85 protein-coding genes and 3 pseudogenes (1 of these 88 running past the window's edge) are annotated in these 115,343 nt (G+C 58.2%); 44 read left to right on the top strand and 44 right to left on the bottom strand.

Going from position 1 to position 115,343, the window contains the following annotated elements; all coding sequences use genetic code 11:
* On the bottom strand, positions 1 to 38 hold the start of the coding sequence (locus AO242_RS13045; protein WP_027898183.1) for an ABC transporter permease. Its footprint begins 676 nt before the window's first position; only the first 38 of its 714 coding nucleotides appear in the window; its start codon is at positions 36 to 38; its stop codon lies beyond the left edge, outside the window.
* 344 nt (positions 39 to 382) lie between these two features.
* On the opposite strand from AO242_RS13045, the gene AO242_RS13035 reads away from it, so the two are divergent.
* Positions 383 to 1,966, top strand: coding sequence for a peptide chain release factor 3 (locus tag AO242_RS13035; RefSeq protein WP_099269046.1), 1,584 nt, complete (start codon positions 383 to 385; stop codon positions 1,964 to 1,966).
* A gap of 340 nt (positions 1,967 to 2,306) precedes the next feature.
* Here AO242_RS13035 and ggt read toward each other — a convergent pair whose 3' ends face one another.
* The 4 genes from ggt to AO242_RS13015 all read right to left on the bottom strand — a co-directional run bounded on the left by ggt (position 2,307) and on the right by AO242_RS13015 (position 6,852).
* Positions 2,307 to 3,974 carry a gamma-glutamyltransferase gene (gene ggt / locus AO242_RS13030; RefSeq protein WP_099269045.1) on the bottom strand — a complete coding sequence of 556 codons (1,668 nt, stop codon included), beginning with the start codon at positions 3,972 to 3,974 and terminating at the stop codon, positions 2,307 to 2,309.
* Positions 3,975 to 4,276: 302 nt separating this feature from the next.
* Positions 4,277 to 5,173, bottom strand: a complete 897-nt coding sequence (locus AO242_RS13025; protein WP_099269044.1) for a LysR family transcriptional regulator — start codon at positions 5,171 to 5,173, stop codon at positions 4,277 to 4,279.
* A gap of 192 nt (positions 5,174 to 5,365) precedes the next feature.
* Positions 5,366 to 5,950 carry an NAD(P)H-dependent oxidoreductase gene (locus tag AO242_RS13020; protein WP_099269043.1) on the bottom strand — a complete coding sequence of 195 codons (585 nt, stop codon included), beginning with the start codon at positions 5,948 to 5,950 and terminating at the stop codon, positions 5,366 to 5,368.
* Between the two features lie 140 nt (positions 5,951 to 6,090).
* Positions 6,091 to 6,852, bottom strand: a complete 762-nt coding sequence (locus AO242_RS13015; RefSeq protein WP_099269042.1) for a sulfite exporter TauE/SafE family protein — start codon at positions 6,850 to 6,852, stop codon at positions 6,091 to 6,093.
* A 258-nt stretch (positions 6,853 to 7,110) separates the two neighbouring features.
* Between AO242_RS13015 and AO242_RS13010 the strand changes: the two genes are divergently transcribed.
* The gene (locus AO242_RS13010) at positions 7,111 to 8,013 is read left to right on the top strand and encodes a LysR family transcriptional regulator (protein WP_099269041.1); all 903 of its coding nucleotides are present in this window, start codon (positions 7,111 to 7,113) and stop codon (positions 8,011 to 8,013) included.
* Between the two features lie 177 nt (positions 8,014 to 8,190).
* On the top strand, positions 8,191 to 9,132 hold the full coding sequence (locus AO242_RS13005) for an NAD-dependent epimerase/dehydratase family protein (RefSeq protein ID WP_099269040.1): 942 nt from the start codon (positions 8,191 to 8,193) through the stop codon (positions 9,130 to 9,132).
* A gap of 74 nt (positions 9,133 to 9,206) precedes the next feature.
* On the opposite strand, the gene AO242_RS13000 is transcribed toward AO242_RS13005, so the two are convergent.
* The 3 genes from AO242_RS13000 to AO242_RS12990 all read right to left on the bottom strand — a co-directional run bounded on the left by AO242_RS13000 (position 9,207) and on the right by AO242_RS12990 (position 12,362).
* Complete coding sequence (locus AO242_RS13000; protein WP_099269039.1) at positions 9,207 to 10,457, bottom strand: OprD family porin; 1,251 nt, start codon at positions 10,455 to 10,457, stop codon at positions 9,207 to 9,209.
* 205 nt (positions 10,458 to 10,662) lie between these two features.
* Positions 10,663 to 11,589, bottom strand: a complete 927-nt coding sequence (locus AO242_RS12995; RefSeq protein ID WP_099269038.1) for a 2-hydroxyacid dehydrogenase — start codon at positions 11,587 to 11,589, stop codon at positions 10,663 to 10,665.
* Positions 11,586 to 12,362, bottom strand: a complete 777-nt coding sequence (locus AO242_RS12990) for a class II aldolase/adducin family protein (RefSeq protein WP_099269037.1) — start codon at positions 12,360 to 12,362, stop codon at positions 11,586 to 11,588. The genes AO242_RS12995 and AO242_RS12990 overlap by 4 nt, the downstream gene beginning before the upstream one ends.
* 120 nt (positions 12,363 to 12,482) lie before the next feature.
* Here AO242_RS12990 and AO242_RS12985 point away from each other — a divergent pair, with 120 nt between their 5' ends.
* Complete coding sequence (locus tag AO242_RS12985) at positions 12,483 to 13,454, top strand: LysR family transcriptional regulator (protein WP_099269036.1); 972 nt, start codon at positions 12,483 to 12,485, stop codon at positions 13,452 to 13,454.
* 73 nt (positions 13,455 to 13,527) lie between these two features.
* On the opposite strand, the gene AO242_RS12980 is transcribed toward AO242_RS12985, so the two are convergent.
* On the bottom strand, positions 13,528 to 14,499 hold the full coding sequence (locus tag AO242_RS12980; RefSeq protein WP_099269035.1) for a LysR family transcriptional regulator: 972 nt from the start codon (positions 14,497 to 14,499) through the stop codon (positions 13,528 to 13,530).
* 176 nt (positions 14,500 to 14,675) lie between these two features.
* Between AO242_RS12980 and argH the strand changes: the two genes are divergently transcribed.
* From argH to AO242_RS12945, 7 genes are all read left to right on the top strand, one after another.
* Entirely contained in the window at positions 14,676 to 16,103 is a 1,428-nt protein-coding gene (gene argH / locus AO242_RS12975) for an argininosuccinate lyase (RefSeq protein WP_099269034.1), read from the top strand.
* 18 nt (positions 16,104 to 16,121) lie between these two features.
* Entirely contained in the window at positions 16,122 to 16,997 is an 876-nt protein-coding gene (locus tag AO242_RS12970) for an amino acid ABC transporter permease (protein WP_099269033.1), read from the top strand.
* An 18-nt stretch (positions 16,998 to 17,015) separates the two neighbouring features.
* Positions 17,016 to 17,780 (top strand): amino acid ABC transporter ATP-binding protein, encoded by a 765-nt coding sequence (locus tag AO242_RS12965; protein ID WP_099269032.1) that lies wholly within the window; start codon positions 17,016 to 17,018, stop codon positions 17,778 to 17,780.
* A 28-nt stretch (positions 17,781 to 17,808) separates the two neighbouring features.
* Positions 17,809 to 18,645, top strand: coding sequence for an ABC transporter substrate-binding protein (locus AO242_RS12960; protein WP_027901630.1), 837 nt, complete (start codon positions 17,809 to 17,811; stop codon positions 18,643 to 18,645).
* 59 nt (positions 18,646 to 18,704) lie between these two features.
* Positions 18,705 to 19,553, top strand: coding sequence for a polysaccharide deacetylase family protein (locus AO242_RS12955; RefSeq protein WP_099269031.1), 849 nt, complete (start codon positions 18,705 to 18,707; stop codon positions 19,551 to 19,553).
* Positions 19,546 to 20,448: a polysaccharide deacetylase family protein gene (locus AO242_RS12950; protein ID WP_099269030.1), complete on the top strand. Its 903-nt coding sequence runs from the start codon at positions 19,546 to 19,548 to the stop codon at positions 20,446 to 20,448. Before AO242_RS12955 ends, AO242_RS12950 begins: the two co-directional genes overlap by 8 nt.
* A 202-nt stretch (positions 20,449 to 20,650) precedes the next feature.
* The gene (locus tag AO242_RS12945) at positions 20,651 to 22,015 is read left to right on the top strand and encodes an MmgE/PrpD family protein (RefSeq protein WP_099269029.1); all 1,365 of its coding nucleotides are present in this window, start codon (positions 20,651 to 20,653) and stop codon (positions 22,013 to 22,015) included.
* 479 nt (positions 22,016 to 22,494) lie between these two features.
* Here AO242_RS12945 and mmsB read toward each other — a convergent pair whose 3' ends face one another.
* The 3 genes from mmsB to AO242_RS12930 form a co-directional block, all read right to left on the bottom strand.
* Entirely contained in the window at positions 22,495 to 23,382 is an 888-nt protein-coding gene (gene mmsB / locus AO242_RS12940) for a 3-hydroxyisobutyrate dehydrogenase (protein ID WP_099269028.1), read from the bottom strand.
* Positions 23,383 to 23,515: 133 nt separating this feature from the next.
* Complete coding sequence (locus tag AO242_RS12935; RefSeq protein ID WP_099269027.1) at positions 23,516 to 25,042, bottom strand: CoA-acylating methylmalonate-semialdehyde dehydrogenase; 1,527 nt, start codon at positions 25,040 to 25,042, stop codon at positions 23,516 to 23,518.
* Positions 25,043 to 25,078: 36 nt separating this feature from the next.
* On the bottom strand, positions 25,079 to 26,407 hold the full coding sequence (locus AO242_RS12930; RefSeq protein WP_099269026.1) for an MFS transporter: 1,329 nt from the start codon (positions 26,405 to 26,407) through the stop codon (positions 25,079 to 25,081).
* Positions 26,408 to 26,684: 277 nt separating this feature from the next.
* On the opposite strand from AO242_RS12930, the gene AO242_RS12925 reads away from it, so the two are divergent.
* Entirely contained in the window at positions 26,685 to 27,632 is a 948-nt protein-coding gene (locus AO242_RS12925) for a LysR family transcriptional regulator (RefSeq protein ID WP_099269025.1), read from the top strand.
* 110 nt (positions 27,633 to 27,742) lie between these two features.
* Here the strand turns inward: AO242_RS12925 and AO242_RS12920 are convergent, their stop codons facing one another.
* Both AO242_RS12920 and AO242_RS12915 read right to left on the bottom strand, forming a co-directional pair.
* Positions 27,743 to 29,683, bottom strand: coding sequence for a putative bifunctional diguanylate cyclase/phosphodiesterase (locus AO242_RS12920; RefSeq protein ID WP_373562219.1), 1,941 nt, complete (start codon positions 29,681 to 29,683; stop codon positions 27,743 to 27,745).
* A 166-nt stretch (positions 29,684 to 29,849) separates the two neighbouring features.
* Positions 29,850 to 32,480 carry a bifunctional diguanylate cyclase/phosphodiesterase gene (locus AO242_RS12915; protein ID WP_257153430.1) on the bottom strand — a complete coding sequence of 877 codons (2,631 nt, stop codon included), beginning with the start codon at positions 32,478 to 32,480 and terminating at the stop codon, positions 29,850 to 29,852.
* A 267-nt stretch (positions 32,481 to 32,747) separates the two neighbouring features.
* Between AO242_RS12915 and AO242_RS29970 the strand changes: the two genes are divergently transcribed.
* The 3 genes from AO242_RS29970 (at position 32,748) to AO242_RS12900 (ending at position 36,560) form a co-directional block, all read left to right on the top strand.
* On the top strand, positions 32,748 to 33,134 hold the full coding sequence (locus tag AO242_RS29970; RefSeq protein WP_099269024.1) for a hypothetical protein: 387 nt from the start codon (positions 32,748 to 32,750) through the stop codon (positions 33,132 to 33,134).
* 391 nt (positions 33,135 to 33,525) lie between these two features.
* Complete coding sequence (locus AO242_RS12905; protein WP_373562220.1) at positions 33,526 to 35,415, top strand: HAMP domain-containing methyl-accepting chemotaxis protein; 1,890 nt, start codon at positions 33,526 to 33,528, stop codon at positions 35,413 to 35,415.
* A gap of 353 nt (positions 35,416 to 35,768) precedes the next feature.
* A complete protein-coding gene (locus AO242_RS12900; RefSeq protein WP_099269022.1) occupies positions 35,769 to 36,560 on the top strand; it encodes a substrate-binding domain-containing protein in 792 nt (263 codons plus the stop codon).
* A 135-nt stretch (positions 36,561 to 36,695) separates the two neighbouring features.
* On the opposite strand, the gene AO242_RS12895 is transcribed toward AO242_RS12900, so the two are convergent.
* Complete coding sequence (locus AO242_RS12895) at positions 36,696 to 37,154, bottom strand: metallophosphoesterase family protein (RefSeq protein ID WP_099269021.1); 459 nt, start codon at positions 37,152 to 37,154, stop codon at positions 36,696 to 36,698.
* Between the two features lie 592 nt (positions 37,155 to 37,746).
* Between AO242_RS12895 and AO242_RS12890 the strand changes: the two genes are divergently transcribed.
* The 8 genes from AO242_RS12890 (at position 37,747) to AO242_RS12855 (ending at position 45,901) form a co-directional block, all read left to right on the top strand.
* Positions 37,747 to 39,000 (top strand): OprD family porin, encoded by a 1,254-nt coding sequence (locus AO242_RS12890; protein ID WP_027900142.1) that lies wholly within the window; start codon positions 37,747 to 37,749, stop codon positions 38,998 to 39,000.
* Between the two features lie 225 nt (positions 39,001 to 39,225).
* Positions 39,226 to 40,053 (top strand): NAD-dependent epimerase/dehydratase family protein, encoded by an 828-nt coding sequence (locus AO242_RS12885; RefSeq protein WP_099269020.1) that lies wholly within the window; start codon positions 39,226 to 39,228, stop codon positions 40,051 to 40,053.
* Positions 40,054 to 40,088: 35 nt separating this feature from the next.
* Positions 40,089 to 40,976 (top strand): glucurono-1,5-lactonase, encoded by an 888-nt coding sequence (locus tag AO242_RS12880; RefSeq protein WP_099269019.1) that lies wholly within the window; start codon positions 40,089 to 40,091, stop codon positions 40,974 to 40,976.
* 54 nt (positions 40,977 to 41,030) lie between these two features.
* A complete protein-coding gene (locus AO242_RS12875; RefSeq protein ID WP_099269018.1) occupies positions 41,031 to 42,044 on the top strand; it encodes a TRAP transporter substrate-binding protein in 1,014 nt (337 codons plus the stop codon).
* A gap of 75 nt (positions 42,045 to 42,119) precedes the next feature.
* Positions 42,120 to 42,647, top strand: a complete 528-nt coding sequence (locus AO242_RS12870) for a TRAP transporter small permease (RefSeq protein ID WP_099269017.1) — start codon at positions 42,120 to 42,122, stop codon at positions 42,645 to 42,647.
* Positions 42,648 to 43,928, top strand: a complete 1,281-nt coding sequence (locus AO242_RS12865; protein ID WP_099269016.1) for a TRAP transporter large permease — start codon at positions 42,648 to 42,650, stop codon at positions 43,926 to 43,928. It begins immediately after the preceding gene.
* Between the two features lie 157 nt (positions 43,929 to 44,085).
* The gene (locus AO242_RS12860; RefSeq protein WP_099269015.1) at positions 44,086 to 45,000 is read left to right on the top strand and encodes an EamA family transporter; all 915 of its coding nucleotides are present in this window, start codon (positions 44,086 to 44,088) and stop codon (positions 44,998 to 45,000) included.
* Between the two features lie 31 nt (positions 45,001 to 45,031).
* On the top strand, positions 45,032 to 45,901 hold the full coding sequence (locus AO242_RS12855; protein WP_099269014.1) for an aldose 1-epimerase: 870 nt from the start codon (positions 45,032 to 45,034) through the stop codon (positions 45,899 to 45,901).
* Between the two features lie 428 nt (positions 45,902 to 46,329).
* On the opposite strand, the gene AO242_RS12850 is transcribed toward AO242_RS12855, so the two are convergent.
* Together AO242_RS12850 and AO242_RS12845 are read right to left on the bottom strand one after the other, a co-directional pair.
* The gene (locus tag AO242_RS12850) at positions 46,330 to 47,043 is read right to left on the bottom strand and encodes a cupin domain-containing protein (protein ID WP_099269013.1); all 714 of its coding nucleotides are present in this window, start codon (positions 47,041 to 47,043) and stop codon (positions 46,330 to 46,332) included.
* Positions 47,044 to 47,058: 15 nt separating this feature from the next.
* Positions 47,059 to 47,922, bottom strand: a complete 864-nt coding sequence (locus tag AO242_RS12845) for a GNAT family N-acetyltransferase (RefSeq protein WP_099269012.1) — start codon at positions 47,920 to 47,922, stop codon at positions 47,059 to 47,061.
* A 207-nt stretch (positions 47,923 to 48,129) separates the two neighbouring features.
* On the opposite strand from AO242_RS12845, the gene AO242_RS12840 reads away from it, so the two are divergent.
* The 12 genes from AO242_RS12840 to argE all read left to right on the top strand — a co-directional run bounded on the left by AO242_RS12840 (position 48,130) and on the right by argE (position 62,219).
* Entirely contained in the window at positions 48,130 to 49,602 is a 1,473-nt protein-coding gene (locus AO242_RS12840; RefSeq protein WP_099269011.1) for an aldehyde dehydrogenase family protein, read from the top strand.
* A gap of 274 nt (positions 49,603 to 49,876) precedes the next feature.
* Entirely contained in the window at positions 49,877 to 50,335 is a 459-nt protein-coding gene (locus AO242_RS12835) for an REP-associated tyrosine transposase (protein ID WP_099269010.1), read from the top strand.
* A 482-nt stretch (positions 50,336 to 50,817) separates the two neighbouring features.
* The gene (locus tag AO242_RS12830; RefSeq protein WP_027901141.1) at positions 50,818 to 51,486 is read left to right on the top strand and encodes a haloacid dehalogenase type II; all 669 of its coding nucleotides are present in this window, start codon (positions 50,818 to 50,820) and stop codon (positions 51,484 to 51,486) included.
* Positions 51,487 to 51,535: 49 nt separating this feature from the next.
* Positions 51,536 to 52,810 carry an NAD(P)/FAD-dependent oxidoreductase gene (locus AO242_RS12825; protein WP_099269009.1) on the top strand — a complete coding sequence of 425 codons (1,275 nt, stop codon included), beginning with the start codon at positions 51,536 to 51,538 and terminating at the stop codon, positions 52,808 to 52,810.
* 94 nt (positions 52,811 to 52,904) lie between these two features.
* Positions 52,905 to 54,542 (top strand): ABC transporter substrate-binding protein, encoded by a 1,638-nt coding sequence (locus AO242_RS12820; protein WP_099269008.1) that lies wholly within the window; start codon positions 52,905 to 52,907, stop codon positions 54,540 to 54,542.
* A gap of 34 nt (positions 54,543 to 54,576) precedes the next feature.
* Positions 54,577 to 55,533 (top strand): ABC transporter permease, encoded by a 957-nt coding sequence (locus AO242_RS12815; protein WP_099269007.1) that lies wholly within the window; start codon positions 54,577 to 54,579, stop codon positions 55,531 to 55,533.
* The gene (locus tag AO242_RS12810) at positions 55,530 to 56,405 is read left to right on the top strand and encodes an ABC transporter permease (RefSeq protein ID WP_027901145.1); all 876 of its coding nucleotides are present in this window, start codon (positions 55,530 to 55,532) and stop codon (positions 56,403 to 56,405) included. The genes AO242_RS12815 and AO242_RS12810 overlap by 4 nt, the downstream gene beginning before the upstream one ends.
* Before the next feature lies 1 nt (position 56,406).
* The gene (locus AO242_RS12805) at positions 56,407 to 58,251 is read left to right on the top strand and encodes an ABC transporter ATP-binding protein (protein ID WP_099269006.1); all 1,845 of its coding nucleotides are present in this window, start codon (positions 56,407 to 56,409) and stop codon (positions 58,249 to 58,251) included.
* Positions 58,248 to 58,556, top strand: coding sequence for a (2Fe-2S)-binding protein (locus AO242_RS12800; RefSeq protein WP_099269005.1), 309 nt, complete (start codon positions 58,248 to 58,250; stop codon positions 58,554 to 58,556). Before AO242_RS12805 ends, AO242_RS12800 begins: the two co-directional genes overlap by 4 nt.
* A complete protein-coding gene (locus tag AO242_RS12795) occupies positions 58,538 to 59,914 on the top strand; it encodes an FAD/NAD(P)-dependent oxidoreductase (protein WP_099269004.1) in 1,377 nt (458 codons plus the stop codon). Before AO242_RS12800 ends, AO242_RS12795 begins: the two co-directional genes overlap by 19 nt.
* Positions 59,911 to 61,065, top strand: a complete 1,155-nt coding sequence (locus tag AO242_RS12790) for an NAD(P)/FAD-dependent oxidoreductase (RefSeq protein ID WP_099269003.1) — start codon at positions 59,911 to 59,913, stop codon at positions 61,063 to 61,065. The genes AO242_RS12795 and AO242_RS12790 overlap by 4 nt, the downstream gene beginning before the upstream one ends.
* A complete protein-coding gene (argE, locus tag AO242_RS12785; RefSeq protein ID WP_099269002.1) occupies positions 61,062 to 62,219 on the top strand; it encodes an acetylornithine deacetylase in 1,158 nt (385 codons plus the stop codon). Before AO242_RS12790 ends, argE begins: the two co-directional genes overlap by 4 nt.
* Before the next feature lie 114 nt (positions 62,220 to 62,333).
* Here argE and AO242_RS12780 read toward each other — a convergent pair whose 3' ends face one another.
* The 4 genes from AO242_RS12780 to AO242_RS12765 all read right to left on the bottom strand — a co-directional run bounded on the left by AO242_RS12780 (position 62,334) and on the right by AO242_RS12765 (position 66,856).
* Positions 62,334 to 63,260, bottom strand: coding sequence for a 2-hydroxyacid dehydrogenase (locus tag AO242_RS12780; RefSeq protein WP_099269001.1), 927 nt, complete (start codon positions 63,258 to 63,260; stop codon positions 62,334 to 62,336).
* A 325-nt stretch (positions 63,261 to 63,585) separates the two neighbouring features.
* Entirely contained in the window at positions 63,586 to 64,848 is a 1,263-nt protein-coding gene (gene aroA, locus AO242_RS12775) for a 3-phosphoshikimate 1-carboxyvinyltransferase (protein ID WP_099269000.1), read from the bottom strand.
* 52 nt (positions 64,849 to 64,900) lie between these two features.
* Positions 64,901 to 65,854 (bottom strand): GGDEF domain-containing protein, encoded by a 954-nt coding sequence (locus AO242_RS12770; RefSeq protein WP_099268999.1) that lies wholly within the window; start codon positions 65,852 to 65,854, stop codon positions 64,901 to 64,903.
* Positions 65,855 to 65,857: 3 nt separating this feature from the next.
* Entirely contained in the window at positions 65,858 to 66,856 is a 999-nt protein-coding gene (locus tag AO242_RS12765; RefSeq protein WP_027901154.1) for a response regulator, read from the bottom strand.
* 490 nt (positions 66,857 to 67,346) lie between these two features.
* On the opposite strand from AO242_RS12765, the gene AO242_RS12760 reads away from it, so the two are divergent.
* Positions 67,347 to 68,873, top strand: coding sequence for a sensor histidine kinase (locus AO242_RS12760; protein WP_099268998.1), 1,527 nt, complete (start codon positions 67,347 to 67,349; stop codon positions 68,871 to 68,873).
* Positions 68,863 to 69,516 (top strand): response regulator transcription factor, encoded by a 654-nt coding sequence (locus AO242_RS12755; RefSeq protein WP_099268997.1) that lies wholly within the window; start codon positions 68,863 to 68,865, stop codon positions 69,514 to 69,516. The genes AO242_RS12760 and AO242_RS12755 overlap by 11 nt, the downstream gene beginning before the upstream one ends.
* Positions 69,517 to 69,677: 161 nt before the next feature.
* Here the strand turns inward: AO242_RS12755 and AO242_RS12750 are convergent, their stop codons facing one another.
* The 15 genes and pseudogenes from AO242_RS12750 to AO242_RS30160 all read right to left on the bottom strand — a co-directional run.
* The gene (locus AO242_RS12750; protein WP_099268996.1) at positions 69,678 to 70,940 is read right to left on the bottom strand and encodes a type II toxin-antitoxin system HipA family toxin; all 1,263 of its coding nucleotides are present in this window, start codon (positions 70,938 to 70,940) and stop codon (positions 69,678 to 69,680) included.
* On the bottom strand, positions 70,933 to 71,250 hold the full coding sequence (locus AO242_RS12745; protein ID WP_122394607.1) for a helix-turn-helix domain-containing protein: 318 nt from the start codon (positions 71,248 to 71,250) through the stop codon (positions 70,933 to 70,935). Before AO242_RS12745 ends, AO242_RS12750 begins: the two co-directional genes overlap by 8 nt.
* Before the next feature lie 337 nt (positions 71,251 to 71,587).
* A complete protein-coding gene (locus tag AO242_RS12740; RefSeq protein WP_099268994.1) occupies positions 71,588 to 71,959 on the bottom strand; it encodes a response regulator transcription factor in 372 nt (123 codons plus the stop codon).
* Between the two features lie 174 nt (positions 71,960 to 72,133).
* On the bottom strand, positions 72,134 to 75,745 hold the full coding sequence (bcsC, locus tag AO242_RS12735) for a cellulose synthase complex outer membrane protein BcsC (RefSeq protein ID WP_257153428.1): 3,612 nt from the start codon (positions 75,743 to 75,745) through the stop codon (positions 72,134 to 72,136).
* Entirely contained in the window at positions 75,733 to 76,857 is a 1,125-nt protein-coding gene (gene bcsZ, locus AO242_RS12730) for a cellulose synthase complex periplasmic endoglucanase BcsZ (protein WP_099268993.1), read from the bottom strand. The genes bcsC and bcsZ overlap by 13 nt, the downstream gene beginning before the upstream one ends.
* On the bottom strand, positions 76,847 to 79,117 hold the full coding sequence (gene bcsB / locus AO242_RS12725) for a cellulose biosynthesis cyclic di-GMP-binding regulatory protein BcsB (protein WP_099268992.1): 2,271 nt from the start codon (positions 79,115 to 79,117) through the stop codon (positions 76,847 to 76,849). The genes bcsZ and bcsB overlap by 11 nt, the downstream gene beginning before the upstream one ends.
* Complete coding sequence (gene bcsA, locus AO242_RS12720) at positions 79,114 to 81,708, bottom strand: UDP-forming cellulose synthase catalytic subunit (protein WP_099268991.1); 2,595 nt, start codon at positions 81,706 to 81,708, stop codon at positions 79,114 to 79,116. The genes bcsB and bcsA overlap by 4 nt, the downstream gene beginning before the upstream one ends.
* On the bottom strand, positions 81,705 to 82,427 hold the full coding sequence (bcsQ, locus tag AO242_RS12715) for a cellulose biosynthesis protein BcsQ (RefSeq protein ID WP_099268990.1): 723 nt from the start codon (positions 82,425 to 82,427) through the stop codon (positions 81,705 to 81,707). The genes bcsA and bcsQ overlap by 4 nt, the downstream gene beginning before the upstream one ends.
* A complete protein-coding gene (bcsR, locus tag AO242_RS12710; RefSeq protein WP_049827026.1) occupies positions 82,424 to 82,681 on the bottom strand; it encodes a cellulose biosynthesis protein BcsR in 258 nt (85 codons plus the stop codon). Before bcsR ends, bcsQ begins: the two co-directional genes overlap by 4 nt.
* Positions 82,651 to 84,291: a cellulose biosynthesis protein BcsG gene (gene bcsG / locus AO242_RS12705; protein ID WP_099268989.1), complete on the bottom strand. Its 1,641-nt coding sequence runs from the start codon at positions 84,289 to 84,291 to the stop codon at positions 82,651 to 82,653. Before bcsG ends, bcsR begins: the two co-directional genes overlap by 31 nt.
* Entirely contained in the window at positions 84,278 to 84,478 is a 201-nt protein-coding gene (gene bcsF / locus AO242_RS12700; protein WP_099268988.1) for a cellulose biosynthesis protein BcsF, read from the bottom strand. The genes bcsG and bcsF overlap by 14 nt, the downstream gene beginning before the upstream one ends.
* Entirely contained in the window at positions 84,475 to 86,013 is a 1,539-nt protein-coding gene (bcsE, locus tag AO242_RS12695) for a cellulose biosynthesis protein BcsE (protein WP_099268987.1), read from the bottom strand. The genes bcsF and bcsE overlap by 4 nt, the downstream gene beginning before the upstream one ends.
* A gap of 600 nt (positions 86,014 to 86,613) precedes the next feature.
* The gene (gene mltA, locus AO242_RS12690) at positions 86,614 to 87,786 is read right to left on the bottom strand and encodes a murein transglycosylase A (RefSeq protein WP_099268986.1); all 1,173 of its coding nucleotides are present in this window, start codon (positions 87,784 to 87,786) and stop codon (positions 86,614 to 86,616) included.
* A 271-nt stretch (positions 87,787 to 88,057) separates the two neighbouring features.
* Positions 88,058 to 88,492, bottom strand: a pseudogene (locus AO242_RS30165) (methyl-accepting chemotaxis protein); the annotation flags it as partial.
* A gap of 108 nt (positions 88,493 to 88,600) precedes the next feature.
* Positions 88,601 to 89,281, bottom strand: a pseudogene (locus tag AO242_RS30160) (PAS domain-containing protein); the annotation flags it as partial.
* Between the two features lie 446 nt (positions 89,282 to 89,727).
* Here AO242_RS30160 and gmd point away from each other — a divergent pair.
* Both gmd and AO242_RS12675 read left to right on the top strand, forming a co-directional pair.
* The gene (gene gmd / locus AO242_RS12680) at positions 89,728 to 90,759 is read left to right on the top strand and encodes a GDP-mannose 4,6-dehydratase (protein ID WP_099269055.1); all 1,032 of its coding nucleotides are present in this window, start codon (positions 89,728 to 89,730) and stop codon (positions 90,757 to 90,759) included.
* Positions 90,759 to 91,652 (top strand): GDP-mannose 4,6-dehydratase, encoded by an 894-nt coding sequence (locus AO242_RS12675; RefSeq protein ID WP_099268984.1) that lies wholly within the window; start codon positions 90,759 to 90,761, stop codon positions 91,650 to 91,652. Before gmd ends, AO242_RS12675 begins: the two co-directional genes overlap by 1 nt.
* A gap of 289 nt (positions 91,653 to 91,941) precedes the next feature.
* Here the strand turns inward: AO242_RS12675 and AO242_RS12670 are convergent, their stop codons facing one another.
* From AO242_RS12670 to AO242_RS12660, 3 genes are read right to left on the bottom strand one after another with little or no spacing between them, the layout of a single operon-like run.
* Positions 91,942 to 93,156: a cytochrome c gene (locus AO242_RS12670; protein ID WP_099268983.1), complete on the bottom strand. Its 1,215-nt coding sequence runs from the start codon at positions 93,154 to 93,156 to the stop codon at positions 91,942 to 91,944.
* A gap of 11 nt (positions 93,157 to 93,167) precedes the next feature.
* Positions 93,168 to 95,360 carry a xanthine dehydrogenase family protein molybdopterin-binding subunit gene (locus AO242_RS12665; RefSeq protein WP_099268982.1) on the bottom strand — a complete coding sequence of 731 codons (2,193 nt, stop codon included), beginning with the start codon at positions 95,358 to 95,360 and terminating at the stop codon, positions 93,168 to 93,170.
* 11 nt (positions 95,361 to 95,371) lie between these two features.
* Positions 95,372 to 95,824 (bottom strand): (2Fe-2S)-binding protein, encoded by a 453-nt coding sequence (locus AO242_RS12660; protein WP_099268981.1) that lies wholly within the window; start codon positions 95,822 to 95,824, stop codon positions 95,372 to 95,374.
* A gap of 790 nt (positions 95,825 to 96,614) precedes the next feature.
* Between AO242_RS12660 and AO242_RS12650 the strand changes: the two genes are divergently transcribed.
* The 4 genes from AO242_RS12650 (at position 96,615) to AO242_RS12635 (ending at position 101,063) form a co-directional block, all read left to right on the top strand.
* On the top strand, positions 96,615 to 97,466 hold the full coding sequence (locus tag AO242_RS12650) for a sugar phosphate isomerase/epimerase family protein (protein WP_099268979.1): 852 nt from the start codon (positions 96,615 to 96,617) through the stop codon (positions 97,464 to 97,466).
* A 14-nt stretch (positions 97,467 to 97,480) separates the two neighbouring features.
* Positions 97,481 to 98,536, top strand: coding sequence for an isopenicillin N synthase family dioxygenase (locus AO242_RS12645; RefSeq protein ID WP_099268978.1), 1,056 nt, complete (start codon positions 97,481 to 97,483; stop codon positions 98,534 to 98,536).
* Positions 98,537 to 98,603: 67 nt separating this feature from the next.
* Positions 98,604 to 99,407, top strand: a complete 804-nt coding sequence (locus tag AO242_RS12640; RefSeq protein ID WP_027901175.1) for an ABC transporter substrate-binding protein — start codon at positions 98,604 to 98,606, stop codon at positions 99,405 to 99,407.
* A 144-nt stretch (positions 99,408 to 99,551) separates the two neighbouring features.
* Positions 99,552 to 101,063, top strand: a complete 1,512-nt coding sequence (locus AO242_RS12635) for an amino acid ABC transporter permease/ATP-binding protein (protein ID WP_099268977.1) — start codon at positions 99,552 to 99,554, stop codon at positions 101,061 to 101,063.
* Positions 101,064 to 101,198: 135 nt separating this feature from the next.
* Here AO242_RS12635 and AO242_RS30155 read toward each other — a convergent pair.
* Positions 101,199 to 102,585: pseudogene (locus AO242_RS30155) on the bottom strand (M20 family metallopeptidase).
* Positions 102,586 to 102,771: 186 nt separating this feature from the next.
* Here AO242_RS30155 and AO242_RS12625 point away from each other — a divergent pair.
* Complete coding sequence (locus tag AO242_RS12625) at positions 102,772 to 103,686, top strand: LysR family transcriptional regulator (protein WP_099268976.1); 915 nt, start codon at positions 102,772 to 102,774, stop codon at positions 103,684 to 103,686.
* Between the two features lie 156 nt (positions 103,687 to 103,842).
* Here the strand turns inward: AO242_RS12625 and AO242_RS12620 are convergent, their stop codons facing one another.
* The 4 genes from AO242_RS12620 to recC form a co-directional block, all read right to left on the bottom strand.
* Positions 103,843 to 105,135, bottom strand: coding sequence for an MFS transporter (locus AO242_RS12620; protein ID WP_027897897.1), 1,293 nt, complete (start codon positions 105,133 to 105,135; stop codon positions 103,843 to 103,845).
* A 466-nt stretch (positions 105,136 to 105,601) separates the two neighbouring features.
* Positions 105,602 to 107,698 carry an exodeoxyribonuclease V subunit alpha gene (gene recD / locus AO242_RS12615; RefSeq protein ID WP_099268975.1) on the bottom strand — a complete coding sequence of 699 codons (2,097 nt, stop codon included), beginning with the start codon at positions 107,696 to 107,698 and terminating at the stop codon, positions 105,602 to 105,604.
* Complete coding sequence (gene recB, locus AO242_RS12610) at positions 107,695 to 111,405, bottom strand: exodeoxyribonuclease V subunit beta (RefSeq protein WP_099268974.1); 3,711 nt, start codon at positions 111,403 to 111,405, stop codon at positions 107,695 to 107,697. Before recB ends, recD begins: the two co-directional genes overlap by 4 nt.
* Positions 111,402 to 114,878: an exodeoxyribonuclease V subunit gamma gene (recC, locus tag AO242_RS12605; RefSeq protein WP_099268973.1), complete on the bottom strand. Its 3,477-nt coding sequence runs from the start codon at positions 114,876 to 114,878 to the stop codon at positions 111,402 to 111,404. Before recC ends, recB begins: the two co-directional genes overlap by 4 nt.
* Between the last annotated feature and the right edge of the window lie 465 nt (positions 114,879 to 115,343).

Genomic DNA, 115,343 nt, shown 5'->3' with positions numbered 1-115,343 from the left:
GCACCTCCAATCAGCCCCTTGCCATAGCGATTAGCCACAGGCGGACTCCTTATTTCAGTCGGCGAACGCGTTGCCGTGATCGACCCTTGCAGGTGATCAGGAATAACGTTCGCGAAGAGCAGCGGGTGGGTCGCCATTGAGGTTGCCCTCGGCGAAAACACAAGCCATTAGCGCAGCTTCGTCAAGCCAACATGCTGATGAATCAGCCCCTGAAGTTGGCCGTTTTACTGGCCTTGACGGGGGAATGGACGTCTCCACGACCCGAAAGGTTCCCACACAAGATGGTAATTGGCCACCGACCATGTGCTGAACGGTTCGGTTATTGCTATCAGATAGGCTATAATCTGCGCCCTTTTTTGACTCACCTGCCAGGCGATTTCCCATGACCCAACAGGCCGCCGAAGTCGCGAAACGCCGCACTTTCGCCATTATTTCCCACCCGGATGCGGGTAAAACCACCATCACAGAAAAACTGCTGTTGATGGGCAAGGCCATTTCCGTCGCTGGCACGGTGAAATCTCGTAAATCAGATCGTCACGCGACATCCGACTGGATGGAAATGGAGAAGCAACGCGGCATCTCCATCACCACCTCGGTCATGCAGTTCCCGTATCGCGATCACATGATCAACCTGCTCGACACCCCGGGCCACGAAGACTTCTCCGAAGACACCTATCGCACCCTGACCGCCGTCGACTCGGCGCTGATGGTGCTCGATGGCGGTAAAGGGGTTGAGCCGCGGACCATCGCCCTGATGGACGTTTGCCGTCTGCGTGATACGCCGATCGTCAGCTTCATTAACAAGCTCGACCGCGATATTCGCGACCCGATCGAGTTGCTGGACGAGATCGAAGCTGTCCTGAAGATCAAGGCTGCGCCGATCACCTGGCCGATTGGCTGCTACCGCGACTTCAAGGGTGTCTATCACCTGGCTGACGACTACATCATTGTTTACACCGCCGGTCATGGCCACGAGCGCACTGACGTTCGTATCATCGAGAAGCTGGATTCGGACGAAGCCCGCGCTCACCTGGGCGACGAGTACGACCGTTTTGTTGAACAGCTGGAGCTGGTGCAGGGCGCTTGCCACGAGTTCAATCAGGAAGAGTTCATCAACGGTCAACTGACCCCGGTGTTCTTCGGTACTGCACTGGGCAACTTCGGTGTCGATCACGTACTTGATGCCGTTGTGAACTGGGCGCCGAAGCCTTTGGCCCGTGTTGCCAACGAGCGTACCGTCGAGCCCGTGGAAGAGAAATTCAGCGGTTTCGTGTTCAAGATCCAGGCGAACATGGACCCGAAACACCGCGACCGTATCGCGTTCATGCGTATCTGTTCGGGCCGCTACGACAAGGGCATGAAAATGCGCCATGTCCGTTTGGGCAAAGACGTGCGGATCGGCGACGCGCTGACGTTCTTCTCCTCCGAGCGTGAAATGCTTGAAGAGGCCTACGCGGGCGACATCATCGGTTTGCACAACCACGGCACGATCCAGATCGGCGACACCTTCACCGAAGGCGAAAGCCTGGGCTTTACCGGTATCCCGCACTTCGCCCCGGAACTGTTCCGTCGCGTGCGTCTGAAAGACCCGCTCAAGTCCAAGCAATTGCGTCAGGGCCTGCAGCAACTCGCTGAAGAAGGCGCCACACAGGTGTTCTTCCCGCTGCGCAGCAACGACATCATTCTCGGCGCGGTCGGTGTGCTGCAGTTCGATGTGGTGGCAAGCCGCTTGAAGGAAGAATACAAAGTCGAATGCGCTTACGAGCCGATCACCGTGTATTCCGCCCGCTGGATCGAGTGTGCGGACAAGAAGAAGCTTGAAGAGTTTGAAGTCAAAGCCGTGGAAAACCTGGCACTGGACGGCGGCGGTCACCTGACCTACCTCGCGCCAACGCGGGTTAACCTGGCGTTGATGGAAGAGCGCTGGGCAGACGTGAAATTCCGTGCGACGCGTGAGCATCATTAAGTAAAAGATGCGCGGTGTATCTGACACCGCGTTTGATTTCGTAGGAGCGCGCTTGCCCGCGATTGCGGTGTGCCAGTTCACAAAGTTGTCGATTGGCAAACCGCAATCGCGGGCAAGCGCGCTCCTACAGCCTCGCAACTATTTGACCACCATCCCCACTCCCCTGCCCGCAGATCACAGCGGGCGCTGGGCGGATGTGAAGTTCCGTGCGACGCGTGAAACCACGTATGGCCCCGGTAGGAGCGAACTTGTTCGCGAGGCATTGGTTCTGTGAACTCAGGAACATCGTCTCGCGAACAAGTTCGCTCCTACCAGGTCGTACTCCCATCCGGGAATGGAACTAACGCACCACCATCCCGACTCCCCTGCCCCGCGGGTCCGAGGCTGTTTCCAGCTTCGTGCCATCCACTTTGATTGCCTGCACGTTACCCATCTCCCAGCCCTGATCTTCGAGCGTGTAACCCATGGCTTTCAGCTCGTCGGCAACCTTGCCGGTCAGCGGTGCGTGGGAATCGTAGTAGATCGTATCCTTGGGCAATAACTGGTGATGCACGCGTTGCGCACCCACGGCTTCCTTGAGCGGGAGTTTGTAGTCGTAGATGTTATTCAGCACCTGAAAAATCGAGGTGAAGATCCGCGAGCCGCCGGGCGTACCCAATACCAGCGTTACCTGACCGTCACGCGTCACCAGGCTCGGGCTCATCGACGACAGCATGCGCTTGCCCGGCTCGATGGCATTGGCGCTACCGCCCACCACGCCAAACGCATTGGCAACGCCCGGCTTGGAGCTGAAGTCGTCCATCTCATCGTTGAGCAAGAAACCCCCGCCCTTCACCACCACGCCACTGCCGTAATCCCAGTTCAACGTATAGGTATTGCTGACCGCGTTGCCCTGCTTGTCGACGATCGAGAAGTGCGTGGTCTGATGCGGTTCCAGCCCCGGTTTGACGTTTTCGGTTGGAGAGATGGCGGTCGGATTGATCTCATTCGCGCGCTTGGCCAGATAACTCGGGTCGATCAATTCTGCAACGGGGGCCTTGGTGAAGTTCGGGTCGCCCAGGTAATCAGCCCGGTCAGCGAACACGCGCTTTTCGATTTCCGCCAGCAGGTGAATGTACTTGGCGGAATTCAACGCCACGCCTTTGAAATCATCAGCACGCTGCTCTTTGATGCCTATCAGTTGCGCCAGCGCGACACCACCTGAGCTGGGCAAAGGCGCGGTGTACAAGGTGTTGCCCTGCCAGTTGACGTGCAGCGGCTTGCGCCAAAGCGCTTTGTAATCAGCAAGATCCTGTTTGGTCACCAGACCTTTGTCATGCTCCATTTGCTTGACCAATAGATCAGCGGTCTCACCCTTATAGAACTCATCCGCACCCTTGTCGGCGATGCGTTCCAGGGTCTTGGCCAGCTCAGGTTGACGCAAGGTTTCACCAACTTTCATGCTGCCGAAATAATCATTGAAGTTGGTAGTGCCCTTGAACAGCTCCAGGGCCTCCTGACGGTACATGTATTGTTTTTCAGCCACCTTGAAGCCGTTCTGCGCATAGCCAATCGCGGGGGTCAGCAACTCAGCCCACTTCAGCTTGCCGAATTTTTGATGCGCTTCCCACAGCCCCATAACCGTACCCGGCACGCCGACTGCGCGGGCACCGACCAGGCTCATGTTTTCGATCACCTCGCCTTTTTCGTTGAGGTACATGTTACGGCTGGCCGTTTTGGGCGCCGTCTCACGGTAATCGAGGAAGTACGGTTTGCCATTCATGAACAAGGTCATGAAGCCACCGCCACCAATGTTGCCCGCCTCGGGGTAGGTAACGGCCAGCGTGAATGCGGTAGCGACCGCGGCGTCCACCGCATTGCCGCCTTTGCGCAGCACATCGGCGGCTACTTTTGCGCCGTACTCATCAGGCGACGCAACCGCGCCGCCCTCAAGCGTGACTGCGAATACTGAAGATGAACTGAAGATTGCCACTGACAAAGCCAGTGTCTTGAACATAACCACTCGCATGAGGCTTCCTTAATGTGAAGGTCAGACGAGATTGATTAATGACCAAGGAAGCCAGAAACGCAAATGGAGGTAATCATTGGGGCGGCCGCGGCTTGACTAACACCGCGCTGTAGCACTGTAAACGGGGACCTGAAACGCGGTGAATATAGCCATATCGTAGGAGCGGCTTCAGCCGCGAGAGGGCTGAGACAGTCACCACATTTCCGCCGCTAGCAATAATGCCCTCCCGGCTAAAGCCGGTCCTACGGGGACGCGGTGATATGGCCATATCATAGTGGCAGCTTCAGCCGCGAGAGGGCCAACTAAACCACATACCCCGCCATCTTCTCCTGAATGAAATCCAGGAAGCATTGAATCCTCAGCGCCAGCTGTGAGTTGCGGTAGTACACCGCATGGATCGGCTGGCGATGACCGCTGTTGGCGTTGGGCAGGATGACTTTGAGGCGACCGAGGCGGATGTCTTCGTGGGTCATGAAGTGCGACAGACAGACGATGCCCTCACCCGCCAGTGCCAGATGGCGCAGGGTCTCGCCGCTGGACGCAGAAATAGCGGGCTGGATCAGTAAACGATCACCTTCGGTATGGCGCAGCGGCCAATGGTTGAGGGTTTCGGTGTGGGTGAAACCCAGCAGTACGTGGTTGCTCAATGACGCTACGGTTTTGGGCTGACCATGGCGCTCAAGATAAGCCGGGCTGGCCAGAATATTCAGTGGGCTACTGCCCAGAAAACGGGCATGCAGCGTTGAATCAGCGAGGTTGCCGATCCGGATGGCGACGTCAGTACTTTGCTCCAGCAGATCGATGATCAGGTCGTTGGTGTTGAGTTCCAGCTGGATCTCTGGATAACGCTGACGAAACTCGGCCACGTAAGGCACGACCGAATGGAACATGAACGGCGATGCCGCGTTGATCCGCAAACGCCCGGCCGGGGTCTGGTGACGCAGTGACAGGCGCTCTTCGAGGTCTTCCATTTGCGCAAGGATCTGTCGGGCCTGCTCGAGGAAGTACTTGCCCTCTTCCGTCAGGTCCATACGCCGCGTGGTGCGGTTGATCAGGGTGGTTTCCAGCTTGGCTTCGAGCCGCGACAACGTACGGCTGATGGCCGATGGCGTCTGCCCAATCTGCTCGGCCGCCGCAGAAATTGAACCGCTTTCGATGACTGAAACAAATACCTGTAATTCGTCAGACCGGGCTTTCATCCATGTACTCCGCTCGAAAATACGCGGGATATTAGCGCTATTTTGAGCAGGAGCTTAATGCCGACTGTGCAAATACTGTTGGAGCGCGGCTTGCCCGCGAACCTATCGACTCAACAAATCAGACACACCGCATTATCGTTCTTCGCGGGCAAGCCTCGCTCCAACAGGGCTTTACCGAGTTTTCAATCAGCTTTACCCCCCAAACACCTGCGCCAGATGCGCCTCGTAACGCTTAACGTCGTTCTCGATATTCGGCATCTTCATGACATCCACCGCCAGGAAAGTTGGCAAAGCGGTCATGTCGAGAAACTCGTTGGCTTTGTGGAACGGGAAGTACACCGCGTCCACACCCTTGCCTTCAAAGAAATCAGTCGGGTCTTCGAACGCTTGCTGTGGCGCGTTCCAGGTAGCGGAAATCATGTACTGCTTGCCCTTGAGCAAGCCTCCACTGCCGTATTTCTGCGACGCATCGGAACGGGTACGACCATCGTTGGCGTACAGCGAACCGTGGCCTTCGGTGAAGACTTCGTCGATGTACTTCTTGACGGTCCACGGCGCGCCCATCCACCAGCCTGGCATCTGATAAATGATCACGTCCGCCCACAGGTACTTCTGCACTTCATCGATGATGTTGTAACCGCCGTCGATAAAGGTCTCTTTGACGTCGAACCCGGAGCGATCCAGGTAAGCCACCGCCGCTTCATGCAGGGTGGCGTTGTAACGACCATCGGAGTGAGCGAATTGTTTGCCGCCGTTCAATAACAGAATCTTTTTCATGTGTTACCCCATCAAGTAAAAGGGAGGGTCATTAAATTTGATGGGCGAAAGATACAGGCTGAGGTCTGTGAGAATAAGGCCGGCAAGGTCAAATAACTTTTGACCCAGAAGCACGAATAAGCCTCACATTATTGAAACCGCTAGCCGAGCAAGAGATGTAAACCCAACGCTCCCATGCCGATAAAGAACACGCGTTTGAACACCTTCGCGCTGATCCGTTGACGCAGCCACTGCCCGACCCACATACCGAGCAGCGCGGGGATCAACGCCAGAACAGAAGCCCCCAGCTCGCCGCCACCCAGTGCGCCGTTCCAGAACAGACCACCGGCCAACGCCAGCGTGGACACCGTGAAGGACAGACCCAACGCCTGCACCAGCGCGTCACGCTCCAGCCCCAATGCCTGCAAGTAAGGCACGGCGGGAATCACAAACACCCCGGTGGCCGAGGTGATCACGCCAGTGAGAAAACCGCACGCCGGCCCAAGCCAGGCTTCATGGCGGGGCGCAATACGCAGGGTCGGTAAAAAAAGCCCGCTCAAGGCATAAAGCAACAAGGCCGCGCCTAACGCCCAGGTCATCAATGGGCCGCTGCTGATGCCGATGACCATGGACCCCAAGACCGTGCCCAGAGCGATCATCAGCAACATGGGCCAAAGCCGCTTGAGCAAAGGGATAAGATACCCGCCAGTTATCAGTTGCCAGACATTGGTCACGGTCGAAGGAATGATCAGCAATGCGGCTGCCTGCGCCGGAAGCATAACCATCCCGAGCAACCCCATGGCCACGGTCGGCAAGCCAAGGCCGATCACGCCCTTCACGGTTCCGGCGAGCAAAAAAGCCCCCATCACCAGCCCTGATAAGGCCCAACCGAGTGTTTGATAGTGCTCGATAATGTCGTTCATGGCCGTATATTGGCAGCGCAAACCGTATTGGAAAATTCGCCATATACTGAGCCAGCCTTAGGCAGAACCGGAGGCTGTTCTGATAGTGCTTCAGCCCCGCGCTGTCTTCTGGCAACCAACGAACCTGTAGGAGTGAGCTTGCTCGCGATAGCATCTTGTCAGTCACAAGATATGTGACTGGCAGACCGCTATCGCGAGCAAGCTCACTCCTACAGGGGCGGCGCTGGGCATCTGACCGCGCACACCGGAAAAACCCACATGCACTTCGATTTGATTGATCTACGCCTGTTCCTGAATGTGCTGGAAAGCGGCAACATCACCGCCGGAGCGGCACGCAGTCATCTGTCGCTGGCATCAGCGAGTGCGCGCATTCGGGGGCTTGAGACGTCACTGAATATTCCTCTGCTGGAACGCGGCCGGCGCGGCGTTACGCCCACGCCTGCGGGCAAGGCGCTGGCGCAGCACGCACGGCTTATCCTGCAACAGGTCGAGCGCATGCAGTTTGATCTCGCGGACTATGCCAAGGGATTCAAGGGACAAGTGCGCCTGCTGTGCAACAGCTCAACCCTCAGCGAGCATCTGCCAGAACTGCTCGCGGACTTCCTGGTCAGCCATCCGCACATCGACATTGATGTTGAAGAGCAGCCCAGCCTGCGCATCCTTCATGCGTTGCGCAATGGCACGGCCGACATCGGGATTATTTCCGACGCCGTCGACGCCAGTGACCTGCAGACCCGGCCGTTTCGAGCGGATCCATTGAGCCTGATCATGCCGCTCGATCACACGTTGCAGCGCGAGCCAAAACTGCATTTCAACCAGGCGCTGGATTATGAATTCGTCGGTCTGTCGGCCAACAGTGCCCTGGCCCTGCACCTGGAAGCACAAGCGTTGCATCTTGGTAAACGACTGCGCATCAGGGTGCGAGCTGAAGGCTTTGACGCAGCGATCCGGATGGTCAGCCATGGCGCGGGATTGAGCATAGTGCCGCAAGCCGCGGTGCAACGCTGGCAAGGGCCGCACACCTTCAAAAGTGTGCCATTGAGCGACGCATGGGCCGACCGGCAATTGCTCCTGTGCGCGGTGGATTTCGCCGCATTGCCAGGGTATGTGGCGGTATTGCTGGCGGCGTTGAGTATGAAAGGCGAACAGGCCCCGAATTGAAGCGCACTTCAGGCAGGAGGTGCTGCCCCACGGAAAACACTGGATCTGTAGGTGCTCGTGCGCTCCTACAGTTCTTTGTAGCAGGCACAATCGGGGCTTTTTTCTTCAACCGTCAGCAGTCCCCAATCCCCCTACTATCCTGATTGCAGCAATAGCTAACGGCACATCAGGAAAACCATGAAAATACTCGTCACAGGCGCAACAGGTTTTATCGGTAAAGCATTGCTGCACAGGCTTGCTACAGAGCCTCAATACCAGGTGACAGGTTCGACCCGCCAGCAAAATCCTGAGCCGTCGGTGGCACCACTGATTGAAGTAGGCACCGCAAATGCCGCGACCGACTGGTCAGCCGCCCTGCAAGGCGTTGATGCGGTTATCCATGTTGCAGCCCATCTCGCCACCCGCGGCAGTACGCTGGAAGAACTCAGAAGCACCAATGTCGACGGCACGCTGGCCCTGGCGCAGCAAGCATTGTCTGCGGGCACGCAACGTTTCATTTTCATCAGCTCGGTCGGCGTCAATGGCTCGACAACCCGCCATGCCCCTTTCAACGAAATATCCCTGCCCGCTCCGACGGATGATTACGCACGGTCAAAACTCGAAGCGGAGCAAGCGCTGCAAAAGCTGTTACACGGCACAGCCATGGACCTGGTGATCATCCGTCCACCACTGGTCTACGCGGGCCATGCGCCGAGGAATTTTTCGAAGTTGATGCAGTGGGTTCGCTCCGGGGTGCCTATGCCGTTTGCTGCCATTCATAACCGGCGCAGCATAATTGCCTTAGAGAATCTGGTGGATTTCATCGCGCTGTGTGTCAGACACCCTGCCGCTGCCAACGAACTGTTCCTGATTTCGGACGGCGCTGACCTCTCGACCGCTGAGTTGGTGAAGCACCTGGCCAATGGAATGGGCTGCTCAGCCCGGCTGGTGCCTGTGCCTGCGTCGTTATTGCGTCGCGGGGCAAGGCTGTTGGGCAAAGGCCCTATGTATTCCACGCTGTGTGCATCGCTGGTGGTTGATTCGGATAAAGCGCGTCGCCTGCTCGGCTGGACCCCGCCCCTGGCAACCATTGATGCGCTGATCAAAAGCGGTCGTGATTACCGCACATTGAACACTTGAACACGCGCCCATAAAAAACCCGCTCCGGAGGATGAATCCGGGGCGGGCCATATTTCGATGGGGATCGAAATGCGTTACAAGATGCTGATCGGGTATTCGATGATCAGACGAGTGTCGTCGACTTTCGAGTTGAAGTCCGAAGCACCACTGCGATAGGTCGCGTTACGCACACGGAAGCTCAGGTCCTTGGCCGGGCCAGACTGGACAACGTACTTGGCTTCGATATCACGCTCCCATGCGTTGATATTGTCGCGGGTCGCGGTGGTCGCATCGGAACCCATGACATAACGCGTCATGAAGCTCAGGCCCGGCACGCCGTAGAGCGCCATATTCAAGTCATAGCGCGCCTGCCAGGACTTCTCGTTTTCATGGTTGAAGTCAGAGAACTGAACCGAGTTGCCGACGAAGATCGTGCTGTTACCGTCAACACCGTAATCGTAGTTGTTGGTGCCATTCACCACCTGACGGCCAACCAGGAAGGTGTGCGCACCGAGGGTGTAGGACGCCGTCAAACTCCAGATAGTGCTGTCGTAAACGCCCCGCTCTTCAGCGCCGATGCTTTTGGTGTCGTAACCGTTAAGGTCGAACTTCACGACGTCCTGTGGCGACAACGCCAAAGCGTAAGTCAGGCTGCCGTAGTATTTGCGCCATACGTCTTCAACGTTCGAGTAGTAAGCACTGGCCGACAGGTTCTTGTTGAACTTGTACAAGCCACCACCGAAGTTGATGACATCCAGGCCACCGCTGTCGTGGTTGCTCGAGTTACGGCTTTTCAGCGAGGTGAAGTGACCGCCTTGCAGGGTCAGATTGTCGATTTCGTTACTGGTGACCAACAGACCTTGAGCCGTTTCCGGCAACAGACGGCTGTCAGACGTCGCGAAGACCGGGTTGTTGACGATCTGGTCGCCAAACTTCAACACGGTTTTGGAAACGCGCATTTTGACCGCAGCGCCAGCATACCCGTAGCCGTCTTTGGCATGGGTGCCGCCATCTTCCTGCTCAAGCAAACCGGTACCGCGGCCAGTGCGACCATCGCCAGTATCCAGCTTCAGACCGTACATGCCGATCGCATCCAGACCAAAACCGATGGTGCCTTGAGTGAAGCCGGATTCAAAGTTGCCGATGAAGCCTTGCGCCCACTCTTCGCCGGTGTCGCCTGAGTTGCGAGCACGCTGGTCGCGGTTCATGTACATGTTGCGCGCCTTGACGTTCAACTTGGCGCCTTCCAGAAAACCCGTAGCGTCTGCCTGCGAATCAGCAAAAACCGGCTGCACAGATCCCGCTGCCACTGCCAGGGCAATGACACTTAGCTTGCTAACATTCATTACTGCGCTCCGTTGGTTATCGCATCCGCCTGCCTTCGTTGGGCGAGCGGATATTTATTGGCAGATTCAGAAGGGGTTGTTTCCTTTGCCAATACATTCGCGATGGCATTTCTTATAGATCAAGCCGTTGTTCCCACACACAACCAGTCCCGGCTTCTTCTCCCCAAGAAGCCCCCAACCCAGGTCTGGCTTGTTACTACTCTCCCTAGTAGCCCTGTTCCGGGTTGACCTGATTCGCCAAGGGTAAATCCGCATCAAGGCGTTTCAGGTTTCCAAGAATCTGTTCAGCTATCACTTCGTAGGAAGCGGATGAAGCAATGTGCGGCGTCACGCCTATCTGCGGATGGCGCCAGAATGTGTCGTCCGTGGGTAATGGTTCCTGCTCGAATACATCCAGCAAAGCGCCACGCAATTGACCGCTGTCCAGCGCGGCTAACAAGTCGTCGCGGCGCAGGTGTTCGCCGCGACCGCAGTTGATGATGACCGAGCCTTTCGTCATGGGCGCGAAGGTCTCGTTATTCAGAATGCCAACTGTCTCTGTGGTAAGAGGCAATAAACAGACCAAGATGTCCAGATCCTGCAAAAACTCATTGAATTCAGCCAATTGAAAGGTTTTTACGCCCTCAACCTGCTGCGCACGACGGGCCCAGCCGCGGGTATCGAAACCCAGCCCGGCCAGTTGCACCGCAACGGCGCGCCCCAGCTCGCCAAGCCCCATAACGCCCACTCGGGTTTGCTTGGCCGGTTGCTGCCCGGGTCGATGCCAGACCACGCGGGCCTGATTTTTCAGCATCTGATCAAAGCCACGGTGATAGTGCAGCACACCCCATAGAACGTATTCGATCATGCCCAGTCGATGGTCCGGATCAATGATGCGACAGACCGGAACATGCGCGGGTCGGCTTGGATCCTTGAAGATCTGATCAGCACCGGCAGCAATGGAATGAATAAGACGCAGCTTGGGAAACATTCCCAGATCGCCTGGCGACGGGTTCCAACAGAGTGCAACTTCAGCGCCCTGCGCACCGGCTTCGCCCGGCCGCAGAATCGTCAGTGACGGGTCCAGCGCCAGGAGATTTTCACGAACACGTCCCAGGCCACCGCCTGTGCCAAGCAACACCAGAGGCTTCATGAACAGTACTCGTCACGCTGGCTGGCAATCAGTTCCAATGCCGCTTGCCAGGCCAGTTCGGTTATGCCTTCGCTGTCGTCGGCTTCGAACTGTTGCGCGGTGTGCTCACAGATGTGCGGGTCTGGCTGTACCAACTCGACGCCACCGGCCAGCGCCTGAACCTGCGCCTGACAGGCTCGCTCCAGGAAGTAAATATTGGCGAACGCTTCGGCCGTGGAACCACCGGCGACCAACAGGCCGTGATTGCGCAGGATCATCGCGTTGTTGCTGCCCAGGTCGGCCACCAGACGCTCACGCTCTGCGACATCAACCGCAATACCTTCGTAGGTGTGATAACTCAGACGGTTGTAGAACTTCAATGCGTGCTGACTCAACGGCAGCAACCCTGCCCGCTGCGCCGACACGGCGATGCCTGCCGCGGTGTGGGTATGAATCACACAGTGCGCGTCGGGGCGCGCCGCATGAATCGCAGAATGGATAACGAAGCCCGCACGGTTGACGCGGTGCTCGGGGTAGAACTCGTCGACGACGTTACCTTCGCTATCGATCTTCACCAGCGTGCTGGCGCTCATGCGCTCGAACAGGGTGCCATAGCGATTGATCAGGAATTGTCCGCTGTCGCCCGGCAGCCGCAAGGAAATGTGCGTATCGATCAGGTCGGTCATGCGGTAGTGAGCCAGCAAACGGTAGAGCGCGGCGAGTTCGCAGCGGGCGTTGCGTTCGGTCTCGGGCATGTGCGGCGGTAGCCGATCGTGGCTGGCGGGAGCGGACATCGTGGGTTCCATCAAAAGGTCATGGCGCAATTTGTGCAGCCTTTTTAAGAGCAAAGGGCAAAGCAGTTCAATTCGCCATTGCTTATATTCATTATTTTTTTCACCAATAAAGGCTGTGCAGTGACTCAATCGACAAGCCCGGTAGCCATTCCTCGTCCGTCTTCGCGGTCGCTGGGCGAGCGGCTGGACTGGAATCTGTTGCGTACCTTTCAAGTCGTCGCGCAAGAGCTGAGCATCAGCCGCGCCGCCGCAAGGCTGCACCTGTCCCAGCCCGCCGTCAGTCAAGCGATCAAGCGTCTTGAAGAGCAACTGGGTGCTGCGCTGATCGAACGCCGCGGGCCGCGCTTTCTGTTGACCCAGTCGGGCATTGAAACGCTGCGCGTAGCAGCGGAAGTGCAGAGCCATTTCACCCAGTTGGACGCGGCACTGGAGCGCAGCAGCGATCAGGTCGTAGGCAAAGTGCGGATGCTGACGGTGAGCGGAATTCGCTGCCCCGCCTACGATAAGTTTCTGTCGCAACTGCACCGCGACTATCCCGGCATCACCCTGGAAATCGACGTGCAATCCAGCGACGCGATCCTTAGCTCGCTGTCCCAGAAAACCGCCAGCTTCGGCCTGGCAGTCAACCGCACAGCGCCCGCCTGGCTCGGCCAGCAATGCCTGACTCAGGAGCACTACGCGTTCTATTGCAGCGACGAGCATCCTTTATACGGGCGCGACGATTTGACCCTCGCCGACCTGCGCAACGAGCAACTGATTATTTTCACCGGGGATCTGCTGGGGGGCACGCTGTCGTCGCTGGCCGAGTTTCGTGACCTGCACAAACTCACCGGACAAATCGTCGCTTCGTCCGCCAATACACAGGAAGTCTTACGTCTGGTACTGGCGGGATTTGGCATCGCATGCCTGCCGCAACACATCTGCCAGAACGAATTGGCAACCGGCCGTTTGTGGCGCTTGCCGCCTGAAGAAGGTGTGGGTTCTGTGGATATCAACTTGCTGTGGAATCTGGAGCAACGCCTGACCAAAGCCGAATCAGTATTCCTCCAACGCCTGCGCGAAACGACCACTGATCGCCAATCCGCACCTTGATGTTCCGTTCCGGTGCGCGGTAACCGGGTACTTCCGTAACATGCACCAGTAGCGCGCACTAGTTGTTGCCTTATTAGCTCTGGTTATTAGCGCTGGAACTTTCCTGCATTATTTCGAGGAAAACATCCAACAAAGGGTTGCGTGGAACCTGCTGCTTGTACAACAGTTTAAACGGTGTGGCTATGGAGAATTTCTGCCTCTTTATAGAGCGCATATCCCCACGCTCGACATAACTTCTGGCCCAATGAACGGGTAAATAACCCAGATAACGGCCGGTCTTTATCATGATCGCCACGGCCTCAACCTGAGTGGCCACAGCTGTCACTTCGCGCTGGCTCATCAATGTCGACTTGCCCGCATGAACGGCATAAGCGTGCTCGACGAACTCTGCTTCCGACAGGCACTTCTCATCGACACTTTCGTCACTCATGGCGAAAAATGGATGCCTGTTCGAGCAGTAAAGTTCTGACACTTCGTCATACAGCGGGATCACTTGAAAGTCATCTTTACCGCTATACACGGGCACGATACCGGCCGCAAAACGGCCTTTCAGAATGCCTTGCTCGATCTCGTCCAGCGGTGCCACATTTAGCCGCACCTTTGCCTTTGGAGCCTTTATCTGCAAGGCTTTCAGGGCATCCACCAAAGGAGAGTCGGGGTCTGAAACGGTGTTATCGATGACGGCGATATTCAAATCGCCAAGCAACTCGCCACGCACATTACCGAGGCGGTCACGAAAGTTGTCCAGCGCCATGAACAGGTCAAGGCTGGCGTCGTAGATAATCTTGCCTTGTTCGGTCAGGCAGAACTTTTCCCGCCCTCGCGTACATAAGCGCATGCCCAGTCGAATTTCAAGATCCGATATCTGCTTACTGATTGCCGCCAGGCTGATATTCAGTTCTACCTGTGCAGCGGTAAATCCTCCCGCTTCAACCACTGCCCTAAAAACCTTGAAGAGTTTCAAGTCCATGGCACTGGCCATTGACATCGCCGCTTCACCACTTCTTTTTGGCAGGTTTCCAGTTTCAGTAAGTTGACTTGCCATTTAAAACATTTCCCCGCGCGTTGGTTTTTTCTAGCATCCCTCTCAATTGATCAATTCAACGTTAAGTGTAAGTCCACTTATTCCTTGCTCGCCCCGCGATCTTCACATCGCAGTTCGTATCGCACAACACGCTGTTGTTCAGGGTGGAGCAATCAACGTGCCAACGGAGAATTTACATGTCTGACGCCACTGATCGCCTTTGGGGCGCACGTTTCAAGACCGGCCCTGCCGAAGCCATGGCCAACCTGTCCCGTTCCCCACGCGCCTACTTTCGCCTGACGCCGTACGACATCGCGGGCTCCAAGGCGCATGCCAACGAGCTGAACCGCGCCGGACTGCTGGATGCCGACGAAACCGCACGCATCATCGAAGCCTTGCGCACCATCGACGTGGACTTCGCCGCGGGCAACATCGAACCGATTGCTGCCGACGAAGACGTACACACCTTCATCGAACGCCTGCTCACCGAACGCCTTGGCACGCTGGGCGGCAAACTGCGTGCAGGCCGTTCGCGCAACGACCAGTCGGCCAACGACATGCGGCTGTTCCTGCGTGATCAGGTGCGGGTCATGACCCTGGCGATTCTCGAATTGCAGAAGGCGTTGGTCTCGCAAGCCGAGCAGCACATCAACACCATCGCGCCGGGCTTTACTCACTTGCAACAAGCGCAACCGATCGTGTTCGCCCATCACCTGATGGCGCACGCTCAGGCGATTCATCGTGACATCCAGCGCCTGCAGGATTGGGACAAACGCTTCAACCTGTCGCCACTCGGCGCGGCCGCTCTGGCAGGCTCGGCCATCGCTCGCGATCCGCAGCGCTCGGCGGCAGAAATGGGCTACAGCGGCCCCTGCGAAAACTCCATCGACGCCGTCGCCAGCCGCGACCACGTCGCGGAATTCCTGTTCTGCAGCAGCATGCTCGGCATCAACATTTCGCGACTGGCCGAAGAGTTCTGCCTGTGGACTTCCCGCCAGTTCCGCTGGATCGAACTGGACGACGGTTACGCCACCGGTAGCTCGATCATGCCGCAGAAAAAAAACCCGGATATCGCCGAACTGGCCCGCGGGAAATCAGGCCGGCTGATCGGCAGCCTGACCGGCATTCTGGCCGTGCTCAAGGCTCAGCCGCTGTCTTACAACCGCGATTTGAGCGAAGACAAACACGCCATTCTCGACAGCCTGGAAACCGTGCACCTGGTGCTGCCTGCTTTCGCGGGCATGGTCCAGACCATGAAGGTGCGCGTTGACGAATTGCTGCGTCAGGCACCACTGGGCTTCACCCTCGCCACTGAAGTTGCCGACTGGCTGGCCGTGCGCGGCGTACCGTTCAAGGAAGCGCACGAGATCACCGGCAAGCTGGTGCAGCTCTGCGAAGAAAACAATATCGGCCTGGAAGAACTCAGCACCCAACAACTGGCCGCAACCGACTCACGCCTGACGCCAGAAGTGCTCGACGCACTGACGCTGGAAGCGGCACTGGCGGCGCGCAGCGGCTGGGGCGGAACGTCGCCGGTACGGGTGGCCGAGCAGATCGAGCGGTTCAAAGCGCAACTGGTCGCACAGGAAAAATGGGCACTCGACTACGCGGGTCCGCGCGGCTGATTCAACGGAGAGCATTCCATGTCAAAGCCTCAAGCTTCAGCGAGCGCCGAGCGCGCTTCACTCGCGGCCAAGTACGACATTTCGACCTACAAGGTTGTGCCACGTCGTTACTACGGTCGTTATGCCTCAGCGACACTGATCGTGGTGCTGTTGATCGGCCTGGTTCACGCCTTTATCAACGGCAATATCGAATGGGGTTTCGTGCGGCAATTTCTGACCGCCGAATCGATCATGTTCGGCCTGTTGAACACCATCATCATGTCCATCCTGGCCATGGCGCTGGGGGTGGTGCTCGGGGTGATCGTGGCGGTGATGCGCATGTCGCAGAACCCGCTGCTGCGCTATGTGGCTCAGGGTTACACCTGGCTGTTTCGCGGTACACCGCTGATCCTGCAATTGCTGCTGTGGTTCAACCTGGCGTTGATCTTCCCGACTCTGGGCATTCCCGGTCTGTTCGAATTCAAGACCGTTGAGGTGATCACGCCATTTGCGGCAGCGCTGCTGGGCCTGGGCATCAATCAGGGTGCCTACACAGCCGAAGTGGTGCGTGCCGGTCTGCTGTCAGTGGACAGCGGCCAGTACGAAGCTGCCAAGTCCATCGGCATGCCGCGTCTGCAAGCATTGCGCCGGATCATCCTGCCTCAGGCCATGCGGATCATCATCCCGCCGGTCAGCAACGAGTTCATCGGCATGGTGAAGATGACCAGTCTGGCCAGCGTCATTCAGTATTCGGAACTGCTGCACAACGCACAGAACATTTACTACGCCAACGCCCGCGTCATGGAGCTGCTGATCGTGGCCGGCATCTGGTATCTGGCGGTCGTGACCATCCTGACCCTGGGTCAGAGCCGACTGGAAAAACGCTTCGCCCGCGGCGCTGGCAAACGTAACTGAGCCCCAGGAGGCGCAATCATGTTGAACATCGTCAAAGCAGTAGACGTCAACAAGTTCTTCGGCGACTTCCAGGCGCTCAAGAACGTGAATCTGGAAATCCCCCACGGCGAAGTGCTGTGCATCATCGGCCCGTCAGGCTCGGGCAAAAGCACGTTGCTGCGGTGCATCAACCAGCTGGAAAAGGTCGATGCAGGCGGCTTGTGGGTGGATGACGAAATCCTCGGTTTCCGTACCGACGGCCACAAGCTGGTGGAACTGAGCGACGTACAAATCGCAAAGCAGCGGCTCAAGACCGGCATGGTGTTTCAGCGCTTCAACCTGTTCGCCCACATGACCGTGCTGGAAAACATCATCGAAGGGCCGTCGCAGGTGCTGCGTCAACCCGTTGAAGATTGCCGGGAACTGGCCATGGAACTGCTCAAGCGCGTAGGCCTGGAAGCCAAGGCCAATGCTTATCCCATCGAGCTTTCAGGTGGTCAGCAACAACGTGTTGCCATCGCTCGCGCATTAGCAATGCGCCCCAAGCTGATGCTGTTCGATGAGCCGACGTCGGCCCTCGACCCCGAGCTGGTCGGCGAAGTGTTGTCGGTCATGCGTGACCTGGCCAAGAGCGGCATGACCATGATTGTGGTCACTCACGAACTGGGGTTTGCCCGGGAAGTGGCCAACCGCGTGGTGTTCATGGATGCGGGGCAAATCATAGAGACGGGGGCACCCGAAGACGTGCTGATGAACCCGCGCAACCCACGCACCCAGGATTTTATTGCTGCCGTTTTGAACTGAACTCAAACCCTTGCTGAGGATGTCCGATTTGAAAACTTTCGCGCTTACCGCTACCGCCGTACTGTCCGCCCTGATTTCGGTTTCGAGCTGGGCAGCCGACACTCACGTGTTGCCAAAATCCATCAAGGACAAGGGCTACATTACCGCCGGTATCGCTCCGAACTATCCGCCGATGGACTTCAAGGATCCTGCAACCGGCAAACTGACCGGCGTCGATTACGACCTGGGCACCGAGATCGCCAAGCGTCTGGGTGTCGAGATCAAGTGGCAGGAAACCGCTTTCGAACAAATGGTCAGCGGTCTGGCAACCAACCGTATCGACATCGTGCTGTCGGGCATGACCGACACGCCTGAGCGCCAGCAGACTGTAGACTTCGTTGACTACTTCAGCACCGGCCCGCAGTTCTACACACTCGAATCCCAGAAGGATTTGAAGACCACTGCCGACATGTGCGGCAAGAAAATCGGCACCAGCCGTCGCACCACATTCCCGGTGGAAATCGCCAAGTGGAGTGAAGTGAACTGTGTTGCTATCGGTAAACCAGCCATCACTGTCGTTGGCACCGAAGGCAGCGCCGATGCCCGTGCGCAACTGCGCCAGTCGCGACTGGACGCCGCCGTGCAAGGCAGCGAAACCCTGCCGTACATTCAGGGCCAGGAGCCAGGCGTGTTCAAGGTCATCGGTGAGCCATTGTCGCGTCAGTTGACCGGCCTGGGCGTTGCCAAGCACAACGCCGAGTTGAGCACCGCGATCATCGCCACCCTCAACGACATGATCAAAGACGGCACTTACGAGCAGATCCTCGGCAAGTGGCAGCTCAAGAATGGCGCAGTCGAACAAGCTGTCTTGAACGGCGCCAAGTAAGCGCGATTGCACTCGCCCAGGGACCGGGCGGGTGATATTCACACAGGCGGAGACTCCCCATGTTTGCCTCTAACGATCTGCGCTGGCCAAACAACGCCCGTGCCAGTGTCGCCCTGGCCTTCGATCTGGATGGCCCGACCGGTGCCGCCATGCTCGACGGCTCGATCTGGCAGAAACCGGAATACTTCACCTTCGGCAGCTACGGCCCCTATCGCGCACTGCCGCGTCTGCTGGACATGCTCAAAGCCCACGCGACACCGGCGACCTTTTTCGTCCCGTCCTGGGTCGTGGAGAACTGGCCCAGACAATGCCAGGCAATCATCGAACACGGCCACGAAGTGGCTTATCACGGCTATCGTCATGAATCGTTTTTCGCCCTGGACCTGCAAGCCCAGCGCGGCGTCATGAAGATCAGCGCCGACATTTTCAAGCGCTATCTGGGCATCACTGCCACAGGTTTCCGCACGCCTTCAGGCGATTGGCACAAAGAAACACCCGCCTTGCTCATGGATTGCGGCGTGACCTACTCCAGCAGCATGCGCGGCGATGACCGCCCGTACTTCATCGAAGTGCCCGGTCAGCCAAACGGACTGGTGGAAATCCCCGGCCGCTGGGAACTGGATGACTACGCCTCGCTGGCCTACACCCGTGCGCCGAATTACCCTGCCGGGCTCGACCGCATCGCCAGTTACGACCAGACGCTGGACAATTGGTGTCGCGAGTTCGACGGCACCTATCGCGAAGGTCTGTGCATGACCACGCTGTTCCATCCCAAGATCAGCGGCAAGCCAGGGCGCATCGGCATTCTTGAGAGATTTCTGGAGCACATGCACAGTCACCCGGACGTCTGGTTTGCCACCTGTAACGATGTCGCCAACTTCTGGCTCAAGGAGCATCGGCATGACTGAATCCAGATCCGTCTGGCCCGCGCCTTATCGTTGCGCAGTGGTCATCACATTTGATTACAACGACATTCACGGCATCCTGACTCAGGTTCCAGCGATTGCCGGGCGCGATAAGAGCCTGTCGGTCTGGCGCTACGGCACGACACGCGGTGTGCAGCGGGTACTGCAGATTCTTGCGGATCAGAACCTGCCATCGACCTGGTGCATCCCCGGTATCGTCGCCGAGGAGAACCCACAAGTGATTCAGGCCATTCATGCAGCAGGCCACGAAATCGCCTGTGCGGGCTATCGCCATGAAGATTTTTCACAACTCGATCTTGCCGGGCAACACGCGTCTCTGAAGCAAGGCTGCCAGGTGATTGCCGAGATGACAGGTCAGCGTCCCAGCGGCTTTCGTGCGCCCGCAGGCAGTTATGCGCCGGGCTTCGTTGATGCAATGCGTGCAGAAGGTATCGCATGGTCCTCCTCGTGGTCTGGCGATGACCTGCCTTATTTGCATCCAGCGACGCAGGTTGACTCGGCACCATTGGTTGAACTGCCGCTGCATTGCGAACTGGAGGACGAGCCGTACTTCGCCTTCAACCTGGCGCCTGCGGTGCCGGTCAGCCAGGCGCGCATTGGCTCCAGCGCCGAGGTGCTGAAAAACTGGCAGCATGACTTCAATGGCTTCCATCGTTTCGGCCTGTGCTACGTGTTGCGCCTGCATCCCGAAACCCTCGGCACGGTCGGTCGAAGTGGTTTGTTGCTGGAGCTGCTGACCTGGCTCAAGGCCCAACCGGATGTGTGGTTTGCGACTGCCGAGGAAGTTGCGGATTGGTGGAGTGGCAATCACAGCAAGGTGCCTGAGGATCACCCGGCGGCAGTGTTTGAGCGGCACAACAAAGTCCAAAAAGCCTGAGATTTACATCGGCATATATCGAACCTGTAGGAGTGAGCTTGCTCGCGATAGCGTCAATTCAGGCGATAAATTCGCTGACCAAAAAACCGAATCGCGAGCTAGCTCACTCCTACAGTCCCAGTGTTTGCTTCGCGACAGCGCGGTGTCATGGCACCCGAGCCTACCCAAATCGCGGTAACGTCCAATTTATGAGCCTCTCTTTATGACCAACGCCGTCGCAACCCTCAGCCAGTTCATCTGCCGCACCTCATTCGATGAGCTGCCCGAAGCGCTGGTCGTCAAAGCCAAGCAGCATCTGCTCGACACTCTGGGTGCAGCGCTGGCCGGGTCGCAAGCTCCGCTGACCCAGAATGCGCTGCGCGCGATGAACGCCAGCGAGGCAGAAGGCGCATCGGTGATCTGGGGTGCCGACTATGGGTTGTCAGCGCGAAACGCAGCGCTGATCAATGGCATCGCCGCCCACGCGCTGGAGCTGGATGACGCCGGTGGCTGCGATCACTCAGGCGCGGTCGTCGTCCCGGCCATGCTCGCGGTATTGCCCTTGTGCGAGCCAATGCCCGATGGCCAGGAACTGCTCACGGCCATGGTGCTCGGTTACGACGTGGCGCGCCGGGTGCTGGAGGCCTGTGGAGGGTATTCCCCACATAACGAAGCAGGCTGGCATTCCACCGGCACCTGCGGAGTATTTGGCGCGGCTGCGGCCTGTGCTCGATTGCTCAAACTTGATGAACAGCAGACGGGCTCGGCACTGGGTCTGGCGGCCAGCATGAGTGGCGGCTTGTGGGCGTTCATCCACGACGGCGCTGACAGCAAAAAGCTCCACGCCGGACGCCCCGCCGAAGGTGGCGTACTCGCTGCGTTGCTGGCGCGTGAAGGCTTTACCGGGCCGACACAGGTGTTCGACGACGTATGGGGCGGATTTCTGCGCACACTCGCTCGGGACACGGCCCAGCCTCAGGCGCTGACCGATGATCTGGGCGTGGTCTGGAAACTGGCGCGTTGCTCGATCAAACCCTATGCGGCGTGCCGTGGTACTCACTCGGCCATCGATGCCATTGGCCAACTGTTGAACGAAATGCAGATCAACGCCGATCACGTCGCGTCCATTCAGGTCAACGCCAGCGCCTTTCTGGTGGACATGTGCGCGGGCATCGACACGCAGACCCTGGCCGCTGCGCAAATGAGCTTGCCCTACGCCTTGGCCGTGCGCTGTTTGTTGGGTCACGCGGGGCTGGATGCGTACGAAGAGATAAAGCGCACGTCACCGGCCGTGAAGGGATTCATGCAGAAGATACAGATGCAGGTCGATGAATCCCTCGCACCGCTGGATGAGCCGTATGTCACGCTTGTCAGCGAAGATGGACGCAGCGCCACCCTGCAAATAAAAACCCCATTGGGCGGCCCGCTGAACCCGATCGGCGATGGCGAACTCTGGGCGAAATACAGCTCGCTGGCCAACCGCGCCCTTCCCGCCATGCAGGCAGAACATCTGGGCGAACTGTGCATGAACCTGCAGCACATAACTGATCTGCAGGAGATGCTGGACCTGTTGCGACCACGCACCTGACACGGCACTAATCGGTAGGAGCGAACTTGTTCGCGAGAGATTCTGTGAACCGAAAGAGTTTTCGCGCCTGCAACACCGCCTCGCGAACAAGTTCGCTCCTACCAAGGCTTTATACATTCCTTGCCGCCCCGGCCCCGCAAGCTCATCGCTTGATACAACTGGTTGCGAGAGCGCTGAGCACCTGACACGGCACTAATCGGTAGGAGCGAACTTGTTCGCGAGAGATTCTGTGAACCAAAAGAGTTTTCGCGCCTGCAACACCGCCTCGCGAACAAGTTCGCTCCTACCAAGGCTTCATACCTTCCTTGCCGCCCCGGCCCCGCAAGCTCATCGCTTGATACAACTGGTTGCGAGAGCGCTGAGCACCTGACACGGCACTAATCGGTAGGAGCGAACTTGTTCGCGAGAGATTCTGTGAACCAAAAGAGTTTTCGCGCCTGCACCACCGCCTCGCGAACAAGTTCGCTCCTACCAAGGCTTCATACCTTCTTGCGATACCCCTCAACAATCGCCGAGAAGTCCTTGCCGCCCTCGCCTCGCAAGCTCATCGCCTGATACAGCTGCTGCGCCACTGCGCCAAGGATTACCGGTTGATGGGCGACGCGTGCCGCTTCGGTTGCCAGGCCCAGATCCTTGAGCATCAGCTCCGCACCAAAGCCGCCTGTATAACCTCGGGAAGCAGGCGCGGTGTCGACGATGCCTGGCCATGGGTTGTACATCTCTGAACTCCAGCAGCGACCTGTCGAGGTGTTGATGATTTTCGCCAACACTTCGGTGTCGATGCCCAGCGAATCGCCCAATGCCATGGCTTCAGCAACGCCGATCATGGTGATGCCCAGCAGCATGTTGTTGCAGATTTTGGCGATCTGCCCGGTGCCGATGTCACCGCAGTGGACGATGTTCTTGCCCATCTGTGTCAGCACCGGCTTGAGCGTTTCGAAATGCTCGTGGCTGGCTCCGACCATGAAGGTCAATGTGCCCGCCTGCGCGCCTCCGGTACCGCCCGATACCGGCGCATCACCGAGGCTGACGCCCTGCTTCGCCGCGATAGCCGCAACGTCGCGAATGGTCTGCGGATCAATGGTGCTGCAGTCCACGGCTGGCACGCCTGAACCGATGCCTGCGAGCACGCCGTCTTCGTTCAGGTACACGCTGCGCACATGGGCCGCGGCGGGCAGCATGGTAATGACCAGCTCAGCTCCCTGAGCGGCATGTTTCGGCGATTCGCTGATACGCCCGCCCAATGCAGCCAGCTCATTGAGGATGGTGGTGTTAAGGTCGAACAGATGCAGATGATGCCCGGCCTTGAGCAGATTACGGGCCATCGGAGCGCCCATGTTACCCAGGCCGATGAATGCGATTTTCATTGTTGTTCTCCATCATGAAATGTTGCATCGACCCGTAGGACCGGCTTTAGCCGGGAGGAGGCCGGTGCATACGCCGTATTTTCTTCGTGAGGAATATCGCCCTCCCGGCTAAAGCCGGTCCTACGGCTTATCTCTACTTCAGGTTTATGGTGGTATTCACCCCGTCATTCACACTGTCATCGTCAAACCAGCGACTGGTGACAGTCTTGGTCTGAGTGTAGAACTGCACCACCTGTTTGCCGTAAGGGCCGAGGTCGCCGAGTTTGGAACCGCGTGAACCGGTGAAACTGAAGAACGGCACGGGCACCGGAATCGGGATGTTGATCCCCACCTGCCCAACGTCGATCTCACTCTGAAACTTGCGCGCCGCCGCGCCGCTCTGGGTGAACAGGCCGGTGCCATTGCCAAAGGGATTGGCGTTGACCAGCGCGATGGCCTGATCCAGCGTGTCGACCTCCAGCACCACCAGCACCGGACCGAAGATTTCCTGGGTGTATATCTGCATCTCAGTAGTGACACCAGAGAACAGCGTCGGCCCGACAAAGTTACCGTCCTCAAAACCCGGCACCTTAATGTCGCGGCCGTCCAGTTCGAGCTTCGCCCCTTCGCGCACGCCACTTTCGATCAGGTCCAGAATCCGCTGTTTGGCGCGCCTGGAAATCACCGGCCCAACATCGGTGCCCGCCTCGCTACCGGCGTTAACCTTGAGTTGCTGCGCCAGGGCTTTGAGGTCCGGCAGCCATTGCTTCGCCGCGCCGACCAATACCACCACTGAAGTGGCCATACAGCGTTGACCGGCAGCACCGAACCCGGCACCGACCAAGGCATTCAGCGTTTGTTGACGATTGGCGTCAGGCAGCACCACTGCGTGATTCTTGGCCCCCATCATCGACTGCACGCGCTTGCCGTGTTGACCGGCCAGGTTATAGACATGGGTGCCGACGGCGGTAGAACCCACAAAGGAAACAGCTTTGATGTCCTTGTGGGTGCAAATGGCATCCACAACCTCCTTACCGCCATGCACCACGTTGAGAACGCCCGGCGGAACACCCGCATCTACAGCGAGCTCGACCAGCAACATGGTCGACATCGGGTCCTGCTCGGAGGGCTTGAGCACGAAGGTGTTACCGCAGGCGATGGCCATCGGGAACATCCACAACGGGATCATTGCCGGGAAGTTGAACGGTGTGATGCCCGCGCAGACGCCCAAGGGCTGGCGCAAGGTGAAGGTGTCAACACCGCCTGCGACGTTCTCGGAGAACTCGCCCATTTGCAGGCTACCGATGGAGCAGGCGTGTTCAACCACTTCCAGGCCGCGAAAGATATCGCCCTCCGCATCGGCGATGGTCTTGCCCTGTTCGGCGCTGAGCACTGCCGCAATGCGCGACGAGTGTTCACGAATCAACGCCTGCAACTTGAGCATGATGCGCATCCGCGCACCAATCGGCGTATGACGCCAGGTCTGAAAAGCCTTCTGCGCGGCAGCCACGGCGGCATCCACTTCGCCGGTCGTGGCAAACGGCACTTGAGCCAGCACGTGCTGGGTCGCCGGGTTGATGATGTCGTGCCATTCGGTGCTTTGCGATTCAACCCACTCGCCATTGATCAGCAGCTTGACTCGATCCACGGTGTTGTCCTTGTTGTTCGGGGAAGCGTTCATGAAAATCTCCTAATCAAACAGTTATTCAGGACTCGCTCAGGACACCCTGTGTCGAGGCGGATCGCGCTTCATTAGCGCGGTGCAGAACAACGCCACAACGCCCATACCCACCAGATAAACGATCACGTAATGCGGGCTGCCATCGGCGTAAGCCAGGAGTTTGGTGGCGATCATCGGTGCGAACCCGCCGCCCAATACACCCGCCAGTTGCACCGACACCGAAATGCCGCTGTAGCGGATTTCTGCAGGGAATTGTCGGGCGAACAGCAGTGATTCAGGGGCATAAAGAATCGGGAACACCACCCCCACCGCCAGCACCATCGCCCACCAGACCAACAGCGGTTCGCGGGTGCCGAGCATCGCGAAGAACGGATAGGCAAACGCGCACAGCAGCAATAAACCTGCGAAGTACAACCGGCGCTGGCCGACCTTGTCCGAGAGGTAGCCGCAAAACGGCATGGTGATCAGTGACAGCGCTGCACCCGCAGTAATCGCGTTGAGGACGTCGGCACGAGGGATCTGCAACTGATTGGCGGCGTACGCCAGGGCGAAGGTCACTGACATGTAGAACCAGGCGTTCTCGGCAGTCCGTGCGCCGATGATCGTCAGGGTTTCCCGCGGGTGTTCACGCAGCACCTTGAGCAGCGGCACCTTGACTGCAATTTTGTCTTTCTTGAGCTTTTCGAAGTCCGGCGACTCCGGCACTTTCAGACGGATCAGCCATCCCACGCCCAGCAGCACGATGCTGGCAATGAACGGCAGCCGCCAGCCCCAACTGAGCATGTCTTCTTCGGGCAATTTGGCGACCATGCCCATGGCCAGCGTTGCCAATACAAGGCCTGCACCAACACCGGTTTGCGGCAAACTGCCGTAGAAGCCTTTTTTGCCTTCAGGCGCATGTTCGACGGCCATCAACACCGCACCGCCCCACTCGCCTCCCACCGCCATGCCTTGCAGAAAGCGCATGACCACCAGAATCAGCGCCGCCCAATAGCCGATCTGTTCATAGGTGGGGATCAGGCCGATGATGATCGTCGGAATACCCATCATCATCAGGGTCATCAGCAGCATGGATTTGCGCCCGATGCGGTCGCCGAAATGCCCGAATATGATCCCGCCCAGTGGCCGCCCGAGAAAGCCCACAGCGTAGGTGGCAAATGCCGCCAAAACGCCGCTGATCGGGTCCAGTGCAGGGAAAAAGATTTTGTTGAAGATCAGCGCGGCAGCCGTGCCGTACAAGAAAAAGTCGTACCACTCGATGGTCGTGCCCGCCATGCTCGCGGCACCGGCAAGGCGATAGGATCTGGCTTTTTTCGCGGGCCCGGCATCGAGTGCGCCAGCGTCCGCCGTGAGTGCGTCCTTCATAAACTCCTCCGCTTATTTATTGTTGTGCAGGGTGTTATGTCGTGGGGGTGTTGCCTGGGGTTGCAGGGTGACGCTCTAGGGCAATTCAATCCTCGTGTTTCGAAATCCATTCCCTGTAGGAGCTGCCGAAGGCTGCGAGACGTAAAGCCTGACACACCGCCATCGCAGCCTTCGGCAGCTCCTACAGATTCATTCCAACAGGCTCTGTGTTTACCGGCTGCATCGGAGTATAGATGTGCAAACTTCTAACAAGAACGCACATAAAAGCAGAACCAACATGCAAAAAAACATCACCTCCCTGAGCAGTCTGAACTGGGATGACCTGAAGTTTTTCCTTGAGGTGGCCCGTACCCGCAAGGCAAGCAGTGCTGCCAAACGCCTCGCAGTGGATTACACAACGGTGTCGCGGCGAATCACGTCGCTGGAGAATTCGCTGGGGACGCTGCTGTTCGAAAAGTCTCGCGGTAACGGTTTCGTATTGACCGCCGAGGGCCAGCGATTGCTGGGCTACGCGGAATCCATTGAAAGTACGTTGCATTTGGCCTGCGAGCAGGTTTCGGGCTCAGGCCTGGCATTGTCCGGGCACATCCGCATCGGCTGTACCGAGGGCTTCGGCAGTTTTTTCATTACGCCGCAGCTTAGCCATTTCCTGGATGACTACCCCGACATCTCGGTGGATATCCTGCCGCTGCCGCACTTCATCAGCCTGTCCAAACGCGAAGCCGATATCGTCATTGCCCTGGAGCGACCGGAGCATGGGCCTTATGTGTGCTGCAAATTGTGCGATTACAACCTGCGCCTGTACGCGACTCAGGAATACCTGGACAGCCACACACCGCTCAACAGCACGGCGGATCTGGCCGAGCATACTTTCATCAGTTACGTAGACGATCTGGCCTTCAGCTCGGAGCTGCTTTACCTCAGCAACCTGCTCCCCGGCGCTCAGGCTCAGTTACGCAGTACCAGCGTCATCGCCCAATACCTCGCTGCGCTGCAAGGCCGTGCAGTGGCGATTTTGCCGTGCTTTCTTGCCGCTCAGGATTCTCGGTTGATACCGGTGCTGGCAGAAGAAGTGAACATCACCCGGCACTTCTGGATGTACTGCAGGGAGGATCTACGCAAGCTCAAGCGGATTACAGTGCTGTGGGATTACATTCGGGAGGTGACGGAGTTGAATCAGGGGTTGCTGCTGGGGCGGTCGCGGGAAGTGATGTTTGCAGAATAGTCATGTCCACCGAATACCCGTAGGAGCTGCCGAAGGCTGCGAAGCATTTACTCCTGACACGCCGCTATCGCAGCCTTCGGCAGCTCCTACAGAGGCTTTTGAATCAGGAACTAGGCCGCAGAAACCTGCTCATGCTCGAACCACCCTCCAATCTCCTCCAGCGGTATCGGTCGCGAAAACAGGTAGCCCTGTGCGGACATGCAGCCAAGGCTCCTCAGTGCGCCCAGTTCTGCTGCCGTTTCAACTCCTTCGACGATGCATTCAAGCTGCATGTCTTGGCACAACGCGACCAGGGATTTGACGATTTTGAAGCTCGCAGGGTTGAGGTGGATGTCGGTCACAAACGTACGGTCAACTTTGAGCTTGGTCAGTGACAGCGCATGAATCTGGCTCAGGCTTGAGTACCCGGTGCCGAAGTCATCCAGGGAAATACCACAGCCTAGACTGCGGAACAGCCCGATGGCCCGCTGGGTCTGGGCAAGGTCCTGAATCACCGCGGTTTCAGTAATTTCCAGATCCAGACACGACGGATCGAACGCGCTGTCTTTGATGGCCTGGACAATAACCTGAGCAGCCTCCTCCGACCCGCAATCATGGGCGGAAAGGTTGAACGAAAGGCGAATACCGGCAGGCCAGGACGATGCCGCCTCCAGCGCCTTGCTCAACAGTGGCACGGTCAAGCGGTTAACCATGCCGATACGTTCGGCGATGGGAATGAACTCACTGGGCGGCACATTCCCCAACTCAGGACTCCGCCAGCGAGCCAGTGCCTCGAACGCGACGGTTCGCTGGCTATGAATATCGACGATGGGCTGGAACACCACGTGAAACTCTTCATTCAGGTTCGCCCTGCGCAGCGCTTGTTCGGTCAAACCCTGCTGACTCAGTTGCTGACGATGTACACCGGAGAACATGCACACCGTGCCCGGTCGGTTGCGCTTGCTTTGGTAAAGCGCGTAGTCAGCGTATTCGTAAACTTCGGTTTCGCTGACAGCGAGATCGGGAAAGGTTGCGATGCCCATAGAGGCGCTGATCTGGATCGGAATATCCACCAACAGAAAAGGCTCACGCATCCGTGCACAGATCAGCTCACCGAAAGCGCGCAACTGCTCGTCGCTTTTGGCATCGGTCATGATCAACGCAAATTCGTCTCCGCCCAGTCGAGCCAGATGCACGCCATCGTTCAATAAACCCGTCAAACGTTGGCCCACTTGATACAGCAGCTTGTCGCCAATGCTGTGGCCGTAGAGATCATTGACCGGTTTGAAGCCGTCCAGGTCGATCAAGCCGACCGCCAGGCGCGCATCCTGTACCCGAGCTTCTTCAAGCAAGATGTCGAGCAAAGAAAAAAACTGTCGACGATTGGCCAGGCCGGTCAGGCTGTCCATATTGGCAAGGCGGCGGTTCTCGTTACTGAGCCTTTCAGTGCTGGCCTGCATGTTGACCAGTCGCTTGAAGTCGCCGTACTGGGCCTTGAGGATCACGAGCATCGCGATGGAAACCAGCACGACATCAATCGCGGTCGCAATAAATGTGATGTTGTTGGTCGAGGCGAAGAACACCACGAACGCCGTATTGACCACGACCGTGGTTGCCAGCGCCGCAGGAAGCAAATGCATCATGCAGAAGATGCAGGCGATGACCGTAATCGCCATGAAGAAGGCGACATGAGCCTGACCGTAGCTGTCGCCATAAGGAAACAGCGCCAGCGACCAGGCTGTAAAGCCCGCAGCAACGAGTGGCGCCAGGCGATTTGTGCGTTTCAGGGCGGTCAGCATCTGTGCCGGGCTGGCAGTGCGTGTACGCGTACGCCACCACTCCACGGCGCGGATAACACCGAATACCGTCATGACCAGCGGGCAATAAACCGCCAGCCAGGCCGGGGCAGCTGAGTAATGAGTACCCGCCAGCACCAGCGTATTGACCAGCAGGATGAAGTACATCATCGGCAGTTGCCGGGACAACGCGATGTATTGGGCTTTGACCAATCCAGGGTTGTCTTGAGGCACAGACATGAGCGCTCGCAAATTGGCGAACAAGGATTTATTCATCAGGCGTGGCTCTGAAAGTTCAACCAGTTATAACCGACCAGATATCCCTTCCAGTTTTGGTCAAGTACATCGATAGACCGTGCACTTATCTATTCGTGTCGGCAGCGCGAGCGGTTTGTGCACGTCTTCCGATGAATGGTGGCATTTTGACTGTAGACCATGATTTTCAAATCAGCACAGACTCAGCCAACCAGGCTTCAAACTCTTCCAGCGGCATCGGTCGGCTAATCAGATAGCCTTGCCCGGTGTCACACCCTGCCTCGCTCAGGAACGCCAGTTGCTCGACGGTTTCGATACCTTCGGCGGTGACGGTGTAGCCCAGCGCATGCCCCAGCTCTATGACGGCCTGAGTGATGGCGACGTAGGCTTTGTCATGAGGCAGACCGGAAATGAACGTGCGGTCTATTTTCAGGTTGTCGATGGGCAAATCTTTCAGGTAAGCCAGAGAGGAATAACCGGTACCAAAATCATCAATGGCTACGCTCAGGCCCATGTTGCGCAGCTGACTCAGCACCGTGTGCGCCAGCTCCTGACGATTCATGATCAGGCTTTCGGTGACCTCTACCTCCAGCGCCCGGGCGGGCAAGTCATAGCGCGCCAGGGCCAGCCGTACGTCCTCGACAAAATCGCTGCGTTCTATTTGCATGACGGCCACGTTGATTGCCACATGCTGGTTGTACTGCCCGGAGTCGAGCCAGAGCCTCGACTGCCTGCACACCTGGTCGAGCACCCATTGGCCGATCGAGACGATCAACCCTGTGCGCTCAGCCAGCGGGATGAAATCGGCAGGCGACACCAGACCCAGCGTCGGGCTGCGCCAGCGAATCAATGCCTCTGCGCCTTCGACCTTGCCAGTTCTCAGATCGCGCTTGGGCTGGTACCAGACTTCAAATTCATTGCGCTCAAGCGCCTGACGTATCGCTGCCTCCAGCGCCACCCGCGCCTGAATCAGGGTGGTCATATGCGGCTGGTAGAAACAGAAATCGTCACGACCGGCCTCTTTGGCGGCGTACATTGCCGTATCGGCCTGGGTCAGAAGCGCCTGGGCCGTGGTGCCGTTTTCCGGATACATCGTGACGCCGATACTGGCAGTCACTAACGCGGCGGTCCCGTCCAGATCGAATGGCTTGTGCAGCGACTGCAGGATCCTGCCCACCACCGGTACCACGTCCGCCTCGCACTCAAGCCCGTCAAGGATAAAGCCGAACTCGTCGCCACCCAGTCGAGCGACAACATCCCCAAACCTTGCTGCGTCGACGAAGCGGTGGGTGGCCTGCTGCAACAACAGATCGCCCATCGGGTGGCCCAGGCTGTCGTTGACCATCTTGAAGCCATCCAGATCCAGCATCAGCACGGCCATGCAGTTGTTCTGACGTTTGGCCTGCTCGATGCCCTGGATCAGTTGCGTGTGAAACAACACACGGTTAGGCAAGCCGGTCACCGAGTCGAAGTGAGCCAGCCGCTCAAGCCCGCGTTCGGCTTCTCTACGCACCGTAACGTCTCGCACGATCGCGTAAGTCACCAGCTCTTGCGCCAGTTGCATGGTGCACAGCGTCACCTCGGTTGGAAACACGCTGCCATCCACACGTTTGTGATCCCACTCGAAACGCAGCGAGCCCTCACGTTCTACTTCGACTCGAAGCGCTGCGGCTTTGACTACCGAGGACTGCCCGTCAGGCTGGAACTGTGGAGAGATGTCGGCCACGGTGACACTGGGGAACGAGTCACCCTCGAACCCCAAGGCCTTCATTGCGGCAGTGTTACCCAGATTGATCCGCCCATCCTGGCCCCTGATCCAGATGGGGTCCGGTGAACGCTCGAACAACATGCGGAAGCGATCTTCACTTTGTATCAGCGAAGAGGTCACAACTTCCCGCTCGGTAATCTCTTTACACAGCTCGGCGTTTCGCCGCTGAATAAGTCGGTTATTCAGACTGGCCTGCAGAATGAAGAGACTCAACAGTATGGACGTCGAAATTGCCAGGAGGAAAAGCGAGGAGTCAAGGATTGAACGTTCTACCCAACCGTTTTTGGGCAGGGCCGCCAACTGCCAGCGGCCACCGGGGATACTGACGTCGACCATGATCGGATCGCTGTCGAACAAAGCTGGATCACCATAAATCAACTGACCTGCAGCACCGAGGCCATCGTGGCCGCGCAACGCGATTTGCAGCCCTTCCTCCTCTTCAAGTCCGGCTGCCTTCAGCAAGGCGTCAGTACTGGTGACTACGGAAATAACGCCCCAGTACGGCTCATGCTCAGGATGTGCAGAGAGGAAAACAGGACGGCGATAGATCAATTCCCTGCCCCCCTGATACAGCGTCAAGGGCCCGGCCAGCAAAGCGGCGCCGGTCACGCGTGCTTTTTCTATCAGTGGGTACTGGTTGAGCAGGCTTCGATAGTCCAGGCCGATGATGCCTTCATTGCCTGCCAGGGGGTACGTATCCAGAATCACTTCATCGGGCGCGATGACGATGTTGCGAATGTAAGGCACAGCGTCAATAGCGCTGTGTGCCATACGCCTGAAATGCTGAGGCGAGATACTCCCGTCAATACTGATCAGTTGAGCAATGCCTTCGGTGCCGCTGAACGCAAATCGCACACGCTCCGCCAGTTGCGTGCCGAGACTGCTGAGTTGAAGGGCCAGGCCTGCCCGATCGTTATCACGGTGACGTGCATTATCCAGTGCGCCCAGGCCATAGGATAGAAATGCGCCGATGAGCAGCACCCCGAGAGGTAAAAAGAAGGTGCTATACGAGCCCTTGTCACGGCTCGCTGGTGCCTGGGCTTTACTCACATGCTGCCATCCGGTTGGGTAATTCAAAGAAAATTAATACCCGGCGCACTTTCCGCGTTCACACAGGTTAGTGGCTGATAGCTCAAGGGCAACGTATACGTATGAGTGCATATCGTCATCGACCGGAATGACAGATCCTTTAGAGACATTTTCAACTATCAATTTGGCCGATGATGGGTAGTAATCGCATTGACTTCTTAATAAATACCAGCGGCGTAGCATTGCCTCCATACCGAGTTAACAACTAACCGATCTGGAGCAACTACCATGAAAACTTCAAACGTGATTTTTGGCTTTACCTTCTCCCTGCTGGCTGCAAGTGCTTTCGCCCTTCCAGCCATAAATGTACAAAACCAGTTGAACGCCCCGATAGTTGCTGAAGGCGGTTCGGATCATGTAGGTGCAAACCGTGTAGCCGCTGACGGTGCTGACCGCGTGGGTGCAAATCGCGTCGCTGCTGATGGTGCTGACCATGTCGGTGCAAATCGCGTCGCTGCTGATGGTGCTGACCATGTCGGTGCAAATCGTGTAGCTGCTGACGGTGCTGACCGCGTCGGTGCAAACCGTGTCGCTGCTGACGGTGCTGACCATGTCGGTGCAAATCGCGTCGCTGCTGATGGTGCTGACCGCGTAGGTGCAAATCGCCTAAGCTGATTTCTGATCTGCTTTCCTACAGCCCGGTTTACTGCCGGGCTTAATTTTGTCCGTAATAAAGATCTTTCACTCAGCACATATATACAAAGTTATAATCACCCACTTCTCAAACGCTATAATTGGATCCAATAATCATTAGCCATTCTCCTCGACAAGTATGACGTCTGATCACAAACCAGCACACTAAAAAACCTGATCAAACAACTGCTTGAAACTTTGTCCTGCTTTTTGACGGTCGGCCATTAAGGTTCGAAAGTCAGTGCCGATAGGGTGTTGTACAGATGCCCTCGCTGCCTTAAAAAAATAATGCTCCGGCTGTGATTGATCTTCAAAGCAAAAAAATTCGTGGAGAAACACAATGAACAGCTGGTTTGCCAACATCAGCGTCAACATGAAGCTCGCCCTCGGTTTTGGGCTGGTGCTTGTTTTTACTGCCATCCTCGCTCTGACTGGCTGGAACAGCCTGAGCAAACTCATCGACCGTAGCAATTGGATGAGTGACATCACCGAACTCAATGCCCAGTTGACCAAATTGCGGGTCGCGCGCCTGCAATACATGGTCGCGGACGGCGACGACACCGTGGCCCAGAGCGTTCAGGTCGCTTTGGACGGTTTCAAGGCACAGCAGGAAAAACTGCTGAAAAGCTTCAAGAGCCCGGAAAACATTGCGCTGTTGAAGCAATTGAGCACTGTAATCGCCGAATATGAAAAAGGCCTCGCTGACATGCGGGCCGGCTACAAGGCCAGTAACAGCGCGCGCGATTCAATGGGCGGCCATGCAGACAAGGGCAACGCGCTGGTTGATCAGCTTTACGCAGATGTACTGAACCTCGGTGCGGACGACGAGCGTCGATTCGAGCAGTATCAAGCCATCAGCAAGGTCAAACAGGACCTGATGCTGGCGCGCTACGAGACACGCGGCTACACCGGCAACACCACGCCGGAGAACGAGCAGAAAGCATTGAGCCAGATCGAGAACGCGATCAAAGGCCTGCAAGGTACACAGTCAACATTCAGCGGCGTACAAGCTGACCGCCTTAAACAGCTGGAAGCCGAACTGGGTGAGTACCGCAATTCATTGATGGCCTTCAAGACCACCATTGGCAACCTCGCTGTATTGCGCAAGAACATGACGACCCAGGGCGCGACCATCGTCAAGCTCAGCGATGACATGTACAAAATCCAGCTGGACCGCCGTGACATCGAGAGCGCCGACGCCCGCAATATGCAGCTGATCTGCACCTTGCTTGCACTGGTGCTGGGTGTATTGGCAGCAATTATCATTACTCGTCAGATTACCCGTCCTCTGAAGGACACCCTGGAAGTTGTGGAGCGCATCGGTTCTGGCGATCTGTCGCAAACCATGGTTGTGACCCGTCGTGATGAATTGGGCGAGCTGCAACAAGGTATTCAGCGTATGGGCACCACGCTGCGCGACCTGATCGGCAATATTCGTGACAGCGTTGTGCAAATTGCCAGTGCCGCTGAAGAGCTGTCTGCCGTTACCGAACAGACCAGCGCCGGTGTGAACAGCCAGAAGGTCGAGACCGATCAAGTAGCCACCGCGATGCACGAAATGTCGGCCACGGTGCAGGAAGTGGCGCGTAACGCCGAACAGGCCTCTCAAGCAGCATCGGTCGCCGATAAAGAAGCTCGTAACGGTGACAAGGTTGTTGGCGAAGCCATTGTGCAGATCGAGCGTCTGGCAGCTGAAGTGGGCCGCTCCTCCGACGCGATGACCCAGCTGGAACAGGAAAGTGACAAAATCGGCAAGGTCATGGACGTGATCAAGGCCGTTGCCGAACAAACCAACCTGCTGGCGCTCAACGCTGCGATCGAAGCAGCACGTGCCGGTGAAGCCGGACGTGGCTTTGCGGTGGTGGCTGATGAAGTTCGCGGCCTGGCGCAGCGCACTCAGAAGTCCACCGAGGAAATTGAAGCCCTGGTCGCCGGTTTGCAGAACGGCACCCGTCAGGTTTCAAGCATCATGCTCAGCAGCCGTGAACTGACCGAAAGCAGTGTAACCCTGACTCGTAAGGCTGGTACCTCGCTGGAAAGCATCACCATGACGGTTTCCAACATTCAGGCGATGAACCAGCAGATCGCCGCAGCCGCTGAAGAGCAAAGTGCAGTGGCCGAGGAAATCAGCCGCAGCATCATCAACGTACGAGATGTTTCCGAGCAGACCGCTTCGGCCAGCGAAGAAACCGCCGCATCCAGCGTTGAACTTGCCCGCCTGGGCAATCAGCTGCAAATGCTGGTCAGCCACTTCAAGGTCTGACCCTCGGCAAGCAGTCGCCACACACCTCAAGCCCGGCTATCTGCCGGGCTTGAGCGTTTCTGAAGTTCATACTTTCGATACGCCCTTCAGATTTGAGAGTGGTCGTGGGACCGGCTTTAGCAGGGAAGAGGCCAACACAGCCAGTGGATATCAATTGTCAGAAATTTCTGACTTTCCGATCAAAACCAGCCAGCTTGGTAACAGGCATCACGCCAAGCAGGTAGACAATCGATACTTGCTTGACGCCGCTTGAATCAAGGTACCGGCTCTCCACTCCCTACCGATAACCGCGCAATATTAGTGGCTTTGCCACATAATCGTCGGGTTTTCTCCACTGCAAGGTCTATCTTCACATGCCAAAAATTCTTTCCTGCCTGCTCGGCGCCGTCCTTTCCTTCTCACCTGTGGCGCTGGTCAGCGCCGCGACGGTAGCCAAGCCTGTTTCTCTGGTCGTCCTCAGTTCCGGCGGCATCATGGGCGCGTTCAACGCGATCAGTAGTGATTATGAGCAGCGCACGGGTGTGCGTCTGGTGGCGGAGGCTGCGCCGTCAATGGGTTCTACGCCGCAAGCGATACCTAACCGCCTGGCCCGCAATGAACCTGCCGATGTTGTTCTCATGGTTGGCTCGGCACTGGATAAACTGATCAAGAACGGCCAGATCGATCCCAAAAGCCGCGTCGATCTGGGTAAGTCCTACATCGCGATGGCCGTGCGTCACGGCGCACCGAAGCCTGATATCAGCACCATGGAAGCCTTCAAGCAGACGTTGATTAATTCAACCTCCATCGCTTATTCGGACAGTGCCAGCGGCGTTTACCTGTCACGTGTGCTCTTCAATCAGATGCATATCGGTGAGCTGATGCAGACCAAAAGCCGCATGATTCCTGCTACCCCGGTGGGTGAAGTGGTCGCACGTGGCGAGGCCCAGCTTGGCTTTCAGCAGTTGAGCGAGCTCAAGCAGGTTGAAGGCATCGACATCGTTGGTTTGATTCCCGATCAGGCTCAACAAATGACCCTGTATTCAGGTGGGGTTTCGTCGCGCAGCACTCATCCGGAACAGGCTAAACAGCTGCTGGAATACCTGGGCTCGCTGGCGGCAGCTGACGCGATCAAAAAAAGCGGGCTGGATCCGGTGGCGAAGTAACGGCTCATTATTGCCTGAGCTGACGCAATTTGTAGGAGCTGCCGAAGGCTGCGATGACGGCGTGTCAGGGAAAAAACATCGCAGCCTTCGGCAGCTCCTACAAGGATATCGTCAAGCCAAAGACTTAGAGATCGTTCACACCACCAACTCAATCAGCTCGGCCCTTATGCCTTGCTCGTCGATATGCAGCAAAGCGGCTGAAATCGGCAATTTGAAACGCCGAGGGCCAGCGCTGCCCGGGTTGATGAATAACACACCGTCCCGCTGTTCGATCAGCGGTTTGTGAGAGTGCCCCACGACGACGACCCGTATATCGTCCGGTAAGGATTGGGGGACATCAGCCGGAATGTGGGTGACGTATATCCCGATCCCTGCCACGCGCAGCACCGCAGAATAAGGCACGTCGCTGGCCCATGCATCGTCCTGGTCGTTATTGCCGCGTACGACAGTCAGCGGCGCGATGGCGCGCAATTCTTCCAGAATCTCAGCCTTGCCAATGTCACCGGCATGAATCAATTGCTCACAGCCTTTGAGTGCATCCAGCGCCTGCGGGCGCATCAGGCCGTGCGTGTCGGAGATCAGGCCAATTTTCATGATCGGGGCTCGTGCTTCCTGAACGTAAGGGACTGAGCATATCGGTAAATGCTTTGATCCTGTAGGACCGGCTTTAGCCGGGAGAGTGGCGTTTCTGGCAAATATTTTTGGCGGATGCCCGGACGTCCTCCCGGCTAAAGCCGGTCCTACGGAATTGCGCCGACTCTGCGCGAATTCATTCGAGAAGGGGACACCTGCACCACTCGGCGCACGTCCAAAAGGCTTATTGACAAACATCAGGCGGACTGCAAATATCGCAAAAAGTTGTACGACGACAGATAACAAAAATAACAATAATCAGGGAATCACACGTATGACGAACCTCGTTCGCACCCCGCAATACCCACGCGCCAAGCGCCCCGCACACTCAGTGTCCAGCGGTAGCTCTTGCTCGCGCTCCCGATCAAGTCCGGGATCCCCCCTCTTTTATCAAATTCGCTGACGGTTAATCCGTTTCGAAGTGAAGACTCGTCTGCAGTAGCGGCCCGAGTCTGAAGCCCCAGCATGGGGGCACCTTGCACTTTTCCACAGGACAGGCCGTTCAAGTGCCGGAGGAGAAGTGCTTTGTCAAAAAAATGGGAGCACAACAATAATGAGATCTAAAAACAAGCGTTCGCTGGCCCTTCTCGGGCTGGGCACCATGAGCCTGACGTTCCCGCTGATGGGCATGGCCGAAGGTTTTGTAGACGATACCAAAGCGACGCTGACTTTTCGTAATGCCTACTTCAACCGTAACTTCGTCGACCCGGCGAATGCGCAGAGCAAGGCGGAAGAGTGGACACAAAGTTTTATTCTTGATGCCAAATCCGGGTTCACTCAAGGCGTAGTCGGTTTCGGGATCGATGTTCTGGGCATGTACTCGGTGAAACTCGATGGCGGTAAAGGCACAGGCGGCACACAACTGCTGCCGATCCACGATGACGGTCGTCCGGCCGATGACTTTGGACGCCTGGGTGTCGCGGCCAAAGCCAAGGTTTCCAAAACTGAATTGAAAGTCGGTGAGTGGATGCCGGTTCTGCCAATCCTGCGCTCGGACGACGGCCGTTCGCTGCCACAGACGTTCCGTGGCGGGCAGATTACCTCCAAAGAACTCGATGGCCTGACCCTGTACGGCGGTCAGTTCAGGGGCAACAGCCCGCGTAACGATGCGAGCATGGAAGACATGTCGCTCAACGGTCGGGGCGCTTTCCAGTCTGACCGCTTCAACTTTGGTGGCGGTGAATACGCCTTCAATGAAAAGCGCACTCAAGTCGGCCTGTGGTACGCCCAACTCGAAGACATCTACAACCAGAAGTTCATCAACGTGCTGCACAGCCAGCCTATTGGTGACGTGACGCTGGGCGCGAACCTGGGTTACTTCTGGGGTAATGAAGACGGCAACAAACTGGCTGGCGATCTGGACAACAAAACCGCCTACGCGCTGCTGTCTGCCAAATACAAGGGCAACACCTTGTACGTGGGCCTGCAGAAAGTCAGCGGTGATGACGGCTGGTTCCGGGTTAACGGAACGAGCGGCGGCACGCTGGCAAACGATAGCTACAACGCCAGCTATGACAACGCCAAGGAAAAATCCTGGCAGCTGCGTCACGACCTGGACTTCGCCATCTTCGGCGTCCCCGGCATGACCCTGATGAACCGTTACATCAGCGGTGACAACGTACACACTGGCGCGATCACCGATGGCAAGGAATGGGGTCGCGAATCAGAACTGGCGTACACCGTACAAAGCGGCACGTTCAAGAGCCTGAACTTCCGGTGGCGCAACTCTTCCATCCGTCGCGACTTCAGCACCAACGAGTTCGACGAAAACCGGGTATTCATCAGCTATCCGCTGTCGTTGCTTTAATGCCTGAATGAAGGCCCTGTAGGACCGGCTTTAGCCGGGAAGCTTTTTCTAGAGGTGAATGGAAAAATGCTCTCGCGGCTAAAGCCGCTCCTACGAAAAGCCCACGCCGAACCCGGCAGACAATTTCGACCTAAGTCGCGTTGACAAAGCCATACACGACTGCAAATAATCACCGGAAGTCATACGACAACAGATGACAATTAATAAGAATGGCAAGGGACTCTCATGACAACGACTCATACCGCCCAAACTCCCTTCAATCGCCTGCTACTGACAGGTGCAGCAGGCGGTCTGGGCAAGGTTCTGCGACAAAGTCTGCGGCCTTACGCCAAGGTCCTGCGACTGTCCGATATCAGCGAAATGGCCCCCGCCGTTGACGCCAGCGAAGAAGTACAACCCTGCGATCTCTCCGACAAGCAAGCCGTTCATCAACTGGTTGAAGGTGTAGACGCGATCCTGCATTTCGGCGGCGTCTCGGTAGAGCGTCCGTTTGAAGATATCCTCGGCGCGAATATCAGCGGCGTGTTCCACATCTATGAAGCTGCACGCCGTCATGGCGTGAAGCGTATTATTTTCGCCAGCTCCAACCATGTCATTGGTTTCTACAAACAGGATGAGACCATCGACGCGCTCTCCCCTCGCCGTCCGGACAGTTACTACGGCCTGTCCAAATCATACGGCGAGGACATGGCCAGCTTCTATTTCGACCGCTACGGCATCGAAACCGTGAGCATCCGCATTGGCTCGTCGTTCCCGGAACCGCAAAACCGCCGAATGATGAGCACCTGGCTAAGCTTCGACGACCTGACGCAACTCATCGAGCGCTCGCTGTATGCGCCGAACGTCGGCCACACCATCGTCTATGGTGCTTCCGCCAACAGCAACGTGTGGTGGGATAACCGGTACGCCGCCCACCTCGGCTACCACCCCAAGGACAGCTCGGAAGTTTTCCGGGACAAGGTTGAGGCGCAGCCGATGCCTGCTGCTGACGACCCGGCGATGGTTTATCAGGGTGGTGCTTTCGTTGCATCAGGCCCCTTCGGCGACGACTGAGAACCGATAAAAAAACAATAAAAGGACAGGGCGACATGGATGCTGAATTGATTCTCGACGCACAAAACGCCACGGGTGAAAGCCCGGTGTGGAGCGCCAGGGACAAGGCTCTTTATTGGGTTGATATCCCGGCGGGTAAGCTTCATCGCTGGGACTCGGCCCATGACAGCACCCAAAGCTGGAAAGCACCGCAAATGCTCGCCTGCATCGCTCGTTACGATAACGGCGACTGGATTGGCGGTATGGAAGACGGTCTGTATCGGCTGACCGAAAGCGCCGACGGCACCCTGAGCAGTCGTTCTCTGGCCAGCGTCGATCATGCGTTGCCTGGCATGCGCTTCAACGATGGACGCTGTGATCGCCAGGGCCGCTTCTGGGCCGGCACCATGTTGATGGACATGGCCGCAGGCGCATCGGTCGGCGCGATGTATCGTTACAGCGCAGGCCAGAGCGAAGCGCTCACGGCACAACTCACTGACTTCATCGTACCCAACGGCCTGGCGTTCAGCCCGGACGGCAAGACCATGTACTTGTCCGACTCGCACCCCAGCGTGCAAAAGATCTGGGCGTTCGATTACGACACCGACAGCGGCACGCCCCACAACCGCCGCCTCTTCGTGGACATGAACCACTATCTGGGCCGCCCTGATGGCGCAGCGGTCGATGCCGAAGGCTGCTACTGGATCTGCGGCAATGATGCGGGGCTGATTCACCGCTTCACACCGACTGGCAAGCTTGACCAGTCACTGGTTGTGCCGGTGAAGAAACCCACTATGTGCGCCTTCGGCGGATCGAATCTGGACACGCTGTTCGTGACCTCGATTCGTCCCGGTGGCGACATCAGCGACCAGCCACTGGCCGGTGGCGTCTTTGCCCTGAGACCCGGAATCAAAGGCTTGGAGGAGCCTGCCTTCAAGGGCTAATGCATCACACACAAATCCACCAGCACCACAAAAACAACAAAACTGGAGTTATCCATGGATTTCAAACGCAAGCTTCTCATCGCCGCACTTCCACTGGCCTTCTGTATGTCGGGCCTGGCCCAGGCAGAAGTCAAAATCAAATTCGCCGAAGTTCACCCCGCCGGCTATGCCCCGGTAGTGGCCGAACAGAACATGGGCAAAAAGCTAGAAGAGCAGTCCAAAGGTGAGATTAGCTTCAAGATGTACCCCGGCGGCGTGCTCGGTTCAGAGAAAGAAGTGGTTGAGCAGGTACAGAGCAACGCCATCCAGATGACCCGTGTCAGCCTGGGCATCGTTGGCCCGGTAGTGCCTGACGTGAACGTCTTCAACCTGCCGTTCGTATTCCGCGATCAGGCGCACATGCGCACCATTATCGACGGTGAAATCGGCGACGAAATTCTGAAGAAAATCACAGACTCCAACTTCAACCTGGTCGCTCTGGCCTGGATGGATGGCGGGACCCGCAACCTGTACACCAAGAAGCCGGTACGCCAGATTTCCGATCTCAAAGGTATGAAGATCCGCGTTCAAGGCAACCCGGTATTCATTGAAACCATCAATGACATGGGCGGCAGCGGGATCGCAATGGCCACCGGCGAGATTTTCAGTGCATTGCAGACAGGCGTAATCGACGGTGCAGAAAACAACCCGCCAACTTACTTCCAGCACAATCACTATCAGAACGCCAAGTTCTTCACCATCACCGAGCACCTGATCCTTCCAGAGCCGATCGTGATGGCCAAAGACACCTGGAACAAACTCAATCCAGAACAACAAGCGCTCGTGAAAAAGCTGGCTCGTGAAGCACAAGCCGAGGAACGCGTGCTGTGGGACAAGTCGTCTGCTGATGCAGAAGCCAAGCTTAAAGCAGCAGGCGTAGAGTTCATCACCCTGACGCCTGAGCAGAAGAAAGCGTTTTATGACGCTACCCAGCCGGTTCGCGACAAGTTCGGTGCGCCATACAAAGACCTGATCAGCCGTATCGAAGCGGTGAAAACTGATCCGGCTCTGGCCGCAGCTAAAAACTAAGCAGCCCTATAAGTCAGTCCGATAACGCCGCGGGGGCGAGCGAAAGCTCGTTCGCCGCCGCAGTGGTGAGCCTCAATGAAAAATACGCTGTTAAGTATTAACGACATTATTTATCGGGTCTGCATCGGGATCGCCGGTTTTGCGGTGCTGATCATGACGTTGATTATCCCTTGGGGCATTTTCGCTCGTTACGTTCTTGGTACGGGGTCGAGCTGGCCGGAACCTGTTGCGATCCTGTTGATGGTGGTGTTCACCTTCTTCGGAGCTGCAGCCAGCTACCGTGCCGGTGCGCACATGGCCGTCTCCATGGCGGTGGATCGCATGCCCCTGCATTTGCGCAAGCTCGCTGCTGTGCTGGTGCAAGTGCTGATGGCAGTCGTAGCACTGTTCATGATCGTCAAAGGCTTCAAACTCTGCGCCACTACCTGGAACCAGTTTCTGGGCGAAATCCCGTCGCTGCGCGTAGGTATCTCCTACTTGCCAATTCCCCTCGGCGGGATCGTGACCCTGATTTTCATTCTGGAGCGAGTTTTTCTGGGTGACCAAAGCCATCGCGCCGTCATGCATTTTGACGTCGTAGAAGAAAGTGAAGGTGCTGCATAAATGGACGCACTTATATTACTAGGCAGCTTTATCGCGCTGATCCTGATCGGCATGCCGGTCGCTTACGCACTAGGTCTGTCTGCGCTGATCGGTGCATGGTGGATTGAGATCCCTGCTGATGCACTGATGATTCAGATCGCTGGCGGTGTCAATAAATTCTCTCTTCTGGCAATCCCGTTCTTCGTCCTGGCGGGCGCGATCATGGCCGAAGGCGGTATGTCGCGGCGGCTCGTCGCATTTGCTGGCGTGCTGGTGGGTTTCGTACGCGGTGGTCTGTCGCTGGTAAACATCGTTGCGTCTACCTTTTTCGGCGCTATTTCCGGCTCCTCGGTAGCGGACACTGCCTCAGTTGGTTCGGTGCTGATTCCGGAAATGGAACGTGCGGGCTACCCTCGTGACTTCTCCACAGCGGTAACGGTCAGCGGTTCGGTCCAGGCGCTACTGACACCGCCAAGCCACAACTCGGTTCTGTACTCGCTGGCAGCGGGCGGCACCGTTTCCATCGCATCGTTATTCATGGCTGGGATCATGCCGGGCCTGTTACTCAGTGCGGTGATGATGGGTCTGTGCATGATCTTCGCCCGTAAGCGCAACTACCCCAAGGGTGAGGTCATCCCGTTGCGCAAGGCGCTGAAAATCGCGGCTGACGCGCTGTGGGGCATGATGGCGCTGGTCATCATTCTCGGCGGTATCCTGTCGGGCGTGTTTACCGCCACCGAGTCGGCAGCCATTGCGGTGCTCTGGTCATTCTTCGTGACCATGTTCATCTACCGTGACTACAAATGGCGTGACCTGCCCAAGCTGATGCACCGGGCAGCCCGTACCATTTCCATCGTCATGATCCTGATCGGTTTCGCTGCCAGCTTCGGTTACATCCTGACGCTGATGGAAATCCCGATGAAGATCACGACAGCGTTCCTGACGCTGTCGGATAACCGTTACGTGATCCTGATGTGCATCAACGTCATGTTGTTGCTGCTGGGCACCGTGATGGACATGGCACCGTTGATCCTGATCCTGACGCCGATCCTGCTGCCCGTGATCGTGGGTGTGGGCGTAGACCCGGTGCACTTCGGCATGATCATGCTGGTGAACCTGGGGATCGGCTTGATTACACCGCCGGTTGGCGCGGTGCTGTTCGTGGGTGCTGCGGTGGGTAAAGTGACCATCGAAGCCACCGTGAAAGCCCTGCTGCCGTTCTACGTAGCGCTGTTCCTGGTGCTGATGCTGGTGACCTACATCCCTGCAATCTCCCTGTGGTTGCCGAGTGTGGTGTTGTAAGGCTTCGAGATAGCAGAAAAACTGTAGGAGTGAGCTTGCTCGCGATTTGATATGTCATTCAAAAATTTTTGAATGATCTGACGCCATCGCGAGCAAGCTCACTCCTACAGATCATCTCCGCCAGCCCCTGTTTTCCAGCCAAGGAGGCTGGTTGCTCATGTCTGCTCCTGCTTTGTTTCCCCGCCACATCGCTGTATTGCTCCTCGCCCTTCTCGCCTGTGCTTTTGCAGGCAATCACATCGCCGCGCGTATCGCCTTTGACCATGACACCGGCCTGCTGCTGGCGATTTTGTGTCGATCGGGCGTGACCTTGCTGGTCCTTACTGGCCTGGTGCTGTGGCAACGGGAACGCCCGAACCTGACCGCCAGAACGTGGCGCTGGCAACTCCTGCTGGGCGTGCTGATTGCGACACAAAGTTTCTGCATCTACTCGGCTGTTGCTCGCATTCCAGTCGCGCTGGCGTTGCTGATCGCCAACGTGGCTCCCATCCTGTTGGTCTTGCTCACATGGGCGTTAGGCGGCGCAAGGCCGACCGCTCGTGCCGCGTTGCTGATGGGTTTTATTCTGATTGGTCTGGTCTTTGCGCTGGACGTGCCGGAACGCTTGTCCAGCCAGCACAGCACCGAGGCACAATGGCTCGAAGGCATTGCCTTCGGTTTTGGAGCGGCGGGTGTTTTCGCCTGTGCGCTGTGGATAACCGACCATAAACTTTCATCCCTGCGCGGCACCGTGCGCAGCATGCTGACCATGTTGATCGTGTTCAGCGCCGCTGCATTGGCGGGTTTCAGCGGCGTGCTGCCTGGAGGTGTTTCATTGCCGTCCACCGCCACCGGCTGGACCGCACTGGCCTGTCTGGTCACGCTTTATGGCGTGGGGTTTTCCCTGCTGTTCATTTGCGTAAACCGTCTGGACATGGCCCGCAACGCGCCAGTGATGAACATCGAACCGGTGGCGAGTCTGCTGTTTGGCTGGTTGATTCTTGATCAATTGCTCAGCGGCGGACAGATCATTGGCGGCCTGATCGTGGTCGCCGGCATTGTGCTGCTGACCTGGCGGCGTAAAACGGCTTGAGCCCTCATCTGTACTCATACGGCGAATCATCATGCTCCCGGCAATCCTGACGCTTGAAGATGGCATCACCCGACTGACGCTCGCCCCGCAAACCGGCGGCAGCATCGTTAACTGGAATGTGATCGCCAGCGGCCAACCGCTGCTGCGCCCCAGCAATGACGAAGCCCTCGGTGCCGGGACTGCACGGAAGCTGGCCTGCTATCCGCTGGCACCGTGGTCCAACCGGATCAGCAACGGAGGATTTGACAGCCCCGATGGCTGGTTCGCGCTTGAGCCCAACAGCGCCAACGATGCGTTGCCGATTCATGGCAGCGCCTGGCAGCAGCCATGGGAAGTGATTGAGCAAAGTGCGCAACATGCCTGCCTGCAACTGAACAGCAGCATCCCTTTTGCTTATCGCGCGCAACTGCGCTTCAGCCTGCTGGACGGCACGCTGAGCATCACGCTGCAGGTGACCCACCTGGACTCGCGGGCCGCCTGGCACGGGCTGGGCTTGCATCCTTATCTGCCACGCACCGCCAACACCCGGTTACGGGCCACGGCGTCACAGGTCTGGCTGACCGATGAAGCAGGTCTGCCCACGCAACTTGAGAATCTGCCAGCCGAGTGGGACTTCAATGCGTTGAACAGCCTGCCGCACACCCGACTGGACAACGGCTTTACCGAATGGGATGGCAGCGCCCTGATCAGCCAGCCGGACCTGGGTTATGAGCTTGAATGCCGGGCGACGGGCAGTGAGTTCTTTCTGGTGTTCTGCCCGCCCGGGCTGGATTTTTTCTGCTTCGAGCCGGTCAGCCACCCGGTGAATGCCCACCATTTGCCGGGGCATCCAGGGTTGCGGCTGTTGCGACAGGGAGAGTCGGCTGAGCTGGGTTTCAGCCTGAGTTACCGCGCACTGTAACAATTTCATTCAGGCGAATCGCAAATCCCTGTGGGAGCCGGGCTTGCCCGCGATGCTGGCGACTCGGTTTCAAAGCCATACCGCGTTATCGTTCATCGCGAGCAAGCTCAGCTCCCACAGGTGGGTAGCCTCTCAAGCTTATGCAAAACCTGTGGGACCGAATTTATTCGGGAAAAGGCTGGCAGATTCAATACTTCTGTCGCCTGACATGACGCATTCGCGAATGAATTCGCTCCCACCGGGATCAACCCTTGCAGGCCAACATAGATCCTCCCGCAGACAACCGTCTCAGGCGGATCGCAAAATTCCTGTGGGAGCCGGGCTTGCCCGCGATATAGGCGACGCGGTTTCATGGCTATAACGCGTTATCGTTCTTCGCGGGCAAGCCTCGCTCCAACAGGGAAACGTATTCCAAACGATACGGCCAATCAAACCACCACGTAGTACTTGCGCACATACACCGTGCTTTCCCAAGCGCAGCTAGCGCCTAGCGGGACAAACACGGTGTCGCCGGTGTTCACGATCAGCGCCTCGCCGTCTGCGCCAGTGAGCGTCACCTGCCCTTCGACCAGGTGCATCAACTCATGCACTTTGTGCGGTCGGCCGCCACGGGCATAAGGTGTCGAGTCCCAGACGCCGATGCGCAGGGAGCTGTTCGAGGCTTCATAGGCGTTGTGTGAGCGGCACTGCGGAGTCGGGCCACTCAGGATGCTGGCCTCGGGGGCTGCCGACGGTGCAAGCGCAACGCGCTTGTCGATCCAGGTCAGCGCTGGCTGCGTGGACGGTGCGGAGCCACTTAGTGCGCAAAAAGCCCAAAGGCTGCCATCTGCCGCATCAAACTGACAGGCGACTCCCTGCTCCACTACAACGCTTTCGCCGGGGCCGACTTCGAGGGTTTCACCGTTAACGTGCAGGCTGACACACCCGCGGTGGACAACCAACATTTCCGTGAATGGATACGATTGACTGCTACGTACGCCACTGGCGCTGACCAATCCGGCACTTACGCCATCATCAGCGACATAAGCGATATCACGCACGTCGGCAAACGGATCGCCAGCGCTCAAAGCACCGCGCTTCAACGGTGCATCGGTTTGACTGCCGTCAGCGCGGACCAACAACAAAGCTTTTAGCTGTGACATTAAACACTCTCCGGATTAGCCAACGGCCTGGGTGACGAGGGCAAACTGTGCGACGCCAGCAGTGGCCTGCGGAGCCTTGCCTTTAGCCATTTGTGTGACGCTGTCGACAGCTTTAAGACCTGCAGCGTCCAGCCAGTCTGCCAAGCCGCTATTCGTAGGAATATCGATACGCACAAAGGAATACGGCACTCGCGACAGCAACTGACTGATCAGGTACCTGGCCTGCTCTACGTTTTGAGCGATCACCGGACCGATGCACAGGCCGCGACCAAAAGGGCGCAACAGAGCAAACGCCTGTAATTGCCCATTGCGCTCGATAGCTGCCGAGTGTTCTACGCTCGGCAGCAGGTCCTTTAGGACCGCAGTGCGATCAAGCCCGCTGCCCGCGTTGGCCAACTCGAACAGGCGCTTGTAATCCGCCTGGCCCACTGAGCGGCAGCTTTCGCTGAACGCGAGCGCGGGCGCTGACGGTGCTTCGGCTGGAGCCTGACCCTGACGTTGTTCGACGCTGCCGAAATCAACAAATCCCAAACTGGCGTACAGCGGGGCTCCGGCCAGGGTCGCGTTGAGAACAGGAATACGAGGTGTGGCGGCCTCAATCGCCAGGTTCATCAGTTGCCGACCAATCCCCTTGCCCTGATATTCGTCGCTGACGATCACCAGACCAATGGTTGAGAAATCCCCCTGATGGCAAGTGAATGCACTGCCGATCACCCTCCCCTTGTCTTCCGCAACGAAACCCTCGCTAACGCGTTGCAGCATCGCCCAGTCCTCACGACGATGCGGCCATTTCAACTGCACTGAAAGTTGGTGTGCAGCATCCACATCGGCCGCAGTCATAGGGCGATAGGAACATGAAGAACGTTGCGAGTCAGCCATGAAAAGCTCTCCGGTCAAAGGGGCACTAATGCCTGTATCCCATCTGCTTACCGCTCATGGCAAGAGCTCCGGAACGATTCGGCAGATTGCACAAAGCGCGCTGCCGTTTACCACAGTTACTGCTTAAATCGACACTAAGGTCGGCAGCAAATGCTTGGGCTTTTTTCCTAGGATGGACGTCTCGCTTTTTATCGGCTGGAGTCCTTCATGGATAGCTTCGATCCTCGTCAAATTTCTGTTCGCAGCGCGCACTTCATCGGCGGTCATTATCGCGATGCCCAGTCAGGCATGGACGTCTCACGCCCCTCCGACGGGCAGGTCTACGCCGGGCTGCCGATTGCTGACGCGGACATGGTGGACGAAGCCGTCAGTAATGCCTGGCAGGCGTTCAAGCACAGTGACTGGGCCAGCCGCCCGCCTCGCGAGAGAGCCCGGGTCATGCGTCGTTGGGCCGACTTGATTGAAGCCGATGGCGCGATCCTGGGACCGCTGGAAGCAGTCGGTTCGACGCGTCCCCACAAAGACGTGCTCGCCTGGGACATTCCTTATGTCGCCGAAGGGATTCGTTTTTTCGCAGAGCTGGCAGACAAGCATGGCGGCGAAGTGGCGGCGACTCAAAGCGACCGACTGGGCATGCAGATCGCCGAGCCTTACGGCGTGATTGCCGCCATTGCACCGTGGAACTTCCCGCTGAGTATGGGCCACTGGAAAGTCGCCCCGGCGCTGGCAGCGGGTAACGCCGTAGTACTCAAACCTTCGGAACTGACGCCATTTTCCAGCCTGCGCTTTGCCGAGTTGGCCGTGCAGGCCGGGCTCCCTGCCGGGATGTTCAACGTGGTTCAGGGTGACGGACGCACCACAGGCGACGCGCTGTGTCGTCATCCGCGCATCTCGAAAGTAACCTTCACCGGTTCGACGGCCACAGGCTCCAGCATCATGTCCACTTGCGCACTGGTCGGTCCCAAACCCGTGACACTGGAGCTGGGCGGTAAAAGCCCGCAACTGGTGTTTGCTGACGTGCCTGATCTGGCCAAAACCGCACGCACCGTTGCGCTAGCCATTACCGGCAATGCCGGACAGGTGTGTGTTTCGGGTTCACGACTGTTGATAGAACGCTCGATCATGGCGCCGTTCATTGAGCATCTTCAGGGCTACTTCGCTTCTTTGCGCCCCGGCCCGACCTGGTCACCAGACGCCACGCTGCCGCCGATCATCTCCCATTTGCAGGGCAGCCGCATCGACAACATCGTCCAGCGTGCGCGCCAGGCCGGAGCCGAAGTGCTGGCCGGTGGCGGACTGTTCGAAGGCATGGGCGGCGCTTATTACCAACCGACATTGCTGACCGCAGTGGACAGCCAAAGCCCGGCAGTCTGCGAAGAGATTTTCGGCCCAGTGCTGACCATTCAGGCATTCGACACCGAAGAACAGGCGCTGCAACTGGCCGAACACGACACCTATGGCTTGTGTGCGGGCGTGCACACGGCTGACCTGAATCGCGCACTGCGACTGATTCGCAAGCTGGAAGTCGGCACCGTCTGGGTCAACCGCTACGGGCGCAGCAACGATTACATCCTGCCAACCGGGGGCTATAAACGCTCCGGCATTGGCAAGGACCTGGGACGTGAAGCGTTTGAAGCCAATCTACGCTTTAAAAGCGTGTTGATCGATATCGCTCAATAGCGGCAGAAACACCGCGCTGCAACGGTAGGAGCGAACTTGTTCGCGAGACGCTTCTCCTGACATACCGCCTCGCCAACAAGTTGCCTCCTACCTGGAAAGCGGCAAGCCTGAAACACCGCGTCGCAATGGTAGGAGCGAACTTGTTCGCGAGACTTTTCCCCTGACACACCGCGCTGCAGCGGCAGGTCGAAATACTCCGGTACGTAATAGGCGAGCGATTTAGCCAATCGACCGCTAAATTCGCGTTTCTACTATTTCCAAGGAGCGCCACGGATTGGCTCTTAGCGCAAATGCACACCGACTTCGTAAAGGTCGCTACTCCGAAATTGGCCGGTTCTATATCGTCACTGTTACCACACATCAACGCCGCCCTTTCTTCGCCGACTGGAGACTAGGAAGGCTCGTCGTTCAGGAGCTTCGCCGGGCCGAACAGCAAGGCCTGGCTGAATCTTTAGCCTGGGTTGTGATGCCCGATCATCTCCACTGGCTGTTTCAACTCAAGAAGACATCTCTGAGCCTTTTGTTGAAACAGGTCAAAGCCCGAAGCGCTATCGCCCTCAATAAAGTCAGCGGGAGTGAAGGCCAGATCTGGCATCAGGGCTTTTACGATCACGCGCTTCGCCGTGAGGAAAATCTACGCAAACACGCACGCTACATCGTCGCCAATCCCGTGCGGGCAGGCTTGGTGAAGCGTGTAGGAGATTATCCGCTTTGGGATGCGGTCTGGTTGTAGATTCGAACCACCGCCTCATCCCCTCTCGCCAACAAGTTGCCTCCTACCTGGAAAGCGGCAAACCTGGAACACCGCGCTGCAATGGTAGGAGCGAACTTGTTCGCGAGGCTTTTCTCCTGACACACCGCCTCGCGAGCAAGGGCGGTCTACAAAACAACGGGAGCAGCTTTCTGGCTGCTCCCGTTTTTTATTGGCTTGACGCAGTTTGTGCTGCGCTGGCACAGCATCTGTTCGGCTTCAGCACCATAAGTGCTCATAAAGGCACATAAACACGAGGCTCGCCCAAGGCTGGAGCGCTCCGCAAAGTGTGCTGAGGGCAACCCCTAAAACGGCGTTTTCTATCAAGCAGCCGACGCTTTTAACGTCATCTGCTGATTTCACGGTGTTGTAATGAAGGTGTGGTGCAGCGTTGCATCACGCGCTTTGAATCCGAAGCACAGAGATGCCTCGCCCAGACTTAACGAACTTCAGGACCGCACTCAATGAGCTTTCTTCGCCCCAAATTCATTACGTTCGATTGCTACGGTACGTTGACCAACTTCCACATGGGCGCCATGACCCGCGAAATCTTCGCGGACCGTGTCCCCGCTGAACGCATGGAAGAGTTCGTCAAGGATTTCTCCGCCTATCGCCTGGATCAAGTCATGGGCGACTGGGTGCCTTACGACGAAATCATCAAGACTGCGCTGGAGCGTACCTGTAAACGTTGGGGTATCGAATACCGCCAGGAAGGCCAGCTTTACTACGACGCGGTTCCAACCTGGGGTCCTCACGCCGACGTTCCGGCAGGTCTGGCAAAAATTGCCGACAAGATCCCTCTGGTGATTTTCTCCAACGCCAGCGACAGCCAGATCATGTCCAACGTGAACATGCTCGGCGCGCCGTTCCACAAGGTCTTCACCGCTGAACAGGCTCAGGCCTACAAGCCTCGCCTTCGTGCGTTCGAGTTCATGCTCGACAACCTCGGCTGCGGCCCGCAGGACGTGCTGCACGTTTCGTCCAGCTTCCGTTACGACCTGTTCCCGGCGCATGACATGAAGATCAAGAACCGCGCATTCGTTGCCCGAGGCCATGACGTGCCTGCCAACGAGTCCTACGGCTATCACACCCTCAAGGACATCGGCGGCTTGCCTGCGCTGGTCGGCCTGTAATCCGCATCGCCCACGGTTTCCGGCAACGCCACAGGTAAGGACCAGCACCATGCGAAGTGAATCCTACTGGCTTGATACCGCACCGGCATTCGCCGGGGCGCAGACCGGCGCGGTAGAGGGCCAGGTGGATGTCGCCATTGTCGGGGGCGGCTTTACCGGTCTTTCGGCGGCCCGCGCCCTGGCGATGAAAGGCGCAAGCGTGGCAGTCCTGGAAGCTGACCGGGTGATCGGCGAAGCGTCCGGGCGTAACGGTGGCCAGTGCAATACCGGCGTGGCTCAGGATTATTCAGCGCTGACCGCCAGTCTGGGCGCCGACCAGGCCCGCGCGTATTACCTGGCTTACGAAAGCGCTGTAAAGAGTGTCGTCGCGGTGGTCGAGCAGGAGCAGATTGCGTGTGACATGACCCGTAACGGCAAGCTGAAACTGGCCGCCAAACCGATGCACTTCGACGGCATGGCCCGCACCTGCGAGCTGATCCGTCGGGAAGTGGACGCGGACGTCGAGCTTCTGTCCGCGCAAGAAACCCGCGCCGAAGTGGACTCGGCTGAATTCCACGGCGGCTTGTTACAGCGCAACGGCGTGCAGATGCATGTCGGGCGCTTTGGTGTCGGGCTGGCCGATGCTGCCGTGCGTCACGGCGCACAGGTTTTCCAGAACGCCGCAGTAAAAAGCTGGAAAGCCAACGCTTCAGGCTATCTGCTCAACACGGCCAAGGGCTCTATTCAGGCCAAACAGATCATGCTGGCAACCGGTGCTTGCCAGCATGGCGGTCCAGGCTGGTATCGACGGCGCATCGTGCCGGTGGGCAGCTTTGTGATTGTGACCGAGGTGCTGCCTCAAGCTTTGATCAATCAACTACTCCCACAACAGCGCGCCTACGTCACCAGCCGCATGATCGGCAATTACTTCCGCCTGACGCCGGATAACCGTTTGCTGTTTGGTGGCCGGGCGCGTTTTGCCATGTCCAATGCAACCTCTGACGCCAAGAGCGGCAAGGTATTGCGTGCCGCCATGGTGCAAATGTTCCCGCAACTGGCCAGCGCCAAAGTGGATTACTGCTGGGGCGGTCTGGTGGACATGACCTCCGACCGCTTGCCGCGTGCGGGTGAACATGAGGGCGTTTTTTACTCCATGGGCTACAGCGGCCACGGCGTACAGATGTCCGTCCACATGGGCCAGGTCATGGCCGACGTCATGGATGGCAATCCGCAAGCCAACCCGTGGCGTGAGCTTGACTGGCCAGCCGTTCCAGGACATTTCGGCACCCCGTGGTTCCTGCCGCTGGTGGGCGCGTGGTATCGATTTCAGGATGCCCGGCATTAGATTTTTTGCTTAACCGTCGTTGTGTGCGTTTCAAGGACGCTCCGGTCAACCGTGAGCAACTCATGCATTCCCTTAATCGACAGGTAGAACTGATATGGCTGACAACAAAGACGATTCCCCATTGATCTCAGGCCAGGACAGCCTGCGCGTATTCGAAGGGCTCAATCGCGGTCTTTCACGTCGTGATGCATTACGTATGCTGGGCGTTGCTGGCGTCGTCGCCAGCGGTGCGACGAGTCTGTTCGGTACCGCGGGCAAAGTCTTCGCCGACGAAGCGGCAGCGCCTGGCAAAGGCAAACCCGGTGGGCGTATTCGTGTAGCAGGCATGTCCAGTTCTACCGCCGACACCCTCGACCCCGCCAAAGGCGCACTGTCCACCGACTATGTTCGGCACTTCATGTTCTATAACGGCCTGACCCGCTTCGACTCCCATCTGGTGCCGCAGATGGAGCTGGCCGAGCGCATCGAAAGCGACGACGCCACCCTGTGGACCGTGACACTGCGCAAGGACGTTACGTTTCACAACGGCAAACCGCTGACACCTGCCGACGTGGTCTTCTCGCTGAACCGCCATAAAGACCCGCTGACCGGTTCAAAGGTCATGCCGTTGATGGCTCAGGTCAGTGAAGTCAAAGCCAGCGGTCCGAACGAAGTACAAATCCGCCTCAGCGCCGCCAACGCCGAGCTGCCGTCGATTCTGGCGGTATCGCACTTGTTGATCGTTCCGGAAGGCACCACCGACTTCAATCAGGGCATCGGCACCGGACCGTTCAAGGTCAAGGAGTTCAAACCGGGCGTGCGCTCGATCAGCGTGCGCAACCCGAACTACTGGAAGCCGGGCCTGCCATATCTGGACGAAATCGAATTCATCGCGATTGGCGACGAGCCTTCACGGGTCAACGCGCTGCTGTCCGGCGATGTGCACCTGATCAACGAGGTCAACCCGCGCTCCACCGCGCGCATTACCGCCAGCGCCAAGCACAGCGTGTTCGATGCCCCCTCGGGCAACTACACAGACTTGATCATCCGTCAGGACCAGATGCCGGGGCAGAACCCGGACTTCACCCTGGCCATGAAGTACCTGCTGGATCGCGAACAGGTCAAATCGGCGGTGTTCCGGGGCTACGCCCGCGTCGGTAATGACACGCCGATTTCTCCAGGGTCGCGCTACTTCAACGCTGATTTGCCGCAGCGTGTGTACGACCCGGAAAAAGCCCGCTTCCACCTGAAAAAGGCCGGTATGGAAAAAATCACCATGGCCGTGGCGGCATCGCCTGCGGCTACCGGTTCAGTGGACATTGCAGTGCTGCTGCAACAGTCCGCCAAAGAAGCCGGCCTGACGCTCAACGTCAACCGTCTGCCCAGTGACGGCTACTGGTCCAACCACTGGATGAAGCACCCGCTGAGTTTCGGCAACATCAACCCACGGCCGAACGCCGACGTGATTTTCTCTCAGTTCTTCCAGTCAACTGCGCCCTGGAACGAATCGGCCTGGAAGAACGAGCAGTTCGACCAGTTGCTGATGCTGGCACGCGGTGAAACCGACGAAGCCAAGCGCGCCAAGATGTATGGCGACATGCAGACGCTGGTTCATGACCACTGCGGAATCGGCATCCCCGTCTTCATCAGCAACATCGACGGCGTCGACAAGCGTATCAAAGGCTATGGCAGCAACCCGCTCGGCGGCTTCATGGGCTACATGTTCAGCGAGCAGATCTGGCTGGATGCTTGATTGCGGGTAGTTTCCCCTTTGCCGGAGCAATGCCATGAATAGCAACACACTCTGGTTGATCGGCAAGCGCTTCGGCGCTGCGATCCTGACCCTGCTGATCGTTTCCATGGTGGTCTTCGCCATTACGGCGGTGCTGCCCGGCGACGCGGCTCAAGCTGCCCTCGGGCAATTCGCGACGCCTGAACAGGTCGCGGCATTGCGGATAAAAATGGGCCTGGATCAACCGGGTGTGGTGCGCTATCTGAGCTGGTTGATGAACCTGCTCAGTGGCAATTTTGGCGAGTCGGCGTCCAACGCCATGCCGGTTGCCGAACTGGTTGGCAGCCGCTTCCCCAACACTTTGATGCTGGCCGGGGCCACCGCGCTGGTTTCAGTCCCGGTGGCATTGGTGCTGGGCATCGGTTCGGCCATGGGCCGTGGCGGCCGACTGGACAGCGCATTGAGTTTCATCACGCTGGCGCTGGTCGCGGTACCGGAGTTTCTGGTGGCGACCCTCGCGGTGCTGATTTTCGCGGTTAATCTGGGATGGTTGTCGGCGTTGTCCTATGCCAGCGATACCCACTCCCCTCTGGAATTCATCCGCACTTATGCACTGCCGGTGATGACCCTGTGCTGCGTGATTGTTGCGCAAATGGCGCGCATGACCCGGGCGGCCGTCATTGATCAACTGGACAGCCCCTACGTGGAAATGGCCCGCCTGAAAGGCGTCAGCCCTGTACGCATCGTGTTGCGCCACGCGTTACCCAATGCCATCGGTCCGATTGCCAACGCCATCGCATTGAGCCTGTCGTACCTGCTGGGCGGCGTGGTGATCGTCGAGACCATCTTCAACTACCCGGGTGTCGCCAGCTTGATGGTCGACGCCGTGACCAACCGGGACATGGCCCTGGTTCAAGCCTGCACCATGTTGTTCTGCTCAGCGTATCTGGGCCTGGTGCTGATTGCCGACCTGTGCGCCATTCTCTCCAACCCGAGGCTGAGAACCCAATGAATAACCTCATTGTAAAATCGACGCCACCCGGTGCTGACCTGTCATTGGGCAAGGTCGCGCACAGCACATCATGGCTGGGTCTGGCGGGTGCATTCGTGTGCATCTTCTGGTTATTGGTGGCGCTGTTCGGGCCATGGCTCGCCCCTCACCCGGTCGGTGAAGTGGTGTCCAACAACGTCTTCGACAGCATGAGCGGCATGTACCCCTTCGGCACCGATTATCTGGGCCGCGACATGCTCAGCCGGGTGCTGGCCGGATCGCGCTTCACTGTCGGTCTGGCGCTGATTTCCGCTGTGCTGGCGAGCGGTCTGGGCACCAGCCTGGCGCTGCTTGCCGTGGTCGTACCGAAATGGCTGGATGAAGTGATCAGCCGCCTGATGGACGCTTTTATCTCGATCCCCAGCAAGATGCTGGCGCTGATCATGGTCTCCGCGTTTGGCTCATCGGTCACGCTGCTGATCACTACCGCAGTGCTGAGCTTTGCTCCCGGCGCATTCCGGATCGCCCGTAGTCTGGCAGTCAACATCGAAGCGCTGGAGTACGTGCAAGTCGCGCGCACCCGCGGCGAGCGCCGCTTGTACATCGCCTGTGTGGAAATCCTGCCCAACATGCTCAATCCGGTCCTGACCGATCTGGGCCTGCGCTTTGGCTTCATCGTGCTGCTGCTCAGCGGCATGAGCTTTCTCGGCCTTGGCGTGCAACCGCCCGACGCCGACCTGGGTTCGCTGGTTCGGGAAAATATCGGCGGTTTGAATCAAGGCGCACCCGCCATCGTGATTCCGGCGCTGGCCATCGGCACCCTGACGATCGGAGTGAATCTGTTCATCGACAGGCTCTCGTCACGGCGCAGCCGACGTTCCGGGGGGCATTGATATGAGCCAATTGATCAAGGTCCAGGACCTGCGAGTCGTCGCCAGCGCAGACAGGGGCGACATTGAGATCGTCAAAGGCGTGAGCTTCGCCCTGGAAAAAGGTGAAGTGCTGGCGCTGATCGGTGAGTCCGGCTCTGGCAAAACCACGATTGCCCTGGCCTTGCTGGGTTACGCCCGACGCGGCTGTCGTCTGGCCAGCGGTACGGTGCAGATCGCGGAGCACAACATGCTCGACTTGCCCGAAAGCATCCTGCAAGGGCTGCGCGGCAATCGGGTTTCGTACATTGCACAAAGCGCAGCAGCGGCCTTCAACCCGGCAAAAAGACTGATAGACCAAGTGATCGAAGGCGCGTTGATTCACGGGCTGGGCAAGCGCGCAGCGCTGGAAGCCAAAGCCATCGAACTGTTTCGCGACCTCTCGCTACCCAATCCGGAACAGATTGGTCAGCGCTTCCCGCACCAGGTCTCCGGCGGCCAGTTGCAGCGGGTCATGGCGGCCATGGCACTGATCAGCGATCCGTTGCTGGTGATCCTTGACGAACCCACGACCGCACTGGACGTCACCACTCAGATCGATGTGTTGCGCGCTTTCAAGCGTGTGGTGCGTGAGCGCGGGGCGACGGCGGTCTACGTCTCTCACGACCTGGCCGTAGTGGCGCAAATGGCCGATCAGATTGTGGTACTCAAGGGTGGCCAGATCGTCGAGCAAAGCAACACCGCGGCGCTGCTCAAAGGCCCGGAGCATCCTTACACTCGCAGCCTGCTGGCCGCCGCCAGACCGGATGCAACATTGCGCCCGGCCAGTGAGGTTGCACAAGACAGGCCGTTGCTGACCATCACGGGGATGTCTGCCGGTTATGGCAATAAAGACCTGCAGGGAAGGCCGATGATTCGCGTGCTGGAAGACATTGATCTGACCATCAATCGGGGCCAGGCGATTGGCGTGATTGGCGAGTCAGGCTCCGGCAAGTCCACCCTCGCCCGGGTCGTAGCCGGGTTACTCGATCCTGCGCGGGGCAGCTTGAGATTTGATGGCGAGCCGCTGTCAGGCGATCTGGCCGGTCGTACGGACGATCAGTTCCGGCGCATTCAAATGGTCTTCCAGAATGCCGACACCGCGCTGAATCCAATGCACAGCATCAGCACTATTCTCGGCCGCCCATTGAAGATGTACTTCAATCTCAAAGGGGCTGCCTTGCGCGAGCGTATCGATGAATTGCTCGATCTGGTGCGCCTGCCCCGGGACATGGCTGAACGACGCCCCGGCGAACTGTCTGGTGGCCAAAAGCAGCGCGTCAATCTGGCTCGCGCACTGGCCGCCAAACCAGACCTGATCCTCTGCGATGAAGTGACGTCAGCACTGGACACTGTGGTCGGCGCAGCGATTCTCGAATTGCTGGGCGACTTGCGCCGGGAACTGGGTGTCTCCTACCTGTTCATCAGCCATGACATCTCCACCGTCCGGGCCTTGTGCGACGACATCGTGGTGATGTACAGCGGTCACAAGGTCGAAGAAGGCAGCCGCGAATCCTTCAGCCAGACACCGTTTCATCCCTACACCGACCTGCTTGTGCATTCGGTTCCCGAATTGCGTCAGGGTTGGCTGGAAACCTGCGGCACCGCCACTTGCGGTACGCTGCCAACCATCAGCGCGCCGACCAACACACGGGAACTGTGTACCTTTTTGAACCGCTGCCCGCAACGCGTCGAAGGCCTGTGCAACCGCACCGCGCCGGGTCGCCGCGAGATCACTGGTGGCAGTCAGGTGCTCTGCCATCTGGACAGCGGCGAGCTGCGGCAAAATCAACAAGAACTGGAAAACATGATCGTGGGGGCCTACGCATGAACGGGCGTTTTGTAAGGCTGGGCGAGCGCGACCGAACCACCGTGAATCTCTTGGTAGATGGCGCGCCGATTGAAGCGTTGCAAGGCGACACCTTGATGGTGGCGCTGCTGACCCAAGGCGTATCGCTGCGCCAGTCGGAGTTCGATCCGGGACGTCGCGCAGGGTTCTGTCTGATGGGCGCGTGTCAGGACTGTTGGGTCTGGACTCGCTCTGGGGAGCGTTTGCGTGCCTGCTCCAGCGAGGCCCGCGAGGGTCTGGATATTGTCACCACACAACCGGAGGCGACATGGCCACTCCACGGGTAGTCATTGTAGGGGCCGGACCAGCCGGTACGCGTTGCGCACAGACGCTGCTCGCCGCCGGGATCAAACCGATCCTCATCGATGAAAATCGCCGCGATGGTGGGCAAATCTATCGTCGTCAGCCTGAAGGCTTCAAACGAGATTACGCGGCGCTGTACGGTTCCGAAGCCGACAAGGCGCGGGATCTGCACCAGAGCTTTGACCGCCTGCGCGAACACATCGACTACCGTCCCGACACGCTGGTCTGGAACCTCAGCCAGGGTCAACTGTGCTGCGTCCATCAGGGCCAGCATTCAGTTCTCAACTACGACGCGCTGATTCTCTGCACCGGTGCCACTGACCGGCTGATGCCCATCAACGGCTGGCAACTGGCCGGGACTTACAGCCTCGGCGGCGCGCAGATTGCACTCAAGGCGCAATCCGTTTCCATCGGCCACAAAGTCGTGTTCATGGGCAGCGGTCCTTTGTTATATCTGGTCGCCAGCCAATACGTGAAGGCCGGTGCCGAAGTCGCTGCGGTGCTGGACACCTCGCCGCTGAGCAAGCGGATCATGGCCACACCCAAACTGCTCGCGCGCCCCGGCGTGCTGCTCGAAGGGATGAAGTTGCTCGCGCGCCTGCGCAGCGCCAAGGTGCCGGTGCATTTGGGTGTCGAGCCTTTGCAGGTCCTGGGCGACGCTCAAACCGGTGTCAGTGGTGTGCGCTTCAAAGACGGCAAAGGCAACCCGCAACAGCTGGATTGCGACGCCGTGGCGCTGGGCTACCACCTGCGACCGGAAACCCAGCTGGCCGATCTGGCCGGGTGCCGCCTGCGCTTCGACGAGGTCTCCAGCCAGTGGCTGCTGGATGTCGATGAAGCAGGCCGCACCTCGGTCAGCGGTGTTTATGCCGCAGGTGACGGGGCGAAAATTCGTGGTGCGGACGCCGCTGAGCAAGCTGGTCGTCTGGCGGCACTGGCCGTTCTGCAAGACCTGAAATTGCCGGTAGATGTCGCCGTGATGCAAACGCAAACGAGACAGTTGGCCATAATGGATCGCTTCCGGGTCGGGCTCGCCGAGGCCTTTCCGTGGCCATCGGCACAAGCCAGGGCGCTGCCTGACGAAGCGATTGTCTGCCGCTGCGAAATGATCAGCGCAGGCGAACTACGTGGCGTAGTCCGGGAAAAAGGTGCCTGTGAAGTCAACCGTGCCAAAGCCTTCAGCCGGGTGGGAATGGGCCGTTGCCAGGGGCGTTATTGTTCGCAGGCCGGGGCAGAAGTGATCGCTGCCGAAGCGGGCGTCGCCGTGGAGCTGGTCGGCCGTCAGCGTGGACAGGCACCGATCAAGCCGTTGTCGATGCTTACTGATGAGGTCGTGTCATGAAACAGCAAAAATCCGATGTACTGATTGTCGGCGGCGGCTTCATGGGCTCGGCCACAGCGTTTTTCCTGCGCCAGCGCGGCCAGTCGGTGACTCTGCTAGAGCGCGACATGATCGGCCAGTACGCCAGCGGCGTTAACTTCGGCAACGTGCGGCGCCAGGGTCGTTTCCTGGGCCAACTGGAACTGGCCAACCGCTCCCGCGCCTTGTGGGGCCGCCTGCCAGAGCTGATTGGCGAGGATCTGGAGTTTCTGCCGAGCGGCCACATGCGCGTCTGCTATCGCGAGGATGAAATCGCCGAGCTGGAAGCCTATGCCGCAGCACCCGAAGCCCGCGAGCTGGACCTGCGTATTTACAGTGGCCGCGAACTGCATCAGCGTTTTCCATTCCTTGGGCCGGTGGTCAAAGGCGGCTCTTACGCGCCTCACGATGGTCACGCCAATCCACGGCTGGCGGCCCCCGCCTTTGCCCGCGCAGCGATCCGCGCCGGGGCGCGCATTGAAGAACGCACTGAAGTCACCGAGGTGCAGAAAGTCGGCAGCCAGTTTGAAGTCACGACCCGCGACGGTCGCGTGTTCAGCGCCGATCAGTTGCTGATTACCGCGGGCGCCTGGGGACAAAAGCTGTCCACACAGTTCGGCGAGCCGGTGCCACTGGAAACGTTTGGCCCGCAGATGGCAGTCACCGAACCCGTGCCCTACGCCCTGCCAACGGTCATTGGCGTCTACACCAAAATCGCCGAGGAGGTGATTTATTTCCGCCAGATCCCTCGTGGCAACATCATCATTGGCGGCGGCTTTCGCAGCAAGCCGGACATGGTCAACAAACGGGCCGTGGTCGAACCACGCAGCACCATCAATCAATTGCAGCAGATGCGGCGTTTATTGCCCGGCGTCGCCAACCTGAACATCATCCGGGTATGGAGCGGCATCGAAGGCTATCTTCCGGATTCGCTGCCAGTCATGGGCCGTAGCGGCAATATCGATGGCCTGTTTTACGCGTTCGGCTTCTGCGGCCACGGCTTTCAGCTCGGCCCTGGTGTCGGCGATGTGATGGCCGAATTGCTCAGTACCGGCAGCACCAGCACCTCGATTGCGCCTTTCGATATCCGCCGCTTTGCCAGCGCCAGCAATCAACAGAGCAAAGCCTCATGAAGCCGCGTGTAAGGGAGATATTCAACCGCCTGCTGGCATTCGATACCGTGTCATCTCAGTCGAACATGACGCTCATTGAATACGTGCGGGATCTGCTGGCGACCAAAGGCATCGACGCGTTGATCGTCAAGGATGAAACCGGCCAAAAGGCCAACCTGTTTGCCAGTACCGGGCCCAAAGACCAGCCGGGCATTCTGCTTTCAGGCCATACCGATGTGGTGCCGGTCGCGGGCCAGGCCTGGACCTTGCCACCGTTTCAGGCCACCGAGCGCGACGGTCGGATTTACGGGCGCGGCAGTTGCGACATGAAGGGTTTCATCGCTCTCGCTATTGATTGCATGCTCGATGCCGCCGACCTTAACCTGACCCGCCCACTGCAACTGGCGTTGTCCCATGACGAAGAAATCGGCTGCGTGGGTGTACGACGCTTGCTGGACGTGTTGCATCTGGCGCCGCAACGGCCGTTTCTGTGCATCGTCGGTGAACCGACCAACATGCAGTTTGCGCTGGGTCACAAAGGTAAAAGCTCTTTCCGGACCTTCTGTCGCGGCCAGGAAGCGCACTCCTCTCTCGCACCGCTGGCCGTCAACGCCATTCATCTGGCCAGCGATTTCATTGCCTCGCTGCGTCTCAGTCAAACGCAACTGCAGCAACATGGCGCACAGGACGCCGACTACGACATTCCGTACAGCACAGTGCATGTCGGACGGATCGACGGCGGCAAGGCGCTGAACATCGTGCCGAATCTTTGCACGCTGGATTTCGAACTGCGCAATCTCAATGCGGATGATCCAGAGCTGTTTATCGACCAGTTACGCGAGCAGGCTGAAGCCATCGTTCACGAAGCACGCAAGGTCTCGTCAGTGGCCGCCATCGAGATCGAAACCCTGAACGAGTATCCCGGTCTGGACACCCATCCCAGCGTTGAAGCCGTGCGTTTGCTGCAAGCGTTTGCCCCGGCGGAAACCTCACGTGTCAAGGTGTCCTACGGTACCGAAGGCGGGTTGTTCGCTCAGCGTCTGAATGTTCCGGTTGTGGTCTGCGGCCCTGGTTCCATCGAGCAAGCGCACAAGCCGGACGAGTTTATCGAGGTCAGTCAAATGATTGCCGGGGAGAAATTTTTAGACGGCTTGTTGGGGTCGCTGGTGCGCTGAGACAAGGCATTCGTAGGAGCGGCTTTAGCCGCGAGCAGCGTCACCTCCAGTTATGCGTAGTTGCAAAAGACGCCCTCCCGGCTAAAGCCGTTCCTACGGGTTCGGTCGGACTCCTCAATACCCCTGCCCGCGATCTACCTGGCCCAGCATCGGCTCGCCACGCTCGAAGCGGCGAATGTTTTCCAGCAGGCCGGGGAACGCACTGTCAGGCTGGGTCATCGCAGCAATATGCGGCGTAAGCAGTATCTGCGGGTGATTCCAGAATGGATGCGCAGGATCAGCAGGCTCCTGTTGCAATACATCCAGCACTGCCGCGCTGAGCTGCCCGCTGTCCAGCACCTGCAGCAGATCCTGCTCAATCAAATGCCCACCGCGCCCCATGTTCACCAGCGCAGCGCCTTCAGGCATCTGCTCGAATAACTCGCGATTGAGAATGCCCGTGGTCTGCTCGGTCAACGGCAGTACGCATACCAGAATGTCGCACTGCCCCAGAAATGCGGACAACTGTGCGCTGCCCGCATAACACGCGATACCTTCAATCTGATGCTCACTGCGCGCCCACCCCGATAACTCGAAGCCGAAATTCTGCAAGCTGGCGAGAATCTGTTGCGCCTGTAATCCCAGGCCCATGACACCAACTCGACGTTTGCTGGCTGGCACCAGCCGATGCGCCTGCCAATGGCTTTCAATCTGTTGCTGCCGATAACGCAACATGTCCCGGTGCAGGCTCAATACCGCGAAGCACGCGTATTCACACATGCCCCGACCAATCCCCGGATCCAGCAAGCGCACTACTGGCAATGTATCGGGAAGGCGGCTCAGATCCAGTTGATCGACACCCGCCGACAAGGCAAACACCACCTGCAAGTTCGGCAACAGAGTTTGCACGTCATCAGGGGCGAGCCAGGCAGCAAGGTAAGTGATGTCCTGCGGATCGCCAATATCAGGCCAGGCACGCCACTCGATATCGGGGGCATGTTCGGCAAACAGAGCCTTCCACTGCTCGCCCCTTGCGGGATCAGCTTTATAGAGCAACGCCATGAATGAGTCCTGAACATGAAGGTGTCATTCATGATGCCTGAGATGCAAAGCAGCATTGGCTGAAAGCACCGCGGTAACGGCGTTGCGTGCTGTTTATAAGAGGTGGCGCGACAGATTCAAGCGCAGATGAACTCTAGGAGATAGATGCGTGTGCTAACACAACACTGTCGTGCAGCAAACGAAGATCCGTAGGACCGGCTTTAGCCGGGAGGGCATTATGTTGGGCAAAAGAGATTTAGCAAGTTCGCTTGCCCCCTCCCGGCTAAAGCCAGTCCTACAAGAAATCCTCGCCAGTGCGCTCAACAGCATTCCAAACCAGAGAGTCTCAATCGACCCGCTGAACCTTGACCCCCAACGATTGCAACGCATCCCAATAACCGGGGTAGGTCTTGCCGACGCAGTCAGGGTCCTGAATCCGGATACCGGCGATTTTCAGTCCGGCGAGGGCGAAACACATGGCGATGCGGTGATCAGCGTGGGTATCGATCAACGCATCCACGGTGCGACCTGCCAACTGAGGATCGGCGTGGACGATCAGGTCGTCACCCTCTTCCACCGCCAGCCCCGGCGCAATGGCACACAAGCCGTGGGACAGCGCGGAGATGCGGTCACATTCCTTGACCCGCAGATTCGCGATGCCCACGAAGCGGACCGGCTGATTGTTGAAAGCGGCAAGCACGGCCAGTGTCGGAATCGCGTCCTGCATTTGCGAACCATCGATAACGGACGGCATGTTCGGGAAACGCTCGATCAACTGGCTGGCCAAGGCATCAGGCTGAGTGAAGTCTTCGGTCGCAACACCCAGGTCGATATTGCCGCCGGTGATGGCCTGCGCCGCCCACAAGTAGGTGGCTGCCGATGCATCCGGCTCGATATGAAAATCCGTCGCCTTGTAACCGGTATCCAGGACTTTCCAGGCGGTGTCGCTGAGCGACTCGACTTCAGCGCCAAAGGCTTTCATCGCGGCCAGTGTCAGGTCTACGTAACCGCGCGCGCCGATATCACTGCCGGTCAGCGCCACTTCAATTGGCCCCTTGCCACAGGCACCCGCCATCAACAGTGCCGAGACGTATTGGCTGGAAAGGTTACCGTCGATTTCGATACGCCCGGCCGCCAGACCGCCCTGCCCTTTGATCGCCACCGGTGGGCAACCAGTCGGTGAACTGACATCGACGCCCATGCGCTGCAAGGCATCGACCAGTGGGCCGATAGGACGCTTACGCATGTATTCGTCGCCATCAACGACAAACTCACCATCAAAGTTGGCCAGCGCCGCCGTCAGAAAACGCGTTGCGGTGCCCGCATTACCCAGAAACAGTGCTTGCCCGGGTGCATGCCACTGGCCGTTGCTGGTGACCACAAAGGTGCTGTCGTCCGGCTCATCAACCTGCACGCCCATGAGGCGCAAGGCTTCTGACATCACGCGCGTGTCGTCACTCTTCAGCGCACCGCTCAAACGGCTGGTGCCTTTGGCCAGGCCAGCCAGCAACAGCGCGCGATTAGTGATGGATTTCGAGCCCGGCGGGCTCACACGCCCGATCAATGGCTGGTCGACAGGGGTTACGGTGAGAGTGGATTGTGGTCGCATGATGTCCGTGATCGTCGCCGGAAAAACACCGATGCTACCAGCAATCGGCGCCTTATTCGTCCACCGAAGCCTGATTGCGACCGTTTTTCTTCGCTTGATGAAGTGCCTGTTCGGCCCACGCAATGACAGTGCTGTAATCAGTCGTCGGCCTGGAGAGGTCAGCAGCGCCCAGGCTGATCGTGCACTTGATCGCGTGCCCTTCGTAATGCACGGTCTCAGCCTCGACCGCCAGACGCAGCCGCTCACAGAACACTGCAGCACCGGCCTTGTTGGTATCCGGCATCAGGACAGCAAACTCTTCGCCACCATAACGCCCGGCGATGTCTGCATTGCGGATATGGCTGCGCAGGACCTCAGCGACACGCTGAATCACTTTATCGCCCGCCTGATGACCATACGTATCGTTGATCCGCTTGAGATGGTCGATATCACACATCACCAGGGAGGACACCGCGCCGTATCGGCTGTGGCGGGCGTATTCAAGCTTGAGCAGCTCTTCCCAGTGACCCCGGTTATAGAGGCCGGTAAGACGGTCGGTGCTGGAAAGTTTCTGCAGTTCACTGTTGGCCGTCTGCAACAGATGCCGGTTACTGGCAACGTCGGTCACGTCATAGATCACCAGACAGATATGGGTAATCTCACTGGTGGTCGAGCGCAGCGGGAACATCGTGGTGTTCTGGTACATGAAGTCTTCCCGGCCAGTGATTGGCTGGTAATTCTTGAACCGCACCAGATATGGCCGCTGCTCCCAGATGGTGAACGCAGGCGTACCCAGAGTAATCACGTTGTCGACCTTTTTGCTGAACCACATCGGGTTGAGCTCAGGGAACAACTTGAAGATCGACTGTCCGGCCGCGTCATACGGCACCACGCCGGAGCGGTTTTCCATGAACGTATTCCAGACCTGGACCCGGTAGTCCCGGTCGAGCACTACGATCCCCACGTCGATGTTCTGGGTGACCGTCAGTAACCAATGAAGCTCTTTGATATCGATCTGATTACTCATGGGTCAGCTCATCAAGTACGCAAGTTTTTTAGTCAGACGGTCTACCGAATCTTCGGTGAACAGCATGAGCAAATCGAAGTTGATGCTATGCCCTTCAACGCTGTAGCTGATCTCTACGGCCAGGGTTTTCTGCCAGCGTGTCTGGTTGATCCGGATCAGGTCGTCAATCCCGCCCTGAGAACCCAACATCTGCGGGTGCCCCTGGGAGAACTCCACGTCGATCTGCTCGGCGATGCCGCTCAGGCAGGCACCGATGAGGATCGTGGACAGATCGAGGAGCATTTCCTCGTCGGTGTAATCCGCCGAGTCGCGATGCATCAGCGAGCCCATGTCGGCGATGTCCGAATCATGAAAAATCAACAACGCCTCGCCCGCGATGCCACCGCCGATATACCCCTGACAGATGGCAGTCAGCCGCTCACTGGTGTGTGCATCGGCCAACGCCATGTGCAGCTCACCCACTTCGAACATGTTGACGGTGGGAACCGGCAACTGCACGAACACGCCCAATACCTTGGCCAGCAAGGCTGCTGCCCGGCCCATGGCGACGTTGATGGTTTCGCGGAATGCATCCTGAAAGCTGATGATTGCGCCTGTCATGGCGGGCGCGATGGTAGGGACTGGCGCAGGCTCACCCAGCAAGCCCAATCGGGTCAGGGTGTTTTTCAGTTCATCGGGATCAGCCGGCTTTTTGATAAATGCCAGCGCGCCCAACTCCATGACGCGGCGCACAGCCTCGTCCTGAACGTCGCCGGAGACGACGATGATCTTCGCCTCAAGATTTTCTGCGCGAATCGCCGCCAGCGTCTGATAGCCATCCATGACCGGCATGGTCAAATCCAGCAGCATGACCTGGCCCAGTCCACGGCGCACCGCTTCAAGGCCTTCGAGCCCATTGGTCGCCTGCGTGACCGACACGCCCCACTCGGCAGGTAAAGCCCTGAGCAACTGCTTGCGGGCCATGTTCGAGTCGTCGCAAATCACCAAGGGAATCATCGGCATTGCATTGTTTCTCACTGCAAAAGAGTTCTGGCGCAAGTATCAGCGGGTTTGATTTCACTCGCGAGGAAATGGAACCGTATTGAACACATTCCTTATTAAACAATCAGTTGGATCATTTAATCGGCGTCGAATAGATACGCTCATTCGCTCACGCAACATCACAGACACTGCATTACCTGTGGTCATGTATTCATACATCGGCAGTGGCAGATAAATCTGCAATTAACCGGCCAGAGAATTGGCCCTTTAAAAATTTCACGATTCAAACATTCGTGGGTCTTCAACGGGCCATTACTGCCCGCTGAAGCTCAAGCAAAAGCACAAGCGTTCCAAAAACAACCATTCTGACTATAGGTTGAAACAACGGCGCCGCTTAAAATTCGTCTCACACTGGCACGCGGTCGTCGTTGTTTTTCCGTTGCGCCCATTCAAGGATCAGAAGCTGTCCAGTGCGGTTGTCGGCCAGCATTCAAGGACATGATGCGTTCCAATGAATACACCCGCTACGTTGCCTGCCGGGCATGCCGCTGCAGCCCCCAACGCCCGCGCTTCATCCTTATTGCTTCGCCTGGGCGCTGTCGCCATTACCACTGCGGTGTTCATCATCGATACGGTGACTTCACTGGACGTTGCGGTGGCGGTGCTTTATGTCATGGTCATTCTGTTGTCGGTGAACATTTTCAGTCGCCATGGTTTGACTATCGTCGCCTTGAGCTGCCTGTTTCTGACGATCATTTCCTTTTTGCTGACCCACGGCCAGGACGCCGAGTTACCCGCCGTCGCCCGTTGCCTGGTGAGCATCGCCGCAATCGGAATTACCACTGTGCTGGCGCGCAGCAACAAGGCGGTCAATGACCGGTTGCAGGAGCAGGTCTGCCTGCTCGCCGAGGCGCACCAGGCATTGCGTCGCAACGAAGCTTTTTTGATTGATGCCCAGCGTCTGAGCAGGACCGGCAGCGTCGGCTTTCGGGTGCCTGATCTGGAGATGCACTGGTCGGAAGAAACCCAAAGGATCTTCGAGTACGAAGCGGGTGCTCACGCGTCCATAGACCGGGTCCTGCAAAGAACCCATCCCGATGACCTGGCCCTCGTGCTGGATTGCATTGCCCAGGCACGAAAACTGCCCCCTGACCTGAGCGTCGAGCACCGTCTGCTGATGCCTGACGGACGCATCAAACATCTGCACATGCTCGCGCACCTGACCCACGATCAGGACGGCAACTGCGAATACGTCGGGGCCTTGATGGACGTGACCGCGTCCAGGCAGGCCGAAGAAGCGCTGCACCGCTCACAGACCGAACTGGCCCATGTCACCCGCGTCACGACCCTGGGCGAACTGACCGCCTCGATTGCTCATGAAGTGAATCAACCTCTGGCGGCGGTCACGACCAACGCCGAAGCGTCGCTGCGCTGGCTCAATCGCAGAGAACCGGATATCACCGAAGCCGCGCAGGCACTGGAGCGCATTCTCAGTGAAACCTTCAGGGCCAGTGAAGTGATCCGGCGTATTCGCGCCTTGTCGCGTAAAGCCGACCCGCAAAGAGCCCCCGTGGACTTGCGGGAAATCATCGAGGACTCAGTGAGTCTGGTCGCTCGGGAAATCCAACGCGCCCGGGTCGAACTGGTGCAGGACATCGCCCGCGATGTACCCAGGGTCATGGGCGACCGCATTCAGTTGCAGCAAGTACTGGTCAATCTGTTGATCAACGGTATACAGGCCATGGGCGGCAATCAGGGCTCGCTACGCAAGATGAGCGTGCGCTTGCACCATGAGTCGCAAAATGAAGTGGTGGTAGAGGTGCGCGACAGTGGGCCGGGTATTCAGCCCGACGACATGGGACGTCTGTTCAATGCGTTTTTCACTACAAAACCTGAAGGCATGGGAATGGGATTGTCTATCTGCCGCTCGATCATCGACGCACACGGCGGCCGGATCTGGGCCCAGAGCCAGCCTGGCGAAGGGGCAGTGCTGCTTTTCGCCCTCCCCGGAGAACCAGAGCCTCCTCATGAACGATGACCATCCGATGAACCTGAGCGCTGTCAAAATCAGCCACGATCCGATCGTTTTCATCGTTGATGACGACGCAGCCCTGCGCGATGCGTTGAGCAGCCTGCTGCGCTCCATCGGCCTACGGGTCGAGACGTTCCCTTCCGTGGCCGACTTCACTCAGTTTCAGCGGCCGGATGTACCCAGTTGCCTGGTACTCGATGTTCGCCTGCAAGGCACCAGCGGTCTGGATTTCCAGAACGAACTGGTGCGCGCCAACATCGACCTGCCCATTGTGTTCATGACCGGCCACGGCGACATCGCCATGACGGTACGCGCCATGAAAGCGGGTGCCGTAGACTTCCTGGCCAAACCGTTCCGTGAGCAGGACTTGCTGAACGCGGTGTCTGCGGCGCTGGAAAAAGATAAAAGCGGTCGGCAGGCAAACAGGAACGTCCATGAAATACGCACTCGTTTCGAAACCCTGACGCCACGCGAGAAAGAGATCATGGCCATGGCGGCTTCAGGCCTGATGAACAAACAGATCGCCGGTGAAATAGGCCTGAGCGAAATCACCGTCAAAATCCACCGCGGCCATGCCATGAAGAAAATGAACGCAAAGTCATTTGCGGAGCTGGTGCGCATGGCCGAGACGCTGGAATTGGGGAAGTGATGTGGTACCTGGTCTGGGCCGCATTCCTGACGGCACAGATCCATCCTATGTACCGGACGCTTCGCGAATAAATTCGCTCCCACGAATTAGTGTTTGCAGGCCACATAGAATCTCCCCAAAGGATTTTCGCCTGCAAGATTGCGTGAAAACAGCGATATCGGCTAACGCAGCAAGTCCACATTCTCGTTGATCCGACTTTGTATCGTATGCAGAGTGTCCGGGGTGATCATGCCTGGGCATACACGCTCGGCTATAGCCGAAAACTGGCTGGCGATGCCGCCAATGCTGTCAATAATCTCGCCCGCTATATCTACTGAAACTTCTGCTTCGTCTGCAAGGTTGAGTAGCGCATTCCGGTCGATTGCCAACGCCTCGCCCATCACGTCCATCTGGTGATAACCGCCAGGCCCCTCACAAAATGTGACGTCGTAGGCAGGAGCGAGTCGCCATGTACCTGACGATGACATGACATAGGCGAAGTTTTTCGGATGGTCGTCGCGGTTGTTGAACGCAATATTGAAAACGGCACGCTGGAAGGCAATAGCTTTCTCCCGTACATCATTGGTGCACATCTGCGTTGCCCGCAAAAAGTTGACATAGTCCAGCGCACCTGGAGACGTGTAATCAGCTCCGGTAAAAGCCGCAAGGCTCTGCATGGGCACACGCTGGCCGTCTATACGATCAAAACGTTTGCTCGCGAAGGCTGCCAGGCCATTGGGCAGACTAAAGTGCTGCGTATCGGGGGTCTGGATGCCGCACATGCGGAGGCATTCGGCGTAGACCATCTCGATAGCGCATACCTCCCGGTGTTCGTCTTTTGCGGGGAATTTGATCAACCAGGCTTCCAGACCCGGGCTGTCCGCAGCAGTGGTGAAGGCTCCGCTCTGAGGATCGCGATAGACCAGCGCCTTGGGTCTGGCACCTTGAGGCGAGCCCCCCACCAACAGCAGCGTCTGCAGAAAATCCCCGCCCTCGCCATTGAGAACGTCCTGAATCTCAGACGCAAGCAGCTCAAGGGGGATATGCACTTTCGGCTCCAGCGCCTCGGGAGCCACGGGTTCAAACGACATTGCGCCCATGGCATGGCTGCCAATATAAGCCAGCCGCTCTAGCGGTCCGATACGTGCGACATTGAGGCCGCGGCGTTTGAACAACCTGTCCATAAGCAGCATGCCCCAACCATCCGGCAATGAGTCATAGACAGGACCTGGCAGACCGAACTGGTGTGACGCAAATCCTCGACGCAGGCGTGCACCCTCTAACGGAAGGGTGTAGGACGATAACTCCAGGCCTTTGCCCCGAGCCTCATTGCTGTACTCAAAAACAATCTGTGGGCGACCGGTGATAGCCGTTGTAGACACAAGCGTGCCCCATAACCAGCGCTCACCCCAGCCGTTGTAGTAGACGTTGATTTGCTCAAGCATCGCCGGACTTCCCTCTCACCCGATGACGATGCGCAGTGCTTTCGTATCGGTGGATATCTTCGAGGCTGTCCAGCTTTGGCAAGAACAGTCCTTCAAGTTCCTTGCTTCGCCCAAGCACCATCGCGACACGAACAAGACTCTCGAACCCGACATTGCGTCCGGCTTCAAGATTGGCAACGGTATTGGTCGCCACACCGGCGCGACCTGCCACGTCAGCTTGCGTCATCTGTTGAGCAAGACGCTCCGTGCGCAGGCGCTCACAGAGTCGTTTAACAATCTCACTCGGCTTGCTGAAGCTTAAATCCAACATAACGTCTTCCGGTGCTGAGTCCTGCATGGAACTTGAAACTATAGACTAGCCTCGGCCTTATCAATACCTAATTCCCTTATTTTTGTTTTTAAATCCATAAATCAGATATAAATTACAATATATTGATATTGAAATATCATAGCGAGGGTGTTTCCTGTATGGGCGTCCCGTCCAGAGGCCGCGCTGTGGCACAGCAAACACGGACCCTGCAGGAGTGAGCTTGCTCGCGATAGCGGTAGACCTGTTAAGAAATTACCGTCTGGCCTGAAGCTATCGCGAGCAAGCTCACTCCTACAGTCCAATGTTTACGATGCGACAGCGTGTCATTTATCGGGAATCAAACCGCAGGAAACGTCGACTCGATGCAGTCGATCAGCCTCTGGGCGTTAAACGGTTTGCTCAGAAAGCCCACGGCGCTGCCGGTCATGGCGCGTTTGCGTACGGACTCTTCGGGGAAGGCGGTGATGAAGATAGTGGGGATCTGCAGACCCTGACGGCTCAGGTGCTCGTGCAACTCAACGCCGCTCATGCCGGGCATTTGCAGGTCGGTGATGAGGCAATCAACCGTTTTCAGAAAGGGCGAGATCAGGAAATCCTCGGCCGAGGCGAACAGGCACGCGACGAAACCCAGAGAGCGAACAAGACTGTCGATGCCAGTGCGGACTGCCGTGTCGTCATCGACGACCGCGATCACCGGGGATTTAGCCAAGACCAGTTACCTTCAATAGCCATGAGTAGAAGTGCCGATGATCTGCGCACTCATGGCCTGCACGGTAACCAGCGCGGCACGTTCCTGAAATCATACCCACGTATAAAGCACGGTTTAAACCGACCGACGGGCGAAACACTGACCGTGTGGACAGTGATTGCGCCCGACGATTTGTCAGCGCATATCTGCGTATGGCGTTACGGCTTCAATAGGCATCGGCAGATTGCCTTGCCACACATCGAAGGTGTAACGCAGATAAAGCATGGCGCGACTCGGCGCATAACCTTCGCTGTGTTGCAGTGCGACGCCTGAGCCAAGCACCAGGTGGTCACTCAAACGTCGTTCAAGCGATGCCTGCAAGCGAACACTTGCGCCAGAGCTACTGCTCGCGGCTTTGGTCAGCGTGGTACTGCCATCGATATCCAGTCCGGCGTCCGAAGCCTGGCTGAAGAACTTGCCAGCCGGGCCATCCAGCGGATACAGATCGCTGCTGTCGGTTTTCGAGAAGGACCAGCCCACTGAGCTGTCCAGCTGAACGGACCAGTTGGCATTGCGCCAGGCATAACTGAACGGCACACCGATCGAATAGTACTGCTGCGGGCTGTAGTAACCACCCTGCCCCAGTGTGTATTCACTCAAGTCCTTGTCGTAGCCCCAGTACATCAAGGTCAGGCCGGTGCGCATGCGCTCGTCGGCACGGTCCATCAAACGGTAGTAATAGCCGGTCATTGCCGAGAGCCGCTGATTGTCGACCACGTTGGTACCACGCAACCAATGGCTGCCAAAGCTGGCCCATACGCCGTCAACGCCACCTTCGTCATGGCTTAGGCTCAGTGTCAGCCCATTGCTGGTCACACCGCCCCAGCGGGTTCCGGTCACAGGATCGACAGCACCTGCGTAGGACACGACGGAGTTGCTCACCGGACGACGCGAGGCGGTCAGGGTCCAGCCGATGGATTGCCAATCGCTTCTGTAGGCGACGCCACCCAGCCAGTTGCCAACTTCGAAGCCTTGTGGCGTATGACCCAGATCAACGGCCCACTGAGCGTTTTTCCAGCCCACCGCCAGGCTCGGCCCGGAGGTACTTTGTGAGGTGCTGCGACAGCCGTTGGCGACCAGCGCCCCGGTGGTTCGGTCTCGAAACTGAACCGCACAGGTGCCGAATGCCTCCCGGTGCAGGCCGTCGGCATCGGTGTCGAAAGCAGTGGCCTGCAGATCGACCTGCTCGGCCTGCACAAAACCCTGCCCCGCGGCAAAGGGGGAGTCGATGCGCAAAATGGTGGTCTGGGTAGTAAGGTCGGAAATCCCCGGCGCGGTATTGTCGGTGCGCCAGGCAAAATCGCGGTACACATTGACCGTTGGATTCTGCTGTTTATAGAGCTCGTCGACTTCACTGCGCAGACTGCGTGGCAACCAGTCATCGGCGTCCTTGGCACGGCTGGCCCCAGTCATTGCCAGGTTGTCCCGCGGACTGCCTTGCGCAGGTGAAATCAAGCCAGCCGAGGCCATGCTGCGGGCGTAATTATCCAGTGCCTGTTGCGGATGATCCTTAGCCATCAGGCGGGCAGCATCGCGGTACAACAAAGGATCGGTCTGTGGGGTTTTCAGCAGTTGGGCAAAGATCGCATTGGCCTTGTCTTTTTCACCCACGGCGGCCCATGCGTTGGCCAGACGGCGTTGCCAGCTCACCGAAGCGGCCGGGGTCACGACGATGCTGTTCAGCGCTGCGTCTGCCTGGGGCGTGCGCGCCGTTGCAATCTGCACTTCGATCAGCCCCAACTGCGCTTCGGCATTTTCAGGATCGGCCTTGAGCACTTTGCGGTAATCGCTTTCGGCCTCGGGATAGTCCCCGCGCTGCATGGCCCAATCGGCCAGCGTGGCGAAATCGTCCAGAGTCGGATTGGCCCGCAACAATGCAATGGCCTGCGGCTCGCGCCCGGCATCACGCAACTGCTGCGCCTGAGCCAGCAATTGCCTGCGTTTGATCCGCGCGGCCAGCTCGCGCATGTTGTCCGTCCAGGCCTTCGCGGGAATCTGGCCGAGACTGCTCAGTACGTCGCTGTCGCGATTCAGGTTGGCCAGATACAGACCGTGTGCGTAACGCGCTTCAGGATTGCTGCCTTGACGGGCCAGCAGTTGGCGAAACGCGTCATCCGCTTCGACCGGTTTACCCAATGCGATTTCGGCTGCTGCAAGGCGATAGGTCAGCCACGGATTATCCGGGTCCAATTGACGGATTTTTTTCAGCACCAGCATCAATTGCGCCCAATCGGAACGTTCGCTGAACACATCGGCCTGCAGGTTCAAACGCTCGATTTCAAAGCTCTGGCGCAAGGCGGCGAACTCGGATTGGTTACTGGCGGGCAAGCTGTCGAGAAACGCTTCGGCTTTGGCACTCGACTGCCCACGGTACAAGCGCACCAGTGCGCGCAGCACGCTGGTGTTGTTTGGTTCAGCCTTGCGTGCTTGCAGTAACAGCGCCTCGGCACCGATATCATCGGCCTCGCCGAGGGCCACGGCTGCCAGGCCCATCAAGGGTGCGGCAGCCTTGGGATTGAGAATTCGTGCCTGCTGGTACGCCTTGCGCGCCTTCACGTAATCCTTGCGCTGCAAGGCTTCGTCGCCTTGCTGAAGGATCATCCAGTTGCGGGTCAGCAACTGCAGGTCCTGCCATTTGCTGATGTAATAGGTGTCTTGTTCTTTGGTCAGCGCAGTGGAAAACGCCTCAAGTGCTGCCGGGTATTTATCCTGGCGCATCAACGATGTGCCCAAGGCACCATACAGACTCGAATCTTGCGGATAGGCTTTAACGGCGCGCCGCAACAGCACTTCGGCCTGGGCGCTGTCAGTGCCCTTGTCTCGTTCCAGCAGACGCTTGGCCTGGGCCCCCGCCTGCCATGCGGGATCGGCAAGCAGTCGTTGCTGTTCGGCCAGCCGCTGGGTAGCTTCCTTTCTGAACGACGAATAAGGGTAGTAATCGAGAAAGACCTGCCAGTTTCGGGCCGTTTCAGGGCTCACCGGCAAGGTGTTCAGGTAGATGAATTCCCGCTCTGCGGCATTGTTGCTCGCCTGAGGATCAGCTGCCAATTGATGCAGCACCGCCAGCGCCTGATCGTTACGACCTTCGGCAAATAACAGGCCGACCAGCATCTGCCGCACGCTGGCATTGCCCGGGTAGTCGCGATCAAGGTCTTTCAAATGCTCGATGACGGCGGCCCGCTGGCCGCTGATGCGACTACGGGCGCTCCAGTATTCCAGCGCAGAAGGCAAGTCCGGCGGCTCTTTGCCGAACAGTTGTTCAAAGGCCTCACTCGCTTGATCGAAACGTCCGGCAGCAGCAAACAACCGCGCTTGCTGTAACTGCCCCGCACCTTCCGAGCTGTTAAGCCGGATCAGCGCGTTTGCCTGACGCAGCGCCGCCGAGTCGGGCCCCTGCTGACGCAAACGGGCCATGAGTTGCTCAATCCAGGCGGTATTTAGCGGCGCACTTTTATCAGCCAGTGCCTGGCGAACCTTGCCCACCAGAACCTGCGGATGATTGGGATCAATCAGCTCCAGCCTCGCCAGGGCATCACGCACCAGATCGTCGCGATACAAGGCTTCGCCGATACGCGCCTGTTGCAGCAGCCACTGCTGTTGATCCTGAGGTGCAGGCGCTACGGTTGCGCTGAGCGCCGTGCCATACCAGCAGGACAAGGATAATGCGCCGCACATCGCCAGTGCCTTGAGTGCACCTTTGGGCAGCAGCCGGTAGCCGGAAACGGGTGGTGGATTCACTGTTTGCATGACGATGTCCAGGCTGGCTGCAAACGTCCGTCCTTATCGAATCGATACCGCTGTTCGTCCCAGCCTTGGCCGAACATCAACAGCGACTGGCTGTAATAAGCGTCAGCCAACGGCGGCGCGGTACGCAGTCGCTCACGCTGGGCACTCAATGCAGCACTGTCGTCGGCCAGCAACGGCAGAAGGGCCGCCGAAAAACCGGCAGGCCCCGTGCCAGTGGACTCACCAGTAACGACGGCGACCTGCTCAGGCACAAAACCCCGTTGTCTGGTGGCGTCGATCATGGGTTTGAAGTGCGCGAGCAACGAAGCACGCTCCGGCGCATCGGACGCCAGCATCCCCAGCCAGAGGTAGACACGAATGGCGTCGTAACTGCCTTTTGCTCCGTGCTCCTGGGCCTCTGCGCCTTGCCCCGCTTGCCACACCAACCAGTCTGGAGCGAAGCCTTTTGGCGAGCCTTCGATCCACAGACGCCGGGCGTTTTTTGCCACCTCATCCCAGACGGGGGCGATCAGCGCAAAGCGAGCCAACAGTTGCGGCGGCGTATAGCTGGGGTTCAGACGCCAACCTTGGGGCGACTCAAAACCTTTGTCTCCCGGCAGCAGCATCAACCCCAGACCCGGCAGCTTGCGCAAGGTCTGCGCGGCACTGCGCCACAGCAGATGGTTACCCAATTGCAGGTAATCAGGCCTGCGCCAGAGCCGTCCCGCTTCCAGCAGGCTGTACGCGATCCACAAATCCGAGTCACTGGCATTGTTGCTGTCGAGCACCTGCCACTTGCCTTGCGCGCTGAGGCCCCATTTCCAGGCTGGCAGATGATCGTCGAGATCACCGCCTGCGAGGTTGTCGCGCGTCCAGTTCAGCAACCGCTCAAAGCTTTCCCGGTCGTTGGCCACCAAGGCGAAAAACAGTCCGTAGCTCTGCCCTTCCGACGTGGTGATCTGCTGCGCGGAGGAGCGGTCGATGACCCGGCCATCAGCGCTGATAAGGTGCTGCCTGTAACTCTCCCATGCGGGCCAGTTACACGCAGGCGCACCTTCGGCCTCCTGAGTCAGAAATGACAAAGCAACGGTGGCCAACAAAAAACCGACCCCGTTCACTGACTTATTCCTCATAAGCCAGACGGCGACGAGCCGCCCACTGCAACATGCGCCATACCAGGAACGCACTGAGCAACACGCCGCCCACCGCCATGAAGGCCAACAGCACGGGATGCTCGGAAAGCTTGAACCAGAGCATCAGCCACCACGGTAGCTCACCGACGAAATACTGATCGCCAACTGCCTGGCTGCTGACGCCACTGCTGCGGATCAAGGCGACCGAGCCAGACACAGCGTCCATCTTGCCGCTGTCGTTAAGCGTCTCGCGCAGCAGGCTGAAGTCAGCATCGGTGGTGGCCAGCAGTGCAACAACGCTGCGCTGGTCATGGTAGGGCGACTGCAAGCCGACGATTGCAGCAATCGGCCCCTGAGCCGAGACTTCGACACGGCTGGCAACCGGGTTCCCCTCACCCTTTATGGCTGCATAACCTGGGCCTTGCTGGTTAGCCTTGAGCAACCAGTTACGGGAGCGATCCAGCAGCAGATTCATGTCGTGGTTGTCGCGCATATCCGGGGCGAACGAGCCGAGCACCAGCAGGTCGGCGTCGTATCTGGACGCCTCCTCCCAGTTATCGCTGAGTTTGAGGTTCAGGGCAGGCAAGCCCGATCGTGCCGAAATCCCTGCGACCGCTTCCAGGTAAGTACTCAGTTGTACGGCACTTGGCCGGGACGGCAACAGCACCATGGTTTCGGACAGATCCGCCATGCGGCTGTAGGGGAAACCACTGCGCGCGAAGGCCGCCAGATCAGGCATCGCCATGTAATGGTGGTAACCCGACATGTCGATGGTCGACTGGTCGTCGATGACTGCCTGGGTGTCTACCGGCAACGATGTCTGACAGCGATCACGCTGGGAGCCGCTATTGGTTGTCGCGAAACTGAAATTAAACTTCAGGGTATTGCGGTCGCCGATCTTCAAGGCCGGAACCGAGAGGTTTTCATTGACGTTGGCTGACTCGCTGGACATCACCGCAAGGCGTAACTCTTCAAGCCGGTCATTACTGTTGACCTGCAATGGCAGGCTGGTGATGAACTGGTTGTTGAGGCTGATGTTGAGGCGCGAACCATCGTTGTATGCGGGCGGCGTGTAGCGGTATTTGGTTTGCAGCGGGATACCCTGATTGCGCCAGACGAACAGGTCAGGCGGCAGGTTGATGTCCAGGCTGATCGGCAGCGGTTGCAGACCGCTGACGCGCAACTGCTCGGGGTACTTGATCAACTCGGCAAAACGTACCGGGCGATCAGTGCGCATCCAGTTTGGCGCGTCGTAGGGCACGCGGGGCTTGATCTGTTGCAGCTTGTCGATGACCACGCGCTCGCCACGAAACAGATCGCCGCCCAACGCCAGCGCCTGAGCGGCGGTGACCAGGTCCGCGTCGTCACGTCCCAGCACCAGCAAAACCTTGCTGAAGCGATCGTCAGGGTTGTCGATCACCTGCACCACGGGCGCATCCACCGCCGGGAATTTCTCCAGGTCCGCCAGAAACGCCGGACGATGGGTGTTGGTGGCAAACACAACGGATGACGTCACTTGACCCGCGCTGGCAGCAGGCAACTGATCCGACAGTACCGGGAAGGTCATGGCGCGCCATGAAGACAGGCTGCCGAAATACGAGGCCAGAATCCCGGCAGCGCGCTGTTCGCCCAGCGTAGGGGCAGCAGCGAACACCATGTTCAATACCGGTTTTTCATACCCACGGGCATCGAAGAAAGGCATCGGGAAGTAAGACAGATCGTTTTTGACGATCAACGCCTGCTCTCTCAATGCGATCTGGCTGTTGCGTCCAATGCTGACCCACAGCGCAGTGTTGGACGGTTCCTCACAGATATCGGTGTAGTGCCCTACAAACTCCAGCCGGACCCGATTGAAGTCGGTGATCAACCGGGGATCAAGCTGAACCGGACGAACCACTTTTTTGCCCAGTTGATCCTTTTCAATCGGGATGACGCTCATCAATACGTCATTGAGGTAAACCCTCAAGTGCGACAGCGTCGGCAGTAGCGCCGGCGAAGGGGTGTATTCGAGTTGCAAACTGGCATCGCTGGCGATGCGGTCGCGGCGCATGGTGAACTCGAACTGATCGGTAGTGTGCGTACCCAGCAAAAGGCTGTCCGCGGGGCGGCCCAGTTGCAAAAAGCTGCGAGTGACATCCCAGCCCGGCGTCGCGCCAGCCACCGTGAGGTCCGGAGTGGAAACCACCGCAGTCCCGGCTTGGGCACAGGTCATGGCCACCCACAGCAGACTCGCCAGGGTGAGATTAAAAGAGCGACTCATGGGGCACTTACCGATCGGGAGGATGAGGAATAAGGTTCGGATTTGGCAAAGCGCGGCACGTAGCTGAGCAGCCACGCACACGTCGTTACAAAGGGGCGCGTAATCGCACGCAGCCAGGCAGGCAGGTACTGATAAAGACGGTAATAACCGCGAGCGCCCAGGCTCAGTACATCAATGAAACTGTGCAGCGGACGATCAGGGGTGAAATCTTCGCTCCAGTTCAACCACGCATCAGCGCGAGCAAAGGTGCATTGCACGTAATCGATTTTCTGTTGCGCAGACAGTTCGTTAAGCGAGATACCGATGAAGTTCTTGTGGCTGCGACTGACAATCCCGGAGAACAGAAACTCGCGCTCGCCACGCTGCATCAACAAGCTGACCCGCTCGCCCATTGGCAAACTCAGTTGCGCGTCCAGCTCGATGCCTGCGCCACCGTCGGAGTAGTCCACCAGCATGCCGGGGTAGAAACGTCCGTTCGGCAAACGCACAGCAGCAGGCAATTGGGCCTGGACGCGATGGGTTTCACGCACCTGACGCACCTCGGCGGCAATCGCCACCGCAGCGCCGACAATCAGCAGGTTGTAGAGCACCCAGAGCATGCTGACCAGAATCGTGCCGACCTCATTCGACGGACCGGTAAACAATCGCCACACCGCAAAGCCCAGGCCAAGAACATTGAGCGCCGCCAGCACCAGGTAAGGCCGTGCGATCCCCCAGTCGAACTGGTTCTCGCTCATCAACCCACCTTTGGCGGTCACGTTGAACTTGCCTTTCTTCGGGTTGAACAACGCCACAGTCGTAGGCCGTGCGATGTACCAGGCGAGCACGGTTTCATAGACTTCGCCCCAGAAGGTCAGACGATGTTCGCCCTGCATTCTGGAGTTGGTCAGGCTGGCATGGACCATGTGCGGGATCACATACAGAACGATCATCAGAGCCGGGGCATAGATGATGTAGGCGTGCAGCAGGAGGAATGCCAAGGGGGCTGTGAGAAATACCAGCCGCGGCAGGCCCGCCAGAAAGTGCAGCATGGCGTTGGCGTAGCAGATCCGCTGAAAGATCGTCAGCCCCTTGCCCAACAACGGATTGTCCGTGCGGAAGATCTGCGCCATGCCCCGCGCCCAGCGAATTCGCTGACCGATGTGCGCCGACAAGCTTTCAGTTGCCAGCCCTGCTGCCTGAGGAATCCGCACATAAGCCGAGTTCCAGCCCTGGCGATGCAGTCGCAAGGCGGTGTGGGCGTCTTCGGTAACGGTTTCCACGGCAAAACCGCCGATGTCATCAAGGGCAGTACGACGCAGCACAGCGCATGAGCCGCAAAAGAACGCGGCGTTCCACATGTCGTTGCCATCCTGGACGAGGCCGTAAAACAGCTCACCTTCGTTGGGGCGCTGCCGGAAGGTGTCGAGATTGCGCTCGAAAGGGTCTGGCGAAAGAAAGTGATGCGGCGTCTGTACCAGCGCCAGCTTCGGGTCGCGCAGGAACCAGCCCACGGTCAGTTGCAAGAAAGAGCGAACCGGCACGTGATCGCAATCGAATATCGCCACCAGCTCGCCATCGAGCTGCTGCAACGCATGATTGAGGTTGCCGGCCTTGGCGTGTTTGTTGTCGGAACGGGTGATGTAGTTCACGCCCGCCTGCTCGGCAAACAGCCGAAACTCATCACGCTTGCCATCATCGAGAATCGATATGCGCAGCTTGTCGTGCGGCCAGTCGATACCCAGTGCGGCGTACACCGTGCCGCGTACGATGGACAAATCTTCGTTGTAGGTCGGGATCAGCAGATCCACGGTCGGCCACAAACGTGTATCACGCGGCAGCTGCGCGGGCGGCCGCCGCAGAGGCCAGCAGGTCTGGACATAACCGAGCAACAGCACCAGCCAGGAATAGGTTTCGGCGATCAGCAGCATGACACCGCAGGCCAGATCCAGCGGGCTGTCCCAGTTCAGGGTTGCGGTGTAACGCCACCAGAGATAGCGGCACGAAACAATGACCGACAGCATGATCAGCAGCAGTGTCGGAAAACGCCCTGGCACACGACGGATCAACATCGCCACCGCCCACAGCAGAATCACGAACAACAGTTGCGAGAAATAGCTGAAAGGTTCGGTGATACACACCGCAACCAGAAGCAAGGCCATGGCCGCGCAGAGATAGCTCAGGCAACGCTGCTGGCGAGCACTCAGGGTTTGCCACCATTTGGCACTGCCATGCACCGACTGGCTCTGAGTCATTTGTACCGGCAAGCCATCCAGCAAAGTCCCGAGGCGCTTCCAGACGCTCCGATTAATCTGACCGGTCGTGCGCAGCCACTGCGGCACTGCACGGCGGCGATAGCTCGGCCAGGGCCGGAACACCAGCAACCAAAGGCTTTGCAGGGCTATACGCAAGGGATCCCCGGCACGCGGCTGCTTGCCCGCCAGATGCGGATACCAGCGTTGACGTTGTTCCAGCAGCCGTTGCCAGACCGGAGATTCCAGCCGCAAAACCAGCCAGCTCAGGCTGATCAGAGACGCCAGCAAGAATGCCGTCGGTGGATAGCAATCGTGCTGGCGACGCAACTGCATATAAGGGAAGTAGCGCGCAATCATGCCAGCTCACCGCGACGCGTCAGGCACCAGGTCGCCAGACTCAGAGCGTCCTGGGCAGCCAGACTGTCAGGTGCGTATTGGCCGACCGGTTGCTTGAACGCCAACGACTCACTCAGCGCCTCATCAGCATGCACCGTGAGCGGCAAAAGACGCGATGCGTGACTCTCCCGCCAGATCAGCAGCAAGTCGCGCTGCAACTGGCTGCCCGGATCAAAACGATTCACCAGCAACGGCAGCGAGGACGGGGACGGCTGGAGCAAGAGCACATGACAGGCTGCATCCGCTTGCGCGATCTGGATCGGAAACTGACACGGGCCGATCGTCGAGTGGCCTGTCAGGCGTTGCGGCATGTCGAACAGGATCCAGTCGTAGTGAATGGCCAGATTCGCCTGACGTCGACTCCAGAGGAACGGATCATCGATCAGTTGCCCTTCGATGAGCATGCTCTCTGCATGGGTCAACTGCCCATAGGGCAACAGCTGCAATGTCGGTGACAAGCTCCAGGCCTGACCATACCAGTCCTCACCGTCCAGCATGGCCCGGGCCCACCCGCCACTCTCTGCCACGGGCAGATTGAAATGCAGGCGCAGCATGTTTTCCGGGCACATATCGATCATCAATACGCGCTCGCCCAGGCTTTCAAGGGCATAACCCAATGCCGCCAGCAATGAGCTGGTGCCGACGCCGCCGCGAATGCCACGCAAGCTCAGGGTGGTCACGATTGCGCCCCGAACCTGTTTTTGCGGATCGGTTGATGGGCCGGCAAATCTTGCGTCGGCTCGCCAGGGATCGTCAGATCAACCAGCAAAGGCCAACGCTGCAAGGCACGGCTCAGCTCCATCTGCGCAGAGATATCGACATACTCGAGGCTCGGCAGACTCAGCTCGACTTTAAGTCGGGCAATATCATCGGCTCGCTCGTTGCGCGAAACCGCCTGCTTTTTCACTTGAACCTTTGCGGGTAAGGCAGCCATGCGCCCTTCTCCTTGATCCGAACGTAAGGCTTGCCGGCGTAGTCGAGTACTACGGTTCCGGAGTTTTCCGAGACCATCGGGGTCTCTGGCAGATTGGCCAGGAGCACTTTCCAGTCAGGTATCAACCCTTCCCCTTGAGGCGGGGCGGCATACAAGCGCGAGATGATTTCCGAGACCGCCAGGTAGCTGCTTGGTCCGGAGATGTGCAACGGTTCCGGGCGCGGATTTTTGCCCATGCCGATCAGCTTGATGCCGACCGGGACATGAGTAATCGACGGGCTCGGAATTTCGCGCATGCCGTCGATCTGCATCCGGTCGCCATGCAACGCCGCGCCGTGCTCAGGGACGATCACCACCGCCACTCTTCGGCCGCTCTTTTCCAGTTCCTTGAGGAACGCGGCAAGGTCGTCGATCAGGGTTTGCGCACGGGGTTTGTACTCGGCGCTTTTGGTACCGCCATCAGCAGTGAGCGCGCGGTTGCCGTCATGCAACGTCGTGGTGTTGTAAAACAGCGCCACTCGGGAGTCAGCCTCCCCCTCACGGTGCTTCCACCATTTATCCAGAACGTCCCGGTCACGCAAGACCGGCGAGCCGTCAAAGCCCACTAGCGTCCGTGGGAGATCCAACGTACTGACCGCCGGGCCAGGCATTGATCCCTGAGCACGAACCTCGTCCATGAAACCTTCGAACTGCCCGGTGTGATTGAGCATGACCTCGCTGTCGAATCCCAGCTTGCGCAGATCATCCATCAACAGGCATTGCTCGGGCGCCACGCCGTACAGCTTGTTGTGTGGCTGCTGACCGCAGCTGGCACGCAAAAGTCGAATGGCAGCGGGACCGCTATAGGAAGTGGCCGAGTTGAAGTTGTCGAATACCACGTCCATCTGCTGCAGCAACTTATTGTCCCGCATGCCCACGGCGTCCAGATCATCCCAGGCCATGGAGCAGATGTTGATCAATAGCAGGTCGAACGGTTGGGCGGCCGATGCCGAAGGGACAAACGCCACCTGCCGCCCTGCCTCGGAGCTGTAGAACTTCTGCAGGTAGCTATCAAGCGTCTTGCTGTCCGGCTCGGCAGCGCTGATGGCAGCGGCAGGTCCGGCCACTGGATTGACCGGCTGCGGAACGGGTGCATGCATCGCCAACAATCCCGAACCGCCCAGCCAGGCAAAACCGGCCAGGGTCAGGGTGGTCAGACGCAGCCACTGACGGACGAAGAAATACCCCACCATCAGCAGCAGCAACGCCCCGCACAGGTTCCAGTCGATGAAGCGACCAGCCAGTTCCAGCAGGTAGTCACCGGTGAAGTTCAGGACGCCAGGCTGATCCAGCAAACGACTGAAAGGCGGAAGCCAGGTGTCTTGATACAACAACGCTACGCCTACCGGTATCGCAATCACCGTGCGCAACAGCGCCAGATATCTATTGCGCAGCGGCACCAGCAAAACGGCGGCGAAAACCAGATTCGGCAGGATTTGCAGATTCAGGTATCCAGCCCAGAGCAGCGCAAGCTTGATAATGAAATACAGGTTCCACAGCCCCAGACCGGGCCAGGTCCAGACAGTATGGGTACGCACCGGGGCGGCGCTGACGCTCTCAGGATGGATCATGAGCGTCACTCACAGTGGGCGCAGCGGATACACGTCGGCGAACGCCGCGGGGTTTCAGATAACGCGGGGGCAAGTAACGCTGGAACCACAGTTTGAGGTTCAGGTGAAAACGGCCCAATACCAGCATCAAGGCCACGGTCATCAGGCAGCTCGCCGCGATGACCTGCAACAGCTCGGCATACTTCATGAGCAGTGCTCCGACAACGTCAACGTGATCCGTTGCGGTGCATAGCCGACCTGGATAATGGCCTGCGTCAAATCTGCAGTGACCTGCTCCGTGGCAAGGCGGGAAGTTTCCAGCAGCTGCGATGCGTCGAGGAAGTCCTGACGCGGCAGCATGTCTACCGCAGAAAGCGACTTGCACTCAGTGAACAGGTCTCGCCAGGGTAAACGGCAAATGTTGCCCAGCGCCGGTTCCAGACCGTCACCACGACAGGCGAACAGGAACAGGTAAAACACGCCGTTGACCACACAGGCCACGTCGCCATAACGCCGCAAGCTGATCTGGTTCAGGTACTGATCAATGTTCAGATCGCCTCGCGGCCGAAGGCTCAGCAGTTGGTGAACCAGCTCGCCCGAGGCACCGCTATAGACTTGATCCAGCAAGGCGATGAATTCTTGCGGCGACACAAGACCGCGCTGAGCGGGTGGGCGCAGTCGTTCGAACAGCGACTGGAAGTCGGGCGTCTGACGGTAGTGCCAGGTCAGGCCCTGCACGCTGTCGACCATGCTCAGGAAGTTCGCCAGTTGAGTATTGGCTGGCACAATCAGGTTGGCACCACACGCCAGCAACAGGCGCTCATCCCGGTAGCGCAGGCAAGGCTCCATCTCGCGCACAATGATTTTCAGGGCTACGCCACAGTGGTCGCGCAAATGATGCAACTGCCGGGCAAGCGGTTCGACTTCGCTGTTGCTCTCCAGCGCCACGATGACGCTGGCAGCACGAGCGTGTGCCGCCTGTTCCAGCAAGTCACTGCGCTTTTCAAACAGACGCCACTGCTCCGACAACGGTGCAGTGCCCTCAAGCACCGCACGTTGCGTAAGGTAAATGCGTTGGTCGTCGGTGCGCACCTGAAAAGGGCTGGACGAGGGCGATTTGCTCTGGGCAAATGCACCGTCTGTCACCTTCAGATCGAACGCCTGCGCGGCGCATACGCCCAAACTGCTGTGCCAGAAGTTGAGCTGATAACGCACACCACCGTCCTGGCGATACAGCTGCGCCAGACCGGAAATCTGCTCGTTGAGATCAAGCAGTTTTTCATGCAACTGCGGGGCCTGATCACTGCACAGCACCAGCAGTGTGCAATTGCGTTTAACCAGCCATTGACGGGTACTTTCACACCAGCGTTGCAGTTCCAGCCCGGTGAAGTTCTCCAGGCTGTCAGCCGACAACATGAGCACCAGATGACTGTCACGTGCAAGATTGATGCGGTGCAGATCTGCCGTCAGCGACGTGAGAAATTTACGGGCCGACCCGGGAACAGCGAACAGGCGTAAGGCGGACGGACCACAATCTGCGTCCATGGATTCGACGACTGTTTGAGGGTCGATATGGGTACTGACCAAGGTGGCCAGATGCTGTTCGGTCAGCGCGGACAGGAACTGTCGGGCGAGCATGTCAGCATCCGATGCCAGATCCAGTGCGATCCAGTACAAACCTCCCTGGCGCAGCAGCATGTTCTCATCCTGCATCTGCCGGATGGCTAATGTGACATGACCCAAACGCGCTACCCCATCAATTCGAATGCACAGGCAACCCTCAGACCGAAATGGCTGAACGTTGGCAGAACTACAAGACTTTGAACTACAAAAAACGAGGCAAGCGCTCGTCAAGGCGGCGCGTTTGATACGCGTCGAACCTCAATATTCAGAGCGTGTAAATGAGTGCGATCATCCCCACCGCGCGATCTGATTCCTTCAACAAACCAGCCATGGCAGTGAACATTCATTCCGTGTGGCGCGAATAATGTGCCATCAAAGTGACACTGTCAATAATTTGAAAAGCTTGTTGTGTGCAACGGACGAACGGTAGTGATGTGTCGTTTTTTTGGCGATACAAAACCGTTGCAAACTGTTACATAGCCTGAGAACAGCTCAAAACCGCTCCCATCAAACAACACGTAGCTATCTGAATTACGCAAATCCTGTGGGACCGAATTCATTCGGGAATGGGCCAGTACATCCACTACATCATCTTCGTCTGGAATGCTGTCTTCCCGGATGAATCCGGTCCCAACAGCCCTCTGTTCACCGGGGCAGCTCTTAAGGGTGAGCGCAGGCAAATAAAAAAAGGCGCCTGAGCGCCCTTGAGTTGGTCTGCGTTTACTCCTGAGGCAGCGCCATACCTTTTGGCCATAGCAACCAGATATTGCCCTTCTGCTTCATGTCGCCCGCCAGGTGCCCCGCTTCATCGCCCGTGCCCCAGAACAAATCGGCACGGACCTCACCGGCGATTGCGCCGCCTGTGTCCTGTGCGGCAACCGGACGTACAAGAGCGGTACCGTCAGGACGGGTGGTCGATAGCCAAAGCAGGCTGCCCAACGGAATAACCTTGCGATCAATCGCCACGCTGTAACCCGACGTCAACGGCACATTCAACGAGCCCCTTGGCCCTTCGTTGCTGTCAGGGTTGCGGGTGAAGAATACGTAACTGGGGTTGCTCGCCAACAGCTCGGGGATGCGCGAGGGATTGGCTTTCGCCCATGCGGCGATGCTGCCCATGGTGATGTCTTCCTTGGGTATCGCGCCCTGCTCTACCAACCAGCGACCAATGGCCCGGTAAGGTCTGCCGTTCTGATCGGCGTAAGCGATACGCAGCTGTTTTCCATTCTCCAGGCGAACCCGGCCAGAGCCCTGAATCTGCAGAAACTGCAGGTCCATCGGATCGGTCAACCAGGCAATCACGGGGGCATTCAGGCCCTGCGCACCAATAGTTGCGGCGTCATCGTAAGGCTTGAGCACGCGCCCTTCGAGACGTCCGCGCAGACGTTTGCCTTTGAGCTCCGGGTAGATGCTTTCCAGATTGACGATGATCAGGTCGTCGGGCACGCCATAGATCGGCACCGAAGCTTTGGCGGTTTTGGTCAGGCTGCCGGGGTAGACCGGCTCGTAGTAACCGGTGATCAAACCGTCCGCGCTGCCGGTGGCCGAGCGCATGCTGTAGACCTGAAGATTCGCCTGCAGAAAGTCGCGGATCTGCACCGCGCTGGCATTCGCAGGCACTGTGGCCGCAGCGGCACAGGTCGCGCCCCAGACTGCATCGGCCTTGAGTCGCACACAGGCGCTGCGCCACGAAGCGAAACCGGCTTGCAAGTCGGCATCGGAGACCGCAGGCAGGGCATCCCAGGTCGCCTGAGTGTAAGTGGTATGCGGCGGGGGCGGTGGTTCTGGTGGCGGGGCTGGCTGTTTGTCTCCGCCATCGCAACCGACGAGCAGAATTGCCAACGGCAAAGCCCAGGCCAGGCCTTTGCGCCATTGCTTGAAAGAAAGGTTCATGAGCACTGCGGCTCCCCTGGAGCGGTGTGGGCCGCAAGGGTACTCAATGCGTGAGCCGGGGGAAACCCGGATAGCAGAAACGCAACAACATCGCGCAGTAAATGACGAAACTGCAGGAGTTGCTCCAGTGTCCATCCCACCGCGCTGTCTCGCGCTAAAAGGTAGACCTGTAGGAGCGCACGAGCACCGCGAGGCCGCGATAGCGGTGTATCAGACAAACCGCTAATCGCAGCCTTCGGCAGCTCCTACAAGGAAGTATTGCAGCAAGGTTTCACTTCAACTGATTGGCAAACCGGCTCACAGCGCCCACCACCTGTCGGGCGCCTTCCTGGATTTCGACGATCACCGAGCCTGCATCGTTTGCCAGCCCCAGTCCCTGCTCGGCCTGCCCCCGGCTGTTGGCCATTCCGCGTACGGCCGCGTCCACCAGATTCTGGTTCTGCTGCACCACGTTGACGATTTCCTCAGTCGCGGTGCTCGTGCGACCGGCCAGTTGCCGGACCTCATCGGCGACCACTGCAAAGCCTCGACCCTGCTCACCGGCCCGGGCGGCTTCAATGGCAGCGTTAAGCGCCAGCAGGTTGGTTTGCTGCGCGATGCCGCCGATGGTCTGAACGATGGAGCTGATCAGCAGCGACTGCTTGCCTAACGCTTCGATGCCTTCTGACGCCGACTGCATTTCGTCCGAAATCTTGCGCATGGTGTCTACAGTGTCCTGAACCACCGTCGCGCCGCGCTGGGCACTCAAGTCCGTACGCTGGGAAATCTCGAAAGCGATACCTGCCGCTTCACTGACTTCCACCTCGCGCTCGACCTGATCGGTCACCACAGTCGCAAACTTCACGACCTTATAAAGCTTGCCCTGAGCGTCATGCACCGGGTTATAGGTTGCTTCCAGCCATACCACACGACCACTGGCGTCAACCCGCTTGAACCTGCTGGCAACAAATTCGCCACGATTCAAGGTCGCCCAGAACTCTTTGTATTTGGATGAAGCGGTTTCTTCAGGCTCGCAAAACATGCTGTGGTGCTTGCCCTTGATCTGCGAAAGGCTGTAGCCCATGCCGCGCAAGAACTGATCGTTGGCCTTGATAACATGCCCACTGAGATCGAACTCGATGACCGCAGTGGAGCGCAGCAACGCCTGGATGAATCCAGCGTTTTCCGTGGCCAGTTCGATCGTTTCGGTGATGTCGGTACCGAAGCAACGAATCTCGGACAACTTGCCATTCTCGCCCATGATCGGATACCAGATCGCCCGCAACCAGGCCAGACTGCCGTCCACTTTGATAAAACGGTAGTTGTCGATGACCGATACGCCACTGTCGACCGCCGCCCGCAAGTTGCGGTAGCACTCAAGCTGTTTGACATAGGCCGGAATGAGATCGTCCAGCGGTCGGCCCAGCACACGGTCGGCACCATAGCCCAGTGTTTTCAGAAAATTGTCGTTGATTCGGGTAATGCGATAGCTGGGATCAAGTGTGATGGAGAGCATCTGAGCATTCATGCCGACTTCCATCTGCCTGTAGATCGCCAACTCGGCTTGTTGCGCCTGTAATTCCTTTTTCAAGCGAGTGTTGAACATTTCGCCACCGGTCGATGTGTTGAGTATTTCGGTTATCGGCAAAGGGTGAAAAGGGCTTATGACCCTTTGTCAGATTTCACGCAACGCGCTAAACGCAACGAGATGCATCAGGTTTAGCCACTTCGGGTTCACCATTCACCCCCATATGAATGAATAAAGCAGATTTTCTGCCAGTGCGCGTGTTTTTTACAAGATGTTGCGAGCCAGCTTTACTTGGCCGAAGTGTCGTCTAGCATGTGAAGGGTCTCGCGCAGCATCTCCCCGCAGTATCAAGGATGGTCAGCCAGAGTGTGGTGGTCATGAAGATCCCGACCGGCGACCGCTCTATCCTCATGAACGGAGTTGAAAGCCACCGTATGAAAGCAATTGTCACCGGCATCACAGGACAGGATGGCGCCTACCTGAGCGAGTTATTGCTCGAAAAGGGCTACACGGTTTATGGCACCTACCGACGCACAAGCTCCGTCAACTTCTGGCGCATAAACGAGCTGGGCATCCAGAATCATCCCAACCTGCACCTGATCGAATACGACCTGACCGATCTGTCAGCCAGCATTCGTCTGCTGCAGAAAACCGAAGCCACAGAAATCTATAACCTGGCAGCGCAAAGCTTCGTGGGCGTGTCTTTCGACCAACCGGTCACCACCGCTGAAATTACCGGCCTGGGCGTGGTCAATCTGCTCGAAGCCATACGCATCGTTAACCCGAAGATTCGCTTTTATCAGGCATCCACCTCCGAGATGTTCGGCAAGGTGCAAGCCATTCCGCAAATTGAAAGCACGCCGTTTTACCCGCGCAGCCCCTATGGCGTTGCCAAGCTTTACGCACACTGGATGACCATCAATTACCGGGAGTCTTACGGAATCTTCGGTACCAGCGGCATCTTGTTCAACCACGAGTCGCCCCTGCGCGGCCTGGAATTCGTGACGCGCAAGATCACCGACTCCGTGGCCAAGATCAAACTGGGCCAACTGGACGCGTTTTCTCTGGGCAACATGGACGCCAAGCGTGACTGGGGTTATTCCAAAGAGTACGTCGAGGGCATGTGGCGCATGCTTCAGGCTGACGAGCCGGACACCTTTATCCTCGCCACCAACCGAGTGGAAACCGTACGTGACTTCGTCACCATGACGTTCAAAGCCGTCGGTATGGACGTTGAGTGGAAAGGCTCAGGTGAAGAGGAGCACGCGGTCGATGCGGTAACGGGCAAAGTGCTGGTGACGGTCAACCCGAAATTTTACCGTCCGAACGAGGTCGAACTGCTCGTCGGAGACCCGGCCAAGGCGAAGAAAATCCTCGGTTGGGAGTCCAAAACCACGCTAGAGGAGCTGTGCCGCATGATGGTTGAAGCCGATTTGCTGCGTAATGAGAGAGGCATTAGCTTCTGATGACTATTGCTGGCAAGCGCGCGTTGATTACCGGCATCCACGGCTTTACAGGCCGCTACATGGCCGCAGAACTCAAAGCCCAGGGCTGCGAAGTCATTGGCATTGGCCGTCAGCCGTCTGAAGAAGCGGGTTATTACCAGGTCGATCTGGCGGACACTGCAGCATTGCAAAAGCTGTTGGCCGAAATTCAGCCAGACATTGTGGTGCATCTTGCCGCAGTGGCATTTGTCGGACATGGCGTGGCGGATGCGTTTTATCAGGTCAACCTGATTGGCACTCGCAACCTGCTGGAAGCCATCGATGCGTGCGGCAAAACCCCGGACTGTGTGCTGATCGCCAGCAGCGCGAATGTTTACGGGAATGCCTCAGAAGGTTCGCTAGATGAAACAACGCCAGCCTCCCCTGCCAATGATTACGCGGTCAGCAAGTTGGCCATGGAGCACATGGCTAACCTCTGGCAGGCCCGACTACCTTTGATCATTGCGCGCCCGTTCAATTACACCGGCGTGGGGCAGGACGAAAACTTTCTGCTGCCCAAAATCGTCGCGCACTTTTTGCGCAAGGCGGACAGGATCGAACTGGGCAACCTTGATGTGTGGCGCGACTTCAGCGATGTGCGTGCGGTTGTCAGTGCCTATCGGGGGTTGCTGGAAGCTAAGCCTATCGGGCAGACCATCAACGTCAGCTCGGGCGTCACTCACTCACTGCGTGAAGTGATCGACATGTGCAGCGAAATCACCGGCCATGAAATCATCACCGAAGTGAACCCGGCGTTTGTCCGGGAGAATGAAGTGAAAACGCTGTGTGGGGATAACTCACGGCTGCGCGGTTTGGTGCCGGAGTGGCAGACGCCGCCATTGAAAGAGACGTTGCGGTGGATGTTGGAAGGCTGATGCACGTATCAACAGCCTTCAACACCGTAGGACCGGCCTTAGCCGGGAGAGCGGTATTTCTGGCGAAGAGTATTTGGTGAATGTCCCGACGCCCTCCCGGCTAAAGCCGGTCCTACGGGATTGAACGCAGATTCCTGGGGGAGTTGGGCTTGGCCTGGGCGGCATTCCGACGATAGGGCTGGCGCGATTCTCTTTAGATCGCGTCCAGCCTTATCGTCGGAATGCCGCCCAGGCCAAGCCCAGCTCCCACAGAGGAGAGCATTCCAATTTAAACGATAAGCGCCACCAATCAGTGCAACGAAGCCTCTCTCGATTTCGCTACGTCTTCAGCCTTCACTTCCCCATTGCTCTGTCCAAAACGACGCAACACAAACGTGCTGACCGCTGCCAGCTCGGTGTCGTTATAGGCGCGGGCGAAGTCGGGCATGCGTTGATCGGCGCGGAGCATGCCTTGGGTGTGGCCTTCCAGCAGCGTCGCCATCAGGTTGGTGCCTGCCGGGTCGTTGACGGTTTTGAGGCCAATCAGGGTCGCAATGGCCGACTGATTGCCCGTACCGTCCAGACGGTGGCAGCCCACGCAGGAGTCAGTGAAGACCTTGCTGCCCAGACCTTTCTCAGCCTTGTCGTTGACCGCAACCGCTGGGCGCGGCACACCCTGGCTGCGTGCAGGCGTGGACTTGAGGTAAACGGCAATGGCGTTCACATCTTCCGGCGTCAGGTAGCGCAGGCTGTGTTCGACAGCATCCGCCATCGGCCCGCCAGCACCGCCATAACCCGGTGCATAACCTTTGGACAGGTAGCTCACCAAAGCTTCCTGCGGCCAGGCACCGATCCCGTGTTTCGGGTCAGAGCTGATGTTATAGGCGCGCCAGTTGCCAATCTCGCCACCGGCCAGGGATTTACCGCTGCTCATGGCCTGGAAGATATTGCGCGGGGTATGGCATTCGCCACAGTGCCCCGGACCTTGCACCAGGTAAGCACCGCGATTCCATTCGGCTGACTGTTTGCTGTCCGGCACGAAGCGTTCGTTATCGGCAAAGATCGCGTTCCAGAAGAACATGCCCCAGCGCTGGTTGAACGGGAAAGCCAGGTCATTTTCTTTGGGCTTCTGACTGATCGGCTCAAGGCTGAACAGATAGGCCTTGATCGCCAGAATGTCCTCGCGCGGCATCAATGTGTACGAGGTATACGGGAAGGCCGGGTAGTAATGCTTGCCGTCCTTGCCGACACCTTTTTGCAGCGCACTGACGAATTCATCGTCGGTCCAGTTGCCAATCCCGGTTTCCTTATCGGGGGTAATATTCGGCGAGTACAACGTGCCAAACGGCAGTTTGAACTCCAGACCACCCGCATAGGGTTTGCCGCCAGGTGTAACGTGACATGCCACGCAATCAGCAGCGCGAGTGAGGTACTCGCCTTTGCTGATGAGGCTTTGATCAGCAGCCTGGGCCGTCAGCCCAAAACTTGCACCCAGCACGGCGAGCGCATAATTCAACGTTTTCATAACAGCGCTCCTCAAAGAGTGAAATAGCCGGAACGGCTCAGTGGCAGACGACGCTCGCGTACTTTCGACGCGGCGAACACGGCGTTGACCAGCGCTGCAGCAGCAGGCACTGCGCCGGTCTCACCGACACCACCGGGGCTTTCTTCACTCTTGATCACATGCACTTCCACGGGCGGAGCATCACTCATGCGGATCTGCCGATAGGCGTGGAAGTTGGTCTGCACCACCTGGCCTTTTTCGATGAGGATTTCGTTGAACAGCGCAGCCGACAGGCCGAAGAGCGTGCCGCCCTCCATTTGCGATTCGACAGACCGTGGGTTGGTGGCAAAGCCGCAATCCACCACCGTGATCAGACGCTTGATGCGCATCCCTTTGTTAGCCTGCACTTCCAGCTCGACGATGGTCGCCACAAAGCTGCCAAACACGGCACTGACCGCTACGCCTCGACCGTGACCGGCGGGCAGAGGGGTTTTCCAGTCGGCGATTTCTGCAGCTTTCTTCAGTACTGCCTGAGCGCGGGGTTGCTCCTGCATCAGGCTCAAGCGGTATTCAACCGGATCAACCTTGGCGTTGTGCGCCAGCTCGTCGATGAAGCTTTCGACGGCGTAGGTGCTGCGCAACGGACCCACGCCACGCCACCAGGAAACCGGAATAACCTCCGGGTCCTGGCGGATGTAACGCACTTGCAGGTTGTCCAGTTTGTAGACCGGATCGATGGCGACTTCCACGGCATCAGCATCAACGCCGCTTTCTGGCAGCTTGCCAACGTAGGCAGCCATGACTGAAGCGCCTGCAATTCGATGCTCCCAGCCAACCGGTTTGCCATCTTTACCCAATGCCGCATTCATGCGATCCACGTAATGCGGGCGGTATTTATCGTGGGTCATGTCCTCTTCACGGCTCCAGATCAGCTTGATCGGGTAGCTGAGCTGGCGGGCGATGTCCACGGCCTGGAAGATGAAGTCAGACTCCAGACGCCGGCCAAAGCCGCCGCCGATGAGCTGGTTGTGGATAACTACTTTATCCACAGGCATACCGGCGACCTTGGCCGCGCCCATTTGCGCAAAGCCAGGGGCCTGGCAACCGACCCATAGCTCGCACATGTCCGGACGCACATGAGCAACACAGGTCATGGGTTCCAGCGGCGAGTGAGACAGGAATGGCTGCTGGTACACGGCTTCGAACTGGCTTGAAGCGTTCTTCAGCGCCGCACCGATATCACCGGTCTGCTTGGCGAACACGCCGTCTTTGGAACTGGCGTCCAGCAGTTCTTTGTCCAGTTGTGCGGAATCAATCGACGCATGTGGACCGAGGTCCCATTCGATTTCCAGCGCCTTCAGCGCTTGCTGGCAGGACCAGAAATTAGTCGCAGTAACGGCGACAGCATTCTCCAGGCGGACCACATCGCGCACGCCGGGGACTTTGCGTGCTGCCTCGTCTTTCACGCTGCGCAGCTTGCCGCCATGGACCGGACAGGTGAGCGACGAAGCGATCAGCATGTCGGGGATTTTTACGTCGATGGTGAACTGCGCCGAACCGTTGACCTTGTGCGGCGTGTCCAGACGTTGAGCGGAAGTGCCCAGCAATTTGAAGTCGGCGATAGCCTTGAGCGGGACGTCCTTGGGAACCGGGAGCGCAGCGGCGGCTTCTACCAGTTCGCCATAGGCCAGCGTCTTGCCGTTAGGCCCCAGCACGTGACCGTTTTCGGCACGGCACAGGCTTGGCGCCACGTTCCATCGAACGGCGGCGGCTTCGATCAGCAGAACCCGTGCGGTTGCCCCGGCTTTGCGCAATGGCTCCCAGGTGTAGCGGGTCGATGAGGAACCGCCGGTGGCCTGGAACTGCAGAATGTTGTCGGTATACAGCGCTGCGTCGGGCGGCGACTCTTCGATCCTCACCGAGCTGAGCGGGACTTCCAGCTCTTCAGCGACCATCATCGCGATACCGGTCTGCACGCCCTGACCCATTTCGATTTTTGGCGAGATCACGGTGACCTGACCGTCGAGGGCTACGCGCACAAAGGCACCAAAACCCGGAGAAGCCTTGTCACCCAGACGAGCAGCGCTGACCGCTTCGGCCGCCATGCTGCGTGTGGCCATCGGCGGCAGCCAGGTGCTGATCACCAGCCCACCCAGCGAAAGCGCTCCACCCTTGAGCAGCCCACGACGTGACACCGTCGCAGCAGATCCTTTTACTTCTGACATGGTGTCTTCCTTCAGGCCTGACTGACGCTTTTGATGGCGGCACGAATCCGCGTATAGGTCGCGCAACGGCACAGATTCCCGGCCATGGCCTCGGTGATCTGTTCATCGTTGGCATCCGGATGCGCCTGCAGCAGCGCCACGGCAGACATGATCTGCCCCGGCTGGCAGTAACCGCATTGCACGACTTCGTGCGCGAGCCAGGCTTTTTGCACTTCCTGACCAACCGGCAATTCGCCGACGGCTTCAATGGTGGTCACTTTGCGCCCACCCACAGCACTGACCGGCAACACGCAAGAGCGCACCGCCTGGCCATCGAGATGCACCGTGCACACGCCGCACTGGGCAATACCGCAGCCATATTTAGTGCCTGTCAGGCCCAGCACGTCGCGCAGGACCCAGAGCAAAGGCATGTCTTCAGCGACATCCAGCTCATGCTGCTGACCATTGATCAGTAGTGTTTGCATCGTAAAACCTCTGGCATTCATCACGGTTAACCGCTGATGCATCGCCTCGGCGACGCTGGTCCACAGCGGTTTCGGTTCGGTTCGTTATAGTTCTGTGATCACCCGGATCGTTGCCAGGTGATTTAAAAGTAGCGCGCCTATGAAAACTCCGGAGGATTTAATCCGGCTGGCAGAAACAAAATAAAGAAAGACAGCAGGTACGGCAGCCGCTCTACGGCGTGACTTGCGCAATACCTTGACGAGGATCGTCAGCAATACGGTCGTGCGCGGATAGTACGCGTGTGCTGGCACGGGACGGAATGCCTAGAACTCCGGGGTTCGTGCCTGATTCCATGCATTTCAGGATAACCGGCCTGAATGCGATCCCCTGTAGGAGCCGAGCTTGCTCGCGAAGCAGTCGACTCGGTATGTCAGATCTACCACATTATCGATCTTCGCGAGCAAGCTCGACTTTTATCAAACAAAACATGAACGACTGAATGGATGCGATCTTTATGTGGGAGCGGTGCTTGTCCGCGATAAGAACACCGCGATTTATGCTTCAGACCGCGTCGCCCTTATCGCGGGCAAGCACCGCTCCCACATGGGGCCGAGTTTGACGCGGTCCGGCTGAAACAACGCGTTGCCTGCATCGCGAGCAAGCTCTGCTCCCACAATGGATATGCGCCAGGCACTCATTACTTCACAAATCTCTGAACTATCGATTTGAGCTTTCCTATTCTTCTCGCTCATCACGCCCACCTAAGATCAGGCCGCGTCACTTGCTTGAGTAATCTTTTGAGGTTGATCGATGAAGCTGGAAATATTCCGCACCCTCTGGGGCTACACCGCGAGCAAAACCCAGGCTCTGGAAGAACTACTCGAAGCCGGGTTCGACGGAATGGAAGCACGCCTGCCACTGAGCGCTGCGGAGCGGGCCGAGTTCGCGGCGTTCTTGCGGGCCAATCAGGTGGGCTATATCAGCACCGTCTTCACCGCTTACGATGTGCTGCCAGAACAATCAGCGACAGTCGCCGAACACCTTACTGACCTGGACAAGAAACTGGGCTGGGCCAGTGAGCTGTCGCCGCGCTTCGTGAACGTACTGGCGGGGAACGATCGTTGGCAATTAGCACAACAAGTGGAGTTCTTCGGTCAGGCTCTGGAACTGGCGCGCAAGCACGGTCAGTTATGCACTTTCGAAACTCATCGCTCGCGCTCGTTGTTCAATCCGTGGGTGACCCTTGAACTGATTCGGCAATTGCCGGACCTGCGTTTCACCAGCGACATCAGCCACTGGATCGTGACCTGCGAGCGTCTGCTCAACGATCCGGAAGACGACCTGAGCGCTTTCGTTGAACGCGTCCATCACATTCAGGCCCGGGTTGGTTACGACCAGGGCCCGCAAGTCCCGCATCCTGCCGCACCGGAATACGCAAAGGAATTGGCCTTCCATCAGCAACACTGGGAAGCGATCTGGCGCTCGCAACAGGAGCGCGGCTATCAAGTCACTACGCTGACGCCAGAGTTCGGCGCCGATGGCTACCTGCATCACCTGCCCTTCACCAATGTGCCGGTGGCCGATTTGTGGTCGCTGAACACCTGGATGGGTAAGACCGAACGCGAACACTTCCAGCGCGTCTCCCAATCCACCTACCGCTAATGGAGCCTGTTGTCATGCCGGATCACTCTCAAGCCATCGCCAACTTCAACAGCATCCCGGTTGTGGATATCGCCGGGCTGTTCAGCACCGATATTGCCCAACGCCAGGCGGTGGCCGAAGACCTCGGCAAAGCGGCGCGGGAAGTCGGCTTTCTGTACATAAAGAATCACGGCATTGATCTCACGTTGATCGATGGACTGCGTCAGGCCGCCAAGGATCTTTTTGCCCAGTCGCTGGATTACAAGATGCAGCATTACATCGGCACGTCGCGCAGCCATAAAGGCTTCGTGCCGGAAGGTGAGGAGGTGTATGCCAAAGGCAAGCCGGACCACAAAGAAGCCTTCGATATCGGCTTTGAAGTGGGTGATGAAGACCCGCTGGTGATCGCCAAAACTCCCCTGATCGGCGCCAACGAATGGCCGGACCTGCCGGGCTTCAAGCCTGCGGTGCAAGCCTATTACGCGGCTGTATTCGCCCTGGGTCGTCGGCTGTTCGATGGCTTCGCGTTGGCGCTCGGTCTGGAAGAGGGTTACTTCGACGCGATGGTCACTCGACCGCCTTCCAAGCTGCGCCTGATCCACTACCCCTTCGACGACGCCGCACAGGACGCGCCCGGTATTGGTGCACACACCGATTACGAGTGCTTCACGATCTTGCTGGCCGACAAGCCGGGCCTGGAAGTGATGAACGATCTGGGTGAATGGATCGACGCGCCGCCTGTAGAAGACGCGTTCGTCGTCAATATCGGCGACATGCTGGAGGTAATGACCGCTGGTACGTTCGTTGCAACGGCCCATCGGGTCAGAACCGTCAGCGAAGAACGCTATTCATTTCCACTGTTCTACGCCTGCGATTTTCATACGCAAATCAAACCGTTGCCGCAGTTCGCCAAGGCAGGCGCACAGGATTACGAGGAGATCACCATCGGCGAACACATGTTCGGCCAGGCACTGCAAACCTATCAGTACCTGCGCAGAAAAGTGGAGAACGGCGAATTGAAGCTTTATGAAAAAGCCCGCAAGCCTTCGAGCTTTGGCCACTTGAAAAACCAGGCTTCAGAACCGCTCTGAATTGCCCGGCTAAACCCTTTTCCCAACTCTACCGTGCTTACCTTTCTCTACTTTGGAGTCCTCGACGATGCGCAATAAAAAGAACATTGCTGTCCGCTTGACCGTGCTTGCCGCCGCCGTGTTTGGCGCGACGCTGGCACACGCCGCCACTACCGTGACACCGGGCGTGTTCAAAGTGGGGATGGAGATCACTTATCCACCGTTCGAATCCTATGACGAGAAGAAAAATGTCGTCGGTTCAGATCCCGAACTGGCGCACATGCTCGCCAAGCACATGAACCTCAAGGCGGACTTCGTCGACACCAAGTTCTCCAGCCTGATCCTCAGCCTGAACTCGGGTCACTACGACGCGATCATCTCGGGCATGTACATCACGCCGGAGCGTCAGACCCAGGCACAAACCATTGCCTACGCCAAAACCGGCGCAGCGATCATGGTGCTCAAGGACAGCAAGATCAAACCCAAGGTGCCGGAAGACCTCTGCGGCCTGAAAGTCGGCCTGGAAAAAGGCACGACCTGGGTTGCCCAGTTCAACAAGCTGTCGGTGGATTACTGTGTGCCGAACAACAAAGGCGCGATCTCGGTCAGCGAATTCCCATCAGCCCCTGAAGTGACTCAGGCGCTGCTGTCGGGCAACGTTCAGGCACAAGTCGAAATCGACGGCGCGGCCGGCATGATCGCCGAACGCACCAAAGGCCGCGTGGTGGTCAGCACTGAGCATTCGATCTATCAGCAGACCCTTGGCATTTACGTGAAGAAGGGCAACGAGGAGCTGTATCAAGCGCTGCTCAAGGCCTTCGACGAGACCAAGAAATCCGGCGAATACGATGCGTTGCTGAAGAAATACAACCTGGAAGCGCCGAGTAACTGATTCACAGCATTAAACGCCCCCAATCGGTAGGAGCGCGTTTGCCCGCGATAGCGTCAGTCGAGTCGATAACTCAGTCGACCTGTAGACCCAATCGCGGGCAAGCGCGCTCCTACAGGTTGCTGTGCGGCTGACCTTGAGGTGTACATGCAATTCGAATGGGCTTACTTTTTTTCTCTGTTTTCGATGGTGGACTTCTGGAAGTCCTGCATCACCGTCATCCAGCTCAGTGCCCTGGGCTGGTTCATCGGCATGCTGCTGGGGTTTCTGCTGGCTTCGGCCAAGCTGTCGGCTTCGCGCTGGGTCCGTATTCCAGCGTCGATTTATATCTGGTTCTTCCGCAGCGTCCCGCTGTTGGTGCTGGTGGTGTTCATCTACAACCTGCCGCAGATGCTGCCATTCACCCGCGACCTGTTCTCCGATCCGTTCTATTCAGGCCTGTTTGCGCTGGTGGTCACGGAAGCGGCGTACATGGCCGAGATCCATCGCGGCGGGCTGATTTCCGTGGCCAAGGGTCAGAAAGAAGCCGGGCGTGCGCTGGGTATTGGCGTCCTGGGCATGCAGCGGCTGATCGTGATCCCGCAGGCGTTTCGTATCTCGCTGCCAACGCTGATCAACGAATACATCACCGTGGTCAAACTGACCTCGATCATCTCGGTCATTTCCCTGACTGAACTGCTGACCGTGGGCCAACGCCTGTACGCGCAAAACTTTCTGGTCATGGAAACCCTGTCGGCCGTGGCAGTGTATTACGTGATGATCGTCACCGTGTTTGGCTGGCTGTTCCACTGGCTCCAACAGCACCTGGAACTGAACAATCGCAAGCCGCAAACCCTGGATGACGCCAGCGTGCAGCAATTACGGGCCAGCCTTCCGGCCACCGTCTCGAAAGCGGCCGCCCCCGCTGAAAACGGTCTTGCGCCAGCGCTGCAACTGCACACGATTCATAAAAGTTACGGCAAACACGAAGTGCTCAAGGGCATCAATCTGGACGTAGCTGTGGGTCAGGTAATCTCTATCATCGGTCCGTCTGGCTCAGGCAAGACCTCGTTGATTCGTACCGTCAACGGCTTGGAAAGCATTGATGACGGCGAGATCATTCTGTTCGGCGAGAGCTTCATTCACGCAGGTGACAAGCCGAACAATCCGCAGATCCGTCGCGGGGTGCAGCGCATCGGGATGGTGTTCCAGAACTTCAACCTGTTCCCGCACCGGACGATCCTCGACAACGTCACCCTCGCCCCGCGTTATCACGACCGGGATCGGGTGATCAGCGAGCAACGCGCCTACGCACTGCTGGACAAGGTTGGCCTGCTGGCCCACGCACACAAGTATCCGCATCAGTTGTCCGGCGGGCAGCAGCAACGCGTCGCCATCGCCCGCGCCCTGGCAATGGACCCGCAGATCATGCTGTTCGACGAACCCACCTCTGCGCTGGACCCGGAACTGGTAGGAGATGTGCTGAAGGTCATCAGCGACCTGGCGAAGGAAGGCATGACCATGCTGATCGTCACCCACGAAATGGACTTCGCCATGTCCATTTCAGACCGGGTGATTTTCATGGAAAACGGCGTGGTCCAGGCCGATGCTGGACCGCAGACCATTCGTGCGGGTCAGGCTGGGGAACGGGTGATGCAGTTTATGGGGCTGGATCGCTAATACACTACCCTCTGTGGGAGCTGGGCTTGCCCGCGATAAGGCTGACGCAGTCAACGACAGAACAGCGTCGCCTGTATCGCGGGCAAGCCCGGCTCCCACAAGGATTGGTGCACCCGTGCAAATAAAGAGTGTCTGTCAGACCTTCAGCATCTTCGCGGGCGCTTCGCCCAGATCCCAGAACAACCCGGTCGCGGCTTTCAGGCCTTGCTCCACAACACTCTCAAGCAGATGTTCATCCGGCGCGTGCTGTTTGCAGGATGGATAAGAGTGCGGCAGCCAGACCGTCGGCAAGCCCAGTACATCAGCGAAGCAGTGGTTGGGAATCGTCCCGCCCAGGTTCGGCAAAATGCTCACCGGCTCACCAAGACTCCGGCTCACCGACTGCTGCACAAACCCAACCCATGGATGACGTGGATCAAGGCGGGTCGCGGCATACCCGCCCTCGATATTGATCTGCACATCTTCAAAGCCATGCTGATCCAGGTACTTGCGCAGGTTGCTCTCCAGCGATTGCCAGTCAGTACCGTCGACAAAACGCAACTGGCACACCGCTTCGGCCCGCCCCGGAATCGCGCCGATCACTTTGACCGTGCTGCCGGACGACAAGCCGACGACCTCAAGAGTGTTGCAGCCGAACAGTTTTTCGCCCGTGGTCAGGCCCGGTTCGCCCCAGTTCGGGTTGAGCTGAGGGTCAAAGCTTTCGCCCCCTACCGGCAGATCACGGATCAGCGCCGACACGTATTCCGGCATGGGGGCCGGACGCAGGCATTCAGCGAGTAGTTCACCCTGAGCGGAAACCAGCGATGACAAGGCGTGGCCCAGCACGATAGCCGGNCCCGCCCCAGTTGCCCGAAGGGCGGCTGCCGTTACCGGTGTCCAGCGTCAGGCGGAACTGGCAGACGCCACGGGAGCCGAGGAACAATGTCGGCAGATCGTGTCGTACACGCGGGCCATCGGAGGCTAGAAACAGGTCGGCGGCCAGTTCTTCAGCGTTGTCACGGCAGGCTTGTTCAAGACCCGGCGAGCCGACTTCCTCACTCATCTCGAAAATGATTTTCAGGTTGTAGCCCAGCTTGCCTTCGCGCGCCTGCAACACCGCTTCGAGCGCGGCCAGGTTAATGCTGTGCTGACCCTTGTTGTCGGCCGTACCGCGACCATAAATACGCCCGTCCTTGATGCTCAATTGCCAAGGGGCAGTGCCTTCCTGCCAGAGCTCGTCCTGACCGCTGGTGACGTCGCCATGGCCGTAAGTCAGCAAAGTCAGCAGTGCAGGGTCTTCAATGCGCTGAGCAAAAAGCAGCGGTGGCTTGCCGCTGTGCGGGTTTTCAACAAAGCGGCAGGTGAATCCCAAACGGACCAGCAATGGTTGCAATTCGATCAGTAAATAGTCACGCAACGGCTGGGCGCACTCAGGGTTCTGGCTCTCGGTACGTTGCGCTACACGGCGGCTCAGGGTCTCAATAAACGCCCCGGAATTGAGGGTTTGAGCGGCAAGTTCAATGGCGTGCTCTCGGGTATGCAAGGGGGTTGAAGACATCAGGATTACCTTTCACGGGGCGTTCAGTCGTGCTGAAAAGCAGCTCGACCAGCAATGAAATCAAGGGTAACGTTGCCGCCTGACTTGCAACAATTATCAAGTTTGCAAGCTATCCTTGCCTTTAGAACAAACCTGATCTGCACAGCGATGAGGCAGCAATAGGGAGCTGATATGCATGATCTGCCGCTGCGTTATTTCCACAGTGTGGCCCGGACCGGTTCGCTATCGGCAGCGGCCGAAGAGCTGCATGTCGCGGTGTCTGCGGTCAGCCGCCAGATCAGCAACCTTGAAGAGAACCTCGGCTTGCAGTTGTTCGAGCGCAAGCCGCGCGGCATGCAACTGACCGAGCCGGGCGAATTGCTGCTGGCCTATGCCACGCGCAACATGCTGGAAGTGAAGAACGTGATCGCCGAAATGCGCGGCGTGAACACCTTGCAGCAGCACCGGATTGTGCTGGCCTGCCCGGAAGGGATGGCGTGGGAATTTTTGCCGAGGGTCACGGCAGAGTTTCGTAACTTCCATCCTGGGGCGAGTTTCGATGTGCACGTGGTGGACGCGGCCCGCGCATCGCAACTGGTCAAGGAAGGTTCGGTGGACATCGCCCTGACCTTCAGTCTGACGCCAACTCAAGGCGTTGAAATCTCCCTGAGTTGCGACTCACCCATCAGCGCCCTCATGCCCGCCAGCCACCCGCTGGCCAACCGTGAATCCCTTGAAGTGAAAGACCTGAGCGAATTCCCGCTCGCCCTGCCCTACACAGGCTCGACCCTGCGCTATCTGTTCGATATCGCCTGTCACATGCAGGGCATCAACATCGTGCCCGCCTACACCAGTCAATCGTTGGGCACGATCTATAGCGTGGTTCGGTATTCCCAGGATGTTATTGCGCTGTGCGGCACCGTCACCGTCAATGGCTCCACCGCCCGGGACAATCTGGTGCTGGTGCCCATGAGCGATCCTCAGTTACGCCAGCGCAGTCTGCAAGTGCAGATCATGGCCGGACGCAAACTGCCGGTGTTGGTGCGTTACTTTCTGAGTTTTCTGGAAGAGCAACTGGTGAAGGCGAGCACAGTCACCAAAGGCTGATGCGGCTCTTGTCAAAAAACTCAACTACCCGATCTGGAATGCTTTTCCGTAGGAGCGCGCTTGCCCGCGATTCGGTGTGTCAGCCGATAAATATATCGGCTGCGCTGACGCTATCGCGGGCAAGCGCGCTCCTACAGGTCCTGCGTTGACGTGCTGTCAAGCCAGCTTCAGCAGTCGACGGATCGCGAACAGGGTGACCAGACTGAGCACACCGGTGACGAGCAGGTAGTAACTCGGCGCGAGGTTGTCGCCGCTGGCACTGATCAGCCACGCGATGATGAAGGGCGTGAAGCTGCCGAACACCGTGGTGCCGATGTTGTAACTCAGGGCCATGCCGGTGGCGCGCACCTGGGTAGGAAACAACTCGGACATCAAGGCAGGCAGGCCACCGAAGTAGATCGCCTTGAGGATGCTCATCCAGAACAATACCGCCAACAACACCAGCAACGTCGGGTTGGCTGCCAGCCAGGAAAACGCCGGATAGATGCTAAGGATGAAGATCAACGACGCGCCGAGCATGATCCGGGTACGACCAAATACGTCGGACAGATGACCAATGAACGGCGTCAGGATGGTCAGCACCAGCCCACTGAGCAGCGTGCCCGCGAAGCCGATGGATGCGCTCAGGCCCAACTGTTTGACGGCATAAGTTGGCATGTAAATGATCACGTAGGTGGCCGACGTGGACAGCATGAGCGCGCCAACAGCAAGCAGCATGCGGTACTTGTGCGCCTTGAACAGTTCTCCTACAGGCGCATGGCTGCGCTCGCTTTCCTTGAACTCCCCAGCCTCTTCGATGTGACGACGGATGTACAAGCCGACCGGGCCTATCATCAGACCGAACAGAAACGGAATGCGCCAGCCCCAGGATTCGAGCTGGTCCACCGTCAGCGTGGTAGTCAGTAACAAGCCGAACCCTGAAGCCAGCAAACTGCTGATGCCCTGACTGGCAAACATGAAACTGGAAAGCAGCCCTTTGCGTTCCGGAGCATGTTCCACCAGTAAAGCGGTTGCGCTGCCGAACTCGCCACCCGCGGAAAATCCCTGAATCAGACGCGCCAGGAATATCCCGATCGGCGCCCAGACACCGATAGCCGCGTAGGTCGGCATGATCGCAATCAGCAACGTGCCGAGCATCATCAGCCAGATCGATACCAGCATCGCTGACTTGCGACCGACACGGTCGGCATAGGAGCCCAACACGGCCGCGCCCAAGGGGCGAATCAGGTAAGAAAGTGCGAAAGTACCCAGCGCCAACAGCAGCGATACCGTCTCGTCAGCGGTGGGAAAAAACAGTTTGGAGATGGTGATCGCGAAGAACCCGTAGACGATCAGGTCGAACCACTCCAGAGCATTGCCAATCGACGAGGCGATCACCAGTTTGTACAGCTTGCCTCTGGACATCGGCGGTTTCGCGGGAGACTGGGCCGCTACGTGCGCAGTTGTCATGCGTGGTTCTCCAACTCGTCAAGTAATGGGTCTTTTACCCCTGACGAGGGGGCTGACCTTTGATGAGATGGTAGGGGCGAGAGACCTTTCCCACAATTATGCATTTCAGAACATTTCATTGCTCTGAACGCAAAGCGCCGGTGCGATATTTTGGCTTTTTTGAGCGTTATTGGTGCTCGGCTTATTAACAAATCCCTGTAGGAGCTGCCGAAGGCTGCGATCGCGGCGTGTCAGGGGTGGAGGCCTCGCAGCCTTCGGCAGCTCCTACAGAAACGTTTGCATGTACTGTGGGACCGGATTCATCCGGGAAGACGGCATTCCTTACGACACAGATGCTGCGGATGTACCGGCCTCTTCGCGAATGAATTCGCTCCCACAAGTTCGCGTCAGACTCAGGTTCATGCTGATCGGTCCCATTATTCGATATAAATTCAGATCGTGATGCGTTGGTTGATATAGGTGGTTTTTATAGCTCCAGCATCAACCCACTCAGGCGCTTTACCTTGCGCCGCAGTGCTTCTTCGAACACGCCTTTGCGCGGTTCGATCAGACTGAACCAGTGTTTGGCGCGGGTGATGCCGGTGTAGATCAGCTCTTTGGTAAGCACCGGGTTTAGCGCCTCGGGCAGGATCAGTGCGGTATGGGCGAACTCCGAGCCTTGGGATTTGTGCACAGTCATGGCGTAAACCGTTTCCACATCGTTGAGCCGACTCGGCAAGACGAAGCGTACCCCGCCGCTGCCGTCGTTACGCGGGAAGGCCACCCGCAACACCTGTTTGCCTGCTTCCGGCCCGTCGCGCTCAGGCAGGCGCAAGGCGATGCCAATGTCGCCGTTCATCAAGCCAAGCCCGTAATCATTGCGGGTCATCAACACCGGCCGACCTTCGTACCAATGCTGATCGCTTTCAATCAGCCGGGCTTCGTACAGCGCGCTGGTGATGCGCCGGTTCAGCCCTTCAACGCCCCACGGTCCTTTACGCACAGCGCACAGCAACTGAAACGCATCGAACGCATCCAGTACCGCTCGCGCCCACTGCCCCCAACGCTCGTCTTCCAGCGCGGCATCCTGTGGCGGACGCTGCGCGGCCATCACGCCCAGATAATGGCGATAGCCCTGCGGGCCTTCCGAGCCTTGGTCGAGTCCCTCGAGTAGCAGGCGCTCCAGTGAACGGTCCTGCTCATTCTTGAGGGCCAATGCGTGCAAATCCGCATGGCTACGAGCGGTCAACAAAGCGCGCGCTTCGGTGGACTGCTGCTGATTGACCAGCCGCGCCAATTGCCCGATACCACTTCCTTCGCCAAAGCGCCGCGAGTAACGCAACATCGCCACTTGCTGAGCCAGTGGATGCTGCTGCTCATCGCCTTGCTGCAAACCGGCACGATTCAGATCTTCACCACTGATTGTTTCCAGCCAGCGCTGGGTTTGCGGGCTGTACAACCCGGCTTCGGCATCACGGCATAAATCGCCCAATACGGCGCCCGCCTCAACGGAAGCCAACTGGTCCTTGTCACCCAGCAGCACCATCCGCGCATGGGGTGGCAGGGCTTCCAAAAGATTGGCCATCATTTCCAGGTCGATCATCGACGCTTCGTCCACCACCAACACATCCAGGGGCAGCAGATTCCCGGCGTGATGACGAAAGTGCCGCGTGCCCGGACGACTACCCAGCAAACGGTGCACGGTGGTCACTTCGGCAGGGATTTTTTGACGCACGTCTTCACTGACCGTCAGGCTCTGCACTTGCTGGCTGATGGACTCAGTCAAACGCGCCGCCGCTTTACCGGTGGGCGCAGCCAGACGAATCCGCAACGGCTGACCGGCCTGAACAGCCGGGGCCTGCAATAAAGCGAGCAAGCGAACAACCGTGGTGGTCTTACCGGTGCCCGGCCCGCCCGTAATGATGCTGAATGCGCCGCGAGTCGCCAGCGCACAGGCCAGTTTCTGCCAGTCGATCAGCGCATCCGGCGTACTGCTCGGCGGGAACAGCGCATTCAAACGTTGAGCGAGGTCATCAGAAACGGCCTCTCGCTGTGCCAGCCGCTGACGCAAGATCGCGCCGATGCGCCGCTCGTACGTCCAGTAACGGCGCAAATACAAACGCCGGTCAGACAACACCAATGGTTTGCTGGCCGCACTTTCACTGGCGTCATCGCCTCGGGCAACCAACGTGCTGGCCAGCAATGCTTGGCACCATGCGTCACCATCCTGCGCTACCAGCAACTGTGACGGCAGCAGCATCGGGCCGCTTTGCACATCGCCTTCGGGAGGCAATGACAAGGCGAAGTCCGGTTCTTTAAGGGTTTCGTATAGGTCCAGGCAAACATGGCCGTGGCCGAGTTGGTGACTGGTCAACGCAGCGGCCAGCAACACCAGTGAATCGGCGGATGGGTCCAGCTCACTGAGGAACGCCACGAAAGCCTTATCCAGCGCCCGCAGCCAGCCGCGCTCGACCCAACGCTCAAGCAACAGCAGCAGGTCGCGAACGTTGGTCAATGGCGTTAGGTCAGCCAGACTCTGTGCATCCAGCGGGGTGGGCAGCAGTTCAGCGAATGAGCGAGTCATGCGGGTTCTCCGGTCAGGACGAACTCTTCAGTCACTGACTTGCCTTGAAACAGTAGATCCAGACCTTCGATCAGCTCCCGTGGCGGCCGGGTAAACCAGGCGCCCTGACTGGTTGAATAAGCGCCACGCAGGAACACATAAAGTGCGCCACCCATGTGTTGGTCGTAGTCATAATCGGCGAGACGCGCCTTGAGCTGGCGATGCAAAGCCAGCAGGTAGAGCACGTATTGCAGGTCGTAACGGTTGTCCAGAATCGCGCTGGTCATGGCGTCGTGGGTATAGCTTTCATCGTCCGGGCCGAGCCAGTTGGATTTGTAATCCGCCACGTAATAGCGACCTTCGTGTTCGAAGGTCAGGTCGATGAAGCCCTTGAACATGCCGTTCAGAGACACCGTTTCGGTTGCCGCGCGCGGGGCGTTGTCATGGGTGTAGCGGCGCACCAGAGCGTCCATTTGTGCGACGTTGACTTTGTGGCAGGCGAACCAGAATTCCATTTCGATGCGGTACTGATTGGGCTGGTCCATCGCCCCTAGAGAAATCGGCGTACTGTCGCCGGCCAGCGACAACGGCAAACTCAGAACCTGTTGCAGCCAGCCGGTCAGCGTGTCGATCCAGCCTTCCCAACCACGCCGGTTACAGCGCCGGGCCACAGCGTCCTTGAGCTGTTGTGGATCGCTGACAGCCTTGGCAAAACCTTCGTTGCCCGCCCATTCCAACAAACCATGGAGGAAGGTGCCGGGATTAGGGCCGCGTGGAAAACGGTGGATGTCACCACCGCTGACCAGCACCTCACGCGGCGCTTCGGGGTCGAGGCGTTCGTCATCGAACAGCTTTTGCGCTTGCGGGCTGTCCGGTGATTCGTCGCTATCGCTACCCGCGGTGATCGTGTCGCCGATGCGCAATGCGCTGTAAGAGGCGATCCACCAATTCTCGGCAGCGCGGCGTTTGGGCATGCGCGGTTTGAGCAAGGTTGCTTCGTTGCGTGGTGGGCTGAAGGTTTCTGCAGTTGGGGCAGGAACGTCTTCGACGCTGATCCCGTCGCAACCTTCGCCCAGATCACGCAGCCATGACGCCAGACCTGCCGACTCGACCAACGGCATGCCGCCGCCCAGCAGGTAACCCAATGCCGAGCGGTGCAACATCGAGCTGCTGGAGTTACCGCGCTTGAGGTCGGCCACGCCCAGCCAACAGGCATATTCAGCTCGGGTCAGGGCCACATAAAGCAGACGTAGATCTTCAGCCAGACGCTCGTTGTCGGACTGTTCGATGAGGGCAGCGGTAGGCTTGAGACTGACTTGCGCCCTACCGTTTTCATCGTGGAAATGCAGTGGTAGACGCGTGCCATCCACCGGTTTGCTGGAGCAAATGAACGGCAGGAACACCAATGGATACTGCAAGCCTTTGGACTTGTGGATGGTCACGACCTTGACCAGTTGCTCATCACTTTCCAGACGCAAAATCTGTTCTTCACCCGCCTGACCGGACATCGCCAGATGCTCGCCCAGATGGCGGATCAACGCCTGTTCGCCATCCAGTTCGGCAGCGGCTTGCTGCAGTAACTCGGACAGGTGCAGCAAGTTGGTCAGGACACGCTCGCCATCATTTCGGGTGATCAGGATCTGCGGCAAATGGAAGTCGTGCAGCAAGCGGCGCAGCATCGGCAACACGCCCTGGTTACGCCAGATCAGGTGATAACCGCGGAACTGCATGACCCGCGCTTCCCACGCTAATTCGTCCTGATTCAAGCGCTCCAGCTCTGCCAGCGGTAACGCCAGGGTGATGCATGCCAATGCGGCGCGCAGGGTACGTTCGGAGTCTGGTTCGGCGCAGGCCTTGAGCCAGGCCAACACGTCATGCGCTTCCTGAGCGGCGAACACTGAATCCTTGTCGGACAAGTAAACGCTGCGCACGCCACGGGCCGACAATTCGCCGCGCACCGCCTGAGCCTCTTTGCCGTCACGCACCAGAATCGCGATGTCGGCAGGCAGCAGGCCTTTCAGGTCTTTATCCACAGCGGCGAAACCGGCGCGGCCTTGTTGCCCGGCGTTAAGCAGCCGGACGATTTCACTGGCGCAACTGGCAGCCAGTTGCTGGCGATAGCTGACGCCGGATACCGGCTGATCACTCGCCAGTTGCCAGACATTCAGGGCAGCCAGCGGTGTGCCGTCTATTTGCAGAGCGTCTTTGCGACCTTGAGAAAGCGCATCCGAGAATGGCACATCGTTCTTGTCGCCTTCGCGAAACAGGAATGCACCGCGCCCTTCCGGACGCTGCTCGGCACGCTGAAACACGTGGTTGACCGCTTCGACCATGGAATGGCTAGAACGGTAGTTGGTGTCCAGCGTATGCCAGCGGCCAACCGTTGCCCCACGCGCGCGCAGGTAGGTGTAGATGTCAGCACCACGGAACGCGTAAATCGCCTGCTTGGGGTCGCCGATCAGGAACAGCCCGGTTTCGGTGTCGTTTTCTTCAAGGCGATAGATGCTCTCGAAAATCCGGTACTGCACCGGGTCGGTGTCCTGGAACTCATCGATCAAGGCAACCGGAAACTGTTCGCGAATCAAGGTCGCCAGACGCTCGCCGCCTGAGCTTTGCAGCGCAGCGTCGAGCCTGAGCAGCATGTCATCGAAACCCATTTCGGCGCGACGACGTTTCTCTGCTTCGAAGCGCATGCCGACCCAGTGTGCGGCATGTTCGAGCACTGCGGCATCGGGTGTCGGCAAGGTATCGAGCGCGACTTTGAGTTCGACCATCGCCTCGAAAGCAGGATGCGAAGGCGGATTGCTCTTCCACGCCTCAGCAATACCGTCGGGCGTCAGTCGGGTGAAGCCGGTGCCCAGATCGAGCTCTTCCAGTTCGTCATCAGCAGCCCAGGCGGTGAGCTTTTCAAACCAAGGCCGGAAATAGCGCTCCTGCATCTTGCGCCCATCGACCACCTTGCACGCCACGCCATCGATGCAGATTGCATGCAGCTCGGCAGCCCAGTTGGTCCATGGCGACTTAAGTGCTTTGAGCGCCTCGCGACGTTGCTGCAGAGAGGCGGTGATCAACTCGGCAGGGTCTTGGGTCGGGACCGCCCGGTCGCTGCCAAAGAGGCTGCGCACCCGAGGTAACAAGGCCGCCGGACCACTCCAATTGGCGCGTACCCAGTTCAGGGCATCGCCACTCATGGGGTAGCAGAACAGTCGCCAGTAGTCGCGTAGCACTTCGCCAAGCAAATCGCTGTGATCGGTTTCCAGGGTCTGGGTGAACAGGCTGCCGCTGTCGAAAGCATGTTCGCGCAGCATGCGCTGGCACCAACTGTGGATCGTCGATACCGCAGCTTCGTCCATCCATTGTGCTGCAATGTCCAGGCGACTGGCGCAGGCTGGCCATTGCTCGGGCGTGAATTGCTCGCGCAGTTCGTTGATCAACTCATCAGGCGCGCTGATTTCTTCGCGAAAGAAGCGTGCGGCTTCGGCCAACCGGATGCGAATCCGGTCGCGCAGTTCTTTGGTCGCGGCATCGGTGAAGGTGACGACGAGGATTTGCGGCGGCAACAGTTCACGGCCAAAACCGGCGACATCACCGCCATGGCCGAGAACCAGACGCACATAAAGCGCCGAAATGGTGAAGGTCTTGCCGGTTCCGGCGCTGGCTTCGATCAGTTGGCTGCCACGCAGCGGGAAACGCAGAGCCAAGGATGCGGTGTGTTGAATGTCGGTCATGCGCTGGCTCCTTCACTTTGCCAAGGCGCGTCGAAAATCGGCTTGTAGAGCGCATCGCACCAGCCAGCAAACTCTTCGCTTTCGATCAGGGCATCGAAGTCCGGAAATTGCCGGGCCAGCGCAGTGCTTTCGCGTCGCTCGCCATCAGAGGTTTGGCCGTCGCCTTCGTAGGCTTTGCGAGCAGCGGCTTCGGCTTTGCTTTCGTCGTTCTGGCTGAGTGAGGCGAAAGCGGTTTTAACTGCGACAGGTAAAGGTCGCTGCATGCCACTGAGCCAAGCCGTGAGCAAGTCATTCAGCGCAGCTGTGGCGAGGGATTTATCCAGCGGGTCCAGCAACAGCGTTTCATCGCTGGCTACCAGTGCAGTGCTCAGCGGCAGCCCGCATGCGCAGCCCACCAGGTGTAAAACCCAAGGACGAATAAGGCGATGCCATTTACGGTTTTTCTTTGAGCCAATGGAGTTCGGAATAGCCGTGATCAGTAAGTACTCGCCTTGAGCATTGGCATGCAAACCACCTAGCCAACCTTCCAGTCGCACGCCTTGATGGGTATAACTGACCGGCAGCGCACTGCTCAGCGCTTCAGGCCATTTATGAAGCAGGCTCTGATAACGCTGCAGCAAATCCGGCAGCGGCTCGATCAATTCTTCTCGCAAGCTGCTGCCGAAACCCGCCATGGGTAACAGGCCGCTGCCCTGGAGTTTTAATGCCTGTGCCTGCAGCGCCTCGTCAATTTCTTGCGAGCCAGTGAGCGCAGCGTTGAGCAGGCTGTCACTCAGGCTGTAGCGCTCAAGGGCGTCGAGCACAAACGGCTCTTCATCAGCCAAAGGCGCTTCGGCCACTTCGAAGTAGATCTTCAAACGCTGGCTGAAGAAGTGCTTGACCGGATTCCTGAGGAAGTCCTGCAGTTGAGCCAGGTTCAGGGGTTCGTCTTGTTCGTGGGCAGCAAGTTTCGTGGTTGTCGGCACGGTGACACTGGTTTCGTGCAGGACCTGCCATTCACGGGCGAAGCTGAAGAAGCCGGTGTTCTCATGAAAGTATTGCGCGCTGAATGGCTGAAGCGGATGTTCGAGGGTGAGTGCGTGCAGGAGCTGCTGACCCGGATCGCGCTTTTTGCTGTCCATGGGTTCTTGGGCATCTTGGAGTCTCCAGCCTGCGGCGAGGTGATCGCGCAACTGGCCGATCAACACGGATGGCGGACGCTCGCTGTTGTCGCGAATGCTACGGCCCACCCAACTGATATACAGCTGGTCTCGCGCTGAGAGCAGTGCTTCGAGCAGCAGATAGCGGTCGTCTTCACGACGTGAGCGGTCACCGGGACGGTAATCGCTGCCCATCAAGTCGAAGTCCAGCGGCGGCTGCGCGCGAGGGTAATCACCGTCGTTCATGCCGAGCAGGCACACCAGCTTGAAAGGAATAGCGCGCATCGGCATTAAGGTGCAGAAGTTGACCGAGCCGGCGAGGAAGCGCTGGGACAAACGACCTTGGTCCAGTCCGGCCAGCCAGGCTTCGCGAACTACAGTCAGCGGCAACTCGTCTTGCAGGCCAACCGATTCGCACGTCTCCAGCCAGGTCTCACGCAGTTGCTCCAGTTGAGCGAGCAAATAGTCGTCGTGCTCGCTGTCAGCCAGGAAGAACAATTGCAGCAGCGCTTGCAGGCGAGCGCCCCACTCTGTGGCAACCGCAGGCGAGGACAGCTCTTTGTGGGCGACCTGAAGCGCGTCAATCAACGCCACTAATGGACCGATCAGAGCTGCGTCCAGACCACCGATTTCGTCGTAGGGTTCTATGCCGTCACAGGCAGCACCGGCACCGACCGCATAGCCGAGCAACATGCGTCGTAATCCGAAGTGCCAGCTGTTTTGCTCGAGCGCTGCTGGCAAGCCGAGCCCTTCCCGTTGCTCGGCACTCAACCCCCAACGTACGCCTGCCCCTTCGATCCAGCGATGCAGGGTTGGCAGGTCGCGTTCCTTGATTTTGAAGCGAGCGCGCAGTGCAGGAACGTCCAACAGGTCGAGGATTTCGCTGACCGGAAAACGGCTGTCCGGAATTTTCAGCAGGTGCTCGACAGCAATCAACAATGGCTCGCGACCGCGTTGCCCTTGGTCGGCAAGGGTGAATGGGATAAAGCGGCGGTCTTCGCGATCAATCTGGCCAAATACGGCGCGGATATGCGGAGCGTAGCTGTCGATATCCGGGACCATGACAATCACATCGCGAGGACGCAGATTGGGGTCTTTGCTGAAGCGGGCGAGTAATTGGTCATGCAAGATCTCGACTTCACGCTGGGCGCTGTGGGCGACGTGGAAGCGGATTGAGCGATCTTGCAGTGTATCGACAGCGGGCCAGAGTTCTCGGGTTTCGTCGAGCGGCCTTAGCTCAAGAATGTCGTCCTGTAGCTGATTGAGGACCGTATGCGGATCACTCTCGCTGAACAGGTCAATGCGTCCATCTTTGAACGCTGAGCGATAGCTGCCGGGGTCGTCATGGCTATCCAGAAGATTGATGTAGTCACGACCTTGCTTGCCCCATGCAGCCAACAGCGGATGGGCGTGTTGGTGCAGCGCCTGAGGATCAAGTACGACAGGCATTCCGGTTTTGCGAGCCTGACGTTTGTATTGATGACGCAGTAAATCCTTGTCGGCGACGATGTCGGCCCAGTGGTGGCGACAAGGGTTATGGACACAGAGCAGCACTTGGCTGAATCGGGCTAAACCCGCCAATGCTTCCAGGGCCTGAGCGGGCAGAGAGGAGATACCGAATACGATCACCCGCGCCGGTAAACCCGCCGGGGCCTCACTCATGTGGGTGATACGTTCGATAAAGCGTTGATGCACACCTGCTCGACTTTGGGCCATGCCTTCGGTGCCCACATCCAGGAGCAGCGCACGCCACAACTCAGCTTGCCAGCAATTCGCCGGGGTCAACGGCTTGGCTTCGCCTCTGACGTTACGCAATTGGTGGCGACCTGCAGCCCAGTCTTCCAGCCAGTCGGCGCGATACACCTGGTATTGGTCAAACAGGTCGGCCAAGCGCTCGGACAACTGATAGCGCTTGCGCAGATCAGTGTCGTTAGTCAGGAAGCGGCTTAGCGGTTCAAAGTGTGGCTGGTCGATCAAGGCGGGTAGCAGACGCATCAGACGCCAGGTCAGCGGCGCCTTGTCCAATAGTGACGCGGCCGGGATTTCATCTTTGCCCAATACCGATCGATACAGCTGCCACATGAAGCTGCCGGGTAGCTGGACGTCGATTGCTGCTGCAATACCGCAGCCACCCAAGTCTTCGTCTTCGGCATCTTCAGCCAAGGCCAGCTTCAACCATTGGGCAATGCCGTTGCTTTGCACCAGGGCGATTTCGTTTTCCAGGGGTGAAAGCGGATAGCGGCGCATCCAGGACACAACCAGACTGCGCAGGTCATCCAGGCGATTGCCATGAACCACCATGAAACCGGCGCTGAGAGAGGTTGTTACAGGCATGAATGCTTCCTTGGCTGGAGAGTGCGGCGTGGAAAAACTGTAGCCGAACCTTAAAGCAAAACGGAGGGGGGGTAGGAGGGAATTTGCGGGTGAATTGTCGCTGGCCTACCGAGCTTGGCGCATAGACGCTGGACGGGTAGGAGCGAACTTGTTCGCGAGGGGGCGGTACATCCGCAGCTTATGTAACGCCTGACATATAGCCTTCCCGAATGAATTCGGTCCTACCGAGCTTGGCGCATGGACGGTAGGAGCGAACTTGTTCGCGAAGGGCGTTACATCCGCAGCTTTTGTATTGCCTGACATATAGCCTTCCCGAATGAATTCGGTCCTACCGAGGTTGGCGCATGGACGGTAGGAGCGAACTTGTTCGCGAGGGGGCGGTACATCCGCAGCTTATGTATCGCCTGACATATAGCCTTCCCGAATGAATTCGGTCCTACCCGGTAGCGAGGCGGTGTGCCAGGT

Source organism: Pseudomonas sp. ICMP 561 (assembly GCF_002699985.1).
Lineage (GTDB): Bacteria > Pseudomonadota > Gammaproteobacteria > Pseudomonadales > Pseudomonadaceae > Aquipseudomonas > Aquipseudomonas quasicaspiana.
This window is presented reverse-complemented; position numbering and strand designations above follow the sequence as displayed.

Excerpts from the sequence above, each read along its gene's own strand:
- AO242_RS12825 (WP_099269009.1), top strand. The coding sequence starts at position 51,536 with ATGCGAAGTGAATCCTACTGGCTTGATACCGCACCGGCATTCGCCGGG.
- AO242_RS12795 (WP_099269004.1), top strand. The coding sequence starts at position 58,538 with ATGGCCACTCCACGGGTAGTCATTGTAGGGGCCGGACCAGCCGGTACG.
- AO242_RS12885 (WP_099269020.1), top strand. The coding sequence starts at position 39,226 with ATGACAACGACTCATACCGCCCAAACTCCCTTCAATCGCCTGCTACTG.
- AO242_RS12895 (WP_099269021.1), bottom strand. The coding sequence starts at position 37,154 with ATGAAAATTGGCCTGATCTCCGACACGCACGGCCTGATGCGCCCGCAG.
- AO242_RS12760 (WP_099268998.1), top strand. The coding sequence starts at position 67,347 with ATGAATACACCCGCTACGTTGCCTGCCGGGCATGCCGCTGCAGCCCCC.
- AO242_RS12875 (WP_099269018.1), top strand. The coding sequence starts at position 41,031 with ATGGATTTCAAACGCAAGCTTCTCATCGCCGCACTTCCACTGGCCTTC.
- argE (WP_099269002.1), top strand. The coding sequence starts at position 61,062 with ATGAAGCCGCGTGTAAGGGAGATATTCAACCGCCTGCTGGCATTCGAT.
- bcsF (WP_099268988.1), bottom strand. The coding sequence starts at position 84,478 with ATGAAGTATGCCGAGCTGTTGCAGGTCATCGCGGCGAGCTGCCTGATG.
- AO242_RS12755 (WP_099268997.1), top strand. The coding sequence starts at position 68,863 with ATGAACGATGACCATCCGATGAACCTGAGCGCTGTCAAAATCAGCCAC.
- AO242_RS12950 (WP_099269030.1), top strand. The coding sequence starts at position 19,546 with ATGACTGAATCCAGATCCGTCTGGCCCGCGCCTTATCGTTGCGCAGTG.
- AO242_RS13000 (WP_099269039.1), bottom strand. The coding sequence starts at position 10,457 with ATGAATGTTAGCAAGCTAAGTGTCATTGCCCTGGCAGTGGCAGCGGGA.
- AO242_RS12620 (WP_027897897.1), bottom strand. The coding sequence starts at position 105,135 with ATGACAACTGCGCACGTAGCGGCCCAGTCTCCCGCGAAACCGCCGATG.
- AO242_RS13010 (WP_099269041.1), top strand. The coding sequence starts at position 7,111 with ATGCACTTCGATTTGATTGATCTACGCCTGTTCCTGAATGTGCTGGAA.
- AO242_RS12800 (WP_099269005.1), top strand. The coding sequence starts at position 58,248 with ATGAACGGGCGTTTTGTAAGGCTGGGCGAGCGCGACCGAACCACCGTG.
- AO242_RS12850 (WP_099269013.1), bottom strand. The coding sequence starts at position 47,043 with ATGTCACAGCTAAAAGCTTTGTTGTTGGTCCGCGCTGACGGCAGTCAA.
- AO242_RS12905 (WP_373562220.1), top strand. The coding sequence starts at position 33,526 with ATGAAGCTCGCCCTCGGTTTTGGGCTGGTGCTTGTTTTTACTGCCATC.
- AO242_RS12640 (WP_027901175.1), top strand. The coding sequence starts at position 98,604 with ATGCGCAATAAAAAGAACATTGCTGTCCGCTTGACCGTGCTTGCCGCC.
- bcsG (WP_099268989.1), bottom strand. The coding sequence starts at position 84,291 with ATGATCCATCCTGAGAGCGTCAGCGCCGCCCCGGTGCGTACCCATACT.
- AO242_RS12920 (WP_373562219.1), bottom strand. The coding sequence starts at position 29,683 with ATGAATAAATCCTTGTTCGCCAATTTGCGAGCGCTCATGTCTGTGCCT.
- AO242_RS12650 (WP_099268979.1), top strand. The coding sequence starts at position 96,615 with ATGAAGCTGGAAATATTCCGCACCCTCTGGGGCTACACCGCGAGCAAA.
- AO242_RS12995 (WP_099269038.1), bottom strand. The coding sequence starts at position 11,589 with ATGAAGCCTCTGGTGTTGCTTGGCACAGGCGGTGGCCTGGGACGTGTT.
- AO242_RS12990 (WP_099269037.1), bottom strand. The coding sequence starts at position 12,362 with ATGTCCGCTCCCGCCAGCCACGATCGGCTACCGCCGCACATGCCCGAG.
- AO242_RS12780 (WP_099269001.1), bottom strand. The coding sequence starts at position 63,260 with ATGGCGTTGCTCTATAAAGCTGATCCCGCAAGGGGCGAGCAGTGGAAG.
- AO242_RS13005 (WP_099269040.1), top strand. The coding sequence starts at position 8,191 with ATGAAAATACTCGTCACAGGCGCAACAGGTTTTATCGGTAAAGCATTG.
- AO242_RS12790 (WP_099269003.1), top strand. The coding sequence starts at position 59,911 with ATGAAACAGCAAAAATCCGATGTACTGATTGTCGGCGGCGGCTTCATG.
- bcsB (WP_099268992.1), bottom strand. The coding sequence starts at position 79,117 with ATGAGTCGCTCTTTTAATCTCACCCTGGCGAGTCTGCTGTGGGTGGCC.
- AO242_RS12765 (WP_027901154.1), bottom strand. The coding sequence starts at position 66,856 with ATGCCGATGATTCCCTTGGTGATTTGCGACGACTCGAACATGGCCCGC.
- AO242_RS12845 (WP_099269012.1), bottom strand. The coding sequence starts at position 47,922 with ATGGCTGACTCGCAACGTTCTTCATGTTCCTATCGCCCTATGACTGCG.
- argH (WP_099269034.1), top strand. The coding sequence starts at position 14,676 with ATGTCTGACGCCACTGATCGCCTTTGGGGCGCACGTTTCAAGACCGGC.
- AO242_RS12970 (WP_099269033.1), top strand. The coding sequence starts at position 16,122 with ATGTCAAAGCCTCAAGCTTCAGCGAGCGCCGAGCGCGCTTCACTCGCG.
- mmsB (WP_099269028.1), bottom strand. The coding sequence starts at position 23,382 with ATGAAAATCGCATTCATCGGCCTGGGTAACATGGGCGCTCCGATGGCC.
- AO242_RS12830 (WP_027901141.1), top strand. The coding sequence starts at position 50,818 with ATGAGCTTTCTTCGCCCCAAATTCATTACGTTCGATTGCTACGGTACG.
- recB (WP_099268974.1), bottom strand. The coding sequence starts at position 111,405 with ATGACCGACATTCAACACACCGCATCCTTGGCTCTGCGTTTCCCGCTG.
- AO242_RS12750 (WP_099268996.1), bottom strand. The coding sequence starts at position 70,940 with ATGCTTGAGCAAATCAACGTCTACTACAACGGCTGGGGTGAGCGCTGG.
- AO242_RS12880 (WP_099269019.1), top strand. The coding sequence starts at position 40,089 with ATGGATGCTGAATTGATTCTCGACGCACAAAACGCCACGGGTGAAAGC.
- AO242_RS12770 (WP_099268999.1), bottom strand. The coding sequence starts at position 65,854 with ATGAGTAATCAGATCGATATCAAAGAGCTTCATTGGTTACTGACGGTC.
- AO242_RS12855 (WP_099269014.1), top strand. The coding sequence starts at position 45,032 with ATGCTCCCGGCAATCCTGACGCTTGAAGATGGCATCACCCGACTGACG.
- bcsA (WP_099268991.1), bottom strand. The coding sequence starts at position 81,708 with ATGATTGCGCGCTACTTCCCTTATATGCAGTTGCGTCGCCAGCACGAT.
- AO242_RS12890 (WP_027900142.1), top strand. The coding sequence starts at position 37,747 with ATGAGATCTAAAAACAAGCGTTCGCTGGCCCTTCTCGGGCTGGGCACC.
- bcsR (WP_049827026.1), bottom strand. The coding sequence starts at position 82,681 with ATGGCTGCCTTACCCGCAAAGGTTCAAGTGAAAAAGCAGGCGGTTTCG.
- AO242_RS12645 (WP_099268978.1), top strand. The coding sequence starts at position 97,481 with ATGCCGGATCACTCTCAAGCCATCGCCAACTTCAACAGCATCCCGGTT.
- recD (WP_099268975.1), bottom strand. The coding sequence starts at position 107,698 with ATGACTCGCTCATTCGCTGAACTGCTGCCCACCCCGCTGGATGCACAG.
- AO242_RS12935 (WP_099269027.1), bottom strand. The coding sequence starts at position 25,042 with ATGAACGCTTCCCCGAACAACAAGGACAACACCGTGGATCGAGTCAAG.
- AO242_RS12955 (WP_099269031.1), top strand. The coding sequence starts at position 18,705 with ATGTTTGCCTCTAACGATCTGCGCTGGCCAAACAACGCCCGTGCCAGT.
- aroA (WP_099269000.1), bottom strand. The coding sequence starts at position 64,848 with ATGCGACCACAATCCACTCTCACCGTAACCCCTGTCGACCAGCCATTG.
- AO242_RS12665 (WP_099268982.1), bottom strand. The coding sequence starts at position 95,360 with ATGTCAGAAGTAAAAGGATCTGCTGCGACGGTGTCACGTCGTGGGCTG.
- gmd (WP_099269055.1), top strand. The coding sequence starts at position 89,728 with ATGAAAGCAATTGTCACCGGCATCACAGGACAGGATGGCGCCTACCTG.
- AO242_RS12805 (WP_099269006.1), top strand. The coding sequence starts at position 56,407 with ATGAGCCAATTGATCAAGGTCCAGGACCTGCGAGTCGTCGCCAGCGCA.
- mltA (WP_099268986.1), bottom strand. The coding sequence starts at position 87,786 with ATGAACCTTTCTTTCAAGCAATGGCGCAAAGGCCTGGCCTGGGCTTTG.
- AO242_RS12820 (WP_099269008.1), top strand. The coding sequence starts at position 52,905 with ATGGCTGACAACAAAGACGATTCCCCATTGATCTCAGGCCAGGACAGC.
- AO242_RS12675 (WP_099268984.1), top strand. The coding sequence starts at position 90,759 with ATGACTATTGCTGGCAAGCGCGCGTTGATTACCGGCATCCACGGCTTT.
- AO242_RS12965 (WP_099269032.1), top strand. The coding sequence starts at position 17,016 with ATGTTGAACATCGTCAAAGCAGTAGACGTCAACAAGTTCTTCGGCGAC.
- AO242_RS12840 (WP_099269011.1), top strand. The coding sequence starts at position 48,130 with ATGGATAGCTTCGATCCTCGTCAAATTTCTGTTCGCAGCGCGCACTTC.
- AO242_RS12670 (WP_099268983.1), bottom strand. The coding sequence starts at position 93,156 with ATGAAAACGTTGAATTATGCGCTCGCCGTGCTGGGTGCAAGTTTTGGG.
- AO242_RS12815 (WP_099269007.1), top strand. The coding sequence starts at position 54,577 with ATGAATAGCAACACACTCTGGTTGATCGGCAAGCGCTTCGGCGCTGCG.
- AO242_RS12625 (WP_099268976.1), top strand. The coding sequence starts at position 102,772 with ATGCATGATCTGCCGCTGCGTTATTTCCACAGTGTGGCCCGGACCGGT.
- AO242_RS12900 (WP_099269022.1), top strand. The coding sequence starts at position 35,769 with ATGCCAAAAATTCTTTCCTGCCTGCTCGGCGCCGTCCTTTCCTTCTCA.
- ggt (WP_099269045.1), bottom strand. The coding sequence starts at position 3,974 with ATGCGAGTGGTTATGTTCAAGACACTGGCTTTGTCAGTGGCAATCTTC.
- AO242_RS12865 (WP_099269016.1), top strand. The coding sequence starts at position 42,648 with ATGGACGCACTTATATTACTAGGCAGCTTTATCGCGCTGATCCTGATC.
- AO242_RS13015 (WP_099269042.1), bottom strand. The coding sequence starts at position 6,852 with ATGAACGACATTATCGAGCACTATCAAACACTCGGTTGGGCCTTATCA.
- AO242_RS13025 (WP_099269044.1), bottom strand. The coding sequence starts at position 5,173 with ATGAAAGCCCGGTCTGACGAATTACAGGTATTTGTTTCAGTCATCGAA.
- bcsZ (WP_099268993.1), bottom strand. The coding sequence starts at position 76,857 with ATGAGGAATAAGTCAGTGAACGGGGTCGGTTTTTTGTTGGCCACCGTT.
- AO242_RS12810 (WP_027901145.1), top strand. The coding sequence starts at position 55,530 with ATGAATAACCTCATTGTAAAATCGACGCCACCCGGTGCTGACCTGTCA.
- AO242_RS12660 (WP_099268981.1), bottom strand. The coding sequence starts at position 95,824 with ATGCAAACACTACTGATCAATGGTCAGCAGCATGAGCTGGATGTCGCT.
- AO242_RS12870 (WP_099269017.1), top strand. The coding sequence starts at position 42,120 with ATGAAAAATACGCTGTTAAGTATTAACGACATTATTTATCGGGTCTGC.
- AO242_RS12980 (WP_099269035.1), bottom strand. The coding sequence starts at position 14,499 with ATGGCAAGTCAACTTACTGAAACTGGAAACCTGCCAAAAAGAAGTGGT.
- AO242_RS29970 (WP_099269024.1), top strand. The coding sequence starts at position 32,748 with ATGAAAACTTCAAACGTGATTTTTGGCTTTACCTTCTCCCTGCTGGCT.
- AO242_RS13020 (WP_099269043.1), bottom strand. The coding sequence starts at position 5,950 with ATGAAAAAGATTCTGTTATTGAACGGCGGCAAACAATTCGCTCACTCC.
- AO242_RS13035 (WP_099269046.1), top strand. The coding sequence starts at position 383 with ATGACCCAACAGGCCGCCGAAGTCGCGAAACGCCGCACTTTCGCCATT.
- AO242_RS12745 (WP_122394607.1), bottom strand. The coding sequence starts at position 71,250 with ATGTTGGATTTAAGCTTCAGCAAGCCGAGTGAGATTGTTAAACGACTC.
- AO242_RS12925 (WP_099269025.1), top strand. The coding sequence starts at position 26,685 with ATGCAAAAAAACATCACCTCCCTGAGCAGTCTGAACTGGGATGACCTG.
- AO242_RS12635 (WP_099268977.1), top strand. The coding sequence starts at position 99,552 with ATGCAATTCGAATGGGCTTACTTTTTTTCTCTGTTTTCGATGGTGGAC.
- bcsC (WP_257153428.1), bottom strand. The coding sequence starts at position 75,745 with ATGCAAACAGTGAATCCACCACCCGTTTCCGGCTACCGGCTGCTGCCC.
- AO242_RS12860 (WP_099269015.1), top strand. The coding sequence starts at position 44,086 with ATGTCTGCTCCTGCTTTGTTTCCCCGCCACATCGCTGTATTGCTCCTC.
- recC (WP_099268973.1), bottom strand. The coding sequence starts at position 114,878 with ATGCCTGTAACAACCTCTCTCAGCGCCGGTTTCATGGTGGTTCATGGC.
- AO242_RS12930 (WP_099269026.1), bottom strand. The coding sequence starts at position 26,407 with ATGAAGGACGCACTCACGGCGGACGCTGGCGCACTCGATGCCGGGCCC.
- AO242_RS12945 (WP_099269029.1), top strand. The coding sequence starts at position 20,651 with ATGACCAACGCCGTCGCAACCCTCAGCCAGTTCATCTGCCGCACCTCA.